The sequence below is a fragment of the Sporocytophaga sp. genome (assembly GCF_017745095.1).
In the GTDB taxonomy this organism is placed as follows: Bacteria; Bacteroidota; Bacteroidia; order Cytophagales; family Cytophagaceae; genus Sporocytophaga.
The window spans coordinates 43,202-136,045 of record NZ_JAGHZZ010000013.1 but is presented as its reverse complement, the minus strand read 5'-3'; the positions used below and the strand labels follow the sequence as shown (position 1 = coordinate 136,045).

Sequence of the window (92,844 nt, the reverse complement as noted above, 5' to 3'; positions counted from 1 at the left end):
CATTAGGGAAAGCTATTCAGTTGCAGCCAAAGGGGGAGTATTATTATTGGAGTGGAATTGTGAATCAGCAATTGTCCAATACCGCAGAAGCGGAAAAAGATTATAGATATGCTCTTAAAAAGGGACATGAAACTCCTGAACTTCATAATAATTTCGCAATTATTTTACTTGGCAATGAAAAAATCATCGAAAGTTTGGAGCAAATAAATAAAGCGATTCTTTTAGATAAAAAATATTCGCAAGCATATTCCGCTCGTTCAAAAATTAACTTATATCTTTTTGATGTTAACTCTGCATGTAAAGATAAAACAACTGCATACGATTTAGGGTACAGAAATGTATTTGATATCCCAGACTCGGTTTGTAATGGCTCACTCACTCAACAATTGAAATTTGTAGCTGAATTATGTGCTGTCAGCAAACTTTATAAACAAGGCGTCAAGGCATATTCACAATTAATAGAAAAGACAGTCCCTACATCAGAGTATTATCTAAATCGTGGTTATTGCTATTATAAATCAAAAGATTATCCTAATGCTGAAAAGGATTATTTAAAAGCACTGGAATTGCCCAATCCTATTAAAGATTTGCTTTATGATAATCTAAGCCTATTGTATTTTGATCAAAAAGAGTTTGTTAAGTCAATTGAGTATTCAACTAAATTGATTGAACTAAATCCACAAAATCATGTACCTTATATTGATAGAGGTCTTTGTTATAGGAAATTAAAAAAATATAAAGAAGCAGAAGCAGATTTTAACAGATCGCTTTCAATTAAGCCTGATTTTTTCAGAGCGTTTGGATATCGGTCATTTTTATATTTAGAACTTGGTCAGTATAATAAATCATTAGAAGACGCTTCTAAAGCTGTTGAATTAAATCCTAAATACGGCTATGGTTATATAGTTCTGGCTCAAGTGAAGCAAAAACTTGGAATGCAGAATTTTTGTATAGACTTTTATAATGCTAAAAAGTATGGCGAGCCTGACGCTGATGTGGGAATTAAGGAATATTGTAAATAAAGATCTACGCACCACATACTCATATTTCATCTCAGGAATGTCCAAAAGTTGTAGTGAAAAAACTCAACTATTAACTGAATTATATAAGGGAAAGAAATTTCTCCCCATCCATTGAGATTCTCTATAAACAATGTTGTGGCAATCGTGTTGCAATGGAATGACTATAGGTAAGTCTCAATGAAAACCAAAATTTTATTCTTAATATTAAGCTTCTGTTTGTATAAAGCAAAGGCCCAGGAGAGAATTAAAGATTTTAATAATGTTGGATGGTATTCTTATTTCGGTGATCACAAATTGAGCAAGAAGTTTGGATTGCATACAGAATATCAATGGAGGAGGACACATTTTATCACTACCTGGCAACAATCCTTGGTTAGGGTAGGGGTTAATTATAGTATTACAGAACGCCTCTCTGTCGTGCTAGGGTATGTTTTTGTAGAGACATATCCATATGGTGATTATCCAACCGCTAAAGAGCCCTATCCGGAAAACAGAATCTTTGAAGATCTCAAATTTAAAATTCCATATTGGAAATTTGAATTTGACAATCGTTTAAGATTAGAGCAGCGATTTGTTGCAAAGCTTACGGATAGTACTGGTCATAAAATTACCGGATGGGATTATAAAAACAGGATCAGATACCAATTAAAAGTCGACTTTTCCTTTAAGGGAAATACAGTAGATGCAAGGGAGCCATACCTGACAGCTTATGATGAAATTTTTATTCGATTTGGTGGTAATACAGGGAAAAACTGTTTTGATCAAAATCGATTATTTATAGGTTTGGGCTACAAAGTTGTGAAGAATCTCAAATTTGAAGGAGGTTATTTCTTTCAACTATCAAAGCATCAACACAAAGAAAAGGATACTGGAAAATATGTTTATGAATATAATAAGGGATTTATTATTTCAATGTATTATGATATAAATTTTAGAAAGGTTGAGTGAGTATCTATTTGATATGTCTTTTAGTGGGAGATTTCTTTGATAAATAAAGTAAACCAGAACTGCTTTAGAGCTCAATTGAACAGAATTTATTTCCGGAGCCTCCCATGTAGGTTTCGTTGTGCGAGAGTAAGTAATCAATATAATAATTATATTCTTTATGTGTAGAATATCTTCACCAATCAATCGGATTTTTATTTTGCAAGTTATATTCAGTTGTTCATTACTGTTCGGATGTAATAAAGATGTAAAAGAAGAGAGAGTAACACAAGACTCAACACCTCCTGCTATTAAGCAGGAAGCCTTTAACGAATCAGATCCACTTCCTTCGTGGAATGATGGTAAAATAAAAGATTCAATTATATCCTTTGTTAAATTAGTAACCAAAGAAGGGCCGTCTTTTGTAAAGGAAGAAGATCGGATAGCTGTATTTGATAATGATGGTACACTGTGGGTAGAGCAACCAACGTATTCTCAGGTCGCGTTTGCTATAAATAAGGTATCACTTGACCATCCTGAATGGAAAAATAGGGAACCATTTAAATCTCTTATGCAAGGTAATATGGAACTATTGGATAAAGGGGGAGAATTAGCGGTTATGGAAATAGTTATGGATACTCATGCAGGCATGACCACTGAGGAATTTGAGCAAGAAGTTCTAGCATGGACTACTACAGCAAAACATCCCCGCTTTGATAAGCCATATACCGAATGTGTTTACCAACCCATGCTCGAATTGCTGACTTATTTGAGAACAAATGGATTTAAAACTTTTATTGTATCGGGTGGAGGAATAGAGTTTATGCGTCCATGGAGTCAAAAGGTGTATGGGGTTTCACCAGAGCAGGTAATAGGAAGCAGCATCAAGACTAAGTACGAAGTAAAGGATGGAATGCCAGAACTTTTTCGTCAACGCAAAATAGATTTTATTGATGACAAGGCTGGAAAGCCTGAAGGAATTAACTCACATATAGGAAAGAGACCAATTGCGGCTTTTGGGAATTCCGATGGAGACTTTCAAATGCTTGAATGGACTACAAAAGGAAAGGGGCCAACATTGGGGGTTATTGTTCACCATGATGATGCAGAAAGAGAGTGGGCTTATGACCGTAAGTCTCCTGTTGGTAAATTAGACAAGGCATTAAATGCAGCTTCTAATAATGGATGGTTCGTTGTAAGTATGAAGGATGATTGGAAGAAAATATTTTCCTGGGATAAGTAGCACTTCTGCTCAGTCCGTATTCTCTCTGAATAAATAAAGTTATGCTGCTCCATTTTCAGAAGCAGCATATTTCAGGAAGTCCCTTATTGCTTATACTCTTTCTCTCTTCAGATTTCTTTTAGAAACTGGTGTTTGTTCTTGAGTTTCAAAATCATCATTGAAGAAAGTGTCGGCATCCTCGATCTGGGCCTTTCTTTTTCCATTAATAAAGTCTTCGAATATTTTTTTAATTTCTGGATTTTCTAAACCCTCGTAATCAAATAGTGATGAAACCTCCTGGTAGTTGAAGTTAATATTTACACTTTCATAGGAGCCGCAAGATGTTGTAACCGCACTATTGTCTCTTGTGAAAAGTATTGAATACATTTTTATTTTAGGAAGATATATAATCTGATCTTTAACCTCCATAACTTCAACTACTATACTGATAGTTACAGTGTTATAAGTATCTGAGTTGTTTTCAATTCCTATATTTATAGCTTCACCTTGTTTAGAAAGAAAATCTTTAAAGCTGTTAAGTGCACCAGATGCATCTGCCGTAACAACATTCATAATAAAATCAAGGAATTCTTTTGCAATAGTTATCCCTTTCATGCTTCTTGCATAAGTCTTGGCTTCCAGTTTTGAAGGACCGATAAGAGGCAGATGGCCAAGAACATCATACCATGTTACAGGGTCTTTTTTTATTGCAGGGTTATTATTGTCTGTAGCTATTTTATTAACATAATTGGTAGCTATAGATACCATAGCAATCAGATCCTTTTTCAAACTTGTAATTTTAGCCATTACTTCCGGATTAGAAGCAAGTTCTCCAGCTACAATAAACTGAACAAGGCCATCTTTGTCGATATAGTTATTTGAATCTTCTGTTGTCTCATCTTTTTCCGGAAAAAACTGATGAGCCTGGCGTATTTGTTCTAGTTTGTCAAGAGAATAAGATCTCCTTCCGCAGGAAATTAACTCTGCAGTGAATTTGTCATCATATATGATCAATTCCTGAGATTTATTATATACATAGTCGTCAATTGCAAGATTGAGATGATGCTTTTTTTTATTTTCAAAAGTCTTATCATAGCCCAATTGAAATTTTTTGAGAATTGTATCACAACCAGCATTTACATTAAATTTGACTTCGTATGTCAGATTGCCCTTCGGAAGTGGCTTTTCAAGATAGCCATTAACATTCATGTTCGCATAACATTTGGCAAATTCTTTACCAAAAATTCTGAAGTCCTTTTCTGTAAAAAATGCTACATCAAAGCTTCCTGTTACATTATTGTTTTGCATAATTAGAAGATTTAAGGTTTAACAAAAATTGTTTTCTGATCAGATGATGCAATTAAGGTCATCTGTAATTAGATAGAAAAAAATAAGTGTGAACGGATTGTTTTTTTTATTGAACATCTAAATAATAGATGTAAAGGTTGATCAGATGATTATAAAATTGTCTAGAAATATTTTGCGATAATTTTTACCTATCGGGACTTGTAGGACATCAACTTTTAAGGTATTCCCAAAAAAAGATTCCAGATACTCAATATTGATTACAAATGAACGGTGAACTCTCATAAATGAAGATCCGGGCAAAGATTTTTCAACTATATTTAATGAGGATGAAATTAGAATCTCAGATTTCTTAAGTATAATAATAGTATAATTACCTGATGCTTTTGCCAGAATAATGTCTTGCAATTTTATCTTCTGATATCGGTCTTTGACTTTAACAAACAGAAATTTTTCCTTTGTTATTAAATTCAAATTTTCATGTTGCTCGTTACGAAGTTCTTTACTAATGGAATAAAATCTAATTGCCAATTCAAGACAACGGCAAAGTTCAAATTGTTTTAAGGGGCTGATCAGCATATAGAAAGGATTAACCATTTGTGCTGATAAAAGTATTTCTGCAGGTAGAGCAGGTACAATCAAAATTATTGGACTGATAAATTTGTTCTTTAACTCACAGGCAAGGTCTATCTTCTTTTTATGATCAACTCTGCAGTCGATAATGCAAATGTTAACATTATAAGTTTTAAAGTAATTAAGGGCTTCCTGAGCTCCTGTTGCCAGAATAATTTCATTTATTCCAGATAGTCTGCATTCCTGGACAATCTTTTTTGACTCGGATTCATTGGTTCCAACAATAAGGAGTTTTAATTTTTCTTTTAACATGGTTGAAAATATTTGATTAGTTGATTGAAATAATTTTGCTGGTAATCTTTCTTATGGGAGATTTAATGTCCAAAGGTTTATTCAAACATATTTTATTGTTTCTTAAAAACATGAAGGTTATTTTCCTAAGCTAACTTAAGTAGGCAGATGAGAGCAAATTTTTGATGCAGACTGGAAAAAGTCAAGTACACATATTGAAAAGCTGATTAATAAAAAAAGCTGGTTATATTTGGGAGAGGTTGATCGAGATTAAATACATTTAAAAATCTTTTAAATAGAAATCACAATGGGACTATTTTCTAAACTGTTTGGGAAAAAAACACATAGCCAAAATATACGTCAAAGGCCCAATCAGCCAGATGTTATTAGAGTTCAAACCGAAGATGATAAAATGAATTGGGCAATGGAAAAGGCTAAATTGACTCTTCATTATTTTGAGAAGAGTTTAACGAATCCACAACCCAGACAACAATATTTTTCAATTAAAGTGAAAATAGTGGATGGCGAAAAGATTGAACATATTTGGCTGACGCAGCCTAGTTTTGATGAAGAAGGTAATTTGTTTGGGATTGTTGGGAATAAACCAATTGATGTTAAGAATGTAAAAATAGATCAGAAAATTGAAATTGATAGAGCATTGGTTTCAGACTGGATGATAATTGAAAATGGTCGATTAATTGGAGGTTATACAATAAGAGCTATTAGAGATAATTTGTCAGGAACAGAATTGAAAAATTTTGATAAAGGATTAGGAGGGATGATCGTAGATGATGGAGAAGACTATTTCTTGCCCTCTGATGTCACTCCTGAAGGTGCGATAATGCTAATTGAAGAAGCATATGATGAAGATAATCTGGAAAAGGCAATTAACTGTAAAGACTTTTATGCAGAAGCAGAATTGATGCTTTCTAAAATGGGTAAAGGAGACCTGGGAAAAGAGGTTGTAGAAAAAACAGCTGAAGTGCTTAAACTTTCATTTATTAAATCTCTTCAAGATAGTGGAATGCCAAAATTCAAAGGAATTATAAGAGCATTTCCGAAAAGGGAAAAGATAAGTGATAATCATATAATTGTTACTGAAATCTGTTATTACCCTGATGGTGGAAAATCGATGCAAAGATTGAATACTTATAAGACAGAAGATGGATGGAAAGTACTGAATCCGGTAGATTAAAAATCTATGTTTTTTTTCTTCGAATCATAAGACGAAGAGAAGGGTAGAATACTAAAATAAATCAGAAAAGATACGATGATAGCAATCAGTTATATAGCTGCTGATAATATAGTGAGAGATATTTTTAACAATTGGAGATAGTAAACATAGGAATAAATGATTTTTCTTTCGGGGGATATTGGGGCTTTAATGACATCTGTGTTATTAATAAGCTTGTTCTTTGTATTGCCTATTGTACTTTTGATTTCTATTTCAATAAATAAAACCAAGTTTTATATTAGTACAATTAAAAATAGAAGCTTTTTAGTTAAGCTATTATTTTACCTTGTCATACTTATTGTATTTTTATTGATATTATTAGCTGCTTGTAAGCTTATGCTATATGGTTTAGCAAGAAATTAAGATGTAAAAGATTTTTGTACTCCTGTTCATATACCTTGGACACAGGCCTGAAGGTGATCAGTAGAGATTATAGTAGAGGATGATAAAGGATGGAAGTTAGATTAATTAAATGAAGAAGTTTTGACTTAATCTGACTTGTTTGGAGGTTAAGATTAATTTTCGCACTATTAATTTAATCCCAAACTGTCAGATTAAGTCAAAACTTCTTCACATAATCTGTGATAATTGTGGGAATAGAACGAAGATATCCGCAACTCCGGGGGTAAGTGATATTTATCTTGGATTAGATAATCTCAATGAACAAGAGGCGAGAAAAAGAGTCCGTAAATTTCCAAATCTGACCTGTCCAAATTGCGGTAAAACTTATGATAGAAGGTATACAATTTGGCAAGTAAGTTAGTTGCTTAACGCTAAATAATCTCCTACTCCTTGCCTTACACGATGACAGGACATAAAACACGAGATATTATCTTTTACAAATCCTCAACTCAAGTATAAATCATCTTTATCTTATTTTTTATAAGCAGTTTGAAGATTTGATTAATTTATATAAACATTCTGATCAAGGAATAGCAATTTTTAAATAATTTGTTCTGGTGTTAAATATTTGTATATCTGAGTAAATCCTTATATTGAGAGTTATTAGTTTTCAAGATTCCTTGGCGACAATAAATAACTTCTCTCAACTATATGGCAACGGAAAATACACACTCCACTGTATCAAGCAAAAATAATCGCACTTCCCAGGTTTCTCATAATTCCTCAATTTATGGAAAAGCGGCCTTATCTGGTCTGGAGCATATGCAGAATAATGGATATGGTAATTCTGTGATGCAATCAATGTATAATTTTCATGGAAGCGTGCAGTTGAAGAAGGATGATAATGTTCAAAAGAAAGAAGGACAATCGTCGAAGGAAAATAAAACAAATATGCCCGACAATCTAAAATCGGGAATAGAGAATCTTTCTGGGTATTCAATGGACGATGTAAAAGTGCATCATAACTCTGATAAACCCTCCCAGTTAAATGCACATGCTTATGCACAAGGAACAGATATTCATTTAGGTCCAGGGCAGGAAAAACATTTGCCTCATGAAGCATGGCATGTAGTGCAACAGAAGCAAGGGCGTGTGCATTCAACAACTCAATTGAAATCAGACGTTATTGAGATTAATGATGATAAAGGACTGGAGAATGAGGCCGATCAAATGGGGAATAAAGCGCTCACATACGCGTCTGATGGAAAGAGTTCTGGCGAGAATTTCATACAGCGAAAAGACCTGAATCAAAGCAATACGACGAGCGGTATCGTTCAAAGAAGAGAATTAACAGGATCCGAAAGATTAGAATTAGAAAAACTCAAAACTACAGCTCGTGAAATTCAGGAAGATTATGAATCAACTAAAGAACAAATAAAGGAAATTGAAAGTTCCGTATTGTGTACAGGAACGGAACTGAAGATATTTCAAGAGAAAATAACTGACAATCTTTCGTATTATGATGACTATTTTGCAAAGCTAAAGGAAAAAGAAAAAGAGGCGCACTTATCCGATGAAAAATATAATAACTATAAGAAATGGTTAAATGGATATACAATTTCAGGAGGTAAGAACAAATTACTAAACCTGAAAAAGTACATGAAAGGTTTGCCTAAAGAAGACACTGAGAGAGTGGCAATTCCTTCTGTTTTTCGAATAGCTGATTATCGCATATTGATAGAGAAGTTATGTGGTCAGGTAGTTTTACACTGCTCTAAGATGTTCCCATTGCCCAAAATTATGGATGTGAAATCTGATCTGGAAAATCTTTTAAGGAAGATTGAAGTTCCTGATGCCATAAATTGGGATGAGTTACATGTTTTACATGGTAAGATTTCCACGAGCCTAAATAGTTATCCAAACTGGAAATCGGCAATAAAGGAGCAGTTCAAAGAATTGAAGTTGGTAGACTCTAAGTCCAAAGTATCCAGAAATCTGCTGGATGATGTAGGAACAGTTAATGTTGCATCCAGAAGTGATAAAAGTGAAGGCTATTATATGCGAAGTCAGGAGGTGCACAAAATGAACATTGGTAAAGGGGAAGTCAATTCGTTTACCGAAAGGACTCAACATTTTTTAGAGGAAAATGCTAAGGTATACAATGTCGGGGGAGCGAAGATGATGTCGGATAATGTTATGGTTCAAAAAGAATTAAGGAGAGGTAGAAAGAAGACCAGCTCTTCGGAATTCGAAGGTTTGAGGGATGACATACTTAAGCATAAGCTCAAGTATGTGAAGTATATAGTTGAAAATTTTGGTTCCTGTACAAATTTGAAAGTGCCACAGGCCCAATTAGACGCAGAGTATCCTTGCGTTGTAGTTTTATTTGAAGACAAGTTAATGGAAACTGTAGCTCAATCCAAGGATAATATTCCTGAATTCATGACGCATCTGATTGCAGGGCATATTAATGCTTCCTTGGTTAGAGCAAGTGCTCGTCCATTGTTTGAGCGAAGACAGAGCTTTGGTTTCATGACTCCAACAATTACAGATGTCCATAGTGGGGTTCGTCTTTCATTGGGTGTCACACCTTCGGATCACTGGTGCAATGCGGTAATCCAGGGAATTAAAAATGCGGATGCAGATATGAGTTCGTATACAGGATATAAAAGTATCCCTGGAAACTCAACTGACACCGATCCGGCAGAAGTGGTCATGAATAAATTTAACCAAGGGTCTGTGTTAGGTGCAGGACATAAATTGATAACAGAAAAATTGCTTTCTGAAGATGGCAAAAGTTCAATTAATAAAAGCGAGCTCAACGAAATATTTGGAAACAAAAAGGGTGAGGATGTTGTGTCTAAAATACATCAATTGCCGAAGCATCAATTTGATCATCAAGAGGTAAATCCGGAATCGATTGAGCTGTATAAACGTTTACAGGCCTTCTATGAGTCGTATCTTAAAATTTCGGGGAATGAGGTAGAGCATGAAGAGGTTGATTGGAAAACCAAAGACCCGGGAGAGAAACTTCAAAGCCTTATGGATAAAAGTGTACGTTCTACTTATGATGATAGTAAGAATGTTGTAGGTATGGACGAGTCCAGCGATGAAGAAGATCGAGACCCTAGTAGGGTGCCTTCGGGAATGAGTGCATTGTTTCTTCCTGTTGCAGCTTATTCTACAACCCACGACGATAAATCAATCGTTTACGATACTGCTCCATTTAGCTATTTTGAGATTGATGGTTCATGGAAACGTACATTCAAATTGGATTACATAGAACGCTTAGGTGTTAGGTATCCATTAGTTTCTCCCGCTTTTAGAGATAAAGCCATGAAAAACTTTGATCAGGTAAAAGAGGAGGAAATTCGTACCCAATTAGAACCTTTGCATGACCAAATAAGGAGGTTGAAAAATAGTGAAGAGGAAGAAGTTCAAGAGCTTCAGGGAGAATTTCAGAAATTTATCAATGCACTTAATGAAGAAAAGCAAAGGCGGAAAGAAGCCGAATCAGAGCTTGATTTACAAGGTGAAATGATGCGGAGACGTAATATTCAGGCTGACCTGGTTGAAGCTGAATGTGACAAGGTGCGGAAAAAGTACGATCTGGAAGTATTAGAGGTAGAAAAGGAAATGAAGGAACGAGATGAATTTTTAAGAAATTTATACAATGACGAAGGAATTAAATTGGAGAAAGTGTTGAGTGATATTAAAGATGTGATGGATAGGTATATGATATGTAGGGAGGCAAACGAAAAAGGGGAGACTTTGGATCCACCTAATGCATTGGATTTGGCGGTTTCGGATTTGAAGGAGATACTTGCAGAACTTGAACTGAACAATCATGAAGGGGATCCTGCAAGATTTGTGGCCAGATCCATATTGGAGGCCTTTAAATCTATCGGGTTCGAGGCGATGGATAAAGGAGTAAGGGCAAAACTCGAGGCCAATGTAGAGGTTGCTTTTGTTGATGTTAATCCTTGTATGACGTCAGAAGATCAATTTGACTCTGGTGAAAACCTATATCATCAAACGATGAAGAAGTATGATGAACTTAGGATGATTGTTGTTGATATTACCTCTAGTACGGAAGCTCAGGTCAAGGAATTGGTTGCTCTATTTCAAGATCAGACAGTTGATCGGGACCAAAAAAATATTGTACCATTTTTATGTCTGGCCAAAAGTGGTACTAAGCACGATCAACTTGGTCTGGACATTAGCACAATGGGACGTTGTCAATATATAATGCATAATAGTTTTAAGGGTGATAAAAAGATGGAAATGGAATTTGCCAATCTTAAATCAGCTAGTCGTTCTTTGTCGAGAAATACAGAACCTTTATTGGTTAAAAAAATGAGAAGAGATTTGCGTAAAGCAGCTAAGGAAAGTGAAGGTAAACGGCAAAATGAACTTTAGCCTTGAAGCGTATTCATCGTAATCCCTCTTTTTAAGATTGAAGAATATGAAATTTATGAAATTAATATAATCACCCAAATCAAATTTTTTTCTCAGGACGGAGAATATCAGATTTTTAGTCAAATGATTAAAAGGAGTATAACCAAGTCTGAATAAATAAAAGATAGTAAGCTGATAATGGACTATATGATCAAGAAATTAAAGGAACTAGATAAAATGGAATTAATTAACAGAAATGCTAAAGAACATAATATTCTGATAAATGAATAAAAAAAAATGATTGGAATTTCAGAGCTTGCAGATATGAATGGCATTGATTCATGTTCTAGTCACTATGGCGGCTGAAGAAGTTAAAATTTTTATAATTCAATAACAAAAAAGATCTGAATACTCATATTCAGATCTTTTTTGTAAGGTAGATCAATTATTATATTGATCAGTTATGATTTACCCGTTATTCGACAATAACTTTCACTATCTGAGAAATACCATTTTGTGTTGCGTGTACCACATACAAACCTTTATTTAAAACGGTAATAGGCGTCTCAGCTTTATATAATGTATTAGTAAATACTAATTGACCAACTGAATTATAGATTTTTACGTCATAAGAGCCAGAGCCAGATAATGCAAATGTTTCTGCTGAAGGATTCGGATAAGCCTTCAGGGAACTTCCTGAAACACTAGAAATCACTGATGTTGTAATACCGGGTTTTATCTCTTCTTTGTTACCATTTTCGTCAGAAGTAATATACACTGCGGAGCTTAAGCCATTACTATTTATAGTTGTACGTACAGCTGGAAGTGTGATAGTACAGCTTACATTGACAGATGGTGCAGCAGTTTCAGAAAAATATACAGTTAGCTGGTTCGTATTATTTCCTGAAATCATAGAACCTCCCCAAGCAAACCAAGCATAGGTGGCTCCGCTATAAACAGGTGCATTAAACGTATAATAGCCTTTACCGATGGCAGGTGCTGACTGCCAAATGATATCGAAATCTTTATTTTTTACATTTACCTTAAATAACGTGCTGTCATCGGAACAATCCTGATTTGTAGCGGTAATGTAGTAAGTACCTGGTGTTAAATTATTGTCGGATACTGGAACGGTCAATGCTTCATCTGAATAAAAGTCTAAGTTGGTACCACCGTGAACCGAAGTGAAATTGTCAATATATAATTTTTTAAATACATCTTTACTGAACATATCATTGAATCCATAATAATCGCCGTCGAGAGTGTAGTTTACAGCAGCACCATAATTGTTTTTGGTAAGGACTACATCCGAAGTACTTAATTTAGTAGGCACTTTTAAGGTCGGCATGTAGCTATAATTTGTGCACATACCTAATGCGACATTCGGTTGATAGGCAATTTGAAGGATAGGATATCGGCTTGTTTTATCTACCATTTGTGTCATGTCCATGGCTATGGGATCAAAGGTTTCACCTGGTCCCCCTAATAAACTTTTATTGATAAAGGTCATCTGTGACAGATCTGCTGAGGTAGCTAAATGATCATCCAGGTAAACGTAAGGTGTAATGTCCAATATATCCTCTCTGCAGACAGACGGCATATTTTTGATTTCCAGTTTAAGACAGGGAGATTCATCGACTATTACATAAATGCTGTCATAATAATAATCTGTAGGATTGCATACAGCAACCTGCACCCTGATTTTATATTTTCCTCTACCCACAATTGACCACATGGAGCCAATACCAATAGGAGCTTCTGTTCCTATAGATTGGTCCGTGAACAGAATGCGTTCGTTAAGACTGGTGAGATCTTTGCCGCTGCTGAAGAAGGTAAATTTTGCAAAGAAATCGGAAGTGAAGTTTATTGTAGCTCCTTTCTCAACTGTATATTTTAGGGTATCCACACTGAATATAGAAGTTGGTGGAGTGATCAAGTAAAGATATACTTGAATGCCTCCATGATGAGAGCTTGTTGCATTCATTTTTTTAACGAACACGCTTGAATAATCACTGTAATGAATACTTGTTAGCTCATCTGTTGTAATCACAGCCCCCTGTAGACGGAACATTTTGTACATGCTGACATCGTCATTCGGATCATTGAGATCGTGTATTCCTGCTATTTGTATAATATCTGCTAAAGTGATAACTGAATCAACGCAGGATGAAATTGCCGCCGGGTTGTCTGCAACAATATAGGTGTCTGTTGTTTGGGCGTTGATGCCGGCAGAAAGAGATAGGGCAGAAAGAATGGTTAGTAAAAGTTTTTTCATAGTTAAAGGGAACTGTGATTAAATCAATTTAAAGCCGACCGAAATATACGCATTTCAAAAAAGAAAAGTTTATATACTGGCAATTTTAGAGATTTGAAAAAGATAAACTCTGTGAATCATAGTGTGTTACTGTTTTGTTTTTTGTTTCCATAAGATGAAATCTTGGAGGAAAGCAAATCTACGCACTTGTATGTTCAATAGCATAGACTGCATAAAAACTTTTTTTGACTTTTGAATATAGAGTGGAAATAAATAATTTGGTATATATAAATGAAAAATAAAGCGCATGTGTTGTGATTAGTACAGTGTTTCTATTTTTATTGAAAGTTAATAATGGAATTTCTATAAAACTAATTTGTATGGAGTTTAGGGTTATTTTTTACATCATCTTATTGATCTTTTTTGAGAGCTGTGTATCAGAGAAGAATGAGGGAACATCGGAAATAAATATAAATCAATCAATAGATACTATTGTAGAGAAAGTTGAGTTAGCTGTCGTAGATACTATGATATCGGAAGGGAATTATAGTGATTCAGTAATTTCAATTAATGATTCTGTGTTTCATGAAGATTTAACCCTAACACACGCAACCAAAATTAGATACAATAATTTTAGTGTAATTTTTCATGGATTTGGTTCTTCTGCTATTCAAAATTCAAAAGGAGAAGATGTTCATATACCTTCTGGATATATAGAATCGGAATATAATATTGAAAGCGGGAATACAGAGTATAAAGAATCATTAATTTTGGAGATTGATACCGTATTTTTAAGCGAGGATCTGGACGAAAGAATCAATAACACTTTGATTCAAATTATTCCCAAGAATAAAAATGATAGATTCGTTATTTCTATGGGATACCTTACGAGTTTAAATGAAATTATAGACTATAGAAATCATTCTCGAGAAGGGGTTGATTATTTTTATAATAATTCTAAAGCAATCGGAGAAAAAACCAAGTTTATACTAATTAACGACTCTGCGAATTACTTTTTTAGAGCATTGCCACATACTGCAGATATGGAAGAGGTAATAGTAATAGATGGCAAAGTTGTTCCTGTTAAAAAGAGAAATACACAAAAGCAAATTCGTGATGAGAAAAGATTTTATCAGGATGAAATAAGAAGAATCAAAAGTAAATATAGATTGAAAGATACGCTTGTTGTAATTCCAAGAGAATACGATTTAGTAGCGACTTTAACAAAAAATAAAAAGTTGTTTGGCTATAATTTTGACTCTTTTCTTTTTCGGGTAGATAGATACCAAGGTAAAAATATTTTTGAGACTAAATACATCCTTGTTTGGATTTCTTATGGTTGTTAACATAATGTTAGTTAAACTAAAAAAAAGTGAAACTATCTACACCGTATGTCGCAGACTTGACAGCCATATGAGTCGGGAGTCAAAGCTTACTTTTAATTTAAGCATGTAGTGTAAAATAGACTAATATTTTGAAGGCTACTCAAGTCAAGGGTTCACATGTTTTACCATTTGAAAAAATATCACTCAGAAGGGAACGATAATAACTTATGCCGAAACAACTAATTTACTATGTAGCTCTGAATAATTCTATTCAATCTTGTTCGTATCTTTCACTGCCCAATGGCAGCCAGCTGCCTTAAAAAAAGCAACAGGTGGGTATATTTTTCTTTTAGATATACCAATGTTCCATTTTCTATCCATATTCAAATTGAACAATAGACTTTTTTATTATTTCACCATAGCTATAGTGTAAAGTTGTTTAGTTAACATCACAATCAGATATGGTATGGATCAATTTAAGAACATTCTCATGCGGTCAACGTTTAAATCTGGCAGAGTTCTATTATTGTTTTAATTGGATTATAAACCAGTTTGTTATGAGAAATCTACTACGTCCATTTAATCTATTTTTAGCAATGCTACTATTGTTTTCTATTATTAGTAAGACATATGCTTGCACTGGAAAAGATATTGTTTTTACTAATATCACCATTACTTCAATTGTAGATGGTACTTATTACTATTCTTATGATATTAAGAATATAGGTACAGAGGACATTGTTCTTGGTCAGGTAGTGATCCAAAACTATGTTTCAACCGATAACCAGGTAGGAAGTGACGCGCCTGCGGGAGGAGCATTCGCAAGTTTTCAAAGTACTGACATTCTTTCTCCGGGAGAAACGTATAATGGGACCTTTGAAGCCAGCCCATTTCCTCAAAATCCTCAAAGTAGCTATCCATATCTTCTCCCTCAAGTTTATCTTAACTCTGATGATGAATGTGATAAAAGCAATAATTACTTTGCTGAATTTATTCAGGTATCTACTGCTATTGCAAAGCCATCTCAGATTGCTAAAGCAACATTGAACTGGGATATGGAAAATCGAATTTTTACAGTTAGGGACTGGTCAGGAAATAAATCAAAACTTCATTATTCTCTTTATTCTGCATCGGGAGTGTTAATACTTAACGGTAGTACCCAAAAGAACGAATCTACCCCAATTAAAAGTCTGAACAATGGTGTATACATTCTGCATCTTTCAGATGGTGAAAATGTATATTCTACGCAAATAACATACTATTAAAGGCTTCGGCAGACGGAAACTGTAATTAATTAGCCAGCAATTAGCTGGCTTTTTTTTATACTAATTAGTAAAAGCTAGATGAAAAGTCTTTTAACAATTTGAACATAAGTTATAAATGGATAAATTGGTTTGTATTTAAGTAAAGAGAAAGTATAACAGGATCTGGAATGATGAAGAGTAATTACTATATCTTTTCTAATCTTTTATTCTTTAAAAGAAAGAGAATATAATTGAACTTGAAATACAAGTCAAATGCATAACAAATTATCGAAACGACTTTTGGATATTGTAAATGCTCTTCCATTAAAGAATGGCATGCGAGTTCTGGAAATTGGTTGTGGGCCTGGGGCAATGGCAAGAGAAATATCTGGATTAATCGGTGAAGGGCACATTCTTGCTATTGACCGCTTAGCCAAAGCCATTCAGCAAGCTATTGCTAATTCTGAGGCTGAAATTGAAGCAGGCAGACTTTCATTCAAACATGTTGCTATAGAGTATTTTGAATTAGAACCAAAAGAGAAACCATACGATATTGCTATTGCAGTCAGAGTTGGAGCTTTAGATGGTAGACATCCTGAAATTGAAAAGCATTCATTCCTCAGGATCGCTAAAGCATTAACCGGGAAAGGAAAATTATTTATTGACGGTGGAAATCCGCTAAAGGAAATTTCACTTAATGAATATAGAAAGTATACTTCTGATCAAATTTAGTTAATAACATTAGAAGAAGTTAATTGGCTGAAGCAAACCTTAGTTTTTAAGTATGTTTTTTATAAGGAAAAAGAAATTAGTTAAACGTATAACAGTTTATGTATCTGATAAATATCAGCAAATAATTATTGCACCTCGAAATGTAAATAAGGCTGGGATTATTTATGAACAAGAAAGCTGTGAAGTGTTTGATAAAGGAATTACTGATAAGGCATTAGGGGAAGGAGTAATTAATAATCTGAATAAATTTTCTTTTAAAGAGCAAAGTCTCCAAGAATCAAAATTGACCGATTGGCCAGCATTTAAACACGGTAAATCGAAATCTGTGAAAGCATTTGAGCAGGAATATATCAACATCTCAATAAATGGTTGTAATGAGCATAATATGATAATTGATATTGAAGGCTTACCCTATAGAGATAGCCAATTGACTATCAAGTCGACCATTTCCTTTTATGCTGACAAAGGTGAAATTGGTAAGAGGATAATGAAAGTGTATGAAGCTTGTATATCAGGGAAGATATAAAATTTCGAAAATCATTGATAAGGGCTTAAAGGCTCATTCTCATTTGATCAGTTTTATTGCTAATTAAGTTTAAAATCTAAATATCTGTGTCTACAATAATAAATATCCTTGTCACCATAATTATGGTCCCATGGCCGGTTATTATTATGATGTCTCCTATGATGATTGCTTCAACTGGGTTTAGAGATAACAGATCATCATTGTTATTTGCAACATTTTTGATGGGGTATCCGGTTATTGTATTTACCTTTCTTAAGGTTATAGACTATGGCTTTTGGGGAATGAGCGTAAACTGGTGGCTTATATTAGTTTCAGGCATTTCAGGTGGAATTATCTTCTTGTATGGTATTCCAAGAATGCTTCTTAATCTAAGATGGGGAATACAGAATAATAGTTATTTTAAGAATGATTCTGCAGTATTTTTTGATGGATATAAAATATCCGGAGCTGATCCTGTTTCATTTTCTATCTTAACAACCGGTTCATTTTATGCAAAAGATAGTAAACATGTTTTTTACTTAGGAAAAATTGTAAAAGGAGCAGATCCATTGACATTCGCACCAGTGAAATGGATCGATGCTGATTTTTCTGATAATTCAATACCTGTCTACTGGAAAGATAAAGCGAATGTATATTTCAATGCAAAAAAGATTGAAGGATGTGATGCTGGAACTTTCCAGAATTTACGGGGAATCTATGGAAAGGACAGAAACTACGTTTATTATGGTAATAATACATTGCCCAAAGCGAATCCTGAAAAATTTAGATTCTTAAATGATGGAATAACAACGGATGAGACTTACTTATTTATCTTTGATAAACTTGTTAATACTCCTATTGATTTATCGACTTTTACTGTAGTAGAGAATGGAGACCATGTATTTTGCAAAGATAAAAATCATATCTATCTTCTTTTGTATGGGCAGCAGGATTCACTTGTAAAGGTAGATGGCGCTGATGCAGATACGTTCACTCTCCTTGATAGATATTATGCTAAAGATAAACACAATGTGTATTATTACGGCTATAATAAAAATAATAAGAGAACTTTGATATTTTTAACTGATGCTGACCCAGACAAATTCTCGGTTGGATATGATGCTTCAAAAAACTCGGAAGCAACAGATGGTTTGAATTACTATATGACAGGCAAATCAGTAAGAGTTTAAAACAAATTTCCGAGCCATTTATAGATATTTTCTAAGACATTCATCGTTCTTTTTTGTTCGTATTAAGGATAGTAGGTATATTTACTATAAACCATTTTTAATATGAAAAAAAATATATTAATCTGTTCCTTGATTTTTTTAATAAGTGCGTGCAACATAAAAGAGCAGTCAGAAATTCAGAAAGAAGTACTAGCTTCAGATGAGATAATTTCAATAAGTGCGGATTCTCTGCTTAGTAACTTTTACAAAGATAGTACTGCCGCTACTGAAATGTATATGGATAAAGTTCTTTCCATACATGGTACTGTGGGTATTTTTGAACAATTAGATACTATAAAATTTAATAGAAAAGATTCACTTCCATATGTAGTAAATTGGCTTCTTAACCGAATTGAAAGTGATATTAATACAAGTAATGTCATATTTAAGTCTGGAGCATCTTTCAAGAATAAAAAGCCGGGGTATTCTCTAAGTGCGACATTTCCGAAAGAATATAGAAGAGAATTAGCAGGGATTAAGGAGGAATCAAATATAACAGTGAAAGGGAAACTAGAACATATAAGTGTAGTTTCTTCCACTCAGGCAGACAGCACAAAAAAGGCAATAGCTTATATTCTGTCTTTGCAAGGTTGTGTTCTTGATACTTTAAAACATTCTTTATTTCATAGGGACTAATAGAATATTAAAAGGACACGGAATTTCGAGTCCTTTTAATTTAAGTCTAATTCTATGCATACTGCTTTATGCCTTTACCTTTTGTACAGTTGGCACTATATTTTGATTGACTCTGAATAAATTTTCAGGATCGTATTTATTTTTTATCTCAACAAGTTTTTTATAGTTATCACCATAGGTTGCCTTTACACGTGCATCACCTTCATCCATCATAAAATTTACATAAGCCGCTCCTGCAGAATATGGGTGCAATGCATCCCAGTATTCTTTAGTCCATTTGGTGATTTTTTCCTTATTCGAAGGGTCGGGGTCTACACCTACAATTACCATAGACCAGTTTGCATCTCTGAACGTCCACGCCGTATCTTTTTTACCTACACGTGATGCTGCTCCATTTATCGGATATAAATGCATTGTGGAATGCAAAGTAGGAAGCTTTGCCGCAAACTTTTTATGAATTTCAATTGCTTCATCAGGTATATCTTTTATGAAATCTGCTCTCCAATACCATTGATAACCTGTAGGGTAAAGATCATCAAACATGGTTTGTAAAGCTGTAAAGGGCATAGGGCCTGTTAGGTCAAGAGCTGGTTTTCTGAAATTCCTTATAGGTTTGAATATTTCTTCTGCTTTTGCCAATGGACCTGTATAGTTCCAGACTATGCCGCACATTTTTTTCATATGAAGGTCTTCTGGAAACGGTGCTACAGGAGGGACAGTAATGAAATTAAAAAATCCATTTAATTCATCAGGCGACTGCAAAATAAATTCTCGATACCACTTCAGGACTTCAGCTGACTCACTGAGGTCCCATAATATTGGTCCTCCGAAAACAACATTAACAGGATTTAATTTAAATTTAAATGCTGTAACTACGCCAAAATTACCACCACCACCTCTTATTGCCCAGAACAAATCCTGGTTTTGCTTTTCATCTGCTGTTATAAAACTTCCATCTGCCTTTACAAGATCTATTGATAATAAATTATCAATAGTAAGTCCATAATGACGGGTAAGATGTCCCATACCACCTCCAAGTGTGAGGCCACCTACGCCTGTTGTCGAAATAATCCCTGAGGGGCAGGCAAGTCCGAAAATATGAGTAGCGTGGTCAACGTCTCCCCATGTACATCCTGCTCCTACAATTACCGTTTTGGCTGCAGGATCGACCTTGGTATATTTCAGAAGAGATAGGTCAATAACTAACCCATCATCGCATATCCCTAGTCCTCCTGCGTTATGTCCACCACTTCTCACGGCAAGAAGTATATTATTTTCCCTTGCAAAATTTACACACTGGATAACATCAGCTACGTCTGCACACATTACAATCATTGCAGGTTTTTTGCTGATCATTCCGTTGTAGACTTTACGTGCATTCTCATAATCAACATCACCTGGTAAAATCAGCTTTCCTCTTAATCCAGACTGAAAATCTAATACCAAAGATTTATCTATATTCATTTTTTAGATAGTTAAATTGAACAGAGAAGAATATTTGTCATAAAGGCTTTATTATCATTTAATTACTTTCTCTAATTAAGAAACATGGCTATAAGTAATTTGTTCTGGCAATATGAGAGAGCCATATATGCTCACTTTTTTAAGGGTTTTTGAAACTAATATACTTTGACTTTAAACAAATGAGCTTTAAACAGGATGTGGTAAATTTATTTTAGGAAATGAGCTTGTAAAGTTTTTTGATATATATCATTGAACCCGATAAATTATTGACGATATACTCTGATTCATTAGTGAAGAAAATTTTTAGAACTCTTAATATGAGTAAAAGCTATACAGTTTTCACCTAAATTTTCCGACAAGAGTAACTATCTCGATTATTTTATTTATTTATATGTAGATTATGGCTTATATGAAATATTGATAATTCTTTACAACGTAATTTCATATAAGGCGTCTCCAAAATTGCTAAGTTCGTAAATGGGAAAATTTTATAGTTGATTTCCCTTCTATAAGTAGAAAGGATACTGTCAATAATAAAATTAAAATTTCACAAAATGATTATTCATGCAGTTTAATCACCTTTAAAAAATATGATGTGTTTATCCTGTCGAAGTAAATGGAGATTGACTAAAGTTTACTTATGATTATTGTGAGAACAATATCTGGAGAAAAAGAGAAGGATATATAAGGAGGTAAATTGTGAAGTCTTGTGTAAATCTCCTGGAAATTGATTTTAGCAAATAAAAAAATACCTGAAGATGATCCTCAGGTATTGTTTTAGAAAGGGAAGTTTTACTTAGTGAATACTTTCTTTAGAATGTCCGTCACTCGAGCCACAGGATCTGTTCTGATTGCTTTTTCTTCGTCTGCAACCTTAATAAATAATCCCGTTAGGGCCTTTCCTGTAACATAGTCGCTTAAAGAAGGATTAATAATGGTATATTTCGTTCCTCCCGGAATTTGATTGTAAAGTTTGGCCGCAGTGTTGTATTTATCTACAATTTGTTCATAAGTAGAGGCAGCTGAAACACTTCCTACAAGAGGTTTATTTAAAGAGTTATCGATTTTAGGAGCAAACAGGCCTTTTAAATCTGAATAAGTATTTGAGCGCAAATATGATGTGGCAGAAGTATCGCTTCCATTCAATATGCTTAAACCATCTGTGATTGTCATATTGGTAATGGCATTAACAAAAATAGGTTTAGCTTCTGAAGCTGCATCTTCAGCGGATCTGTTAATCTTTAAGACCAATTGGTCGATCAAAGGCTGAGTGACTGCAGAGATGCCCAGCGCATTAAGATTATTCTGTATCATTAGAATTTCAGGAGGAAGTAGTATTTTAACTGCCTGATCTTTGAAATATCCGTCTGTTTTATTGAGCATGGTCACAGAGGTGTCTGTTCCTACTCTTAAGGCTTCTTTTAAGCCCTGAACGACCTCGTCCTGAGATAGAGAAGGATCTATTCCAAGGTCTTCACAAGATGTCATAAAGATACTTCCTGCGACTAAGAAAAGTAGACTTAATTTTTTTATCATATCGTTTAAGGTTGGTATTAGTTCAGACTAAAAAAGCTCTTTTAGTCTTTGATTCAATGTTATACGACTTTTTACAAAGTAGGTGAATACAAATATAAGTTATTTTGGGAAATACGATGAATTTATAAAATTGAAAGATGCACTGGATAGTGTATTGGTAATTAGTGTTTTAAGGTGTACGGGAGTGGTTTGCGTTATGGATAGGTTTGTACTAAATATTAGTGTGTGAGCGAAAATGTTAAAAAAATATTATTCGTCATCAAAGGAATTAAAATAAATTGATGACGAATATAGATATTGTCTCAAGTAGGAAAATCACCACTTTTTGAAGATATCAAAGAAGTTAACAGTGGTTTCTATGTAAAAGAAGTTTGATCCCAAGGTAGAATTGTCGTAAGCTACAAGTTGTCTGTTTTTAACAAAGGTTCCGTTAAAGTAATGTGAATACCCTACTGCAGTCTTGATAAATTTTAAGATTTCAAATCGTATACGTCCATCCGGGCCATGACCAAGGTATACTCCGCTTTTTCCGGTTTTATCCCTGTTAGGTGCTTCAGGGTTAGTAGGAACATTGAATAAATTGTTAAACCTGTCAGTTCGGCTGGCAAGCCAATAGAAGCTGTAAGAAACATCTACCTTTATTTTTTTTCCTGGTTCAAACTCAGCTCTTGCTTTAGGAGCTATAATGTTTTCCATAACAATATAGTCATCGGCGGACCATGGACGAGCAAATCCAAAGAAACGTTCAAACCTGTTATTTACATCATCATTTGGATTTCTATCCCCACTAGCATAGCCATAAAATAAACTGAATCGTGGCTTCCATCCATAAGGGAATTTGTATCCGATTTCAGCAGTGATTGCATAGGCTCTTTGCTTTTTACCGTTGTCTGTACCGAGTTGCTGATTGTATGAAACATCATAATTTATTTCCTTGGTTAGCCAGCCATATACTCTAGTACCAATATTATAGATACGACGATTACGTACCGTATCCTGAGAATTTGGCTTTTGTCTTAAATACAATAAATATGGCTCAATTGTAATGATTTTAGACCATTTTCTCCAGTGAAAAATGGCTACACCCAATTGACTTTTATGATCTGCCGTATCAAGTTCAGTCATAAGTCTGATCAAAGGTTTAACAGCAAGCAAATCAAGCTGCCAATCATTTTTATCCTGTCCTAAGGCTGCTCTAAAACCTGTAAACGTATTGGTCGTGTTACGCCATTGGTTTGAACCTATCAGTCTTCTATCCAAAAATTCAAAGTTCTGTCTTCCGAATCGCACATAAGCAGGTCTGTTGTTTCCGTATGGATCTTTGCCTAAAGCTTTTTTGAAATGTAATTCAGCATAAAGAGAGATGGGTTCTACCCGGTTAAAATCCCTGTTGTCTCTTGGAAATTTGCTGTGTACTCTGAATGCATCACTCATCTCTACTGCAAATCTAAATGGATCAATTACATTCTTTATTCCAACATATGCACGTGTTCTAAATAGAATGGGATAATCAGTTGCAAGAAATGGCCTTCTTATATCATCTTGGCGATACTCAAAGCGGGTTCTGTTATCCAGACCTACATCAAGCCAATTTATTTTTTCAACTCCCTTTATCCCTGTTTCATTGAATTGCCTGGTATATTCCGGAGGAGTTGGATCTCTTTTGGTTGCGTATGATCCTGCTTCAACATAGTAGGACTTCTTCGCCGTTGTATCCTTTTTTACTTGTGTTGAGTCTTGAGCCCTTGAAACGAAAGCCGATATCAATAATAATAAAAAAATAAACCCTTTGCCTGTAAATGATTTCAGTCTAATAGCACTCTTAAAAGTTGACATAATTTTATTTATTCTCTAATCGTCCCTTCATTGTTAATTTTCAAAAATATATAAATTCTATTAAATCAGAAGTTAAGATTTCTAAATTTTTGCTGATTCTCAAGAAACATGTTTCACAGGACTAAACCAGCCTAGTTTGGTAATGTTTGATAAGTTGATATAGTAGTTTACTGAGACTAGAGCTATAGACTTAAAGAGGGAATGTATGTATTCAGAATTTCGATTGGTATTTAACACACCTTACTTAAGGGTAGTATTAAGGTTGAAGTATAAAAATAAGTAAGATAAAGAATAAGCTAATGCAAAAGGGTAAGGGAATGACTATAATGGGTAGTCTCTTTAATCATAGAAAATTAATTATGTAACTTTTTTACCGGTTGAAAATTAATGAGGGAAAAACTTAAAACAGATTTACTTCTCATAGTCTTCATTGCTTATTTCGCTTAAAAACACCCCATTGAATAAGAAAAATGGAAGAGTTTTTTCTAGGGATTTTTACGGAGCAAATATTGATAAAATGTTCCAATGTAAGGGAAATTATATTTGTTCGTTTGTATAATTTATTGTTTTGTCCGGAATTTTAAGGTGTTGGTCTTTTGTTTTATTCCTAATTTTTACTTTCTTCAGATGATGATTTTGGTTTTTTCTAAAATGATTGGTAAAAATGACTGGGGAACAATTACAATTATTGGTAGATACAGTACAACAATTATCATTAGCACGAGATCTTAATTCAATCATGTCTGTTGTGCGAAAAACAGCGAGACAGCTAACAGGAGCAGACGGAGCTACTTTCATTTTAAGAGAACATGACTTGTGTTATTATGCAGATGAGGATGCTATAAGTCCATTGTGGAAAGGCCAGCGATTTCCCATGTCATCCTGTGTAAGCGGGTGGGTTATGATGCATCGACGACCACTGGTGATTGAAAATATTTATTCAGACAGTCGCATTCCTATTGAATTATATAAACCAACTTTTGTCAGAAGTCTTGTAATGGTTCCTATCAGAACAGTTAATCCCATAGGAGCCATAGGTAATTATTGGGCCGATCAATGTTCCCCCTCTTCGGATCAGATTCGTCTGTTGCAAGCTCTTGCTGATATTACTTCAGTATCAATTGAAAATTTTTATGCATTTGATGAGCTTGAAACATTTATCTATAAATTATCTCATGATATAAGGGGGCCAATTGCAAGGATTCTTGGATTGATGAACATTACGAATCTCGAAGATCCTGTTTCAGTTAAAGAGTTCTATGCCCATATAGGTCTGCAGGCCGAAAGCCTGGATGACATTTTAAAGTCATTGGTTGATACAATAAGCATACGTAAAGAGGAAAAGACAAATGCACCAGTAATATTCGAACAGATAGTTTGTGAGGCAATTAAATCGCTTGAAAATATTAATGGATATGAGAAAGTAACATTTGAACAGGATATTTCTGTTAAAAATAAGTTTCTAAGTAATAAGATATTACTTATCACACTGTTTCACAATCTTATAGATAATGCTATTAAATATCGAAGTGAGGGTGTCAAAACGCCGATTATTAAAATATTGGTATCAGAGGTTAATGATAAGGTTAAGATAATGATTTCGGATAACGGAATAGGTATTCCTGAAGATGTCCAGCAAAATGTATTCAAAATGTTTTTCAGAGGAACTGAAAAGTCTAATGGAAGTGGACTTGGTTTATACCTTGTAAGTCATATCATTAAACAACTAAATGGTGAGATATTTCTTGATAGTAAAGAACATATAGGAACAACTGTGACAGTTTATCTTCGAAATGAAAGTTCTAAAAAACAAGACCTGTTTAACAGGTCTGTTTCACAAGCAGGGATCTAAAATGGGATCACTTAACATTAATAACTCTATGATGATTTTAATTTTTTATCTTTTATATGTTGAAGAGGAATAACGAAACATTTTAATTATAGTGAATTAGTATGTTAGTCTTGTGTGTTGAAATCTAGATATACTAAAAATGAAATCATTTTATGACTTCCGATGAAATTTGGTCCAATTTGTATGATAAGGGAATCAATGAAGGAGTTGATTCTTTTTCTGTTCTGCAAAAGAATGTTTATTACTACATCGATTTTTTTTATTATGTGGAAATGGGAGACTTTCTTTACAATAAGAGTCCATGTTCTCCTGGGGAAAATCATTATAAACCTTATATAGATAGCTGGAAGTTTTTTGATTACAATAAATTGGCTGATTTGGTACAGGAGTATAATAACAAGTATTTATATGCATTTAAAGAACTAAAAGAGGATGAATCAATGCCGACAGATGAATTTAAAAAAAGGTTTGGATTGATTGATATCGGAAATAAAATTGAGTTAGAGATACAAGCGGTAATAAAGGATATTCAATCAATTTATAATTTCATAGACAGAAACAGAAACGAAATTACAAAGGGGATCAATTTGTAATAGGTAGTTGTGAAATTATCAGGAATATAACAGGATGTTATAAAGAAACAAAGGTCTCTTTTGGGTTTTAATAGACTTTTTTTATTTCGACTTCTGTTATGAACTAATGAATCCTTTATTGATCCAGGAATTTACGTATCAATATTAATAGAAGAATCTTTCAGTATTTACTTAACAATTTTTAGATTCTAAATTTAATTTTTTCGCAAAAGTTTATTTTGCGCTTGTTTCAAATGATTTCCCCTTGAGAAAATATTGAGGATCCCTTAAGTTTTTGAGGGATTTCAGGTGATCAACAATTCATATTTCTAAGTCGTTTTTTTATAAATAACCATTGTATGGAAAAGATAGAAATTGTGAAAAATTTATTTACAGCGATTGAAAAATGTGATTATACAAAGGCAAAGAGTTTTTTAGCGCCTGACTTTAAAATTTTGGGAGCTCCTCCACAACCCATGGGCAGTGATGAGTGGTTGGCTTTTCATAAACAACTTTCAACAGGAATTCCTGATTTTAAATTTAACATGACTGACATAACCGAAAGCGGAAATGTGGTTAATGGTACAGCAAAGGTTGGAGGTACTTTTACAAAAGAAATGCCTAGTTTTATAAAAGGGCAACCAGCCATTCAACCAACAAACAAGGTTATATCTAATCCTAAAGAGAATCTTACTATGACTTTTAAGGGAGATAAAATTGTTACAATAACTGTTGAAAAAGTTGCTGGCGGTGGAATACCAGGATTTCTGAAGCAAATAGGAGCTGAAGTTCCTTCCAAAGTCTGATTTTTTGAATATCCTGCAGATTAATATTCTGCAGGATATTTGTAATCAGAATAAAAAAATAATCAAAGATATTATTCATGTTAGACTTTAGATGTCTGTTATCTCTTTTTTATAAATTGGACCTTTAAAATTGGTTGTGATTTTAAGTCATAAAATTTTGAACTGACTTTAAGATAATTGCGTATGTTTGAGTATTATTTTTATTAAATACTTTTAAAATATATTTTATGCTTAAAAAAATACTTGTTTTTAGTAGCTTCCTTTTATCTACCCAATATTCTGTACAGGCTCAAATTAAAATTGATTCTACATTTGGTGTAAATGGAGCTTTTAAATCTGATTTATTCTCATCTGTTGTCAGCATTGATATTCAGGAAGACAATAAAATTGCTCTGGCTTGTTCATCAGTAAATGGTGATTCGTATTTTGTAGCTCGGGTTAAAGAGAGTGGTGTCATAGACAGTTCATTTAATAAAATCGGATATGTGAAGGGGACAGAGATTAGAACACCCCGAAAAGTAATAGCACTGCCGGGAAATAAAATACTTCTTATGGGAACAGGCTATGAAAGTATAACGGGAGGATTTACAACAAGGATAAAACTTATCTGCTTTAAAGAAAATGGAACATTAGATTCCACCTTTGGTATTAACGGAAGAGTATCTTTTACCGGGAAAACTGTGGAAGACGGATGGGATATGGCTGTAGGTAATGATGGTAAGATTGTCATAGCTGGATATACTAATAACGGTACAAACAAAAGAGATTATTTAGTAGTCAGATATACTTCAGATGGGAAGCTTGATGATACATTTAACCCTGAGACCCCCGGATATAAGATATTTACCTTGGGAGATCCTGCATCTTTTCAGGAATTATATAGTGTGGCAATTCAAAGCGATAATTCAATCGTGATAGGAGGTTCAAGCCCGGTTGGTAGCAGTACGTCTAACTTTGATGTTACTTGTTTGAGGCTCACTCCGATGGGAGCCCTGGATACTAAATTTAATGGGACCGGTTCTTATGTTGTCAATAAAGGGGGAGAAAACATCGATGTTGCGGAAGATATAGTAATTCAGGAAGACGGAAAATTGGTAGTCTTAGTAAATACTGGAGGATGGGCCTACAACTCATTGTTTCGCCTTACAACGGATGGAGCTATTGATAATTCATTTTCATACAAGGGACCGGATGGTATACGTTCGGTTGAATCCTTTGGTGATGGATTTGTCGTGAGGGGATATGATTTTATCTCAAAGGTATCAATGACAGGAACTTGGGATAAATCATTTGGAAAAGATGGCTATTTCTCATATCCTTCAGGGACTGCTCTTAGCGCAATGAAAACAAAAGGTGGTAATGTACTTTATACAGGAGGAAGTAAAAGTGGTAGTTCCGTTCTTTATGAAGCAAGTATCACCAGTGTTAATACTTCCATCGAAAATTCTTTATCTAAAACATCTTTTAACTTATACCCAAATCCATTTAATGACGAGTTGAAAATTCAGGTATCTACAGGACGTTTGACGCAAGTTATTATTTATGATGCCAATGGTATTGCTGTATACTCAACTACAAGTAATGGTGATGATATTACAGTTAAAGAACTGGATAAGCCAGGATTATATATGGTTAAGATAATTGATGGATCAGAAGTTACAGGATTGAAAGTTGTTAAGAGATAAGTTCGTTCTATTGATGATGTAATATACCGAAAAGACCTGTGGAGAGACAGGTCTTTTTTATTCATATTTAAAATATCACAACCTTTTAAATATGACTATGGCAATCCATACCAATGAAATTAAATTACTAAACATGAAATTTAGAATATTTATCCTGTCAACAATAACTTGTATCGCAGGAACTTCATTTCACAAAGACAACATCCAATGGAAGAAACTTGAAGAGGGGCTTTATTATTCTTCAGTAATTTTAACTGATAAATCAATAGTCGGAGATTCAAAGGTTGATATCTTAAAGATCGATCCTGACTATTTTCAGTTTAAATTAATTTGTGCAGGAGAGAAGAAATCTGAAAGCAAAAAGGCCAATGAGCTAAGCAAAGAAAATAATCTTATAGCAGTTATTAATGCAGGTATGTTTAAACTGGAAGATGATTTTAAAACTTGTACCGGTTATATGAAAAATTTTCAATATGTGAATAATCCCTCATTAAATCCTTCCTATAAAAATATTGTAGCATTTAATCCTAAAGACACATCAGTCCCTAAGGCACAAATTATAGACATGACCTGTCAGGATTGGAATAAGCTTAAGACGAAATACAATAGCTTTTCTCAAGGTATTCGCATGGTGAATTGTGAGACAAAAAATACATGGCAATTACAGGAAAAAAAATGGAGCATGGTTTTGATTGGTGAAGATAGGCTTGGAAATATGCTTTTCATTTTTGTAAGATCGCCATACAGGGTACATGATTTTGTTGACCATCTTCTTGCAATGTCTATTGAATTAAAACGGCTGATGTATCTCGAAGGTGGGCCTGAAGCATCATTTTATTTGAATCATCCATTATTGAGCATAGAGAAATGCGGAAGCTATGAAACAGGATTTAATGAAAATGATAATAATAAAGAATATTGGAATATCCCAAACATAATAGGAATACAAAGGCGGAAATAAGAAAATTAAATTGTTTATAATTTTATATCATAGCTTTCTTTAATCTGTATTATGATCGGAAAGGAATTTAATAGTATACAAGAGACCTCTAATATAGAGGCCCCTGTATGAATAAGTTTTTTTATTGTAAAATAATCTTTCCGGACCATTCTTCATTAGGGCCATATTTTACAATAACAAGCTTACTACTTCTGAATGATTGGAATGGCGTATAGAAAGAGCCATCATTGCTCATCAGATTTTTATTCAGTAGCAGGTCCCCGTTCAGATCGTATATGGATATAGGCAGTTGTTGCAAATATTCCGGTAAATTTCTGAAATATATGTTTTCCTTATCTGCCACTATGAAAGGGTATCTGGCCTCTTTGATCTCCTTGGTACCAAGAGTTTTGGCATTGAAGTATCTGTTCAATTCATCAAATAAAGATTGATTACCCACAATAGATACCTGTTTGAATGCCCCGTTTTCAATGAAATATTGATTTAGAACAGGATAAATCTGTGAGTTTATTGCAGCAGACATCGCTTGTTGATCAGAGTATTCTACTTCGTTGTCTTTAATTTTTTTAATGGTACTCATGTCATAATAATGCTGCCAAATACCAAAGGTCTGGGACATATTTACCCATGGGGTAATGAGGTCTTTGTATTGCCATATTGCTGTAGATATATGATCTTCTTCAAAACTGTCATGTATAATTTTCAGATAATCGATTCTTTTTTCATCTGAGCCGTTTAAAGTATGAAAATAATTAACTCCATATTCGGAAACATACAGCGGCCTGTTCTGTTTATATGCCCATTCTGCAGATGTTTTTACTGTATTTTGCAACTCCGTTCTGCTGAATGTGTCGAACGTTTTTCCTGTAGTGAATTCGTATGGGCTGTAGATATGCGCAACATAGACAAGATTGGATATATCAGCTGGCAAGGCAAGCCAGTTCCTTCCCCAAATTGTGCCTTGTTCTCCCTGATCCTCTACATAACTTCCCAAAACTTCATTCCAATATTGTTCTCCAGGATTAGCCTCTCTGCTGTTAAACTCTGGCACCATCACAATGTGTTGGGGATCTTTTGCTCTAATACTATCAATGACTTCAATATATGATTGAATTAGTTTTTGTTCGCTGGCGTCTGCCAATGCCGGTCTTTTGGGTTCGCTGATCAGTTCGTAGCCGGTTACGGCATCAAGATCTTTAAGCTCACCAGCCACATATTGCCAGATATCTCTCCAAAGTGAGAAAACGGAATCACTTTCAAAGACAGATTGAATACGCTCTCTAGGAGGCTTATTTCGTTCGTATGTCTCTATCTGGACATCAAGACCTGGGCAGAATTGCATGCAAACGATAGTATACTTACCTTTTTGTGCAAGTTGAGAAATATGATCTCGCATGAGTGATATATTAGATGCGCGCTTTGAATTTTGCGGATGAAAAAGGTCATGATTAAAGCAATAGCGGATCACATTTGCATCTAATTGGCTAATGCGATCTATGTCTTCGGAAGTAAACACAAATGGCTTCATTTCTTTTGGCCGGATCATTGGACTAACGCCAGCTTTCTCCAATGAATCTGAGACAGGCCATTCATAAAATCCCCATGAGTTATTTGAAACTCCTATTCCTTTCAGAATAATCTTTTCTCTATTAGAGGTTTTTACAAAGTAGGTGTTTTCAGTTGTTAACAATGGTAATTGAGCATAACAAAGATGCACCAACAGAAAAAAAAATGTGAATATTAGGTGGTTTTTCATAAATGATGTTTTTGATGTCTTGCAGGCAATGTCTTAGTTTTTAGAGGTATGCATTTTGCAAAAAGCAAAAACTAATTTACAAAAAGACATTAAGAGGAAATCCAAAAGGATTTTGAGGGTTTTCAGGAGAATTGAAGAAATAAATCTAGTCCTTTAAATCCTTCATTTTTGAAGTATTCAGTTAGCGAATGAATTATGCAACCATTATCTGTTCCTTGTGGGTAAAATTGTTGTTAAATAATTATTTTATCTGTCGGGTTTTCAGAGGATTGTTTATTTATTTTGATTTAAGACTAATTTATTCACTGATAAGTAATAAATTTAAACTTCAATTCCAATATTACTCATCTATCTGCATATGATTAAAAGTTATAATAAATTACTTGAAGGAAATAGAAAATGGGCAGCTGAACAATTAGAAAAGGATGCAAACTATTTTGAGAAGTTAAGCAAAGTTCAGAAACCTGAATATTTGTGGATAGGATGTTCTGATAGCAGAGTTCCGTGTGAGGTGATTACGGGAGCTACACCTGGTGAAATATTTGTGCATAGGAATATTGCCAATATGGTTATACATACTGATCTTAACCTTCTTAGTGTACTTGAATATGCTGTTAAGTTTTTAAATGTAAAGCATATCATTTTATGTGGGCATTATGGCTGTGGCGGTATTAAGTCATCAATGGACAACATCGCTTATGGTTATGTTGATAACTGGCTGAGGAATATTAAAGAAATTTATGTTAAAAATATAGATGAGCTTGAAGCACTTCCAACGAAGGAAGAGAGGTTTAATCGTTTGGTTGAAATCAATGTTGTGGAGCAGGTAAAGAATTTGTGCAAAACTAAAGTTGTGCAAATTGCATTGGAACAAAAGACACTTAAAGTCCACGGCTGGGTCTATGGTATGAAAGAGGGATTGATTCATGAAATGATACATGCTGAAAGCACAATCGATACAGTTCATCCGATCTTTAAGTATGAAATGGAATAAAAGTTAACTGCATTTATGCAGTTAACTTTTATTAGATATAGAGTGGTATAAAAGCCTACATGACTTTTGACTCTGGCTTACCTTCACCTGTTTCAATTAGCTCCTTAAGACTATCATGGATATATCCGCTCCATGCGCCGGAACAGGCTTCGTGGCATTCATACTCCGGAACCAAACCTAGGTGGGTGAATCGAATAAGCGTCTGTCCGTTCGATTCAGAAAGTTCAAAAGTAATCCTTGTATTTGTCCATTCCTGTTGATTTTTAACAAAGCTTAACTTACTGTCTGTAACAAGCCAGACAACTTTTCTTTCAGGGACAAATTCAATCAATTTTTGTTTGGAATAATGCACATCTCCAAATCTGACTTCAAATTCATCATTTAATTTTTGAGTATTGCCTTTAATGTTTTCCGTCCACCAGCTCCTTACATTGTTAACTGCTTCGAATGCTTTACTCAGAGGTTTGTTTACAAGGATTGCAGTTGTATAGTTTTGATTTTCCATGGTAATCTTGATAGAGATACTATTACAGAAACTCGATTATGATTGCAGTTTCCACTTTTTAACTATTTCTCCATTGAAACCTCCTTCTTTAGGATTGGGCTCGCCTTTGCCGGTTTCTATAAGCTTTTTAAGGCTATTTTGAATATAATTGCTCCAGGCTTCCTGACAAATTTCGTAGCATTCATAATGAGGACCTAGGCCAATATGCGTAAAACGAAGTTCAGTCTGTTGACCTTTTTTAGTGATATCAAAACTGATTTTAGTATCCTTCCATTCAGTGTTGTCTTTGGTGAAATTGAAATGGTTTTCTAGTACAAGCCATACTACTTTCTGATTGGGAATAACTTCAATTAATTTCATCTTGCTGATATGGACATCCTTGTAGTGATACATAAATACATCATTGAGCTTGTTCGTGCTTCCTTCAATTTCTTCTGACCACCAACCGCGGACATTATTAATGGCATTATATACCTCAGACGGAGATTGATCTACCAGTATACTTGTTGTAAAATCGGGAGTATTCATATTTTTATATGTTTGGAATTGGATGACATTTAAGACAAATCTAATACATGACTATTTGTTTGGGTAAGGTCAAAATGGACTTCAAACATGGTTAATTTGGACTATTTTCCATATCTTGGATATAAGAAATATGAAAAACATTACGATAGTTGTTCCGGATTGCGGAGTAAATCTGAACAGTATAGGAGGAGCTTTCGAAATACTTCGGAGAGCAAATGACTACTGGCAAAAGGCCGGCAACGAATCCAGACTTGATGTTCATATAGCAGGGTTCATGACAGAACTAAAGGCTCATGGAAATTATTTAGCTATTCACCCGATTGATATCAAGGCTGTCAAAAGTACGGACCTTATAATTATACCTTCACTCATAGACGATTATCAAAAGGTTGTTAAAGATAATACAGAGCTTATTGACTGGATATACAAGCAATACCAGAATGGGACTGAGATTGCCAGCATTTGTTCAGGTGCATTTTTGCTGGCCGCCACAGGACTTCTGAATGGGAAAAACTGTTCTATTCACTGGAATAAAGTAGACGAGTTTCGGAAAATGTATCCAGAGATAAAAATAGCAGAAGATAAAATCATAACTGAGGAAAATGGCATTTATACAAATGGAGGCGCGTATTCCTTTTTAAATCTTATACTTTATCTTGTGGAGAAGATCTTTGACAGATCAGTTGCGATATATTGTTCAAAGGTTTTCCAGATAGATATCGAACGAACTGCCCAATCTCATTTTACTATTTTTAACATACAAAAAAGCCATGGAGATGAATTGATTGGTAAGGCTCAGACTTATATTGAAGATAATATAGATGCGAAAATTTCCTTTGAAAATCTTGCATCAGAACTGGCCATCAGCAGGAGAAGTTTTGATAGAAGGTTTATTAAAGCAACTGGAAATACTCCGGTAGAGTATCTTCAACGGGTAAAAGTTGAAGCGGCCAAAAAAGAACTTGAAAAAGGACGCAAATCAATTTATGAAATTATGACAGATGTGGGATATGCTGACGATAAAGCATTCAGAGAAGTGTTTAAGAAGTTTACAGGCTTATCTCCTGCAGATTACAGGAATAAATATAATAAGAGTCTAGCTTGAGAGTTATTGATAAGGGAATTTGTCTAATTCTTGTGCTTCTCTGTGTAATTAATGGATAGAAGGTTTTAATTAATACATTTAATTTTCGCATTTGCTTTTATAATATAAATGAATCGAAAAAAAATACTCAAACAAATATTAGCTCTTGATCCAATTAAAGATCATTTGAAGATCGTGCACCTGAATTCTTTTTATGACTTTCCGTGGGATAATACCAGAGCACTGGAGTTTGCCCTGTTCAGGACGTTTGCTGTGCCAGCTATAGGTAATTTGCTTAATTATACAGGTGAATTTGAGCACAGAACTCAAAAGCGTTACGATGATACAGACTTACTGTTAAGTGAAATTATTGAACACGGTTATGATAGTGAAAGAGGCAAAGCCGCTCTGAACCGTGTAAACGGCATGCATGGTCGTTTTAAAATATCAAACGATGATATGCGTTATGTGCTTTCTACTTTTGTAATGGAACCCTACAGATGGAATCAGAGGTTTGGATACAGAAAAGCTACAAATCAAGAAAATATTGCTGGGCATAAGATCTGGTATGAGATAGGAGTGAGGATGGGGATAAAGGATATTCCAGAGACCTTTGAAGCAATGCTTGAAATGAATATTGCTTATGAAAAAGCAAACTTTGGATATACAGAGGGGGGAAGAAGGGTTGCGGATGCAACAGTTAATCTTATGCTGGGATGGTTCTTCCCGAAGTTTATGTTTCCTGTGTGTAGGCCATTTATGTATGCATTGATGGATGAACCTTTGTTGAATGCATTGAAGCTAAAGAAGCCATCTCCGGTTATTGTTAGTTTGGTTAATACAGGAATGAATTTAAGGAAATTTGTTCTTCGATTTATGCCGGTAAGAAGGAAGCCTGTATTAAGAACCAGAAGGACAGTAGAGTCCTATCCACAAGGATATAAGATTAATGAACTAGGGATTCACTATAAAAAATCAGAATAAAGTAGATACAGTCATAGATCAATAAATATAGAAAAGGCTTTTGCGATTCTTATATTTCCATATGGCAAATCCTTGGTCAAATGGAATGACAGAACCATCGGAAATTACTTCAAAGTTGTAGACTCCCGGATTTTCATTGAAAATTTTTTTAGTCTCCCATGGGAAACCTATTTTCTCTTTGCTTGAGACAATGGTTTCTTCCCCCGGACTTAAGACTATTGTAGTATCTTCTTTAAACTCGTATCTACCGGTTTTATAGTCATGTATTTTTAATTTGACGGGATGCTCAGATTTGTTACAGACTATATATTCTAATGAGAGCATTGCATCACAGGAATACATGATGGGTACTAAAAGGGTTAATAGTAAAAAAGTATTTTTATTAGATCTCATTTTTATTTGTGAGCTGAAATATAAGTTGTCCTTTAAGGGTTATAATTTCAATACTTAATTTAAGCGATTAACTTCTAGAAACTATTAAAACTCACCAATTTTTTAAAAAACTGAAAATTTGATTAGAACAAATCATAATTAATTTAAAAAAACTTAAAAATATTTGCGCAACCGAAAAGTTGCATATATATTTGCTACCGATTAGTTGCAAAAGAAAGAAGAGGATATGAGAAGAGATGTATTTCAGGCAATTGCAGATCCGACCAGGAGGGCAATTTTATGTTTGATTGCCGTCCAGGCTTTAACGCCTAATGCTGTTGCTGAACATTTTGACAGTAGCAGGCAGGCTGTGTCAAAGCATATTAAGATCCTAGTGGAATGTGAATTGTTAAAACAAGAACAACAAGGCCGAGAGATTTACTATCACATTAACCCTGATAAGATGCAGGAAATAGATAAGTGGCTTCAGCAGTTCAAGGGATTGCTGGAGAAACGTTTTAACCAACTTGATAATGTATTAGCCAAACTTAAATCCGATAAAAAATGAAGAACACTTTATTAATGAATTTCACTGTTGATAAGGCCAACAACAAAATCAAAGTTGAGAGGGAGTTTGATGCTCCTGTGGCCATGGTTTGGTCTGCATGGACCGAAAGTGAACTGCTAGACCTATGGTGGGCGCCGCAGCCTTACAGAGTCGAAACCAAATCAATGGATTTCAGTGAAGGTGGAATGTGGCTTTATAGTATGGTAGGCCCGGAAGGAGACAGGCATTGGTGCAGAGCTGACTACAAATCTATAAAACAACAGAAGCAATTCGTTTATCAGGATGGCTTTTGTGATGAGAATGGAAAATTAAATAAAGACTTTCCACGGTCAACTTGGTCTAATGTGTTTAAGCAAACAGATGAGACTACAACTGTTAATATAGAGATCAGCTATGATAAATTGGAAGATCTGGAAACCATAATAAAGATGGGCTTTAAAGAGGGCTTCACTGCTGGGCTTGAAAATCTTGATCATTATCTTAGCACACAATTCCGTCTTCGTAAAGAGAATAAAACAAGCAATAAAGCAAGAGTTACCTCTTATCTGAATTTTAATGGAAATACAGAGGAGGCTATTAATTTTTACAAAAAAGTCTTTAATGGGAAATTCACGGGAGTAGGCTTAAGAAGATTTGGTGATATTGAAATGCCAGCCGAAGTGCCGCCTATGAGTGCAGCGGATAAGAAGCTTATCCTCCATGCAGAACTCACAATTTTGGGAGGACATGTGCTTATGGCTACAGATGCGCCTGAAAGTATGGGATTTAAGCTTGTGTCAGGTAATAATATGCACATTAATGTAGAGCCTGAGACAAGAGAGGAAACAGAGCGAATTTTTAAGGAATTGTCAGAAGGTGGAGAAGTAATTATGCCTTTAGCAGATATGTTCTTTGGCGCTTATTATGGCCAACTCAAAGATAAGTACGGAATCAACTGGATGCTCCATTATCAGAAGGTTGATTAAATAAAAATCCCCTCCGGAAATGGTCTTGGAGGGGATTTTTTTATTGTTAAAGGAGGTTGATGCTTTTTAATAAGCTTTATTGTTTTCGGCCTTTAAAGGTTATATCAACAGAGGTGTAAGAAGTCCCGTTGCCACCATATCTGTAGTCATTGATAATAAGGGAATCGTCTTTAAATTGGAAGGTTATAAAGTTGTGGGTTCCAATGGTAGAATTATATTGATTGGATTGATTAATCTTAAACTTTCCATCAGAACCGTTAGTATTCTCAAAGAATATTGAATCTCCCTCTATTTCAACATTTACTGAATTTGCATAAGTTGCCTTTTGTTCAGAATAGCCACGGTCTGGATCATTAGATTTGTATACTTCTATATTGATCCCGTTATATGTATTATTATCCTTTTTCTCAGGGCTAGGACTTTTTTTGCTGCAGCTGAATATTGCAGTAACTAAGATTAAAAGAAGGATATACTTTTTCATTTCAATTGATTGGATCTTTTCTGAATGGGTCAAAATTATTTCAGTAATGTATAATTTTTAAACTCACCGATATTCCATCCTGTATTTCTATAAATAAAATTAAGTATTCTCAATCTTGGACTTAACTTAATTCCTTTTGTAGGGTCGAAAGAAAACTTCCAGTTTACTCTGTTAATCCTTTCTTTCATAACCTCTGGATGCGTTTCGTCAAAATGAGCAAGAGAATCTATTTGAGAATAATCAAACTCTGTTTTATTATCAAACATTTTGTTCACCGTATCATCTCCATGCCATAGCTTTTCGAAGTTCTTTCTCTTCTCCAGCTGTGCTTCCGGAGGCTTCACCCAGCCATAGTGATACATGATGGCATTGCCAGCTTTTTTAACCTTTAATTTTTCTCCATCATCTTTTCTAAAGCTCACCGCGTCCTTGTAAGACCTGATAGATCTGTCTGGCCTAACAATCCTGATATCATTTTTTGACCATTTCCTTGAGTCAGCGATATAGCTATAAGATCCGTAAAAGTTGATGTAGCCAAAGATTAATCCTTCAACTCTTTTGTCATCTTTATATTTTTCCATAGCGGCTTTAACTTCAGGAAGATACTTCTCATGTAGCACCTCATCTCCTTGAATATAAAAAGCCCAGTCAGAGTCAGGTGAAATGGCATGAAACGCTTTTTCTGTTTCTACTGCAAGTACTTTTCCTCCTTCTCTTAAAGACTCATCCCAGACTGTTTCTACAATTTTTATTTTAGGAGAATTGATGGATTTGATCAATTCCAGAGTTGCATCTTCTGATTTACCAACGGCCACAATAAATTCATCACAAATAGGCAGAATAGAGGTGATAGCCTCTACTATAGGAAAATCGTATTTTATAGCGTTTCTTATAATTGTAAAACCTGAAACTTTCATTTTGTAAATTTTTAATGCTAAGGGTTTAAATGTCCTGATGATATTGCTTTTCCGGAAGCTGTTAACTTTCAGGAAAATCATATCAGATAGGGCCAGAGAGAAAGTATTTTATTTGAATAATTCACCATGGCAAGAGCCAAAAATAAAGAAATTGTTTGCTAAATTCTGCCATAAGTGGCGAATTTTTCTAGAATTTTGAAAGGATTAATGAATTATACTTCTGAGAGCTGAATATTTCACACAGATACACTGAGAACTATTGAGAAATGAATTCCTGAAATTGGTAAATGCATTCAGATGTTTGTATAGTCTCCTTTGTGTAACTTATACTTCAGCAGGGACGGAACAAGAATTGAAATTTACAAAACTAAGCAAAAGATAAACGATATGTTTGAATTTTTTAAATCCGGAAAAAAGCCAGATAACTATAGATCTCCTGAAGAAAGAGAGCTTTATTTGAATGATGTCAAAGAAAGGTTAAGCAATCAATATAAAGATGTTCATTTTAAATTTATTTTATTTCCGGAAATTTCCAAAGATGCTACGAGCATAGTTAAAACAACGCTCTGGAAGAAAAAGATAGGAGATAACGTTAAAAAGAATGAGAAGATAGCTGTGTGTGAAGCCGATAAAGTTCAGTTTGAGATTAATGCAGAAGTTAATGGCATATTGGTTTTCAGGGCAGAAAAGAACAAAGAGCTCTTTAAGGGAGACATCTTTGCAATTCTTGCTGAAAAATATGTGGACCTGGAAGAGTTTAAATTTTGACAGTCAGTTTTTTGAAGAATAATCTATACAAAGATGGAAATGGAATATTTACCTGATGCTGGTTTCAGAATAAATTCAGCACTTATCAGTTGGGATGATGACAGACATTCAATAAGGAAAATTCTTAAGGGGATGCATAAAGAAGATGATAAGGTATTTGAATTTGAAGATGAAAATATCGAACAACGAAGAGATGTCTACCAGAACTATCTTGAAGAGGATAATTATTTTTTTCTTAATTATAACAGCAATGATCTGTTCTCTGAAATAGAGATTCATTGGGGGATATCTATACTTATCAAAGGAGTTTGTCTGGATTTTGAAAACGAGCTTTCAGAGGTGATTAAAGTATAAATGATCTTGGATATGATGCTATTGAAATGGGTAAAGGAGAGTTTTTCTTTCCGGAGCTAAGAATGACCATTGCTGACGGTGAAGCCATGGGAGAGGACGGGAGTGGTTTATCTTATTTTTATGCAACCAAAGATGTTAGTCATTTGTCAGAGTATATGTAATGAATGGATGAGTTGGTAAGATAAAGTAAGAAATGAAAATACAAATTTTAAGTGATTTGCATCGTGAGTTTGGATGTAATGAAATCAAATTTGATCAAGCTGATCTGGTTATTTTTGCAGGTGATGTAAATTTGGGTATTAAAGGCATTCAGTGGATTCATTCTGAGATAAAGACTACTGTGGTATATGTTTTAGGTAATCATGAATATTACAAAGGCAGCTATCCCAAAACTTTAAATAAAATCAAAGACCTGGCAAAGAATACTCATGTTCATGTATTAGAGAATAATTCTGTTGAACTGGATGGAATTATATTTCACGGAGCGACTCTCTGGACAGATTTTGAATTGTTTGGAAATCCCCGCTATACAGGGAGTTTGGTTCAGGGCAAAATGAATGACTATAAGTTGATCCGTAGAGATCCATCTTATTCCAAACTTAGAACAATAGATACTTATCAAATTCATAAAGCTTCTTTAAAATGGCTGGAGCAGAGCCTGGCAACTTCCTCATCAAAGAAAAATATAGTAATAATTCATCACGCTCCATCTATAAGATCAATACCTGAGAGGTTGAGGGAGAATATCGTTTCCTCAGCCTATGCATCCAATCTTGAAAGTATAATTCTTCAATATCAACCTGAATATTGGATACATGGTCATATTCATGAACCTTCTTTTTATAAAATTGGTGGTACTCAAATCATTTGTAATCCTCATGAATATATCGATGATGCATACAATGGATTTGATCCTGCTTTATTCATTGAGGTTTAGGCTTTGAGAATGCTCTGATAATAAAAGACCAATTGGTAGTTGATGTTGCAGAACGCTCCTTCTATAAGATCAATACCTGGTTGGTAATTTTTTAAAGAAAATAGGTCGAGTAATAAACAATCGAGCTGAAATTTCCCTTAATTCAGGAATCAATTAAATTAAACTAAATTAATCATTAGCCATTGAAAAATACTGTTAATTATTAAAATTCAGAACTTTGGTATTAATTCTGAGTGTTGATTAATACTGATAACTATTTTAATGCTTAATCCCGGTTAATTTTGTACTTTTAATCGATTGTATAACCTAACGTCTTCTAAAGAATTATATATGATTCATAAGGTAATTTACGCGTCATTTTTCTGCGCAACGACATTGAGCAGCTTTCCTGCTCTTTCTGATACAGTTTTAAACCGTCCTCATATGTCTTTAACATCTAATTTCAACCCTGCAGATACTGTGTTAAGTAATAACCCTCTGCTTAAAAAATGGGAAGGACCAAACGGTGGACTTCCTCCTTTGGATAAGGTTAAAACTGAAAATTTTAAGCCAGCTCTTGAAGCGGCCATGGCTGAAAATCTTTCTGAAATAGACCGTATTACTTCAAATCCTGAAAAACCTACTTTCGATAATACGATCGCAGCAATGGAAAAATCAGGTCAGACACTAATGCGGGTGCAGACTATCTATGGAATATGGAGTTCTACTATGAGCGATGAAGCCTTCCAGGCGGTAGAGCAAGAGATGGAACCTGTAATGGCTGCTTTTTCAGATAAAATCACACAGAATGAAAAGTTATTCAAAAGGATAGAAACTGTTTATAATTCTCCTGAAAAGAAAAAATTAACACCAGAGCAGCAAAGACTGACCTGGTTATATTATACAAACTTTGTTCGCGCCGGAGCAGCTCTGTCTCCTGCTGCAAAGGCTGAAGTTTCGGAAATCAACCAGAAGCTGGCTGGTTTATTTACCAAGTTCAGTCAAAACCTTTTAGCAGATGAAACAGAACAAGTAGTGGTTATTGAAAAGGAAGAAGATCTTGCAGGTCTTCCTCAATCTTTGAAAGATGCAGCAGCTAATGCGGCAGCTAAAAAGAAAAAAGGAAAATGGGCCATCACTAATACGAGATCATCGGTAGATCCTTTTCTGACTTATTCTTCTAACAGAGCACTGAGGGAGAAGGTCTGGAAGATGTTTGTAAACAGAGGAGACAATGGAGATAAAAATGACAATAATGCCATTATTACTGAAATACTTCAGCTGAGAGCCAGAAGAGCACATTTGCTTGGCTTTAAAACACACGCACACTGGCGTTTGGAAAACACCATGGCAAAAACTCCGGAACGCACCATTGAACTTATGGAAGCAGTATGGACTCCTGCTGTGGCAAGAGTTCATGAAGAGGTCAAAGACATGCAGGCACTTGCAGATAAGGAAGGAGCCAATATTAAGATTGAACCATGGGATTACAGATATTATGCGGAAAAAGTCAGAAAAGCCCGCTATGACCTAGATCAAACAGAAGTAAAGCAATACCTGCAACTTGAGAAATTGCGCGAAGGCATGTTCTGGGTTGCCGGAGAACTCTTTGACTTTGAATTTTCTCCAGTTTCAAATATTCCGGTAAATCATCCTGAAGTCCGTGTTTGGGAAGTAAAGAATAAGAAAACAGGTGCTCATGTCGGATATTGGTATTTCGACGCTTTTGCCCGTGAAGGCAAACGCTCAGGAGCCTGGATGAATGCATACAGAGATCAGCAGAAGTTAATTGGGAATGTTACTACAATAGTTTCCAATAATGCGAACTTTGTTCAGGGTAAAGAAGGTGAACCTATTTTAATATCGTGGGATGATGCTGTGACTTTATTCCATGAGTTTGGTCATGCCTTACATGGTCTTTCTTCCAATGTTACTTATCCGTCACTTTCAGGTACAAACGTGGTTCGTGACTATGTAGAGTTCCCGTCTCAATTGTTAGAACATTGGTTGTCTACTCCTGAAGTATTACAGCGTTTTGCCCTTCACTATCAGACAGGAAAACCAATTCCTACTACTCTTGCAGAAAAGATAAAAAAAGCTTCCACTTTCAATCAGGGCTTTGCTACGACAGAATATCTTGCAAGTGCTTTGATAGATATGAAGCTTCACTTATCAGAACTTCCGAAAATAAACCCTGATTCTTTCGAAGCAGCTACTTTAAAGGACCTGGGAATGCCGCGTGAATTGGTGATGCGTCACCGTACGCCTCAATTTGCACATATTTTCAGTGGAGATAGCTATTCGGCAGGATATTATAGCTATCTATGGTCTGATGTACTTACCGCAGATGCATTTCAAGCATTTACCGAGGCTAATGGTCCCTACGATAAAAATGTTGCAGGAAGGCTTTCCAAATATGTGTTTTCTGTAGGTAATACTATTGATCCTGAGATCGGATACCGTAACTTCAGAGGCAGAGACCCGAAGATTGATGCATTGATGAAGAAAAGGGGTTTTCCTGTTAAGACACAGGAAAAGAAAGCGAAATAAATCAATGAAAAGCGAGTAATTTTTGTTTTGAGGTAAAGAGATTGTAAAGCCGGGAGATCAATGGATAGTTTAAGTTCAAAAAAATATACTAAAGATTTTGTAGATTCCTTTGACGGAGATCACAGTGGAGATCTTACTTCCAGACAGACTCCCGGAGTCCTATACAGTAAAGCTCTTCCTACACCAGTAAAAAATCCCCAATTGATCGGATGGTCAGATGATTTTGCCGGGCAATTGGGGGTTGAAATGCCTGCAGCTGATGATGTGAAAATTTTAGGTGGAAATCTTATAACTCCTACTATGTATCCTTATGCCTCCTGTTATGCCGGTCACCAATTCGGCAATTGGGCTGGGCAACTTGGAGACGGCCGGGCGATTACATTAGGTGAATGGGTGACACCAAATGGAGAAAGCTGGGAATTTCAGCTCAAAGGTGCAGGACCAACGCCATATTCCAGAAGGGCTGACGGAAGAGCAGTTCTGAGATCTTCTGTCAGAGAATTTTTGATGAGTGAAGCAATGCATTATCTGAGAGTTCCTACTACGAGAGCGCTAGGACTTGTTACAACAGGAGATATGGTGATGCGGGATATGTTTTATAACGGAAATCCGCAATATGAGCCAGGAGCTATTGTAATGAGAGTATCTCCAAGCTTTCTCCGTTTCGGAAATTTTGAAATGCTTGCAGCAAGAAAAGATATCACCAATTTAACCAGGCTTGTAAATTGGACGATAGACCGCTATTATCCACATATTACAGGAGAAGACAGGGTTATTAGATGGTTTAAGGAAGTTGTTGAAAAGACTGCTCAATTGATAGTGGAATGGCTTAGAGTTGGATTTGTTCATGGGGTAATGAATACAGATAATATGTCAGTCCTTGGCCTGACTATTGACTATGGTCCTTATTCTTTCCTTGATAACTATGATCCTGAGTTTACTCCCAATACCACCGATCTGCCGGGAAGGAGATATGCGTTTGGAAACCAATCATCCGTTGCCTATTGGAATTTAGGATGCCTTGCCAATGCATTGGTTCCTCTCTTTGAAACCACGGCTCCACTGGTGGAAGCTGTAGAATCTTATGAAAACATATTCTGGCTGAAATATTATGCTATGATGGGGCACAAGCTGGGATTAGATGAAGTGAGAGATTCTGATCTTGATTTTATCAATCGATTCGAACAAATGCTTTCAGCCGTTGAACCTGACATGACTATCTTTTATCAATTGCTTGCAGAGCTGACTTCAGATAAAATAACAGATGAAGTTATTGTTATGCATTTCAAAGAAGCTTTTTATAAAGAATTATCTTCTGATGCAAAAGCAATCTTTTTACAAGCAATTAAAGCCTGGAGGGGGAGAATAGAAGCAAACAGAATATCCAGGGAAGAATCTTTAAAGGTTATGTCTGAAAACAATCCTCGTTATATTTTAAGGAATTATATTCTACATAAGGCAATAGAAGAATTGGAACGTGGAGAAAATCAATTATTCCTGAGGCTTCAACTGGCTTTGAAAAATCCTTATTCGAGAGATTTTGATGAATTTTTTATGAAACGACCTGAATGGGCAACACAAATGGCAGGCTGCTCCATGTTATCCTGCAGTTCTTAATGGACCGAATGAATTAATCGGCAATTGTTTGAACAAAAACATTGATTTTTTATTATTTGAAGGAATAAATCTTCTTCAGCATAATGAAAAAAGTAGTTACAATTATCGGTGCAGGAAAAGGTGTGAGTTTGGGTGTCGCAAGAAAGTTTGGGAAAGAGGGCTATACTATTGCGCTTATTTCCAGAACCGAAGATAAACTTAAGAAGCTGGTTCAGGAGTTGAAATATGATGGTATTGATGCCGGCTATGCTGTTGCAGACGCTTCCTTGCCGGAGGAGATCGAAGCTGCTTTAAAGAAGATCAAAGAACTCATTGGAGCAACTCAGGTGCTCGTATACAATGCCGCAAGATTAAAAGCTGGCAACATCCTCAATGAAACCTCTGAATCCCTTACAGAGGATTTTAAATTAAATGTAGCAAACGTTATTACTGCAGTTAAATATGTGATTCCCGACATGGAGCCGGGTTCAGGAAGTATTCTCCTCACAGGAGGTGGATTATCTATCCATCCCATTCCTCAATATGGCTCTTTGGCAGTGGGTAAAGCGGGAATAAGAAACCTGGCCGTTTCTCTCAACCATGCTTTGCTTGCAAAAAGAATTTATGTTGGAACTGTTACGATTAGCGGCATCGTCCGAGCAGACGATGATAAATACAATCCTGATAAAATAGGAGAGGAATACTGGAAGCTTTTTACTGAAAAAAAAGATATCGAAGTTATTTATTGACCTTCATTGTCAGACTAATATATATATCGGTCTACGAAAAAAAACACAGTCTTTTTAATAACGAGAGGTTCTTTTTTTAAGGTATGAAAATTAAATTCAAGCTATCCCTCATTATCCTGTTAGTTGCGGTTACCCTCATTACCTTATTATATTTCGTCTACATTTTTAATGTAAAAAAAGCTTTTGTCCGACAGATAGAAAACCAGCTAGAATCCGTAGCTGAAGCTAAATATATTGATATTAATCAGTTCATCCAAAGGCGCACATATCTGATTCGTTTTATATGTAGTTTGGACATGTTTAAGACCGCTTTTGAGAGAAATAAGTTTGACAAGGATTTTTTAAGATCGATTGATTTGTTGGATGATAAGTTTCCAACAGTACATGAGATCAGTATTATAGACACTACAGGTCACCTGCTAGCTTCAACCAGGCATGATTCAATGCCTTCAATTGAAAGATTGCAAAGGGAAGCCTTTATGCTTGCTCAAAAAAATCAGATTTACTTAGGTGAGTTTTCCTATGATGAACAAGATAAACTGTCCTTCTATATTTCATCTCCACTCTATAATAAAGATAGTACAATGGTAGGAGTCGTTCTGGCTAATATGGATGGAAATGACCTTATGGAAATAATGGATGATTCAACGGGGCTGGGAAAGACTGGAGAAACAATACTAGGCGAAAGACGGGATAGCGGTGTAATATATCTTGTACCCCTCCGGCATGATAGAAGTACAACAATGATGTATAGTAATGATATTGAAGGCACGGCCCTCAATGTAGCCCTTTTAGGAAAGTCCGGTATTGCTCATGAGGTATATAATTATAAAGGAAAAAAGGTTTATGCAGCTACCAGATTTATACAAGATCAGGAATGGGGGCTGGTAACCCAGATAAATAAAGAAGAGGCATTAAAGCCGGTGAAAGAACTATCCGATATTCTCATATTATTGAATTTATTTCTTGTGATTTTTCTTACGATACCTGCTTATATTATTGGTCGCTATATTGCAAAGCCTATAGAAAAGCTAACTGAAACCGCGAGGAGGATCAATGAAGGAGAACTTTCCGAAAGAGCAGTGATAAAATCGGGAGATGAAATTGGTATGCTGGGGAAAGCATTTAATGAAATGACAGGTAAGCTGGAACACAAGATTCACGAGCTGGACAGATATGCTTATGTTATCTCTCATGATCTGAAAGCACCATTAAGCTCTATCATGCCACTCGCTGATTTCTTGAAAGAAGATTATAAAAATAAGCCATTAGATGCAGATGGAAAGGAAATGCTAGATATGATCAAGGAGAAATCTCTTGATATGAAAAAACTTATTGATGGTGTGCTTAAATCTGCAAGGGAAGAGTATAAAATGAAAGAACCTGTCAAAGTGTATGACCTTGTCCATAACATTGTACAAAACTTGCATCCACCGGAAAATATTGAAGTACAGATAACCAAAAATCTTCCTAATACTGTGCAATATCACCAAGTTTCACTTATTCAGGTATTTCTGAATCTTATCAGTAATGCCATAAAATATATGGATAAAGCCGAAGGGCATATAGTTGTGGATTGCACTCGACAGGGCGAATATTATCGTTTTTCTGTCTCTGATAACGGAAGAGGTATTGGCCACGAATATCAAAACAAACTGTTTGAAGAGTTTACTGTAGCACATGATGATCCAGGCATTAGTAGTTCGGGGCTGGGTTTATCAATTGTAAAAAGAATAGTAGAAGAAAATGGTGGCAATATAGGAGTGGAATCAGAACTTGGAAAGGGATCAGTTTTTTATTTCACTGTAAAAGCATAACTAGTTTTAAAAGAATCTCACATTTTTATTTTGATCAGTAACATTTACAGCATAAATCAGGTTTTGAATTTGGGTAGTAGTACTTAAATCAAATCTTTCTACAGACATAAAGCAAGCCAAATGAATGATTCAGATTTTCTTAAATTGATGCAACAATCACAGCCAGTTATAAAAACTGTTTTTGTTGATATTGGAGGAGTTTTATTATCCAATAGTTGGGATGGAAAATGTGTGAAAGATTCGATAAACTTTTTTGGAATAGAAGCAGATGAAGTTTTGTTCAGACATACAGAGGTTGCTTCTCTTTATTATTGTGGAAAGATAAGTCTTGACGAATATATTAAGTATGTTGTTTTTTTTACTGATAGAAATTTCGGATGTGACGAATATAAAAATTTCGTCTTTGAGCAGTCGAAGCCTCATGAAGAGATGATTAAATATATAAAATTTTTAAGAGGACATTTTCGACTGAAAATAGTAGCCCTCAATAATGAAGGCAGAGAATTGAATGAATTTAGAATTAAAAAATTTAAGCTTCAGGAATTCGTGGATACGTTTATTTCTTCCTCTTATCTGAAGCTCTGTAAGCCTGATCCGGAATTTTACAAAATAGCACTTGATATTTCAGGCTCCGATGCGAGCGAAGTTTTGTATATCGAAGAACGAGAACTAATGACAGCTATAGCAGGAAAGCTTGGTATCAAATCTATATTACATAACAATTATAAAATTACAAGAAAGGAAGTAGAAAAGTATGGTTTCTACCTTCCGGAAGAAACTCTATTCGGTTAACTTTTCACCGATAGATATATAATCAAGTATGATTGGTTATTTTTAATCAAGCTTTCGATGTATAAAATCAAAAGATATTTGGTTAAAAAACATTTTGTAAAAAGTATTGTTATTGGTGGTTTATAATGGGGGTACTTTTTTTTCTTATTAATAAATAAGTGATCAATGGTTTATACTCATTTCAGAAACTTTGCATTCTATCTTTATAAAAATTACCTGGATCATATAACAGTTGAATATTCAAAAAAAATAGATTCTGACAAGGCTCATTTCCTAAAGCTTTACTATAATAACATTCCTGAAAATGACTTTTATTGCCTCAGGGCAGCAATGGAACTGTACCTCAAGTCAATCTATACCGATGAATACATCCCTGTAAATAAATATTATGAATTCGAAGAAGCTCAGGTTGAAAAATTTTCATTAAGGGTAAATGTTATAAGGAGTTCTTTTATTGAATACCTGATATTTTATTCAACTGATATAAATAAAATATCTGAAGTTATAATAGAAATGAATCATTTCTATGCTATGCAAGAAGGATTGATTTTAAAGGAATTTTTTGCACATCGTCAGCAGGAAATTGAAGCTGCTAAAAAAGCTCTTGACCATGGGGCTATGGCTTCTATATATTTTGATAGTGAAAACCATTTGAATGCAAATGTGGAAAGGTCTTTCATAGAGGTGAAAGAAAAAGATACTAATCTGAAGAAGGCTTATTCGGAATTGGATGACTTTATTAATAAAGTATATATTGAATTAAAAGCTCCGGTTTCTAATATAGAAGGGCTGCTTAAAGAGATGATGTTGGAGGTCACCAACGACAGTGGGGAGGTAGAAATGCTAATGCAGATGCTTAACACATCATTAGACCGAATAAAAAAAACAATTGAATTGTTGATTGAAATCTCGGAGATTTATAATACAGATCTATTAGAACAAAAGGATCCAATAAACATTTCGGATATTCTTGATGAAGTCTTAAATGATATTAATCCTGTTTTATTTGATGGAAAGCTTACGGTGGTAAGAGAATTTCAAGTATTAACTATACTTTTTTCAAGAAAGCAATTAAAGTCTGTATTGCTAAATTTACTTTTAAACTCTATTAAATTCAGAACTCCTGGAAACAATATCAAAATTGTCATTAAAACACAGATGCAAAAAGGGAGACTTATATTGAGCTTCTGTGATAATGGAATAGGAATAAGTCCTAAAGATCATAAAAGGATTTTTCAGGCATTCAGAAAAGCTCATGATATTGAAGATGGTTTGGGTGGCGGACTATATCTTGTAAAGAGTATTATGGAGAAAAATAATGGAAAGATTGAAGTACAAAGCGAATCGGGATATGGCACCATTTTTAATTTATTTTTTAAAACATCTCCCTTTGGTTTTAAGCCAAGTTGATAAGTCTTGATTATGAGGGGTTAGTCATAAGATTACTGATTAATCTCTTTAAAAAGTTGGTTAAGCAAGACTAATTTAGAAACTTTGCATTTAGTTTTGCTTTGAAATATGGAAAATCAGGATTTTGAATTTGAAAAACTCGAAAGAAAGCTTAGAAAAGCTGTTTGGAATGCGATAGAGGACTATAAGATGGTAGAAGACGGGGATAAGATTATGGTATGTCTTTCCGGTGGAAAAGATAGTTATACTATGTTGGATATCCTTATGCATATTCAGCAAAATGGGAAATATTCTTTTGAAATTATAGCCGTCAACCTAGATCAGAAACAGCCCGATTTCCCTGAGCACATCCTTCCTGAATACCTAACCCGCGTCGGTGTACCTTATAAAATTATAGAGCGTGACACTTACACGATTGTTAAAGAAAAAACTCCGGAAGGAAAAACACTTTGCACTCTTTGTTCAAGGTTAAGAAGAGGTACTTTATACACTGCAGCAAAAGAACTGGGTGCAACAAAAATCGCATTAGGGCACCACAGGGAAGACATCATAGAGACATTCTTTCTGAACCTATTCTTCAGTGGAAAAATGGAAGCAATGCCAGCCAAATACAAAACTGATAACCAGGAACATATAGTGATAAGACCTCTGGCATTCTGTAAAGAAAAAGAAATTGAAAAATACTCTGTTGCAAAGGCTTATCCGATTATTCCTTGCAATCTTTGCGGCTCACAGCAAAATATGCAGAGACAGGTAATTAAAAAAATGCTCGAAAATTGGGAAAAAGATTATTCTGACAGAACCGAAGTTATTTTTAATGCCTTGAAAAATATATCGCCATCACATTTATTGGATAAAGATCTTTATGATTTTGAAGGTTTTATGTCTCTTGTGAAAGACAAAGGCGTTACGGAAAAGTGTGATTAAAAAAAATAATTCAACTCTATTAAACATTCTGGATTAGTTTGGGTTGATGTAGCATTATTAAAATCTAATGTCAATGCTACAACTTTCAATGTTACAAGGGACTGTAAAGTTCTTCAATAATTCCAAAGGATATGGATTTATTAAAAATGAAAAATCCGGAGAAGAAATTTTTGTTCACGCTAGTGGACTGATCGACCAGGTCAGAGAAAATGACAAGGTTCGATTTGAAGTAAAGCAGGGTAAGAAAGGGCCCAACGCTGTAAACGTTTCCTTAGTTTAGCCAAAATAGCAAAACTTATCCCTTACTTACTTTGAAGCCCACCCTCCCCGGATGGGCTTTTATTTTTATAATCTCTTTTTCTTTCTGAATCACTCCCACTTTATCACTTGATTTTTTTTTGCCAAAGTGAAAACCTATTCATTTCACCGGCCAATTTATTATTGATTTTCAATGCAGCACTTCCAGGATACACCAGATATTTGTTGCGGTTGTAGATCTCTTTCAGAAGACCATGTTTATCATTCATTCTGTTTGCTTTCCTTGAAGTATTTTCTTTTTCGGGCTTTTTAAAGCAAGGTTTTTTTGGATAGATGAATAGAGATTTCATAATAGAAATTATTAAAAATCAGCAACCAATAAACAGTTTCTTTGGGTAAAGGTTAGACCTGAATACCCATAGGAATGAGTGATCAGCTAAATAAAGAGGAAAAATTGGTATCATTTATAAAAAAGCTTTTTAAAGTTTTAGGAATAATAGTTTCCGGACTGGTCATCTTCTCGCTATTGTTATATGTAATTGTCAATATTTTTATCACTCCTATTGTAAAAAGAAAAATCATAGAATCAGTATATCAATCCTCCGGAGGTCTTTATTTATTGGAGTTTGACAAGTTTAACCTGATGCTTTTAGAAGGGAATGCGAATATAGGGAATGTACATATCTTTCAGGATACAACGGTTCTGAAGAAAATCAGACTTGAAAATCCACGGGGAAACTATTCAGATGTAGAAGTCAGAGCTGAAAATATTAAAGTTAAAAATGTAAAGTGGGTAACGTATATCTTGGATAGAGCTTTGAAAGTCGACGGTATAGAAATACAGGACCCCAAGTTCTCATTTAAAGGAAATATTCCGGTAGATACAATTGAGATAGCTCACCAAAGCTTTCTGGATGTGGTTCCTGGCCTTGTAGCAAGCTTTGCAGGGTCTCTTAATATTAATGAGCTTAAAATTAACAGAGGAGTTCTGGCTGTTGATTTAAAAGGAAAAACTGGAACTACCAAACAAAATGCAGACAGTATATTTCTTGAGATGCGCAATATTCGCATAGATACCGGAGCCTCCAGAAATGTTCTGTTCACAACTCAGGTAAAATTCAATATAGGTAACTATAAGCTTGTAAGCAGTGACAGCTTGTTTGAAATATCGGTGAAGCAATTTCTTGGTAGCTATGAAGATTCCTTATTGGGTATGCATGATGTTAGAGTTACTCCATTGAAAAGATCGGATAAAGAAAAATATAATGCGAAGATAAAATTCATAAGGGCTTACGAAGTAGATTTTTCTCTCTTTTTCAAAGAAAATAAAATAGCAATCGGACAATTGTTTTTTCAGACTCCTGATGTTGATTTTATAACCACGATTACTGCAAACGATAGTTCAGTCAGTGTTGGAGACATGCTGGCAAAGTTTTTACCATATATAAGTAATAGTTTAAATATAAAAACATTTGCCTTGAAAGAAGGGAAGGTAAGTTTAAAGGTATTTAGTCCTAAAGGCCTCGTAGAACAAGCAGCAGAAGACATACTATTGTTGGCAAAGGACATAGCTGTCAGTTCCGGTTCAATTAAAGCAAGTAATTATTGGGGGGAAATAAGTTTGGATGTTAAAAATTATGTGACAAAAGTTCTCCCCCAAAACATTGAGTTGAAGGTCAAAAGTCTGGAAGCTTTTACTGGGGAAGGCAAGATTTTTCTTAAAGGCTTTTCTCTTGCTCAGGTGCACAAAACAGAAGAAACATTTATCATGTTTAACAATACAATAGAAAAGATAGAGGGGGAATCTGTGAATTTTCACAGACTGATATCAGGGACAGGACTGGAGATGCAGCTACTTAAGGTTTCAGGTATGCAGCTTAAAATTTACGACAATGAAAATTTTAAAACTTCTTATGCAATGATGGGAAGAATGCCTAATGAATTACTCAAAGAGTTGGGTTTTTACCTTAATATAAAAGAGTTTGATTTGACAAATTGTGATATTACTTTTGAACAATTTGATGATATACTAAACAGGCGTGGAAAGCTTACTTTCAATGATACTCATTTAAAAATCAAAAACCTTTCCAATCTGACCAGTGAAAATGGAGATACTTCCAGCTCTGTATTTATGATTCAGTCTAAAATTATGGATCAGGGAGAGCTGGATGTCGTAATCAGATATCCATTGTATAGGAAGTCTTTTGATTGCACACTTAAGGGAACATTATCTCCTATTGATGGTACTAAATTTAACGGCATAATGCAATTTTCAGGATTGAAGCTCAGATCAGGAACCTTTGCATTGCCATCGCTAAACATGGAAGTTCTCAGTGGCATCGCTAATGGGACGTTTACTTTAGATTTCCAAGATCTGAGAATTAATGTCATTAGAGATTCAGGAAAGAAAAGGAGGTTTAAATCACGTATTGCAAATTTTGCTATAAAAAATAATGGTAGTAAAGTTGAATCTCTATCATACCAAAGACAGAAAACGGACGGATTTATAACTTTTGTTTGGAATGCTGTAAGTGCAGGAGTTGAAAAGGCAATAATAAAAGATTTCTTTCATCCTTTTATTAAAAACGAAAAGTGAATTTCTGGTTTGATGATAGCCTTAAAAGCTCATTTGGATGGATCAGGGCAACCGCAAGTTAATTATTCTCGTACAAAAAAATTTATTAGTTTTTAAAATTGAGAAATCTAAATATTGCTGATGAAACTATATAATAAGATACGTGTGTTCTTAAGGCAGTATTTTATTCCGGTCATATCTTTCCTGATCATATATTTTTTGGTAATATATTCTTATATACAGGTTAAAGAAAAGACAAACCAGCAAAGAACTGAATATTTTGAATCCAGAGCATATCTTGTTAAAACATCCATTAATAACAGAATTTTAGATTATATCCAGATTCTGAAAGGAGGAAAGGCATTTATCGAATCTTCGGATTCGATTACAAGGAAAGAATGGAAACGATATATATCAAGTCTTGATGTTGATCAGAACTATCCAGGAATTCAAGGGATAGGATATGCAATATTCATTAAACCTGAAGACCTGCAGAAGCACATTAATAAAATAAGAGCTAGCGGCTTCCCTTCATATACTATAACCCCTTCAGGAGTGAGAAAAGAATATACATCCATAATCTTTTTGGAGCCATTTACCGGCCGGAATCTAAGAGCATTTGGTTATGATATGTATAGTGAACCGGTTCGGAGAAGGGCAATGGAAAGGGCAATGGAAACCGGTAAACCAGCCCTTACCGGTAAGCTTACATTAATCCAGGAAACAGGTGATGGCAATCAGCCTGGTTTTTTAATTTATGTTCCTGTTTATAATTCAAATGATTCATCAAGTTCTTTGCTTACTACAGAGCAAAGAAGACAGTCTATCAAAGGATTTGTCTATAGTCCTTTCAGATCAGGTGATTTATTTAATGCTCTGCTTCCTGCAAGGTTCAGTGATCTGAATATTGAAATTTACAATGGAGAGGAACTCACCAAAGACGCTTTACTTTTTTCTACCAGGAAAAATGGAACTTTAGAAAAAAAAGGTGAAGAGTTTAAGAAGTATGAAAATATAAACATTGGAGGAACCAACTGGATTATCTACATTTCTTCAAAACCTTTTTTCGGAGGCAGAGAATCTAACGACGCTCTGTTGATCCTTGTAGGAGGATCAGTGATTAGCTTTTTGATATTTTTTATTTTACTTATAAGATCTGAAGCTAAAAGGATTAATAGACTCAAGCAAACGATCACTGACACGGTCACTGCAGCGATATTTGTCATAAACAGAAATGGGTTTGTTACTTTTATAAATCCGGCAGTAACGAAGATCACCGGATATAGACCGGAAGACTTCAGAGAAAAGACTTTTTATGATGTTATGCATCAAAGCCGTAAAGGGCCATATAAAAATTTTGATCCAGCCCGAAATATCTATCAAACCATTCTGCAAGGAATTCATGTGCACGATCAGGAGGATATTCTGATAAGCAAAGATGGAAGATTATTCCCTGCACTTTGTTCTGCTAGTCCTATTCTGGAGAATGGGGTTCCTCTCGGAACACTGGTAGAGGTTAAAGACATTACAGGTGAAAAAAAAGCTAAAGAAACTATAGCAAAAAATCTGGAAACAAAGAACTTTCTTCTGGAGGCCATGCCAGATAAGGTTTGGACTGCTGATGGAAATGGGATATTTAATTTTTTCGGCCACAATTGGGAACAATATTCCGGTCATACTATCAATGAGTTTTTGAAAAAAGGTATGGATCTTATAACTTATTTCGAAGACAAAGTGCAGAATGATAAAACCATCACGCAATTACTTCAAGAACATAAACCATTTCAGATTGAACACAGATTTAAAAGAGAGGATGGTGAATACAGATGGCACCTTACAAGAGGTTTTCCTCAGATGAGCAAAAATGGTGATGTGGAGATGTGGGTAGGTACCAGTACTGATATTCATGAACAAAAGCTACAGCTTGAAGAGTTAAAAATGATCAACGTAGACCTTGATAACTTTATTTATACTGCATCTCATGATCTTAAAGCCCCAATATCTAATATGGAAGGATTAGTAGATGCGCTGAAAATTGCAGGGGAAAATAAAGATGAAAGAAGTGAGCTGATTGAATTAATGAATAAATCATTATTAAGACTAGGAAGAACAATCAATGACCTTACCGAAATTGCAAAAATTCAGAAACAAAAAGATTGGACTAATGAAGTAGTTAAGTTTTCTGAAATAGTAGAGGAGGTAATAGAGGACCTGCAAAGATTTATAGAGGAGGCTGACGCTAAGATTAATTTAGAGTTTAATGTATCAGCTATAAAATTCAGCAAAAAGAATCTTAGAAGTATTTTTTATAATTTGATTTCAAATGCTATCAAATACAAGAAAAGCGACACCGCACCTATTGTTGATGTCAGAACTTTCCTTGAAAAGGATAAGATAGTGATTTTTGCGAAGGATAATGGGTTAGGTATAAAGCAGGAAAATAAAAAAAGAGTATTCGAAATGTTCAGAAGGTTGCATGCTCATGTGGAGGGCTCGGGAATGGGCTTGTATATAGTTAAAAGAATAGTTGAAAACGCTGGAGGGACCATCGATATAGAAAGTAAAGCAGGAGAGGGGACTACATTCAGAATCTATCTGCCTGCCGAAAATCTTTTAATCAGAAAGTAAATTATAATAGAGCCCGGCTTTTATTCCGGGCTACTAGAAATTATTTTACAGCATCAAATGCTTGCTGAAAATCTGATTTGATATCTTCAATATGTTCTATACCTGTGCTAACTCTTAACTGGCCTGGTATTACTCCAGCTGATTTTTGTTCTGCATCACTCAACTGCTGATGTGTAGTGGAAGCCGGGTGAATGATCAACGTCTTAGCATCTCCGACATTAGCGAGGTGGCTAACCAATTTAAGTGAGTTTACAAATCTATCAGCTGTATCCTTTCCCCCTTTAATCTGAAAAGATAATACTCCTCCAAATCCATTTTTTAGGTACTTTTTAGCTAGTTTGTTGTAAGGACTAGATTCAAGTCCCGGGTAATTTACAGAAGTTACCTGTGGATGTTTTTCAAGCCATTTAGCAAGTTCCAAAGCATTGTCAACATGCCTTTGTACTCTTAATGACAATGTTTCTAGTCCTTGAAGTAAAAGGAATGAGTTAAATGGACTTAAAGCCGGTCCCCAATCTCTTAGCCCCTCAACACGTGCTCTAATAATAAATGCTATATTGCCGAAAGGGCCGTTTGTCCCAAATACATCCCAAAACTTTAAACCATGATAACCTTCTGAAGGCTCTGTAAACTGAGGGAATTTTCCGTTGCCCCAGTTATAGTTGCCACCATCTATAATAACACCTCCTATACTTGTACCGTGCCCACCGATCCATTTGGTAGCGGATTCTACCACTATATTGGCCCCATGTTCAAGTGGCCTGAATAGATAACCACCTGCTCCAAAAGTATTATCTACGATCAGAGGCAAATCATGCTTTTTAGCCAGCTTAGCAATATCTTCAAAGTCCGGAATGTTAAACCCTGGATTACCAATGGTCTCAAGGTATATGGCTTTTGTATTCTGGTCTATGAGCTTTTCGAAAGATTCAGCTTTATCTCCTTCAGCGAATTTCACAGTTATACCAAGTCTCTTAAATGAAACTTTGAATTGATTATAGGTGCCACCATAAAGGTACGATGTAGATACAATGTTGTCGCCAGCTTGAAGTATATTGTTCAATGCAATGAATTGAGCAGCCTGACCAGAGGCTACGGCCAATGCCGCAACCCCACCTTCCAGTGCAGCTATCCTTTTTTCAAAGACATCTGTAGTTGGGTTCATTATTCTTGTATAGATGTTCCCGAACTCTTTAAGAGCAAATAGATTAGCTCCATGCTCCGAGCTTTTAAACTGATAAGATGTAGTCTGATAGATAGGTACAGCTCTTGATTGAGTAGTTGGGTCAACCTCTTGTCCTGCATGCAGTTGAAGGGTTTCAAAGTGTAATTTGTTTTGCGACATTTCTAAAATGGTATTTTTATTCTCTATAAAGTTAGTAGACTATTTTAAGCCTTTTTGTAAACATAGAATTTTATTTTTTTGAATACCACTATGCAATTATTTTCACTATAAATTGTTTTTCTAAGCATCAGCGAATGCACAAATTATTTTAATCTTTATGGAATTTATACTTATTTCGCTGCCGCGTTACATTAAATAATAATTCATGGAAAAAGGGCCGATTGGGGTATTTGACTCAGGTTTTGGAGGGTTAACAGTTCTGAAAGAGTTTGAAAAATTACTCCCTGAATACGATTACCTTTATCTGGGAGACAATGCACGAGCTCCATATGGAACCAGGTCATTTGATACTGTTTATCAATATACTCTTGAGTGTGTAAAGTACCTTTTTGATAAAGGATGTCATCTGGTCATTTTGGCTTGCAATACAGCTTCTGCTAAGGCATTGCGAAGTATTCAACAGCAGGATTTAGATGCTATTGATTCGGAAAAAAGGGTTTTGGGTGTGATAAGACCAACAACTGAAATAATTGGCTCTGTTTCTCAAACACGACATGTTGGTATTCTGGGAACCAAGGGCACTATAGAATCAAATTCTTATCCTATTGAGATTCACAAGTTTTATCCGGATATAAAAGTATTTCAGGAAATTTGTCCAATGTGGGTTCCATTGGTGGAAAATAACGAATATGATGGCCCTGGTGCTGACTACTTTATTGAAAAGCACATTATTAATATTTTGTCTCAATCCTCTGAAATAGATACGCTTGTGTTAGGCTGTACGCACTATCCTTTGCTTGCAGAGAAAATACAGAATTACCTTCCTTCAGAGGTAAAGCTTGTGTCGCAAGGAGAAATTGTAGCTAAAAGTCTTAAAGATTATCTCTTAAACCATCCCGGAATGGAAGGAAAATGCTCAAAAGGTAGTTCTTGTACTTTTTATACTACAGACTCTACAAACAGCTTCGATGCTGCAGCATCCGTGTTTCTGGATAGGAAAGTAGAATCTTTGCATATCACTTTGTAAAAAGTCGCTCACATCGGGATATCAAAAAGGATACTCGATTAAATTGATTTCATTGACGAAAGTGGAACGAAAGGAATTCATTTGGGGTTTTTAACCTGAAATTCTTCTCAAATGAAAGACAAAAAAGCTTTTTTAAGTATGCTGGACTGGTTGAACAAACAATCAGTAATCTCGGAATACAAGCCTCAGTATTATAAGATAATTAAAGGGGATACCAATAGCAGTGTTACCGAAATACTTGTTCACCTGAATCTTGCGGATAAAGTGGAAGTAATTTCTTTCCGAGTGTCGCCTGCCGGATTTTGTTATAAAGTAAATAGTGAAACTGTGTGCCTAAAGGAGAATCATTACGTGGATTTTTTGCTGGATCTCTATCTTCAGATGAGGACAAAGACCCAGGTAAAGTACCTCAATTAAGAATCCAGAGGTTAAGCTCCAGCTTCTTCGTTTTCTCTGAATAACTTCACATCTGCATAGAATGTCCCGAAGGGAATAATGGAAGCCAAAAATGCGATGCAGGCTTTTTTGAATGTCCAGTTATATTGAATAGTAGACTGGATTACTAATAAAACATAAAGGACAAAGAGTAATCCGTGGGCCATTCCCGTCATGCGAACAGGCTCCTGGATTCCTCCGATATATTTGATAGGCATCGCAATGAATAACAGTATCAAATAAGAGAGGCCTTCCACAAAGCCCACTATTCTTAGTCTGCCTAAGGTGCTTTTATATAGATCTTTCATATTTTTTTAACGAAAGATAGGCACAAATATTGATTTTGCAATCAGATGGGAAAGCTGTTTTTACTGACATTTGAAGCCTGGTTTGATATCCAGTACTTTGGTGATAGTCAGGTATTCTCTGGTTTGTCCTGATTCGCCAGGTTTCTTTTCCGTATAGCCTTCAATGGTGAAATATATCTCTTCTCCCGGATTTTTTTTCTGATGCATATACACCTGTTCCGCATATTTGTATAAAATTACAGGCTCAACAATCATAGGTGTTTTTGCCTTGCATTTTCGAAATGTTGCGGCATCAGCAAAATACCTGAAATATCCACTTAGCTTGACTGATGGTTTCTTTACCTTATAAAGTACATATGGATATTGATCTTTAGGTGGGGTTGTTTTTTTGCCACAATCAACCAACTGTTCCGTAGTGATTTTTAGAAAATTGTCAGCTTTTTTTTGGCCTTCGGGATAAGTCTGAATGAGTAATGCACTATGAGAATCTTCATTTCCGATGGTGCTTTTCCAATAGCCTTTGGTCAGATAGGTGGTGGTATCTCGTTCTATATAATTTTGTTTTAACTCAAAATCTCCTTCTTGTTTTTCCGGATCATGTGTTAATTTCAGCTCTTTTCGTATCCCTGGACAATCGGCACAGGGGAGTACGCCTATATAGATTTCCCGCACAGGTTCGGGTACTATTTCCTTTGCTTCGAAAATGACATCTTCTTCTGCCAATCCTTCAGAATTTGGTTTCTTCTCTACGTGGCAAGCCAGTAAGAACCCAATCAGTAATAACACGAGGTTTCCCTTCATAGTAAAACTTTTTAAATTAACCTGAAAATGAAGTCTTCGTTTTTTATTTCTCCTTATTTTTTTGAATCTTTTCCTTATTAAATTAAACAATCATTTATACATCAGTATTTTCGGTAAAATTTTATGGACTTCATCCCCTAACGCTTCTCTTGAGGAAAAGGGAACAGTCGATGAAAGAAAGATTTAAAACTGATATGGGCAAATAGCATTCGCATTGAAGCGCTCCTGAAGGAGAGGGACTTAGGGTGAGGTTTAAATTTGGAAATAATTTAATCTATTAATTTTAAAAAGCTTACTTTATCTATTCTATGGCCTATAAATATTTATCGGGAAACCAGACATACGTGTTCAGAGATCTTAAAGACCTTATGGCCAAAGCTACTATGCTGCGTTCCGGTGATCAACTGGCAGGCATTGCTGCTGCAACTGAGAAAGAAAGGGTAATTGCAAAAATTCTTCTTGCTGATGTTCCTCTTAAAAAGTTTCTGGAAGAGCATCTGATAACATATGAAAAAGACGAGGTTACAAGACTGATTATAAATGAGCATGACGCAAACGCGTTCCAGGCTATTAGCCACTTGACTATAGGTGGTTTTAGAGACTGGTTGCTCAGTGGAGAAGTTACTTCTGAAATACTTAAAGGCACTGCTTCTGGTATTACTCCTGAAATGGCAGCAGCCGTATCCAAAATTATGAGTATCCAGGATATGGTTTTAGTAGCCTCGAAATGTGAAGTAATCACCCGTTTTCGAAATACTCTTGGACTTAAGGGCCATTTTTCAACCAGATTACAGCCAAATCATCCCTTTGACGATTTGAAAGGAATAGCTGCATCTGTGGTGGATGGCTTGCTGAAAGGTAGCGGAGACGCGGTGATCGGGATAAATCCTGCTACCGACAGTTTCAAAATCACCGGTGAGCTTCTGATAATGCTTGATACATTGATTGGAAAGCTTAATATTCCTACCCAGTCATGTGTTCTGGCGCACCTAACCACCACAATGGAACTGGTTGAAAAAGGTTATCCTGTTGATCTTACTTTTCAATCCATTGCCGGCTCTGAAAAAGCAAATTCAAGTTTTGGTATAAATTTGTCTATGCTTCAGGAAGCTCATGAAGCCACTATAGCCTTAAAGAGAGGAGTACTTGGTAATAATGTAATGTATTTTGAAACAGGCCAGGGGAGTGCTTTGTCGGCTATGCACATCATGGCGTAGATCAGCAGACCATAGAGGCAAGGGCATATGCAGTGGCAAGAAAATATCGTCCTTTGTTGGTAAACACCGTAGTTGGTTTCATTGGTCCGGAATATTTATTTAACGGAAAACAAATCATACGAGCTGGTATTGAAGATCATTTTTGTGGCAAACTTTTGGGATTGCCGATGGGATGTGATGTATGCTATACCAACCACGCAGAAGCTGATCAGGACGATATGGATAATCTACTTACACTACTTGCCACTGCTGGTTGCAATTATATTATGGGAGTGCCAGGCGCGGATGATATTATGCTTAATTATCAGAGTACCTCCTTTCACGATGCTCTTTATGTGAGAAGGTTATTGGGATTAAAACCTGCTCCGGAGTTTGCAAAATGGTTGTCAGGTATGAAAATCATGAACCCTGATTTTACACTATCCGGAAACCGTGATCTTACCAAACTTATTGACCTTTTATGATAGAAGAAGAATTCTGGAATAATCTGAAAAGGTTTACCAATGCCCGTATTGGCCTCAGAAATTCAGGTACAAGCATCTCTACTGCTGACCAGCTCAAGTTTCAGCTTAGTTTTGCAGAAGCTAAAGATGCAGTACACAAAGAATTGGATGAGGCTTTGATCTGCGAACAATTTGCCGGTCAGGGATTGCCAATGTATTTTATGCAATCTCAAATCAATAATAAATTCCAGTTCCTATACAGGCCTGATCTGGGAAGGAAATTAAGTGCCTCATCAGTTTCCTTACTAAACAATTTAAATACACAGCCTTCTGATATAGCTTTTGTAATTTGTGATGGATTGTCTCCTACAGCCATTCATCATCATGCCTTTAAATTTTTAACGGAATTTATGTCAAAGAATATAGCTTATACTTATTCATCATTATCAGTTGTCAGATATGGTCGGGTTGCTATAGGAGATGAAATCGGATTCCTTTTAAAGGCAAAATTGGTAGTTGTGCTGATTGGAGAACGGCCAGGTTTAAGTGCGCCTGACAGTATGGGAATTTATTTCACCTATAATCCTAAGCCAGGCTTAACGGATGAGTCGCGTAATTGCATTTCAAATATTCATAAAAATGGATTATCATATTCACAAGCTTCAGAAAAGTTAAGTGTTCTCGTCTGTGAATCATTGAAAAGAAAAATTTCTGGTGTGTATCTGAAAGATAGACCAGATGATTATAATTTGTTAATTCCGTAAAGTCTCAAAGCCTTGTAACGATAGTTCGCTGATGATCTGTATTGATATTTTTTCTATCAACTCTATACCTTTTTTTATCCAGGTGTTCTTCAATGAAAGGGAGTGAAGGAGCATAGTGATATGCCCCACCTTGTTTCAGAGATTGTAAAATTTCCATGTACTTTTGAGCGTATTCCAAATAAAATCCATCTTCTCTTAAATGATTGTTCAGGAAATGGCTTGTAAAGGAAAGATTAGAAATAATAGTTCCCCAGCTATCCGGTTTAAATTCATATTCAAACCAGCTGATTTCATACAGCCATGATTCCTTTTTATTTAAAAGGCGATCTATACCAATTACATTAAGTTCTTTTTCTTTCAGATAAGCAGATAAATGTGCATGTTCTCCACAACCAATATCCAGAATGGGTTCCAGTATATTTTTAGGATTTAAATCCAGAAGTTCCAGTTGCAATTCTGCTGAATATTCAGAACATACAACTTCAACAGCCGTTTTTTGGTTAGATGGATTGAATTTTTCTATATGTGGATTAGAGTAAGAAAGCCAGGTAGTCAGTCTTGTAAAATGTCTTGAGGCAATATCAGATAAACTTATTTGCTGGTCGCTGAGCTCTGATAATAATTTTTTATAGATTTTTCTCAGAATGGATTTATCCCGCTCATTTACTGTAATGTATTGATTGGTTTGAAAGAATTCCCGGAGGACATTGGATAGTGTATATTCTATAAGACTTTCCTGAATAGCAGTATCGGATAGGATTTCCCCAAATTTATGTCTCTGGGAAAGTATGTTGTTTCCTTCACTGAATTTGAATAAAGCGTCTCTGTCAAAGTAGTAAAGATTCTTGCCTTTATTTGCCTGAATCTGTTTGTCAATAGATCGGTGAAAGGATTGGATTTCCGGCATTGAATTTTAAATTTCAATTTAATATAAACTAAACTTAGCGAATGAAATTCATATTTTATAAAGATTTTAACTTTTGTCGGATGAAGGGAACTTATAAAAAAATAATTCGTTTAAATTGGAAAATATTAAAAATTAAATTAAGCTTGATTCGTTAAACATAATATTGTTTTATCTTAACTGTTTACCTATATGTCAAAATCACAAGACGCCAAAAAAGAAACTAAGAAAAAGCCTACTAAGACTCTTAAAGAGAAGAGAGCCGAGAAGAAAGAGAAGAAAAAATAAGTGGGTTTAAAAAGTTTAAGTGTTGAAGTCTTCCCCAACCGGAAGACTTCTTCATTTATATGCTATTCTAAATTTGAGATTTTAATAAAAATAACATCATTTAAAAAAATCAACTGATGTCTGTTAAAGTAAAATTGTATGAACTATGTACTGCTTTTGTAGAGCAGAGAATAGCCTCATCTCAAAAGGCCATTGAGCATGCTCAGCTTGCTGCCAATGAAGAGACCAAAAGCAGTGCGGGAGACAAGTATGAGACAGGACGAGCAATGATGCAGCTGGAGATTGAAAAGCAATCAGTACAGCTTGGTGAAGCAATGAAATTAAAGCAGGTGCTTTCACAGATTAATCCGGAAAAATCAACAGATATTATACAGTCTGGAAGCCTTATTACTACAGATCAGGGGAATTTCTATATTTCTATCAGTGCAGGAAAATTGGAAGTTGAAGGAAGTATATATTTTGCCGTATCACCTGTTTCGCCTATCGGAGCTTTACTTATGGGTAAAAAGTCTGGAGATTCAGTTCAGCTGAATGGAAAAACTTTTACTATCAGAAAGATAGATTAATAGAGTTGGCGTTGATCATGAAAATTGTATTAATTCCTGATAATCAATATTGTTAAACGATTTGAAGTCGCTTGTTACCGGATATGTGGGGAAATTTAATTTTGAATGTATTTTTTAAAATTATATTTTTTGTAGAAATTATTGACTGATAGAATCTTTCGCTTTTAAAAAGCGTAAACAAAGGTCGGATTCCGAGGGAAGATTCTCAAACTCTTAACACCTTAAATAATTATGCCGTTAGCACCTTTTACCGGAGTATTAGGAAAGAAAAATGCTGCCCATTTGTTAAGGCGGGCAACGTTTGGAGGTACCAAAGCAGATATAGACTCAATATCTGGTCTTACTGCATCTCAGGCAATTCAACAATTGTTTGTTACAACTACAGATCCTTTACCTCCTATAGATCCCGTCACCGGAATAACGTGGGTAAATACATTGCCTGTTTCCGGAGATAGTGAAGACGGTGACTTGCAAGGTTTTTTTATGAGATGGTGGCTGGGAATGCTGGCAGGAGCAGGAATAGAGCCTTCTCAGAAACTTGCTTTTCTGACCAGAGAAAAAATAGTTTTTCTTCTTCATACTCATTTTACCACAATACAGGAAACAGTAAATAATAGCAGAGCTCTATATTTTCAGAATGCTTTGTTCAGAAAGTTCGCTTTTGACAATCAACCAGATCCTTTATGGAACTTTAAAATGCTTACCAAAAAAGTCTCTATGGATAATGCCATGATGGTATTACTTGATGGCAGACTTAATGTGAAAGGCAGACCAAATGAAAACTACGCCAGAGAGTTTCTTGAATTATTTACCATCGGTAAAGGTCTTCCTGGATATGTGCCGCCTTCAACTATTCCCGGTGACTATATTTATTTTACAGAACAGGATGTACAAGCTGCAGCCCGAGTGTTTTCAGGGTATGACACAGACTTTACATTTCTTACAATAGATGAAGATACCCAATTGCCAAGGGTAAAAGTAAAAGCTACGGGAACTGTAGCGACACAACATGATAATGATCCTAAGGTATTCAGCGATCGCTTTGGAAATACTGTTATCACACCTGATTCTACTTTACTGTTTGGAGATAAAGCTACAGAAGCAAGTATGCTGGATGAGCTGGATCAGCTTATAGAAATGATCTATGCTCAACAGGAAACTGTGAAAAATATTTGCAGAAGGATATATAGATTTTATGTATATCATGAAATTACACAGGCCATAGATAATGGTATTATTGCTGATATGGCAAATACTTTTGTAGCCAATAATTTCAAACTTCAGCCAGTGATCATGGAGCTCTTGCAAAGTCAGCATTTCTATGATTCAGCAACTCCAACGGTAGATGATAATAATTTCGGAGCTTTGATAAAGTCTCCTCTTGATCTGGTTTTAAATACACTAAGATTCTTTGAATATAATTTACCGGATCCACAGACAGAAGCAGAGAAGTTTTATGAGACGGCTGGTAAAATCCTTGATTCAATGAAGTTACAGGGAATGAATTTCCTGAATCCTTATGATGTAGCAGGGTACGATGCTTATTTCCAATATCCTTTATACAATAGAAACTGGATCTCAGCAAACACGCTCACGCAAAGGTATAAGTTTATATTCGATAACATCAGGGTTGATAAAATGGAAGAGGGGGAAATTGAAATGGACATTCTTCTCTTTATCCAACAAAGATTTGCTAGTGTAGCATTGAATCCTGATGACCTTATCAAAGAACTGGCATCTTACCTTTTGCCTATGTCGCAGGCAGAAACTGAGATAACAGTGGAACGTCTTAATTATTTCAAATCTCAGTTTTTTGTAATTGGAAAAGGCTTGCCACAAGGCCCTGAAGTATTCTGGGAATTTAGCTGGAATAATGCTAATACAATACCCGAGAGCAAAGATGATGCAAGAGGTATGTTGCAATACCTTTTAAATGCAATGCTACAGTCGCCCGAATATCAGTTATTTTAATCAGGAAAAAACAGTCTTATGAAAAGAAGAGACTTTATTAATAAACTCCCGGCTCTAGGTGCAATTTCCTTTGCGCTTGACGGCATATTTTTTAAATCCATGTCTATGGCATCTCCACTACAAAGGCTTGCAGCGGAATGCCCTAATGACAGAGTTTTAATCATTCTTCAGATGCATGGAGGTAACGATGGCCTGAATATGCTTATACCTGCAGGTGATTATGATAATTATCAGAATGTGCGTCCCAATATTGCTATTCCTGAAAATGGAAATCGTAAATTTATATTGTTAGATAGTTCCCTTACTGCTGAAAGATCTGTAGGCTTGCATCCGGATATGGTTGGAGTGAAAGATCTATATGATCAGGGAATGGTGAGTTTTGTGCAGGGAGTATCCTATGAACATCATAATGGTTCACACTTCAGAAGCAGAGATATCATGTTTATGGGTGGCGGGTCAAACGATTACATCAGCTCGGGATGGGTAGGACGATATCTGAAAGACCATTACGCACCACAAGTTTATCCTAATGATTTTCCTAATGACAATATGAAAGACCCGCTGGCATTGGAATTTGGCAGCGAAGTATCTCTTATATTTCATCAAGGAGATAACATATCTACAGGAATAGCTATAGATAATCCTCAACAGTTTTTTAACCTTGTGGAACAACTTCCAGGCTTTGATGATGTGGAAGGGGTAGACCCTAGAGGAATTCCTCCTACAAGTCTGAATAACTCTCCTTATGGAAAGGAAATGAAATGGCTGCTTGACCTGGAGCAGAAAACAGATCAGTACGACGACAGACTTCTTGCGGTATATAACGAAGGTAAAAAGTTTGATCCGAATGTTACATATCCTACGACATATCCGCTGAGTGCGCCTGGAAGCAGGATCAAAAATCCTCTTGCTGGATATTTTAAAATTATTGCAAATCTTATCAGTGGTGGCTGCAAAACCAAAGTGTTCCTTGTGAAGATCGGAGGTTTTGATACACATGCGCAACAGGTGGAGGCGAATGATCATACTACTGGTAATCATGCAGCTTTGATGTATCACATTTCAGCGACTATGAGAGCTTTTCAGGAAGATCTGAAATTGAGAAGTATTGATCATCGTGTGTTGACTGTAACTACCTCTGAATTTGGAAGGAGAGTGTATTCAAACGGAAGTTATGGAACAGATCACGGTTCAGGAGCGCCTGTGATGCTGTTTGGAAAAGGAGTTATACCAGGCGTTATTGGTAATAACCCTGATCTTTCTAAGGACAATGTTGAAATGCAGGTGGATTACAGACAGATCTATGCATCTATTCTGAAAGAATGGCTTTGTGTGGATCCTTCGAAAGTAGATGCCGAATTTGGAACCATCTGGGGCGATTATCCAGGAAAAGGCACAGTGCTTCCAATTGTTAATCCTGATGTAACTGCTGTTAAAGATTTTCTGGATAAGAGGATCAGGATGAACAGCTGTTATCCTAATCCTGCGAGTTTTGCTACGACTATCTCATTCAGCATAAATAATGAAACGAATGTTGAAATCAATATTCTGAATGCTAACGGTAGTGTCGTTAAAAATGTACTCAATGAAAAACGTGGATATGGCGAACACAGAGAGATGGTGGACCTTCGCGACATCCCTTCAGGTATTTATTATTATGAGATAAAGGCTGGAGCGTTGAAAGACGTTAAGAAGCTGGTAATATTAAAGTAGCATCGGAATGAAGAGGATTTTAGTCTATCATATTTTTACTGTTTTTATTTTATTTCTTCTGGTGAGTTTCAGTGCAAATGCTCAGGGAAACCGAAGACGCACTCCGACTTCCAGAAGAAATGCTGAATTCCTTGAGAAGCAATGGTGGATAGGAGTGAGAGGGGGACTTAGTTATTCAAAGGTAAAACCTGGAGACAGGTATTCTGTATTCAGTTCCACTGAAGGACAAATCAGCAGTCTGGATAAAAAGTATAATGGCTTTAAAGGTGCTGGAGCCTGCGCAGGTCTTGAAGTTACCTTTACATATAAAACCATTTCGCTAAGCTTTCAGCCAAATTATCGAAGACAGAGATTTAGCTATAGCAACAGATATGAATGGAAAGACACTTCTGATGTAGTGACTTTTGATTTGAACTATAAACAGGATCATCAACTGGATTATATTGAACTGCCGCTTTTGATCAAATATGACATACTTAAGAATGCAATTAAGCCTTATGTACAGGCAGGTTTTTACTATGGTATATTGAGTACAGCCAATAAAAAGGTAGAAATCAGCGGTACAGATAAAGCCTCCGGAGGAACTAATTTTACCCAACCAGATATATTAGTTGGAGCAAAGGATTTATTTATTAAATCTTCGATAGGATTTATGGCAGGTGCAGGGGTGAGCTATGATGTAGGAAATATAAAGGTTTTATTGGACGTCAATTACAGACTAGGTGCCAATAATATTACAAACAGAAAGAATAGATATACTAATAATACCCTTAGTGGTGCTGGTGATGCGCTGGATGATTTGAAGCTTAGGAATATCAGTATTAATTTAGGATGCCTGCTTCCAATGAGGTATGTCAATGCAAATAATTTCAGATCAAGATAATAGTGTCGGAATGAATAGAATTACAGTATTTTTGGGAGCTTTAATTATATTCTTTTTTACATCTTGTGATGTTAAAAAGAATAAAGATGTAAAACCCGAGACTTTTTTGAAGATCTATGATCATTCTGATATTACATCAGAATATAGTCCCTATGATATACAGCAAACAGCAGATGAAGGCTTTCTGATCCTTGGAGGAAGAAAGGTTGCTGAGTCTCCTTTTAAAGGAGTGTATGTGATGAAGACTGACAAAGACGGAAATTTTGTGTCTGAGCAAAATGTTTCTTCGGATTATGTTAATCCGGTCAATCAATTGATAAAAGTTGGAAACCAGATATTCTTCTTCTGTATGGACCGCCTGAGCCTTGAAGCAAAACTCATGAAGGTGGATGATGCCGGCATTACAATAGAAGTAGCGGGATTAGGACTGCTTTACCCGCTTTATGCCTCTTTAAATGGAGATAACAATAGTCTTACATTACTTAGTTATAACAGAGATGATAAGCAGACTGTCGTTTCAAGAATAAGCACCAATGGTGCTATACTTAATCAGAAATCATTTGATATCGGCTTTGGAGATTTTGATGCAGAACAAGCCATTATTGAACATCTGAGTGGGCAAGGGAAACACCTTCCTTTTTTCTGTGGACAGTTAAATGGAAATATGTATTATTTCAATGCATTTTACAGGTACACACTTTCACTTGTTTTTTTTGATATGCTTTCAACAGATAAAAATCCAAGGGTTGGTTTAGTACAAGGTTACCAGGATGAAAGAGTGATCAGTAGCCTTGTATTTAAAGGGAATGGATTCGCTATCTCAAGGTTTGCTTATGGCGAAAATTTCTTTATTCCTAATGTCACACTGAATTATGCACCTAATGCAGTTTCTTCCAGTTCTGACATTCCCGGTAATAAAATGTTTGAACTACAACCTGATGCCAATGTGGTTCTGAAAAATTGTGCTTTAAATAATGGGAATGCACTTGTTTATGGCTCCGATACTAAATCAGGACAAATTGCATTGTATTTTTATGATGTGAACAGTGGAATGCTTTTAGGTAATAAATACTTAGGGTCTATGAATCCTTATAAATTGGCGGGCTATACTGTTGCAAATGACAAGAGTCTTGTGGTTGCAGGTACAACTTGGATTGCAGGAAGGTTTCCTCGAATTTGTATCTTTAAAGTATCAAAAGAAGAGCTGGAAGAAGCGATGTAATTGTGTTTTTCATAACCTCTGCGTTCCTCGTGTCTTCTTTTTAGGACTAAGTGTATTTACTTTTCGAGTTTAATTATCCTGACAAAGAAAAGATCGATAATTACTTTTTATTGAAAAGATAAATTGAACACCCCAGAAGAATGATAGCGCTTAGTCTTTTCCAGTCAATGGGAATCTGTTTATCACCTATAAAACCAAAGTGATCTATCAATGTGCCTGTTATCAACTGACCAGCGATAAGCGTAACAAGTGCGGCTGCAATTCCTATTCTGGGAACAGCATTAACCATAATAAGAATGTAGACAGCTCCGAGTAAGCCACCTGTCAGCTGCCATTTTGGTGTTTCTAAAGCCGACATAATGTTTCCCTTTCGCATAAAAGTCATTAAAATGGAAAGAAAAATGGTGCCAACCAGGAATGATATAAATGCAGCTTCCAGAGCGCCTACTTTTTTACCCAGAGTACCATTAACGCCTGCCTGAATGGATGTTGCAGCTCCGGCAAGAAATACAAGTAAAAGTATGATCCAATTCATTTATTATTCGAATGAAGACTTGAAATTACAATATAAAAATGAAACATTATTTTTGAGGTGATATTAATTCAAAAAATGGAATAAAATAAAAAGCCCCAACTGAGGGGCTTTCTTTATGTTGATTTTACATATAAACTATTAAACATGAATAGTCGTCAGTTATTCATGGTACTCAGATTCAAAAACAAGGGCACGAACTTCATCTTTTGTTTTGCCTGTTTTCTTTTGTAGTCGGCCGATAAGTTCATCTTCTTTACCTTCTTCATAAAGGAGATCATTGTCGGTTAAATCGGCAAATTCTTGTTTTAATTTGCCTTTCATTTCCTTCCAACTACCTTTCAATCTCAGGTTATCCATAATATTAGAATTTAATGATTGGTAATTTTTTTCAAGGCCTCTGCCTATATTAAAAACACCCGCACTTGATAAAAAGATCTTTATTTAAAAAAAAACTTAAAAATTTTTAGAATAAAATTATAAGAGGTTAAGTTGTTAGTATCGAGTGTTTTCTCTTTTGGTGAGCAATAAGCGAGGTTATACATAGTTAACCAGACCGAGTATAGGTTGAAAAGGTATATAATTTTTTTGTTGGTGAATTGCACATTTTAGGAAACTAGGTAAGAATAATTTTGAATATCATCTTTTTGATCAGTATTTTTATTAATCTCAAATAGTTCAATATGTACAAGTTTAAAGGTTTTAAGTCGGTTGTTTATTTAGTAATCATTTTTCTATCAATGTCTTGTAAGAAAGATAAAGATACACCGGTTGATGGAAATAATGGGGTTACCTTTCTTAAAGTGGGAAGTGCTTATACTTATACTTATTCAGGAGAAACTGTCACTTCTTCGGTGGAACAGGAGGCTGGTAAGGATACCTTTCTGATAAGGAACTCTTCTCAGACAATAGATACCATATTTCCGACAGTATATTATGCCTTGAAGGATGGAAATTTCTCCAGATCAATCAGATTGAGGGATCCCGCTTCTTATGTATTGGTTTGTAGATTTAATCAGCCTGAGGGAACCACCTGGAATGTAACTGATGAATATGGAAGAGCCTCTGTTTTAACTATAGATTCAGTTAATGCAAAAGTGAACACCGGTAAAGGATTGATTACTGATGCGATAAAAGTTCGAAAAGTTACCGGTAATTATACAAGCTTTGATTATTATTCACCTTCTACTGGTTATATTGGTCAAGGTTCTGTTGGTACATCCGCACCAATACAATTAACGGATTATACTGTATCATCAGTAGCACCTTCTGGAGTATCCTATCCTATTACTTTTGGTAATTTTCCATTTACTAAAATTGGTAATGAATGGACGTTTGAAGAGTCAACGGGTTCCGGAAAAGATAATGTTACCAGATCCATCGATAATAAAGTCGGAAAATCTAATATCTACAAGGTAAAAGTGACCCGTGAATCGCAGCCTAATACTGTTACACTTGAGTATTGGTATGAAGACCATGGCAGACTGATGGTCTATGAAGATGGTGAGAATGCCCTAGAGGCTGATGTTGTTTATATAGATGAATCAATATCTAAAGTTGGTGACGGTTGGGTTTCCAAAACTAAAAACGGAAGTGTTTTACTTTCAAGAATCAGCAATGTGAACGCTTTACTGACTACTGACTGGGGGCAATTGCAATCTGAGGAAATAGAGATTAAAAACAGAGAAGGTTTGTCAGTTAAAGATTATTGGAATAAAGAAAAAGGGAATCTTTTAACTACAGGTGATATTAGCAGAGTGCTGTTAAATTCTAATGCAAGGATTTCAAAGTTTTAAATAGCATTATTTATTTATATCCTTCCTCGATTTCGAATCAGGGGGGACATTTCTTACAGGTTTTGTTGATTTCAGGAATGTGAAGATTGCTTTTAAGTCTTCCTCCGTCAACACAGCAAAAGAAGGCCAGGGCATAGGCGGTTGCAATGTTCTGGCCTTTTCTATTCCTTTGTATTTACCCTGTTTCATAGCTCTGTTAAATTGCTCCTGAGTCCATCCTCCAATGCCTGTAGGATCTGAAGTTATATTTGCAGCATAAGAAACTCCCCAAGGACCTGCAGATGCTGTACCTTCCTTAGAAAAAATTGCCCAGGTACGTGTTAATGAAGTATCTATGTCTTTAAGCTGCTTATGGGATGGATGGCCAGATAGAGTCAAATCCGGATCAGGAACAAACCCTTGATCAGTCTTCATTTTAGGCGAATGACAATCAGCACAAGCCATTATCGTTACTAAATATTCCCCTCTCTTTAGCATACTGTCGTTGGAAATATTTTCTTTATTCTCTGTCTCTTTCTGAGTTTGACTGCAACTATAAAGAAAAATAGAGATGATAAAGACTTTAATAACTTTTATATACATAATGACTTGAATCAATTTGCAACAGGAAACATGCGGAAAATTGATTTGTTTGGGTTTGAACTTCGCTTAAGATTTAATGATGTTTCGCTAATGTCTTAAACACTATGAAAGGCAGGGATTTGAGCGAGTTTAAAAAAAAACGGAATAATTAGGAGAGGAGAGACGCTAACAAAGCGTCCCAATTTCATCTCGATTATATTTTTACTTGTAATGTCAAATAGAATCCTCTGCCATCTGAAGGCAAAATTCCTGGTCCTGGATAGCCTGTAGCCCTACGAGTAAAATACATTTGATTAGCGAGGTTATTAACACTGCCTTCCAGCTTAAATATTTTGTATTCATAAGACATGCTGAAGTCCATAATGGTATATGCCGGAATAGGTCCCATAACACTTGAAGTTCCGTCTAGACTTGATGTTGCATTGGTTGCATCGGTAAACTGATCAGATAGATGTGTAATCTGAAATGATGCTTTCAGATTTTTGTATCCGACTCTCAAACCCGTCTTTAAGTTCACTTTTGGAACAAACTCAACTTGGCTTCCCTTTACTCTTTTTAATTCACTTTTTAAGTATTTTGAGTGAATCAATGCAAGGTTAATGAAAGCTGATGCATTCCAGTTTTCTGTTTTGATCTTGGTTAGTTTGAAGAATTCACCTTCAAGATAACACTCAACTCCCATCATGACTGCCTCTCCGATATTACCCCTTTTTCTGAGGGTATTGTTATATTTATCAGAATCTAGAGTTTCGCCAATCCTGTTCGCATAGTTTACATAAAACAAACTCAAATCATATATTATAGCATTTGTCTGCTCACTTCTGATTCCTATGTCTGCAGAGTAGCCCCTTTCATCTTTCAGGTTAGGATCGATTACAGACGATGGATTTATAATCTGCATATCGCTAAAGGTAATAGATCTGTAGTTCTGAGATATATTGGCGTAGGTATTGATCCTGGAAGTGGGCCTGTAACAAAATCCAATTCCTCCTAGAATAAACTGGCGGCTATTGGTTCTGTTTTCAGTAACGGTAAGCGTATCTCGGACAACTCCAGCACCATTGGTTACTAGTGATATTGCTGTACCATCTGAAGTTGTATTGATGTACTCATATCTTATTCCTGGAGTGATGGAAAATTTGTCAGAAAGGTAAATGATGTTTTCTGCAAACAATGCTACATTATTATTAGGAAACCGATAATCGGATGAACTTAAAGTTTTATATTTATAGTTTTCTATATAATTAAAATTAGGATCATTGCCTGCATTACCATTTCCTTGAGTGCTATGATTCAGTCCGTGGTAAAAACGTCCTCCTACCAGCAATACCAGATTTTTGGATCCAATCATATATCTCTTTAAGTACCTGGCTTCTGCGCCCCAGTTGTTAAATTCTCCTTTGATCAGATCACGTTTGCTATTATCGTCTGGTGATTCAACTCTAACAGGTCTGAATCCTAAAGAATATCTTGATGCGGAAAGCCCGAACATGCGGATGTTAAATTCACTGGACGCATTGAACTTATGCGTGAAATGTATTGCTGCAAGGTTCCAGTTTACTTTGAACCAGTTTCTGGCTCTGTTGCTTTGTCTTGGATCTTGCTTAAACATTGCATCATTAAGACCTCCAGCTTGCTGTGCAAGGTAATCCATGATGGTGATATCAAAGCCAAGAGTTGATTTTGGAGAAAGCTTATAATTGAGATTTGTATAGAAATTAAAGTCATTAAAACCGGAATTTGGTCTCCAGCCATCAGCTCTCTTATATTGGAAAAAGGAGTAGTAGCTGACTTTTCCGACAGTCCCGCTAAGACTTGTAAAGGCATTGTAGAAACCATACGAGCCGACACTTTGTCTTGCAATAAGCTGGATCTTTTTATCTTCTACTGGTTTTCTTAATATAAAATTCAGCAAACCTCCAAACTGAGTCCCATATTGAAGAGAGGCAGCGCCACGCACGATCTGAATTTTCTCAATAGCTTCTACTGGAGGAGTATAGTAACTTTCCGGGTAACCTAAAGCATCTGCACTGATGTCATATCCATTCTGTCTTACATTGAAATTGGAAGTTCGGTTAGGGTCAAGGCCTCTTCCTCCAATACTAAGCTGAAGACCTGCTCCGTCATTTTCATAAATGTTCAATCCTGCCACACGTGAATAGACTTGTCTTGCGTTATTGGTTGCCAGGTTTACAGTGAGCTTATCAGGAACTATTACTTCAGACTTTTTACCTTCATAAATCCCCATATTTTCTACAGCCCTCAAATGTCCTTCATCTTCAGGTTTGTGTGTCACTACTACCTCTTCTAACACACTGTAAACTGATTTCATGCAGACTTTAACGTAAGTATCATTCTTATTAATAGAAACCTTTTGATATGTTGTGTGATACTCAAGGAAGGAAGTTACCAATGTATATTGGCCAGCAGGCAGGTCATGGAATTCAAATCTGCCTAACGAATCTGTTGAAACTGAAATGCCTTTTTCATTCAGGTAAACATTACAGTTTTTCATACTTGAACTGTCCGGAAGGGACAGTACTATTCCTGATAAATTGTATTGGGCAAACAGGTTTGAAGAAACTAAGCAAACCAAAAAGAAACTTAATATTTTATACTTAATCATTATATGATAATATCCAGGACTTGTGATTAAAGGATTCCACCTGAGCTGCCAAATCAGTGTTCGGATCAACCAACACTCTTCCCAGTCTTCCATTCAGCGTTACATATGAATCGACAAAAACCTGTGGCTTTTCGAATCCCTTCTTTGCATAGTGATCCCTCAGCAAATGAGCATATTGCAGGATCATATCTGGCTGAGTGGCCATCATTTTTTCCTGTAGCTTAGTTAGAAATTCATTGTTGTTCACTATTACCCATTTTCCTGAGACGGCATCTCTTACCTTAAACTCCGCATAACCTGCCTTTTCAATAAGCATCACTCTCCAGGAAAATCTAAATCCTTCTTCAGTCCAGAACAATTGACCAGGATATAAAAGATACCTGAAAGGCAATAGAAGCTGAATAAAGAAGAACAATGAGAACAGAATTATAATGATATTCTGATTTAAATGTTTGAATGCATAGTTATTGGAAGTAGAAATGAATTCCTTTTGTCCCTTAAATAGTTTATTGAGCTGGGAAAGCAAGATTAAATGAAAATCTTCTGAAAAGAATATCAATGCAGTGACAATCATGATATAGGGAAACATTCCGATTGGGAATAGGAGAGATGTAAAAACATGAAAAACAATAACCGCTGCATAAGCTCCTAATCTTGTCTTTTTATTCCATAAAAAGAAAGGAATGGTAAGATCATAAAGAAAACCAAACCAGCTAAACAGGTAAGGAGTCCATTTATAGTTAAAAAGGAAACCGATAACAGGCATATCGTTTCTGGCAATTAGCCAAATTTTTAATGGCTGTGCATGTAAAAGCCAGTCGCTATTAATTTTGGCAATAGCAGCAAAAATATACAACATGCTTACAAATACCTTAATGCTATCGACCGTCCATGCGGGGACATAACCTGAATGAAGGTTCTTATTTAATTTAGCATCAATTGAGAAAAAAGCATGAGCAGGTAAAAAAATCATCAGCAGACATATCATACTGATGAAGTAATAATGATTGAGATAAGTGCTTTTATCAATGAGTTCGATATAGGTAAAACTCAGAAAAAGACTGATACTTGCTAATCTGTAGCATAATCCCAGCGCAAATAGAAGCGCAGATATACCGCAAACAGCAAATAGAATATAGGTATAGTTTCCTAATGGAACGACAAACTCAAAACCATAAAATGGAAAATAACATTTGGGATTGATATAAAGATCTTCAATCCAGCCTTTGCTCCAGAAACGGATAATTCCAAACAGCAACATAAAACCCAGTCCGATCCTGAAAACTGCCAATGGCGCAGCAGAAATGGTTCTCTCGAAATAGGTTTTCATAGCTGTAAATAAGCCTTATTGCTAGTCTCCGTCGTTGTCTGTATAAGTGATAGTAATGCTCATTGCAGATGTCATATCTACTTTCAGCATTCGGGTAGCTGTTTGCAATTTGCTGTAGACATCAATCATCGCCTGGTTATTTGTTCTTATCTCTGTTTCAAGGCTTGGGTTTAAAGTGTTCATAGCTCCTGCTATTGCTTTAAATTGCCCATTCAGGGTATCTACAAGTGGTTTGCCAGACTTGAGGTCTTTTGCTTCAATGGCATTCAGGTAAGTCTTCAGAGAATTACCTTCAATGCCGGTTTTTACACTTTTGCCATTGAAGAAATCAACAGAAGCCTGATGAGCAGTAATTGCGAGTGTACGTGATAAGTCTTTTTTATAAAAAGCTTCTACGTCTTCCGGATAGGCATTGGGAGAGCTTGACATTGCTCCGGAAGGATTTGCGAATTTACCGGATCTGATAAATCGTTCATAGTTTAATACAAAGCCATTGACCAAAAGAGAAGTCGAAGAATAAATGTCCAGGGAAGTTTTGGAAACAAATTGATCCCTGTATCCAGCGGTCCATTCATTGTAGGTCTGATTAAATTTGAAATTCATCTGATCTACTACTTTTTTTACATAGGCAAGTTTAGCTTGGGCATCAGGAGCTGTTGTATATTCAGCCAGGATAGCATCATCACTGTCTCCAATACCATTTAAAAGGTAATCTAAGGCAGGAAAGCCTTGAGCAGAGTAGTTTATAGGTAAGTTTAAATTCTCATTTCCACTAGCTATATTTTCAATGATACCATTGTTAGTTCCATTGATAGTAGCAGTTGTGTGAATAGTGGTTGGGTAGATATTGAAAAAATTTCTAAGTGTATGTTTCTCTGCAGGCCCAACATCAAATAATTCTATTTTTTGCCATTCGGTGTAGGCATCAACCCAGGCCTGGCGGAAGCTACTCAAAGTACTGGACGTTGGATTTGCATTAAAGTCATTTGACTTTTCTACCATTTCATCCATTTTGATTTTAAACCCTGCATAGGAAGGAAGAATAATATCATCTGCTATAAAGGTGAGCATCTCACTTCTGTCAACACCTCCTCCTGTATTGCCGCCCGTATCATCTTTATCTTTTGAACATGAAAAAAATATTAGTACAGAAAGAATTAAAATTTTGGCAGTCAGCAGGTTTGTATTTTTCATGTCTTTTAAATGAAAAATAGAAGCGATAGGCTTTTCAGACCAGTCACTTCTATTTTTAGTTAATATATTTTATAGCTCAAAACCCACAAAGATAATAAGCTTTTTTCTAATTTGTTACTGTAACTTAAATTTCGCTTTAATTGCGTCAGAGGCAGCATTAATTTTATCATTATCCAGTTTCCAGAAACCTTCTTCAAGAATACCGTCAAGAATATCGTCTGAGAATTTGCTGTCGGCTCCATTCACTTTACAGAATCTCAAAGAGTAAATGAAACCAGTTCCTTCGCCAATTGCATGCGCTTTAGCAGCGGTAGTTTCACCTGTTTTCCATTTTCCAAGATATCCTAAAGCAGCTGAAGCAATTGCTTTTTCAAACTCTGCTCTGATTAGAGCAGCTTGTACTTTAAGCTCAGCTTTATCATTGTTGATAATTGCTGCACGACCTTTTAGGAATGCTAAATGAAGTTTTTTGTATCCCTCTTTATTGTATTCCCAAACATAAGATCCTAAAAACGATTCTTTTGCATCCTTAACCGCATCAGTTGCAGTAGCGGCATAGATATCATTAACAGTTAATAAACCGTAAGCCTCATCCCAGTTATGCTCTAGTTGAGTATAATTTTTTCCTGATACCAGTTGAGTGTTGTTTGCATCTAATCCTTTGTCCAAAAGCACATTTCCGATATAATCAAGTTCGAGACCACCGATGAATGTCTTAGATATCACTTGAGCCCATTCGATTCCATTCTCATCAACAAGATAATTTCCAAGCTTTCCAGCTTTTCCATCTTCAGCAGTTTCAGCTACACTTTTGCTAGTTTCTGCAATTTCGTTAAAGAACCAGCTGATATCCATGTGAACGGATTCCTGATCAGCCTGAGAAAACGAGCTTGCAGTAACATTTTTTAACTGCAATGTACTTGAGTTTAAGTCAGTGTAAGGATCAACAAATGAGTTGTTTGTATTGGCAAACATTCCCGCCAAAGCTGTAGCAGATATGTTTCCATTTGTTGCTGCTGATTTGGCATAAGCATCCAATGCTTTTAACATTCTTAGTCTCAATCTTCCTTCGGTACGATCCACTGTACTGTCACCTTTGCTATCAAAAAATAGAGGTGAATTGTATGAGGTAGTTGCGGTGAGAGCATTGTAATCAACCTTTGAAGTGCGATATCCTGGTTCTGAAGGCGTTGGATCATCTTTATCCTTTTTACAGGCGGTAAATGCAAGGCTTAATGCCAAAAATGCAAGTGGTAATTTTGTTTTCATTTGTTTTTATTAAAAAAACCTCTAGTTATTTAGACTAATTTTAAATACGGGTGCAATTTTAAGCATATTTAGATTAATTACAAATAGAATTTAGATAAAATCTAAATAAAAATTAGAGGATTGGGATTGGTAGTTTTCTCTAAGCTATTGAGCAGAAATTTTGGGAGGTTGGTGTTGGCTTAATTAATTTATCAAGTCAAAATCTTTTATCTCAAATCGATGTTCCCTAAGAATAGAATGCAGGGAATCTGCGTTATCTTAATATATTGAACAATCTAAACTCATTTTTTATGGACAAACAGCAAATTATAGAGACTTACAAAGTCTATCTTCTCGAAAACGGTAAAGTGCCTACTTCTGTATATTCTTTTTGTAAATTATTAAATATTTCAGAGTCAGAGTTTTATGAATTTTATAATTCCCTTGAAGCTATTGAACGGGATTTCTGGCTCAAGATATTTGAGTCTTCTCTTACTCAGTTAGAGCAGGATCCTATTTATCAAAACTATTCAGCTCGCGAAAAGCTGCTTGCTTTCTACTTTGTGTGGATTCAGAAAATGAGGGAGAATAGAAGTTATGTGCTTCTGAAAAAAGACAATCTTAAGCTTTATGAAATCGCTAAAAACAACATTCTGGACGATTTCAAAAATGCCTTTTACCTATATGTCGATACTTTGATAAAACAGGGTGTTGAAACAAGGGAGGTAAAAGAACGCAAGTATATTTCTGATAAATATAAGCATGGATTCTGGCTTCAGGCACTGTTTGTATTGAATTATTGGGTTGAAGATACCAGTAATAATTTTGAAATGACTGATGCAGCCATTGAAAAAGCAGTAGATCTGAGTTTCCGTCTTATTGGAGAACATACAATGGACAGCCTAATCGACTTTGGGAAATTTCTATTGACTAAAAAGTAAGAATGATGAAAGAGCAGGAAAACATTCCCACAGGAAAAGTAGAAAGGGCTACCCGCTTTGTCAGCGCTGGTATTAAGGTTGGTGGTAATTATGTGAAGCATTATACAAAAAAACTGCTGGACCCTTCTTTAACAAAAGAGGATTTACATGAAGACAATGCGAAAGATATTTATAATACATTAAGTAACCTGAAAGGCAGTGCGCTCAAAGTCGCACAAATGCTGAGTATGGATAGAGGAATGCTACCAACTGCATATGTTGACAGGTTTTCTCTTTCCCAATACAGCGCTCCGCCGCTATCTGGTCCGCTTGTCGTAAATACATTTAATAAAACTCTTGGTAAAGCGCCCCAGCAATTGTATGACCACTTTGATATGCATGCCTGCAACGCTGCTTCTATCGGTCAGGTACATAAGGCTGTGAAAGAAGGAAAGAATCTGGCAGTAAAGATTCAATATCCTGGAGTGGCTGGCAGCGTAAGTTCTGACCTTAAGATTGTAAAGCCATTTGCAATAAGGCTTGTCGGAATGAAAGAGGTAGAAATGGATAAGTATTTTGAAGAAATAGAGTCTAAGCTGTTGGAAGAAACGGATTACAAATTAGAGGTAAGTCGTTCCATAGAACTTTCAGAATCATGCAGCCATATAGAGAATCTTGTTTTCCCGAAATATTATCCTGAATTGTCATCAGAAAGAATCATCACTATGGATTGGCTTGAAGGCAAGCATTTGAAGGAGTTTATTGATACTAATCCTTCTCAGGAAGTAAGAAATAAAATCGGACAGGCGCTTTGGGACTTTTATCATTATCAGGTTCACCATCTGAAGAAAGTACATGCAGATCCTCATCCTGGCAATTTTCTTATGCGTGATGATGGAACAGTGGGCATATTTGATTTTGGTTGTGTGAAGGAAATTCCAGAGTTTTTTTATAAAAACTATTTTAGTCTGACGAATAGAGACATTTATAAGGATGAATCGAAATGGAGACAGATTTATACCAATCTGGAATTGATTCACCCGAATGATACTGAAGAAGAATTCCAGTTTTTCTCAGGGCTATTCCATAAGATGGTTGACTTGCTGACATTGCCATTCACTCAGGATCAGTTTGACTTTGGTGATGAAACCTATTTTAAGGAAATATATGCTTACACAGATTATGTTTCAAATCTGAAAGAAGTCCGTAATTCAAAAGTAGCCAGAGGATCAAGACATTCACTCTATATTAATCGAACCTATTTTGGGTTATACTCTATTCTAAGTGATTTAAAAGCAAACGTCAAAACAAGGTTTGTTCCGGAAGTCGAGCAGTAATCTCAAGTATGGTTGAAAATACTGATGAGTGATGTTTTTTAACATAAGCTAAAAAATATGATCCAATGTCTTCTGATCTTTGAAGAAAGGAATTTTAGCCTAACCTTTTAAGTTTTTAAGAGGAACGCTAAATTTTTAAAATTTACAAAATCATGTATTGGATCATTTTAATTATTGCGGGTTTGTTTGAAGTTGGTTTCACAACCTGCCTTCTATTATCAAAAAACTTTACAAATCTGATGTGGGCAGCAGGGTTTTTCGTTTGTATCGCTCTGAGCTTTTTTCTTTTGAATAAAGCGTCTCAAGGCATTCCGATGGGAACTGCATATGCTGTCTGGACAGGGATAGGTGCTGCAGGCACAGTAATCGTTGGAATGATATTTTTCAAAGAACCTACGGATTTCTGGAGGCTGTTTTTCATAGCCACACTGATACTATCTGTTGCCGGTTTGAAGTTTGTTGCCAATTGATTGAAACTCTGATACAATATTTAAGGGAGTATATTTTCTCAAATAGCTCAGCGTTAACTTAAAAATATAGTCATTGAAAAATCCTGTTAATCATTATAATCAATCACTGTATTTTAACTTCTAATGATTCGATTAACACAGGCGTTTTTTAAATGCTTAATCCCGGTTAAAGTTTTCAGATATAATACCAAAGGATGATAATGTTTCGTAATTTTATCCTTTGGTATTATTTATATTGCACAGACTGAAATTTGATGAAATCTGCCTGGTTCCAACTTACTCTGACATTTTTTAATAAGAACTTAAAGTTTTTATTAGTATTTTTTCCTGTTGCGATTATTCTACTGGCTTTTCCTATTTACTATAAATCCCCTATAAATTTAATCCGATATTGTTTGGATGATCACAAAGAAAAGCAATTCCATTATGGAATATATGATGACAGAAACAGTGGAGGAAATTCAGTTGCAGAGGAAATAAAAAAATCAGACAAAATTGCTTTCAAGTATACTCTCAAGAATGGTGTAGAATATCCTTTTACGGGCCTTACTTTTTACCCCTTAGATCCTGAATTTATTGATCTTTCGGGTTTTGATGAGATTAAAGTTAAACTAAAGGCTAAAGAAGGAAGAAGGCTTAAACTTACGATAGGTACAAATATTCAAAACTATTCAAGGAATGAAGACCATAATTCATTTAAAAACAATCAGGTTATAATTAATTCTGGTAAAGATTTTAATGAAATCTCCGCCGCTTTTTCTGATTTAGAAACTCCCGAATGGTGGTTCACCATCAATGGGAAAACAGAAAACAATATTGGTAAATCGGACTATTCTAAAGTTCATTATGTAAATATTTCCAATTGTGTTTCTCTTCCTTTAGGGAAAGAAGACCAGATAGAGATAGAAGAACTGACGTTTAATAAAAGTCTCATTCCTTTTATAGTATATTCTATTGTAGGTAGCCTTGTTTACTATGGTTTTCTCTTATTCATTTTTAGGAAAAAAGAAAAAGCAGTGGTTCCTGTTCAGTTTACTTATGAAAAAACAGAGGTCCTAAACCACTTTGAAAAAGAAGAGGAGGCTGTTTTTCAATATATTACTTCTAACTATTCTAATCCTGAACTATCCATTTTGGATGTCGTGAATTCGACAGGAATATATGAACAAAAGGTTTCTTCAATGATAAAAAGGAAAACCGAGATGAATTTCAAGCAGTTCCTTAATAGCCTTAGAATTTCGGAAGCCAAGCGACTACTGAAAACCTCTGATCTTCAGATTTCAGAAATTGCTTATAAGGTCGGATATGGTAATATTTCCCATTTTAACAGAGTATTTAAAGAAGCTGAAAAATGCTCTCCCAACGATTTTAGAAAGCAGGATCAAAAATCAACAATTAGTTGAAAATCCTTTCCATTTGGCCTTTTTTAGCTTTTTGCAAAGTCTTTTATTTTTTTAGCAAACCATTTTCAGGGATGAAACCCTACTTTTAGCGTTAAGGAAATTATAAAATTCTTACTAGAAATTGTCTTTTTCTGATTTCTTATAATCCATTAAAAAGAAAACTTCATGATGAAAAGAAGGACATTTATTCAGGCAGGATCACTCATGGCGATCCCTTTTCTCCTTCCGGAGAAATTGCTAACCGCGAAACCTCTGGAGTTTAATTTTGAAACCAATCAAAGCCAAAAGGATCAAACCTGGAATTTGCTTGGAAAGGTTACTTACGGTCCCTCAAAAAAAGATATTCTTAAGGTAAAAAAGAATGGTTTTCAGACTTATATAAAGGAGCAATTGAATGCTCCTCAAGAAGACGGTCCGGAAATTCTAAAACGTATTCAGGAAACGAAGTTGGACATTAAATATGACTATAATGGTTACAATGTGGATGAATGGAGGCCTATTACTTACCTTGATAAAGATCTAAAATTTTGCAGAAAAGAATTTGAAAAGGTGAAGGAAAAAGGATGGCATGAATGGATAAGACCAGGAATGGAGGTTGTGAGTGCCAACTGGATTCGTGCTGTTTACAGTCCCTGGCAATTAAAGGAAATGATGGTTGAATTCTGGCACAACCATTTTAATGTTACAGTTAACGGTGATATGGCTATGGGCAGCTGTATGCCGACATATGACAGGGATGTTATCAGAAAACATGCATTTGGAAACTTTCGTCAGTTTCTTGAAGAAGTGGCCAAAAGTCCGGCAATGCTTTATTACCTTAACAATAAGTCCAGCCAGGCAAGCCCGGCCAATGAAAACTATGCCAGAGAACTCTTCGAGCTTCATACGCTTGGCTCAGAACATTATATGAACAGTCTGTATGATAGATGGAGAGACGTTCCAGGTGCTTTGGAAGGAAAACCTATTGGGTATAAAGATGAAGATGTCTATGAAGCTTCCAGGGCCTTTACAGGCTGGACAGTGGCTGACGGAACCTTCATCTGGAGAGGTGGAGGCCGTGAGGAGTTTCCAGATACAGGTGAGTTTTTTTACTATGATGCCTGGCATGACAACTATCAAAAAAGAATACTAGGATATGAGATAAAGTCGAATATGCCTGCAATGCATGATGGTAGAAAAGTTTTGGATCTGGTGGCTTTTCATCCTGGAACTGCTAAAAACATATGTAGAAAGTTTTTACTCCGCTTTATGGGAGATGATTATCCCGCAGCATTATTGAACAAGGCCCAAGCCATATGGCTGCAGCATATCAATGCACCTGATCAGATAAAAATTACATTGCAAACCATCTTTGAATCACCGGAATTTTTGAATTATAAAGGACAAAAAGTAAAGCGTCCTTATGAATTTATAGTATCAGTAGCAAGAGCGACAGAAGCAGAATTTACACCCACTATGATGTTGCAATGGCAGGTTATGGGAATGGGTTACAAACCCTTTATGTGGCCAGCCCCTACAGGGCATCCCGATAAAGATAGTTACTGGATGGGACCAGGATCTATGCTTACAAGATGGAGAACTATCAGCTCTATATTATATTGGAAGGGCATGGGAGTATTCAAATTCAGATTTGCCGAACAAACTCCTGGTGGACTTTCATATCAGGGTATTGCAGATTATTGGTCCGAAAAGTTTACAGGAATCAGGCTTCAGGAAAAATACCGTTCAAAGATAGCTACTATGCTTGCTGATAATGCAGCACCAGATTCGATACCATCTATTAATGAAACACAAATGGAGCAAAAGCTTATCTGGCTTGCTCAATTCTTATTGTCAACTCCTGAATTTCAAACTCGATAACTATGGATAGAAGATCACTTATAAAAGGATGTGCCGAATACCTGATGACAACAGGGTTGGGCTCGGATTATTTCTTGAATGAAGATGACTCAAGAGAAACTATAGTTGTGGTATTTCTCAGAGGAGGCATGGATGGGTTGAATTTTCTTGCTCCTATTGATGATAGCAATTACAGAGCTGCACGAGGAGGGAAGATGGCTCTGCAGGAGGATGCTTTAAAGATCAATCAGAATCTTGTTCAGGCTGATTTCAGATTAAATCCGGAAGCTTATGCTTTAAAAGAGCTATATGAAAACAAATCACTGGCCTTGATTCATGCTGCAGGTCTTACCAATGGAACCAGAAGTCACTTTGAAGCTCAGGATCTGATGGAACTTGGAAGCAATAGTGATAAAAACCTCTCTCAAGGCTGGCTTACCAGATATCTTCAGTCATTTCACACAGGGAATATTGTGCCTGCATATGCAATAGGTTCAATACCTCTAGCTTCATTGCTTGGAAGTATGGAGCAGATGAATATTACGGAAATGAAAAATCTAAGTCTGGATTTAGGTCCTGATCTGATTAATATGCTTTCAGAAATGTATGGAGGAGGCAATTCTCTTGTGCATCGATCCGGCAAAGGAGCACTTCAGAATATCGCACATATTGCCAAATCATCCAAAGGGTTAAGTTTTGATTCTTATACTCCAGATAAGTCAGCGGACTATTATAGCTCCTGGCCGGGAGAGGAGCTTGCAAATTCGTTTAAAACTGTTGCCCAGCTTATTAAAATGGATGCAGGACTTAAAATTGCAACAATTGATTATGATGGTTGGGACATGCACGATAATCAGGAGTGGAAATTCCCTAAATGGATACAGGCTTTATCATGGAATCTTAACGCGTTTTACAATGATATTCATGCCTATCATAAGAAAGTAACAATCGTTCTGATGACTGAATTTGGAAGAAGACTTAAAGCAAATAAAAGCGGCGGAACAGACCATGGGCACGGAAGTGTGATGATGGTACTTGGTGGAAATGTTAACGGAGGAAATATGTATGGGGCATGGCCAGGACTTGCTAATGAACAACTAGATAATGGTGTAGACCTTGCTGTAACTACTGATTATCGTACAGTATTGGGCGAGATAATGGTCAAAAGGAATCTAGTTAAAGATCTTCAGATGATCTTTCCGAAATTTAATGATTATAAAGGAGGATTAGGAATAATCCAATAGCATTTGTGTATTGAGGTATAGTGAAAAGAGCTTGCCAGAAAGGCAGGCTTTTTCTTTTTGTCTGGTTTTTAAGATTCGGGTAAGAATTTATGATTCAAAAAATGTTTTTTTATATCCAAAATGTCAATATTTGGGTTGTGGCTTATAAATTATAACCAGAATGCGAATTTTCTCCAAAATATTCATTTCACATGTAGCTATAGGGTTATTTTCTGTCCTTATACTCTCATTTTTGTTTTATAATATTCTAAAAAATTCCCTGATCCAAAGAACCCTTGATCAATTGTCCTCTGTCAATATTCTAAAGAAAAATCAGATGGAGAATTATTTTTACCGAACACATAAGAATTTGATTTTTTTATTCGGAAGAACGGATTTTCTTGAGAAGACTGATGCAATTGCAGATATAGAAAAGCATAAAGTCTACCTGGATGATCATCAGAAAAACGAGTTGAACAATATAGGGAGCCTTTATGATTTTGATAATGTTATCATAGCAGATAATCATCTGAACAGCATTTATTCTTTAAATACAGATACTACATTCTTAAAAGAATTTACCCGGGCCAGGGCGGATAGCATTAAGGCTTTGAATAAGGACTTTGTGTATTTTGATGCATCTATATTTGATCACGATGGACAACCAGTTTTGTTATATATAATTCCCTTGCATTCCCAAAAAGATCCTTTGCATCCAGGTGGATTTATTGTTATTAAAGAACATTTCTCAAAGTTTCAGAAAATATTGTATGAGCGCACTGGAATGGGAACAACGGGGGAATCTTATCTGGTAGCTTCTGACAAAAGGATGAGATCAGTATCTAGGTTTTTCCCTGATAGTCCACCTTTGAAAATAAATGTAAATTCGGAGGCTGTAAATAATGTCTTTAAAGAAGCAGAAGGCGGACATGTATTACAGGATTACCGAAATGTTAGAGTTTTAAGTGCCTACAGAAAATTAAACTTTGATCTTCCTTGGGCCATCATATCTGAGATTGACTATCATGAAGCTGTCAAGCCGATTAATCAACTCAAAAATTATATCATAGTGATCACAGTCGTTCTGATCATAGTGATATTGGTTGTTACATATTTTATCTCTAATGCGATTTCAAATCCAATTTTATATCTCAAAGATATAATCATGAGTTTGTCCAAGGGAGTTGTTCCTGAATCCCCGATCAAATCTAAGGGGAATGATGAAATAGCTCAGATAACCGAGGCAACAAGGCAACTTGTGGAAGGAACAAAAAGGACTACAGAATTTGCTCATCAGACCGGAGCCGGGAATTTTGAAGCAACATTCACAACCCTTAGTGATGAGGATACTTTGGGACTCGCTTTGTTAAGTATGAGGGATAAAATTAAAATGCTACAGGAAAGAGAAGTAAGACTAGTAAGGGAAAAAGCATCAGCATTATTGGAAGGACAGGAGAATGAACGCAAACGTTTCGTGAGGGAACTTCATGATGGAATAGGGCAATTGCTCACCGTGGTGAAACTTCGCCTCGATGCAATGGAGGCAAAAGATAAAGGAAAACAAGAAGAAAAACAGGAAGTTCTGGATCTGGTTAATAATACAATAGGGGAAGTGAGAAGAATTTCCTATAACGTGATGCCAAGCGTTCTTGTGGATTTTGGTCTGGAAGCCGGCCTGAGAGGATTGTGCGATAACGTAAAAAAATATTCTCGATTGAATATTGAATTTACATACATAAAAGAAACAGACAAACCACTTAGTTTTGAAGTGAGTGTTCCTGTTTTCAGAATTGTTCAGGAGGGCTTGAATAATATCATAAAGCATGCAAAAGCAACAGATGTATATTTGGATGTGATGGAGCAAGAAGACTATTTGTATTTGAAACTTAAAGACAACGGAATCGGCTTCAATAAAGCTGATGTAATAAAAAGGGGCGGATTTGGATTAACTAGTATGAACGAAAGAGCTAAATTGCTGAATGGTGAATTGCATATAGAATCAATTCATGGGGAAGGTACAGTTACTGAACTTGAAATCCCTTTAAACAGAGAATAGATATGAGTAAGATAAAATTAATACTGGCAGACGATCATTCCCTGATCAGAGCAGGATTCAGAACATTACTAGGAAAGAATGAAGCCTTTGAAATAGTAGGAGAAGCAACAGACGGACAGGATTTGGTGAAGATGGCTCATAATATAGAGCACGATGTAATCCTTACCGATATCACTATGCCTGGCCAGGGAGGTTTGGATGCCATGGAACAATTAAAGAAGGAAAATCCCTATTTTAAATTCATCGTACTTACAATGCATGAAGAAAGGGAGTATGTCCTAAGGGCAATAAAAATAGGTGCTCAGGGCTATTTGCTTAAAAATATAGAAAATGCAGAACTGGCAAAGGCTATCAAAACCGTTTACGATGGTGGCAAATATTTTAGTCCTTTTGTCGTGAATCTGCTTGCTGAAAATTATGGAAAGCCAGAAGCGCTAGAGACTTCTGAAGTGACTCCTAGGGAAAAGGAAGTATTACAATTTGTTGCAAAAGGTTTTAGTACCAAACAGATTGCAGACGAATTAGGGATCAGTATCAGAACAGTTGAATCACATCGTATCAATATGTTGAAAAAGTTGCGCGTAAGCAATTCAGCAGAATTGATCAAAAAGGCCATAAAGCTTAATTTAATAGATTAAGCTTGTAGGGGTAAATACTGATTGAAATATTAGTGTTTTTACTGTTTGTGCGGTAGTATTTTTTGTGATTTACAGGGCCGTTAATATTTGTTTTATTAGCAGAAACAAACCGAATTTCTGTTATGAAACACATAATAATTGCTAGCTTAATGGTACTTGTAGCTCAGGTATCTTTTGCACAAAATGGAGTGAATAACGATCCTACTTATTCCATCAACAATTATAAGCAAGCCAACAAGGCTAAATACGCGAAGGAAAATAACCTTGGTAATCCGGTTTCAATTGAGACAAGTGAGGTAACTGTAAAGGAAAACTATAAGAATAGCTTTAGTTCAGGTAAAACTTCAAAAAAGGCGTCTTCATATACTTATATGCCCCTAATTAGAAGTTCTAGATCGTACAAGCATCCAAACGGCTTATAATCTTCAGATATAAATAGAATTTTCATAAAGTTATATGATTCCCTAAAAGCCTTCCGATTTTCGGAGGGCTTTTTTTTTGAAAGGAAAAAAATGTTGTAAGTGCTTAAAGGACAGATTTTTATTTGGTTGATAAAACTAGTATACATCCAATTTACTCCCAGTTTGCAAATTTCTATTTTTCTGTATTTTTATTCTATGTTTTCGTAAGTTTCAGTATTTCAGTATATTTCATTTTGTTGTGATGTGGTTTGATTCTTAAAAAGCGATGAAAGAATAATAACATTGGCTACTTTTAACTTTCTATGGCATTAGAAAAAATACAAATCGATAAAACAATTCAGCGACGGAGCAAGGATTTCCAATCGTCTTTCTCACAGCCAGAATATGGAAAAGTTACGAGGGCTATTGAGGGGAATGCTTCTAATAATGGATATGGTAATCAGGTGATGCAATCAATGACTTATGGTTATCGAGGAGCACAGTTGAAGAAAGATGAAGAGGAAGAAAGTATTCAAAGAAAAAAAGTTGAAGGTGTAGAAGAATCGAACCAGAATAATACCGGTTTACCCGATAATCTAAAATCAGGTATTGAAAATCTTTCCGGAGTATCTATGAATGATGTAAAGGTTCATTATAATTCGGAAAAGCCCGCTCAATTACAAGCGCATGCTTATGCTCAGGGAACAGATATTCATATGGCTCCCGGGCAGGAAAAACATCTTCCACATGAAGCCTGGCATGTTGTACAGCAAAAGCAAGGTCGAGTAAATCCAACAGTTCAGTTGAAAGGAAATGTGCAGGCAAATATAAATGATGACTCAGGATTGGAGAAAGAGGCAGATGTAATGGGAGCAAAAGCTTTGCAAACAAAATCGGATAATAATTTGACATCTGAAAATGTTAGCCAGCAGATGCAATCCAATGCGCAAAGTGATAAGCAAGAGACTGAAAGTAAAATGCTTGTCAATCCTATTGTTCAAAAGAAGAGTGACGACCAGATTATACAGTGTGCATTGCCAAACAAGAAATTCTATTTTACAGATGACAATGGTACTACATCAACTTGGGGGACATATGAGTGGGCAGACAATTTATACGAACCACAAGGCAAGCAAGGGAATATTTATGGAGTTTATGGCTTAAAAGCCATTGTGAAAACATTAGTTGCTCAAAATGTCTCTCTTGAGAGTATCAGTATTATGTTGAATGTGCACAATGAAGTTGAACTCCAAAGAATTGTAGACCAAACAACTGATAAGTTTAGTTATCTGGAAAGCTTGATCACTACACTTCAGGATGTTGATGTTTTGGAGAGTCTTCTGGAGCAAGAGTCAAATGCAGAAGAATTAAATAAAGTTGTATCAATAACCTCTGACAATTATGATGATTTGGAAACTCTTATCTCAACGGTAAATAATATAAGCATTCTGGAAAAGCTATTAGTTCAGGAGTCTGATGCTAGTGAATTAAATAAAGTTATTTCGGCAACCACAGTCAATTATGCTGACCTTGAAACTATAATCCCGAAAGTAGCTGATAATAGCATTTTAGGGAAGTTACTGGCTAAGCAATCAGATGCAAAAGAGTTAAAGAAAATTATTGATAAAGCCAATGCGAACTTTGATTCATTAGAAGAATTAATTGAAACCGTAAATGATATAAGTGTCCTGGAAAAGCTTTTAACTCAAGAGCCAGATGCTCAAGAATTAAATAAGATAATATCTGTAACTACAGGCAACTATGCTGATCTTGAAACTATAATCTCAAAAGTTGGCGATAACAGTATTTTAGAGAAGTTACTGGCTAAGCAGTCAGATGCAAAAGAGTTAAAGAAAATTGTTGATAAAGCCAATGCGAACTTTGATTCATTAGAGATATTAATTGAAACCGTAAATGATATTAATGTCCTGGAAAAGCTCTTAATTCAAGAGCCGGATGCTAAAGAGCTAAATAAAATAATAGCTGTAACTACAGGCAACTATGTTGATCTTGAAACTATAATCTCAAAAGTTGGCGATAACAGTATTTTAGAGAAGTTATTGGTTAAGCAGTCAGATGCAAAAGAGTTAAAGAAAATTGTAGATAGAGCCAATGCGAACTTTGAATCATTAGAGATATTAATTGAAACCATTAATGATTTAAGTGTCTTGGAAAAGCTCTTAACTCAAGAGCCGGATGCTAAAGAGTTAAATAAAATAATATCTGTAACTATAGGCAACTATGCCGATCTTGAAACATTAATCCCTAAAGTAGCTGATAATAGTATTTTAGAGAAGCTACTGGCCAAGCAGCCAGATGCAAAAGAGTTAAAGAAAATTGTAGATAAAGCCTCAGCAAACTTTGATTCATTAGAGGTATTAATTGAAACTGTCAAGGATGCAGATGTTCTGGCAAAGCTTCTGGATAAAGAGCCAGATGCAAAAGAGTTAAATAAAATAATATCTGTAACTACAGACAACTATGCCGATCTTGAAACTATAATTCCGAAAATAGCTGATAACTCTATTTTAGAGAAGTTACTGGCCAAGCAGTCAGATGCAAAAGAGTTAAAGAAAATTGTAGATAAAGCCGCAGCAAACTTTGATTCATTGGAGGTATTAATTGATACAGTCAAGGATGCGGATGTTCTGGCAAAACTTCTGGATAAAGAGCCAGATGCTAAAGAGTTAAATAAAATAATATCTGCAACTACAGATAACTATGCCGATCTTGAAACTATAATTCCGAAAATAGCTGATAACTCTATTTTAGAGAAGTTACTGGCTAAGCAGTCAGATGCAAAAGAGTTAAAGAAAATTATAGATAAAGCCGCCTCAAACTTTGATTCATTGGAGGTATTAATTGATACAGTCAAGGATGCGGATGTTCTGTCAAAACTATTGGATAAAGAGCCAGATGC

At 35.5% G+C, this 92,844-nt stretch carries 78 protein-coding genes and 1 pseudogene; 55 read left to right on the top strand and 24 right to left on the bottom strand.

The window, feature by feature from the left end; translation table 11 throughout:
- The 3 genes from J7604_RS18700 to J7604_RS18690 all read left to right on the top strand — a co-directional run.
- A partial coding sequence (locus J7604_RS18700; RefSeq protein WP_293898989.1) for a tetratricopeptide repeat protein occupies window positions 1–1,022 on the top strand: 1,022 nt, incomplete at its 5' end.
- Between the two features lie 177 nt (window positions 1,023–1,199).
- The gene (locus tag J7604_RS18695) at window positions 1,200–1,970 is read left to right on the top strand and encodes a DUF2490 domain-containing protein (protein ID WP_293898986.1); all 771 of its coding nucleotides are present in this window, start codon (window positions 1,200–1,202) and stop codon (window positions 1,968–1,970) included.
- A 196-nt stretch (window positions 1,971–2,166) separates the two neighbouring features.
- Window positions 2,167–3,189, top strand: a complete 1,023-nt coding sequence (locus J7604_RS18690) for an HAD family hydrolase (protein ID WP_293898983.1) — start codon at window positions 2,167–2,169, stop codon at window positions 3,187–3,189.
- A 90-nt stretch (window positions 3,190–3,279) separates the two neighbouring features.
- Here J7604_RS18690 and J7604_RS18685 read toward each other — a convergent pair whose 3' ends face one another.
- Both J7604_RS18685 and J7604_RS18680 read right to left on the bottom strand, forming a co-directional pair.
- Window positions 3,280–4,476, bottom strand: a complete 1,197-nt coding sequence (locus J7604_RS18685) for a hypothetical protein (RefSeq protein ID WP_293898980.1) — start codon at window positions 4,474–4,476, stop codon at window positions 3,280–3,282.
- Window positions 4,477–4,617: 141 nt separating this feature from the next.
- Window positions 4,618–5,358 carry a LytTR family DNA-binding domain-containing protein gene (locus tag J7604_RS18680; RefSeq protein WP_293898977.1) on the bottom strand — a complete coding sequence of 247 codons (741 nt, stop codon included), beginning with the start codon at window positions 5,356–5,358 and terminating at the stop codon, window positions 4,618–4,620.
- 286 nt (window positions 5,359–5,644) lie between these two features.
- Here J7604_RS18680 and J7604_RS18675 point away from each other — a divergent pair, with 286 nt between their 5' ends.
- Complete coding sequence (locus J7604_RS18675; RefSeq protein ID WP_293898974.1) at window positions 5,645–6,532, top strand: DUF2314 domain-containing protein; 888 nt, start codon at window positions 5,645–5,647, stop codon at window positions 6,530–6,532.
- A 1,092-nt stretch (window positions 6,533–7,624) separates the two neighbouring features.
- Entirely contained in the window at window positions 7,625–11,332 is a 3,708-nt protein-coding gene (locus tag J7604_RS18670) for a DUF4157 domain-containing protein (RefSeq protein ID WP_293898972.1), read from the top strand.
- Window positions 11,333–11,786: 454 nt separating this feature from the next.
- On the opposite strand, the gene J7604_RS18665 is transcribed toward J7604_RS18670, so the two are convergent.
- Entirely contained in the window at window positions 11,787–13,586 is a 1,800-nt protein-coding gene (locus J7604_RS18665) for a T9SS type A sorting domain-containing protein (protein WP_293898970.1), read from the bottom strand.
- Window positions 13,587–13,945: 359 nt separating this feature from the next.
- Here J7604_RS18665 and J7604_RS18660 point away from each other — a divergent pair, with 359 nt between their 5' ends.
- The 6 genes from J7604_RS18660 (at window position 13,946) to J7604_RS18635 (ending at window position 19,236) form a co-directional block, all read left to right on the top strand.
- Window positions 13,946–14,911, top strand: a complete 966-nt coding sequence (locus tag J7604_RS18660; protein WP_293898968.1) for a hypothetical protein — start codon at window positions 13,946–13,948, stop codon at window positions 14,909–14,911.
- Between the two features lie 536 nt (window positions 14,912–15,447).
- Entirely contained in the window at window positions 15,448–16,155 is a 708-nt protein-coding gene (locus tag J7604_RS18655; RefSeq protein WP_293898966.1) for a T9SS type A sorting domain-containing protein, read from the top strand.
- A gap of 252 nt (window positions 16,156–16,407) precedes the next feature.
- The gene (locus J7604_RS18650; RefSeq protein WP_293898964.1) at window positions 16,408–16,866 is read left to right on the top strand and encodes a methyltransferase domain-containing protein; all 459 of its coding nucleotides are present in this window, start codon (window positions 16,408–16,410) and stop codon (window positions 16,864–16,866) included.
- Between the two features lie 52 nt (window positions 16,867–16,918).
- Window positions 16,919–17,392, top strand: coding sequence for a hypothetical protein (locus tag J7604_RS18645; RefSeq protein ID WP_293898962.1), 474 nt, complete (start codon window positions 16,919–16,921; stop codon window positions 17,390–17,392).
- An 86-nt stretch (window positions 17,393–17,478) separates the two neighbouring features.
- Window positions 17,479–18,561 carry a DKNYY domain-containing protein gene (locus J7604_RS18640; protein ID WP_293898960.1) on the top strand — a complete coding sequence of 361 codons (1,083 nt, stop codon included), beginning with the start codon at window positions 17,479–17,481 and terminating at the stop codon, window positions 18,559–18,561.
- Between the two features lie 102 nt (window positions 18,562–18,663).
- On the top strand, window positions 18,664–19,236 hold the full coding sequence (locus tag J7604_RS18635; protein ID WP_293898958.1) for a hypothetical protein: 573 nt from the start codon (window positions 18,664–18,666) through the stop codon (window positions 19,234–19,236).
- A 66-nt stretch (window positions 19,237–19,302) separates the two neighbouring features.
- Here the strand turns inward: J7604_RS18635 and J7604_RS18630 are convergent, their stop codons facing one another.
- The 3 genes from J7604_RS18630 to J7604_RS18620 all read right to left on the bottom strand — a co-directional run bounded on the left by J7604_RS18630 (window position 19,303) and on the right by J7604_RS18620 (window position 24,072).
- Window positions 19,303–20,700: an FAD-binding oxidoreductase gene (locus J7604_RS18630; protein ID WP_293898956.1), complete on the bottom strand. Its 1,398-nt coding sequence runs from the start codon at window positions 20,698–20,700 to the stop codon at window positions 19,303–19,305.
- 792 nt (window positions 20,701–21,492) lie between these two features.
- Entirely contained in the window at window positions 21,493–22,236 is a 744-nt protein-coding gene (locus J7604_RS18625; protein ID WP_293898954.1) for a DUF4197 domain-containing protein, read from the bottom strand.
- A gap of 315 nt (window positions 22,237–22,551) precedes the next feature.
- On the bottom strand, window positions 22,552–24,072 hold the full coding sequence (locus J7604_RS18620; RefSeq protein WP_293898952.1) for an alginate export family protein: 1,521 nt from the start codon (window positions 24,070–24,072) through the stop codon (window positions 22,552–22,554).
- 664 nt (window positions 24,073–24,736) lie between these two features.
- Between J7604_RS18620 and J7604_RS18615 the strand changes: the two genes are divergently transcribed.
- From J7604_RS18615 to J7604_RS18595, 5 genes are all read left to right on the top strand, one after another.
- Entirely contained in the window at window positions 24,737–25,924 is a 1,188-nt protein-coding gene (locus tag J7604_RS18615; RefSeq protein ID WP_293898951.1) for a HAMP domain-containing sensor histidine kinase, read from the top strand.
- Between the two features lie 152 nt (window positions 25,925–26,076).
- Complete coding sequence (locus tag J7604_RS18610; protein WP_293898949.1) at window positions 26,077–26,517, top strand: hypothetical protein; 441 nt, start codon at window positions 26,077–26,079, stop codon at window positions 26,515–26,517.
- A 338-nt stretch (window positions 26,518–26,855) separates the two neighbouring features.
- On the top strand, window positions 26,856–27,302 hold the full coding sequence (locus tag J7604_RS18605; RefSeq protein ID WP_293898947.1) for a nuclear transport factor 2 family protein: 447 nt from the start codon (window positions 26,856–26,858) through the stop codon (window positions 27,300–27,302).
- 227 nt (window positions 27,303–27,529) lie between these two features.
- Entirely contained in the window at window positions 27,530–28,987 is a 1,458-nt protein-coding gene (locus tag J7604_RS18600) for a T9SS type A sorting domain-containing protein (protein ID WP_293898945.1), read from the top strand.
- Window positions 28,988–29,120: 133 nt separating this feature from the next.
- Window positions 29,121–29,948: a phosphodiester glycosidase family protein gene (locus J7604_RS18595; protein ID WP_293898943.1), complete on the top strand. Its 828-nt coding sequence runs from the start codon at window positions 29,121–29,123 to the stop codon at window positions 29,946–29,948.
- A 121-nt stretch (window positions 29,949–30,069) separates the two neighbouring features.
- Here the strand turns inward: J7604_RS18595 and J7604_RS18590 are convergent, their stop codons facing one another.
- On the bottom strand, window positions 30,070–31,704 hold the full coding sequence (locus tag J7604_RS18590; RefSeq protein ID WP_293898941.1) for a cellulase family glycosylhydrolase: 1,635 nt from the start codon (window positions 31,702–31,704) through the stop codon (window positions 30,070–30,072).
- A gap of 358 nt (window positions 31,705–32,062) precedes the next feature.
- On the opposite strand from J7604_RS18590, the gene J7604_RS18585 reads away from it, so the two are divergent.
- Complete coding sequence (locus J7604_RS18585; protein ID WP_293898939.1) at window positions 32,063–32,698, top strand: carbonic anhydrase; 636 nt, start codon at window positions 32,063–32,065, stop codon at window positions 32,696–32,698.
- Window positions 32,699–32,753: 55 nt separating this feature from the next.
- On the opposite strand, the gene J7604_RS18580 is transcribed toward J7604_RS18585, so the two are convergent.
- Both J7604_RS18580 and J7604_RS18575 read right to left on the bottom strand, forming a co-directional pair.
- Window positions 32,754–33,203 (bottom strand): SRPBCC domain-containing protein, encoded by a 450-nt coding sequence (locus J7604_RS18580; protein WP_293898937.1) that lies wholly within the window; start codon window positions 33,201–33,203, stop codon window positions 32,754–32,756.
- A 36-nt stretch (window positions 33,204–33,239) separates the two neighbouring features.
- Window positions 33,240–33,731 carry an SRPBCC domain-containing protein gene (locus J7604_RS18575; RefSeq protein ID WP_293898935.1) on the bottom strand — a complete coding sequence of 164 codons (492 nt, stop codon included), beginning with the start codon at window positions 33,729–33,731 and terminating at the stop codon, window positions 33,240–33,242.
- Between the two features lie 130 nt (window positions 33,732–33,861).
- Between J7604_RS18575 and J7604_RS18570 the strand changes: the two genes are divergently transcribed.
- A complete protein-coding gene (locus tag J7604_RS18570) occupies window positions 33,862–34,836 on the top strand; it encodes a GlxA family transcriptional regulator (RefSeq protein ID WP_293898933.1) in 975 nt (324 codons plus the stop codon).
- 108 nt (window positions 34,837–34,944) lie between these two features.
- Window positions 34,945–35,799 (top strand): oxygenase MpaB family protein, encoded by an 855-nt coding sequence (locus J7604_RS18565; protein WP_293898931.1) that lies wholly within the window; start codon window positions 34,945–34,947, stop codon window positions 35,797–35,799.
- 18 nt (window positions 35,800–35,817) lie between these two features.
- Here the strand turns inward: J7604_RS18565 and J7604_RS18560 are convergent, their stop codons facing one another.
- Window positions 35,818–36,192 carry a hypothetical protein gene (locus J7604_RS18560; RefSeq protein ID WP_293898929.1) on the bottom strand — a complete coding sequence of 125 codons (375 nt, stop codon included), beginning with the start codon at window positions 36,190–36,192 and terminating at the stop codon, window positions 35,818–35,820.
- 226 nt (window positions 36,193–36,418) lie between these two features.
- On the opposite strand from J7604_RS18560, the gene J7604_RS18555 reads away from it, so the two are divergent.
- Together J7604_RS18555 and J7604_RS18550 are read left to right on the top strand one after the other, a co-directional pair.
- Window positions 36,419–36,739, top strand: coding sequence for a helix-turn-helix transcriptional regulator (locus J7604_RS18555; protein WP_293898927.1), 321 nt, complete (start codon window positions 36,419–36,421; stop codon window positions 36,737–36,739).
- On the top strand, window positions 36,736–37,704 hold the full coding sequence (locus tag J7604_RS18550) for an SRPBCC domain-containing protein (protein ID WP_293898924.1): 969 nt from the start codon (window positions 36,736–36,738) through the stop codon (window positions 37,702–37,704). Before J7604_RS18555 ends, J7604_RS18550 begins: the two co-directional genes overlap by 4 nt.
- Window positions 37,705–37,780: 76 nt before the next feature.
- Here the strand turns inward: J7604_RS18550 and J7604_RS18545 are convergent, their stop codons facing one another.
- The gene (locus tag J7604_RS18545; protein ID WP_293898921.1) at window positions 37,781–38,185 is read right to left on the bottom strand and encodes a hypothetical protein; all 405 of its coding nucleotides are present in this window, start codon (window positions 38,183–38,185) and stop codon (window positions 37,781–37,783) included.
- Between the two features lie 35 nt (window positions 38,186–38,220).
- Window positions 38,221–39,102: a glycosyltransferase family 2 protein gene (locus J7604_RS18540; RefSeq protein WP_293898918.1), complete on the bottom strand. Its 882-nt coding sequence runs from the start codon at window positions 39,100–39,102 to the stop codon at window positions 38,221–38,223.
- 387 nt (window positions 39,103–39,489) lie between these two features.
- Between J7604_RS18540 and J7604_RS18535 the strand changes: the two genes are divergently transcribed.
- The 12 genes from J7604_RS18535 to J7604_RS18480 all read left to right on the top strand — a co-directional run bounded on the left by J7604_RS18535 (window position 39,490) and on the right by J7604_RS18480 (window position 51,261).
- The gene (locus tag J7604_RS18535) at window positions 39,490–39,870 is read left to right on the top strand and encodes a lipoyl domain-containing protein (protein WP_293898915.1); all 381 of its coding nucleotides are present in this window, start codon (window positions 39,490–39,492) and stop codon (window positions 39,868–39,870) included.
- A 33-nt stretch (window positions 39,871–39,903) separates the two neighbouring features.
- A complete protein-coding gene (locus J7604_RS18530; protein WP_293898912.1) occupies window positions 39,904–40,224 on the top strand; it encodes a hypothetical protein in 321 nt (106 codons plus the stop codon).
- A gap of 26 nt (window positions 40,225–40,250) precedes the next feature.
- Window positions 40,251–40,385 (top strand): hypothetical protein, encoded by a 135-nt coding sequence (locus J7604_RS18525; RefSeq protein ID WP_293898909.1) that lies wholly within the window; start codon window positions 40,251–40,253, stop codon window positions 40,383–40,385.
- Window positions 40,386–40,417: 32 nt separating this feature from the next.
- Window positions 40,418–41,161, top strand: coding sequence for a metallophosphoesterase (locus J7604_RS18520; protein WP_293898906.1), 744 nt, complete (start codon window positions 40,418–40,420; stop codon window positions 41,159–41,161).
- Window positions 41,162–41,491: 330 nt separating this feature from the next.
- Window positions 41,492–43,690 carry a M3 family metallopeptidase gene (locus tag J7604_RS18515; RefSeq protein ID WP_293898903.1) on the top strand — a complete coding sequence of 733 codons (2,199 nt, stop codon included), beginning with the start codon at window positions 41,492–41,494 and terminating at the stop codon, window positions 43,688–43,690.
- A 60-nt stretch (window positions 43,691–43,750) separates the two neighbouring features.
- Window positions 43,751–45,307 carry a YdiU family protein gene (locus J7604_RS18510; RefSeq protein WP_293898899.1) on the top strand — a complete coding sequence of 519 codons (1,557 nt, stop codon included), beginning with the start codon at window positions 43,751–43,753 and terminating at the stop codon, window positions 45,305–45,307.
- A gap of 83 nt (window positions 45,308–45,390) precedes the next feature.
- Window positions 45,391–46,035, top strand: coding sequence for an SDR family NAD(P)-dependent oxidoreductase (locus J7604_RS18505; RefSeq protein ID WP_293898896.1), 645 nt, complete (start codon window positions 45,391–45,393; stop codon window positions 46,033–46,035).
- 83 nt (window positions 46,036–46,118) lie between these two features.
- On the top strand, window positions 46,119–47,852 hold the full coding sequence (locus tag J7604_RS18500) for a sensor histidine kinase (protein WP_293898893.1): 1,734 nt from the start codon (window positions 46,119–46,121) through the stop codon (window positions 47,850–47,852).
- A 120-nt stretch (window positions 47,853–47,972) separates the two neighbouring features.
- Window positions 47,973–48,644 (top strand): HAD family hydrolase, encoded by a 672-nt coding sequence (locus tag J7604_RS18495; protein WP_293898890.1) that lies wholly within the window; start codon window positions 47,973–47,975, stop codon window positions 48,642–48,644.
- Between the two features lie 165 nt (window positions 48,645–48,809).
- On the top strand, window positions 48,810–50,054 hold the full coding sequence (locus J7604_RS18490; RefSeq protein ID WP_293898886.1) for a HAMP domain-containing sensor histidine kinase: 1,245 nt from the start codon (window positions 48,810–48,812) through the stop codon (window positions 50,052–50,054).
- 108 nt (window positions 50,055–50,162) lie between these two features.
- Window positions 50,163–50,981: a tRNA 2-thiocytidine(32) synthetase TtcA gene (gene ttcA, locus J7604_RS18485; RefSeq protein ID WP_293898883.1), complete on the top strand. Its 819-nt coding sequence runs from the start codon at window positions 50,163–50,165 to the stop codon at window positions 50,979–50,981.
- Window positions 50,982–51,069: 88 nt separating this feature from the next.
- Window positions 51,070–51,261, top strand: coding sequence for a cold-shock protein (locus tag J7604_RS18480; RefSeq protein ID WP_028980382.1), 192 nt, complete (start codon window positions 51,070–51,072; stop codon window positions 51,259–51,261).
- 103 nt (window positions 51,262–51,364) lie between these two features.
- Here J7604_RS18480 and J7604_RS18475 read toward each other — a convergent pair whose 3' ends face one another.
- Window positions 51,365–51,589, bottom strand: a complete 225-nt coding sequence (locus J7604_RS18475; protein ID WP_293898880.1) for a hypothetical protein — start codon at window positions 51,587–51,589, stop codon at window positions 51,365–51,367.
- 74 nt (window positions 51,590–51,663) lie between these two features.
- Here J7604_RS18475 and J7604_RS18470 point away from each other — a divergent pair, with 74 nt between their 5' ends.
- Together J7604_RS18470 and J7604_RS18465 are read left to right on the top strand one after the other, a co-directional pair.
- Window positions 51,664–53,835, top strand: a complete 2,172-nt coding sequence (locus J7604_RS18470; protein WP_293898877.1) for a hypothetical protein — start codon at window positions 51,664–51,666, stop codon at window positions 53,833–53,835.
- A 120-nt stretch (window positions 53,836–53,955) separates the two neighbouring features.
- Window positions 53,956–56,442, top strand: coding sequence for a CHASE domain-containing protein (locus J7604_RS18465; protein WP_293898874.1), 2,487 nt, complete (start codon window positions 53,956–53,958; stop codon window positions 56,440–56,442).
- A gap of 40 nt (window positions 56,443–56,482) precedes the next feature.
- Here the strand turns inward: J7604_RS18465 and J7604_RS18460 are convergent, their stop codons facing one another.
- Window positions 56,483–57,787, bottom strand: coding sequence for an O-acetylhomoserine aminocarboxypropyltransferase/cysteine synthase family protein (locus J7604_RS18460; protein WP_293898871.1), 1,305 nt, complete (start codon window positions 57,785–57,787; stop codon window positions 56,483–56,485).
- 205 nt (window positions 57,788–57,992) lie between these two features.
- Here J7604_RS18460 and murI point away from each other — a divergent pair, with 205 nt between their 5' ends.
- Both murI and J7604_RS18450 read left to right on the top strand, forming a co-directional pair.
- Complete coding sequence (gene murI / locus J7604_RS18455; protein WP_293898868.1) at window positions 57,993–58,814, top strand: glutamate racemase; 822 nt, start codon at window positions 57,993–57,995, stop codon at window positions 58,812–58,814.
- Between the two features lie 111 nt (window positions 58,815–58,925).
- Window positions 58,926–59,231 carry a hypothetical protein gene (locus J7604_RS18450; RefSeq protein WP_293898865.1) on the top strand — a complete coding sequence of 102 codons (306 nt, stop codon included), beginning with the start codon at window positions 58,926–58,928 and terminating at the stop codon, window positions 59,229–59,231.
- An 11-nt stretch (window positions 59,232–59,242) separates the two neighbouring features.
- Here J7604_RS18450 and J7604_RS18445 read toward each other — a convergent pair whose 3' ends face one another.
- Window positions 59,243–59,557: a DUF3817 domain-containing protein gene (locus J7604_RS18445; protein WP_293898862.1), complete on the bottom strand. Its 315-nt coding sequence runs from the start codon at window positions 59,555–59,557 to the stop codon at window positions 59,243–59,245.
- A 60-nt stretch (window positions 59,558–59,617) separates the two neighbouring features.
- Window positions 59,618–60,358 carry a copper resistance protein NlpE N-terminal domain-containing protein gene (locus J7604_RS18440; RefSeq protein WP_293898859.1) on the bottom strand — a complete coding sequence of 247 codons (741 nt, stop codon included), beginning with the start codon at window positions 60,356–60,358 and terminating at the stop codon, window positions 59,618–59,620.
- Between the two features lie 308 nt (window positions 60,359–60,666).
- On the opposite strand from J7604_RS18440, the pseudogene J7604_RS18435 reads away from it, so the two are divergent.
- A pseudogene (locus J7604_RS18435) lies at window positions 60,667–62,039 on the top strand (ethanolamine ammonia-lyase subunit EutB).
- Window positions 62,036–62,782 (top strand): ethanolamine ammonia-lyase subunit EutC, encoded by a 747-nt coding sequence (gene eutC / locus J7604_RS18430; protein ID WP_293898856.1) that lies wholly within the window; start codon window positions 62,036–62,038, stop codon window positions 62,780–62,782. Before J7604_RS18435 ends, eutC begins: the two are co-directional and overlap by 4 nt.
- A 4-nt stretch (window positions 62,783–62,786) precedes the next feature.
- Here the strand turns inward: eutC and J7604_RS18425 are convergent, their stop codons facing one another.
- Complete coding sequence (locus J7604_RS18425; RefSeq protein ID WP_293898853.1) at window positions 62,787–63,689, bottom strand: class I SAM-dependent methyltransferase; 903 nt, start codon at window positions 63,687–63,689, stop codon at window positions 62,787–62,789.
- Between the two features lie 401 nt (window positions 63,690–64,090).
- On the opposite strand from J7604_RS18425, the gene J7604_RS18420 reads away from it, so the two are divergent.
- The 5 genes from J7604_RS18420 to J7604_RS18400 all read left to right on the top strand — a co-directional run bounded on the left by J7604_RS18420 (window position 64,091) and on the right by J7604_RS18400 (window position 70,329).
- A complete protein-coding gene (locus J7604_RS18420; RefSeq protein WP_293898850.1) occupies window positions 64,091–64,540 on the top strand; it encodes a 3-oxoacyl-ACP synthase in 450 nt (149 codons plus the stop codon).
- Window positions 64,541–64,771: 231 nt separating this feature from the next.
- Entirely contained in the window at window positions 64,772–66,511 is a 1,740-nt protein-coding gene (locus J7604_RS18415; protein ID WP_293898847.1) for a DUF1800 family protein, read from the top strand.
- 18 nt (window positions 66,512–66,529) lie between these two features.
- Complete coding sequence (locus J7604_RS18410; protein ID WP_293898844.1) at window positions 66,530–68,224, top strand: DUF1501 domain-containing protein; 1,695 nt, start codon at window positions 66,530–66,532, stop codon at window positions 68,222–68,224.
- A gap of 7 nt (window positions 68,225–68,231) precedes the next feature.
- On the top strand, window positions 68,232–69,107 hold the full coding sequence (locus tag J7604_RS18405) for an outer membrane beta-barrel protein (protein ID WP_293898841.1): 876 nt from the start codon (window positions 68,232–68,234) through the stop codon (window positions 69,105–69,107).
- Window positions 69,108–69,117: 10 nt separating this feature from the next.
- A complete protein-coding gene (locus J7604_RS18400) occupies window positions 69,118–70,329 on the top strand; it encodes a hypothetical protein (RefSeq protein WP_293898837.1) in 1,212 nt (403 codons plus the stop codon).
- Window positions 70,330–70,429: 100 nt separating this feature from the next.
- Here J7604_RS18400 and J7604_RS18395 read toward each other — a convergent pair whose 3' ends face one another.
- A complete protein-coding gene (locus J7604_RS18395) occupies window positions 70,430–70,864 on the bottom strand; it encodes a DMT family transporter (RefSeq protein ID WP_293898834.1) in 435 nt (144 codons plus the stop codon).
- 159 nt (window positions 70,865–71,023) lie between these two features.
- Window positions 71,024–71,221 carry a CsbD family protein gene (locus tag J7604_RS18390; protein ID WP_293898831.1) on the bottom strand — a complete coding sequence of 66 codons (198 nt, stop codon included), beginning with the start codon at window positions 71,219–71,221 and terminating at the stop codon, window positions 71,024–71,026.
- A 323-nt stretch (window positions 71,222–71,544) separates the two neighbouring features.
- Here J7604_RS18390 and J7604_RS18385 point away from each other — a divergent pair, with 323 nt between their 5' ends.
- A complete protein-coding gene (locus tag J7604_RS18385) occupies window positions 71,545–72,657 on the top strand; it encodes a hypothetical protein (protein WP_293898828.1) in 1,113 nt (370 codons plus the stop codon).
- A gap of 6 nt (window positions 72,658–72,663) precedes the next feature.
- On the opposite strand, the gene J7604_RS18380 is transcribed toward J7604_RS18385, so the two are convergent.
- From J7604_RS18380 to J7604_RS18360, 5 genes are all read right to left on the bottom strand, one after another.
- Window positions 72,664–73,239: a c-type cytochrome gene (locus J7604_RS18380; protein ID WP_293898825.1), complete on the bottom strand. Its 576-nt coding sequence runs from the start codon at window positions 73,237–73,239 to the stop codon at window positions 72,664–72,666.
- 193 nt (window positions 73,240–73,432) lie between these two features.
- On the bottom strand, window positions 73,433–75,865 hold the full coding sequence (locus J7604_RS18375; protein ID WP_293898822.1) for a TonB-dependent receptor: 2,433 nt from the start codon (window positions 75,863–75,865) through the stop codon (window positions 73,433–73,435).
- The gene (locus J7604_RS18370) at window positions 75,858–77,195 is read right to left on the bottom strand and encodes an HTTM domain-containing protein (RefSeq protein WP_293898819.1); all 1,338 of its coding nucleotides are present in this window, start codon (window positions 77,193–77,195) and stop codon (window positions 75,858–75,860) included. Before J7604_RS18370 ends, J7604_RS18375 begins: the two co-directional genes overlap by 8 nt.
- A gap of 21 nt (window positions 77,196–77,216) precedes the next feature.
- Window positions 77,217–78,389: an imelysin family protein gene (locus J7604_RS18365; protein ID WP_293898816.1), complete on the bottom strand. Its 1,173-nt coding sequence runs from the start codon at window positions 78,387–78,389 to the stop codon at window positions 77,217–77,219.
- 114 nt (window positions 78,390–78,503) lie between these two features.
- The gene (locus tag J7604_RS18360; protein WP_293898813.1) at window positions 78,504–79,658 is read right to left on the bottom strand and encodes a DUF4856 domain-containing protein; all 1,155 of its coding nucleotides are present in this window, start codon (window positions 79,656–79,658) and stop codon (window positions 78,504–78,506) included.
- A gap of 290 nt (window positions 79,659–79,948) precedes the next feature.
- Here J7604_RS18360 and J7604_RS18355 point away from each other — a divergent pair, with 290 nt between their 5' ends.
- The 10 genes from J7604_RS18355 to J7604_RS18310 form a co-directional block, all read left to right on the top strand.
- Window positions 79,949–80,578, top strand: coding sequence for a TetR family transcriptional regulator C-terminal domain-containing protein (locus tag J7604_RS18355; protein ID WP_293898810.1), 630 nt, complete (start codon window positions 79,949–79,951; stop codon window positions 80,576–80,578).
- A gap of 5 nt (window positions 80,579–80,583) precedes the next feature.
- The gene (locus tag J7604_RS18350; protein WP_293898992.1) at window positions 80,584–81,894 is read left to right on the top strand and encodes an AarF/ABC1/UbiB kinase family protein; all 1,311 of its coding nucleotides are present in this window, start codon (window positions 80,584–80,586) and stop codon (window positions 81,892–81,894) included.
- 152 nt (window positions 81,895–82,046) lie between these two features.
- The gene (locus J7604_RS18345) at window positions 82,047–82,364 is read left to right on the top strand and encodes a multidrug efflux SMR transporter (RefSeq protein WP_293898807.1); all 318 of its coding nucleotides are present in this window, start codon (window positions 82,047–82,049) and stop codon (window positions 82,362–82,364) included.
- A gap of 395 nt (window positions 82,365–82,759) precedes the next feature.
- On the top strand, window positions 82,760–83,767 hold the full coding sequence (locus J7604_RS18340; protein WP_293898804.1) for an AraC family transcriptional regulator: 1,008 nt from the start codon (window positions 82,760–82,762) through the stop codon (window positions 83,765–83,767).
- 165 nt (window positions 83,768–83,932) lie between these two features.
- Window positions 83,933–85,627, top strand: a complete 1,695-nt coding sequence (locus J7604_RS18335; protein WP_293898802.1) for a DUF1800 domain-containing protein — start codon at window positions 83,933–83,935, stop codon at window positions 85,625–85,627.
- A gap of 2 nt (window positions 85,628–85,629) precedes the next feature.
- The gene (locus J7604_RS18330; RefSeq protein WP_293898799.1) at window positions 85,630–86,850 is read left to right on the top strand and encodes a DUF1501 domain-containing protein; all 1,221 of its coding nucleotides are present in this window, start codon (window positions 85,630–85,632) and stop codon (window positions 86,848–86,850) included.
- Window positions 86,851–87,199: 349 nt separating this feature from the next.
- The gene (locus J7604_RS18325; RefSeq protein WP_293898796.1) at window positions 87,200–88,885 is read left to right on the top strand and encodes a sensor histidine kinase; all 1,686 of its coding nucleotides are present in this window, start codon (window positions 87,200–87,202) and stop codon (window positions 88,883–88,885) included.
- A gap of 2 nt (window positions 88,886–88,887) precedes the next feature.
- Window positions 88,888–89,523, top strand: a complete 636-nt coding sequence (locus J7604_RS18320; RefSeq protein WP_028980352.1) for a response regulator transcription factor — start codon at window positions 88,888–88,890, stop codon at window positions 89,521–89,523.
- 122 nt (window positions 89,524–89,645) lie between these two features.
- Window positions 89,646–89,945: a hypothetical protein gene (locus tag J7604_RS18315; RefSeq protein ID WP_293898790.1), complete on the top strand. Its 300-nt coding sequence runs from the start codon at window positions 89,646–89,648 to the stop codon at window positions 89,943–89,945.
- Between the two features lie 302 nt (window positions 89,946–90,247).
- The coding region (locus J7604_RS18310; RefSeq protein WP_293898787.1) for a DUF4157 domain-containing protein at window positions 90,248–92,844 on the top strand (2,597 nt) is incomplete at its 3' end.

Coding starts and splice junctions, on each gene's coding strand:
- J7604_RS18695 (WP_293898986.1), top strand. CDS start 1,200: ATGAAAACCAAAATTTTATTCTTAATATTAAGCTTCTGTTTGTATAAA.
- J7604_RS18685 (WP_293898980.1), bottom strand. CDS start 4,476: ATGCAAAACAATAATGTAACAGGAAGCTTTGATGTAGCATTTTTTACA.
- J7604_RS18680 (WP_293898977.1), bottom strand. CDS start 5,358: ATGTTAAAAGAAAAATTAAAACTCCTTATTGTTGGAACCAATGAATCC.
- J7604_RS18675 (WP_293898974.1), top strand. CDS start 5,645: ATGGGACTATTTTCTAAACTGTTTGGGAAAAAAACACATAGCCAAAAT.
- J7604_RS18670 (WP_293898972.1), top strand. CDS start 7,625: ATGGCAACGGAAAATACACACTCCACTGTATCAAGCAAAAATAATCGC.
- J7604_RS18665 (WP_293898970.1), bottom strand. CDS start 13,586: ATGAAAAAACTTTTACTAACCATTCTTTCTGCCCTATCTCTTTCTGCC.
- J7604_RS18660 (WP_293898968.1), top strand. CDS start 13,946: ATGGAGTTTAGGGTTATTTTTTACATCATCTTATTGATCTTTTTTGAG.
- J7604_RS18655 (WP_293898966.1), top strand. CDS start 15,448: ATGAGAAATCTACTACGTCCATTTAATCTATTTTTAGCAATGCTACTA.
- J7604_RS18650 (WP_293898964.1), top strand. CDS start 16,408: ATGCATAACAAATTATCGAAACGACTTTTGGATATTGTAAATGCTCTT.
- J7604_RS18645 (WP_293898962.1), top strand. CDS start 16,919: ATGTTTTTTATAAGGAAAAAGAAATTAGTTAAACGTATAACAGTTTAT.
- J7604_RS18635 (WP_293898958.1), top strand. CDS start 18,664: ATGAAAAAAAATATATTAATCTGTTCCTTGATTTTTTTAATAAGTGCG.
- J7604_RS18630 (WP_293898956.1), bottom strand. CDS start 20,700: ATGAATATAGATAAATCTTTGGTATTAGATTTTCAGTCTGGATTAAGA.
- J7604_RS18625 (WP_293898954.1), bottom strand. CDS start 22,236: ATGATAAAAAAATTAAGTCTACTTTTCTTAGTCGCAGGAAGTATCTTT.
- J7604_RS18620 (WP_293898952.1), bottom strand. CDS start 24,072: ATGTCAACTTTTAAGAGTGCTATTAGACTGAAATCATTTACAGGCAAA.
- J7604_RS18615 (WP_293898951.1), top strand. CDS start 24,737: ATGACTGGGGAACAATTACAATTATTGGTAGATACAGTACAACAATTA.
- J7604_RS18610 (WP_293898949.1), top strand. CDS start 26,077: ATGACTTCCGATGAAATTTGGTCCAATTTGTATGATAAGGGAATCAAT.
- J7604_RS18605 (WP_293898947.1), top strand. CDS start 26,856: ATGGAAAAGATAGAAATTGTGAAAAATTTATTTACAGCGATTGAAAAA.
- J7604_RS18600 (WP_293898945.1), top strand. CDS start 27,530: ATGCTTAAAAAAATACTTGTTTTTAGTAGCTTCCTTTTATCTACCCAA.
- J7604_RS18595 (WP_293898943.1), top strand. CDS start 29,121: ATGAAATTTAGAATATTTATCCTGTCAACAATAACTTGTATCGCAGGA.
- J7604_RS18590 (WP_293898941.1), bottom strand. CDS start 31,704: ATGAAAAACCACCTAATATTCACATTTTTTTTTCTGTTGGTGCATCTT.
- J7604_RS18585 (WP_293898939.1), top strand. CDS start 32,063: ATGATTAAAAGTTATAATAAATTACTTGAAGGAAATAGAAAATGGGCA.
- J7604_RS18580 (WP_293898937.1), bottom strand. CDS start 33,203: ATGGAAAATCAAAACTATACAACTGCAATCCTTGTAAACAAACCTCTG.
- J7604_RS18575 (WP_293898935.1), bottom strand. CDS start 33,731: ATGAATACTCCCGATTTTACAACAAGTATACTGGTAGATCAATCTCCG.
- J7604_RS18570 (WP_293898933.1), top strand. CDS start 33,862: ATGAAAAACATTACGATAGTTGTTCCGGATTGCGGAGTAAATCTGAAC.
- J7604_RS18565 (WP_293898931.1), top strand. CDS start 34,945: ATGAATCGAAAAAAAATACTCAAACAAATATTAGCTCTTGATCCAATT.
- J7604_RS18560 (WP_293898929.1), bottom strand. CDS start 36,192: ATGAGATCTAATAAAAATACTTTTTTACTATTAACCCTTTTAGTACCC.
- J7604_RS18555 (WP_293898927.1), top strand. CDS start 36,419: ATGAGAAGAGATGTATTTCAGGCAATTGCAGATCCGACCAGGAGGGCA.
- J7604_RS18550 (WP_293898924.1), top strand. CDS start 36,736: ATGAAGAACACTTTATTAATGAATTTCACTGTTGATAAGGCCAACAAC.
- J7604_RS18545 (WP_293898921.1), bottom strand. CDS start 38,185: ATGAAAAAGTATATCCTTCTTTTAATCTTAGTTACTGCAATATTCAGC.
- J7604_RS18540 (WP_293898918.1), bottom strand. CDS start 39,102: ATGAAAGTTTCAGGTTTTACAATTATAAGAAACGCTATAAAATACGAT.
- J7604_RS18535 (WP_293898915.1), top strand. CDS start 39,490: ATGTTTGAATTTTTTAAATCCGGAAAAAAGCCAGATAACTATAGATCT.
- J7604_RS18530 (WP_293898912.1), top strand. CDS start 39,904: ATGGAAATGGAATATTTACCTGATGCTGGTTTCAGAATAAATTCAGCA.
- J7604_RS18525 (WP_293898909.1), top strand. CDS start 40,251: ATGGGTAAAGGAGAGTTTTTCTTTCCGGAGCTAAGAATGACCATTGCT.
- J7604_RS18520 (WP_293898906.1), top strand. CDS start 40,418: ATGAAAATACAAATTTTAAGTGATTTGCATCGTGAGTTTGGATGTAAT.
- J7604_RS18515 (WP_293898903.1), top strand. CDS start 41,492: ATGATTCATAAGGTAATTTACGCGTCATTTTTCTGCGCAACGACATTG.
- J7604_RS18510 (WP_293898899.1), top strand. CDS start 43,751: ATGGATAGTTTAAGTTCAAAAAAATATACTAAAGATTTTGTAGATTCC.
- J7604_RS18505 (WP_293898896.1), top strand. CDS start 45,391: ATGAAAAAAGTAGTTACAATTATCGGTGCAGGAAAAGGTGTGAGTTTG.
- J7604_RS18500 (WP_293898893.1), top strand. CDS start 46,119: ATGAAAATTAAATTCAAGCTATCCCTCATTATCCTGTTAGTTGCGGTT.
- J7604_RS18495 (WP_293898890.1), top strand. CDS start 47,973: ATGAATGATTCAGATTTTCTTAAATTGATGCAACAATCACAGCCAGTT.
- J7604_RS18490 (WP_293898886.1), top strand. CDS start 48,810: ATGGTTTATACTCATTTCAGAAACTTTGCATTCTATCTTTATAAAAAT.
- ttcA (WP_293898883.1), top strand. CDS start 50,163: ATGGAAAATCAGGATTTTGAATTTGAAAAACTCGAAAGAAAGCTTAGA.
- J7604_RS18480 (WP_028980382.1), top strand. CDS start 51,070: ATGTTACAAGGGACTGTAAAGTTCTTCAATAATTCCAAAGGATATGGA.
- J7604_RS18475 (WP_293898880.1), bottom strand. CDS start 51,589: ATGAAATCTCTATTCATCTATCCAAAAAAACCTTGCTTTAAAAAGCCC.
- J7604_RS18470 (WP_293898877.1), top strand. CDS start 51,664: ATGAGTGATCAGCTAAATAAAGAGGAAAAATTGGTATCATTTATAAAA.
- J7604_RS18465 (WP_293898874.1), top strand. CDS start 53,956: ATGAAACTATATAATAAGATACGTGTGTTCTTAAGGCAGTATTTTATT.
- J7604_RS18460 (WP_293898871.1), bottom strand. CDS start 57,787: ATGTCGCAAAACAAATTACACTTTGAAACCCTTCAACTGCATGCAGGA.
- murI (WP_293898868.1), top strand. CDS start 57,993: ATGGAAAAAGGGCCGATTGGGGTATTTGACTCAGGTTTTGGAGGGTTA.
- J7604_RS18450 (WP_293898865.1), top strand. CDS start 58,926: ATGAAAGACAAAAAAGCTTTTTTAAGTATGCTGGACTGGTTGAACAAA.
- J7604_RS18445 (WP_293898862.1), bottom strand. CDS start 59,557: ATGAAAGATCTATATAAAAGCACCTTAGGCAGACTAAGAATAGTGGGC.
- J7604_RS18440 (WP_293898859.1), bottom strand. CDS start 60,358: ATGAAGGGAAACCTCGTGTTATTACTGATTGGGTTCTTACTGGCTTGC.
- eutC (WP_293898856.1), top strand. CDS start 62,036: ATGATAGAAGAAGAATTCTGGAATAATCTGAAAAGGTTTACCAATGCC.
- J7604_RS18425 (WP_293898853.1), bottom strand. CDS start 63,689: ATGCCGGAAATCCAATCCTTTCACCGATCTATTGACAAACAGATTCAG.
- J7604_RS18420 (WP_293898850.1), top strand. CDS start 64,091: ATGTCTGTTAAAGTAAAATTGTATGAACTATGTACTGCTTTTGTAGAG.
- J7604_RS18415 (WP_293898847.1), top strand. CDS start 64,772: ATGCCGTTAGCACCTTTTACCGGAGTATTAGGAAAGAAAAATGCTGCC.
- J7604_RS18410 (WP_293898844.1), top strand. CDS start 66,530: ATGAAAAGAAGAGACTTTATTAATAAACTCCCGGCTCTAGGTGCAATT.
- J7604_RS18405 (WP_293898841.1), top strand. CDS start 68,232: ATGAAGAGGATTTTAGTCTATCATATTTTTACTGTTTTTATTTTATTT.
- J7604_RS18400 (WP_293898837.1), top strand. CDS start 69,118: ATGAATAGAATTACAGTATTTTTGGGAGCTTTAATTATATTCTTTTTT.
- J7604_RS18395 (WP_293898834.1), bottom strand. CDS start 70,864: ATGAATTGGATCATACTTTTACTTGTATTTCTTGCCGGAGCTGCAACA.
- J7604_RS18390 (WP_293898831.1), bottom strand. CDS start 71,221: ATGGATAACCTGAGATTGAAAGGTAGTTGGAAGGAAATGAAAGGCAAA.
- J7604_RS18385 (WP_293898828.1), top strand. CDS start 71,545: ATGTACAAGTTTAAAGGTTTTAAGTCGGTTGTTTATTTAGTAATCATT.
- J7604_RS18380 (WP_293898825.1), bottom strand. CDS start 73,239: ATGTATATAAAAGTTATTAAAGTCTTTATCATCTCTATTTTTCTTTAT.
- J7604_RS18375 (WP_293898822.1), bottom strand. CDS start 75,865: ATGATTAAGTATAAAATATTAAGTTTCTTTTTGGTTTGCTTAGTTTCT.
- J7604_RS18370 (WP_293898819.1), bottom strand. CDS start 77,195: ATGAAAACCTATTTCGAGAGAACCATTTCTGCTGCGCCATTGGCAGTT.
- J7604_RS18365 (WP_293898816.1), bottom strand. CDS start 78,389: ATGAAAAATACAAACCTGCTGACTGCCAAAATTTTAATTCTTTCTGTA.
- J7604_RS18360 (WP_293898813.1), bottom strand. CDS start 79,658: ATGAAAACAAAATTACCACTTGCATTTTTGGCATTAAGCCTTGCATTT.
- J7604_RS18355 (WP_293898810.1), top strand. CDS start 79,949: ATGGACAAACAGCAAATTATAGAGACTTACAAAGTCTATCTTCTCGAA.
- J7604_RS18350 (WP_293898992.1), top strand. CDS start 80,584: ATGAAAGAGCAGGAAAACATTCCCACAGGAAAAGTAGAAAGGGCTACC.
- J7604_RS18345 (WP_293898807.1), top strand. CDS start 82,047: ATGTATTGGATCATTTTAATTATTGCGGGTTTGTTTGAAGTTGGTTTC.
- J7604_RS18335 (WP_293898802.1), top strand. CDS start 83,933: ATGATGAAAAGAAGGACATTTATTCAGGCAGGATCACTCATGGCGATC.
- J7604_RS18330 (WP_293898799.1), top strand. CDS start 85,630: ATGGATAGAAGATCACTTATAAAAGGATGTGCCGAATACCTGATGACA.
- J7604_RS18320 (WP_028980352.1), top strand. CDS start 88,888: ATGAGTAAGATAAAATTAATACTGGCAGACGATCATTCCCTGATCAGA.
- J7604_RS18315 (WP_293898790.1), top strand. CDS start 89,646: ATGAAACACATAATAATTGCTAGCTTAATGGTACTTGTAGCTCAGGTA.